This window comes from [Roseibacterium] beibuensis (assembly GCF_039542305.1).
GTDB lineage: Bacteria > Pseudomonadota > Alphaproteobacteria > Rhodobacterales > Rhodobacteraceae > Roseibacterium > Roseibacterium beibuensis.
This window is the reverse complement of the sequence record NZ_BAABHW010000002.1, coordinates 609,586-716,533: the sequence shown is the minus strand read 5'-3', so window position 1 is coordinate 716,533 and position 106,948 is coordinate 609,586. Positions and strand designations below refer to the sequence as shown.

Below are 106,948 nucleotides of genomic sequence, written 5' to 3'. Positions count from 1 at the left end.
CGCCCACCAAGATGATGAAAGAGCAGGGCTACGGCGCGGGCTACGATTACGACCATGACGCCGAAGACGGGTTTTCCGGGCAGAACTATTTCCCCGAACGCATGGGCCGGGCGCATTTCTACCACCCGGTCGAACGCGGCTTCGAGCGCGACCTGAAAAAGCGCCTCGACTGGTTCGAAGGCCTGCGCAAGAAGCGCCAGCGCGGTTGACAAGCGCCCCGCGCGCGCCCATCCCCGCGCCATGATTGCAACGGTTTTCCAAGTCGCCCTCGGCGGGGCCATCGGCGCCAGCCTGCGCTACCTGACCGGCGTCGGCCTGGTGCGGGCCTTTGGCCATCTGGCCTTTCCACTGGGCGTCATCACGGTCAACGTCCTCGGCTCCTTCGCCATGGGCCTGTTCATCGGCGCAGCCGCGCAGCGCGGCCTGACGCACCTGTCGCCTTTCGTGGCGACGGGGATCCTGGGTGGTTTCACCACCTTCTCGGCCTTCTCGCTCGAGGCGGTGACGCTGTATGAACGGGGCGCGTTGGGCCTTGCGGCGGCCTATGTGCTTGGCAATGTCGTCCTGTCCATCGCGGCGCTGTTTCTCGGCCTCGCCCTATCGCGGAGTTTCGCAGCATGAGCGGCGTTCAGACCATCACCGTGGCCGAGGGAGAGGGCGACCAGCGCCTCGACCGCTGGCTGAAACGGCGTTTCCCGCAGATCACCCAAGGCCGCATCGAAAAGGGCTGCCGCAAGGGCGAGATCCGTGTCGATGGCGGGCGGGTCAAGGCCTCGACCCGCGTCGAGGTCGGTCAAGAGGTGCGCGTGCCGCCCCTGCCCGAGGCCGAGGCCCCCGCGCCGGTGCGCGAAACCGTGCCCGAGGCGGACGCCAAGCTGATCCGCTCCTGCGTGATTTACCGCGACGATCATATCATCGCGCTGAACAAGCCGCCCGGCCTGCCCACCCAGGGCGGCAGCAAGCAGACACGGCACGTCGATGGCATGGCCGAAGCGCTGAAATTCGGGCTCAAAGACAAGCCGCGCCTCGTGCACCGGCTCGACAAGGACACGTCGGGCATCCTGCTGCTGGCGCGCACGCGCGAAGGGGCCAAGGCCCTGACCGCCGCCTTCCGCGCCCGCGAAACGCGCAAGATCTACTGGGCCGCCGTCGCCGGTGTGCCCGCCCCGCGCATGGGCACGATCCGCTATGGCCTGGTCAAGGCGCCGGGCCATGGCAAGGGCGGCGAGGGGGAAAAGATGCTTTGCATCCACCCGAACGAGGTGGACAGCACCCCCGACGCCAAGCGCGCCGTGACGGATTACGCGGTTCTTTCCGGCCTCGGCGGTCGCGTCAGCTGGTGCGCGCTGGTTCCCGTCACCGGGCGCACCCACCAGTTGCGCGCGCATATGGCCGAGATGGGGCATCCGATCATCGGTGACGGGAAATACGGCGGCTCGGGTCAGGAGAACCTTGGCGATGGCTGGGGCGCGCAACTGGGCGGGGAGATCAGCCGCAAGCTGCATCTTCACGCGCGGTCCCTGACGCTGACCCATCCGATGACCGGCGCGCATCTGCACCTGACGGCGCCCTTGCCCGATCACATGGTCCGGACATGGGACACGCTGGGCTGGCATGTGAACGACGTGCCGACCGACCCGTTCGAGGATCTCGAATGAGCGACCTTCGCCTTGTGATCTTCGATGTCGACGGCACGCTGGTCGACAGTCAGGCCCATATCCTCGCCGCGATGGCGCGGGCCTTTGCTGCCAATGGCCTGCCGATGCCGCCGCGCGAGGCCGTGTTGCAGATCGTGGGCCTGTCCCTGCCGGTCGCCATGGCGCGCCTTGCGCCGGATCACCCACAGTCGGTCGACCCGCTCGTCGAGGCCTACAAGGACGCCTTTGCCAGCCTGCGGGTGGCCGGAGACGGCGCCGCCCTGTCGCCGCTCTTTCCCGGCGCGATGGAGCACCTCACCCGGCTTGCCGCCGAGGATTTCACCCTTCTGGGCGTCGCCACCGGCAAATCGCGGCGCGGCCTGACCCACCTGTTCGAGATCCACCGGATCGCGCAGATCTTCCACACCGTGCAAGTGGCCGACGATCACCCGTCCAAGCCGAACCCGTCGATGATCGAGGCCTGCCTGAAAGAGACCGGGGTCGCGCCCGACCGCGCCGTGATCCTTGGCGATACCAGTTTCGACATCGAGATGGGGCGCGCTGCCGGCATTCACGCCATCGGCGTCAGCTGGGGATACCACCCGGCCGACGCCCTGCGGCAGGCAGGCGCGCGCACTGTCCTCGATGATTTCGCGGCCTTGCCGGCAGCCCTCGCAGAGGTATTTGAACCCGCATGACCGAATGGAAAGCCAAACGTTTCTGGAAAGAGACCACCGTCACCTCCGAAGGAGACGGCTGGCAGGTGCTGCTCGACCAGCGGCCCGTGCGCACGCCGGCCAAGGCCGCGATGATCCTGCCGACCGAACCGATGGCCCAGGCCATAGCCGAGGAATGGGCGTCGCAAGAGGGCGAGATCGACCCGCTGTCGATGCCCGTGACCCGCTCGTCCAATGCCGCGATCGACCGGGTTGCCCCGCAACAGGCCGAGGTGGCCGAAATGCTCGCCGCCTATGCCGAGACCGATCTGCTCTGCCACCGCGCCGGGCACCCCGAGGCGCTGGCGACCCGGCAGGCCCAGGGGTGGGATCCCGTTCTCGATTGGGCGGCGGAATCGCTTGGGGCGCGGCTGGTGGCGACCGAGGGCGTTCTGCCCGCCACCCAACCCGCCAACAGCCTCGCGCGAATCGCCGATGAGCTTGGCCGGGTGGAGCCGTTCCGCCTGACGGCCCTTCACGATCTCGTCACGCTATCGGGGTCCGTTCTGCTGGGCCTTGCGGTTGCGCATGGCCGCCTCGACCCCGACACGGCCTGGGGCCTGAGTCGAATCGATGAGGATTGGCAGATCGAACAGTGGGGCCCGGACGAGGAAGCCGCTGCGCAAACGGCCCATCGCGCAGCGCAATTTGCGCATGCCGTTCGCTTTTGGCGCCTCGCATCCAGTGAGTGACGCCTGACTGGCCACGCCTCAGGCGCAGTTGCACAATTTCGGGGCGCATGCACATCGCTTTGGCGGTTTCAAGGGTTACGCTGGGTCAATTAAAGGACCCTTTCCCTTGACCTATCGCGGCTTCTTTGCCCATTTTACAGGCAGTGAGGGGGGTGAAAGACTCTCACGGACCAATGCCAATGCCCAAGGGGCGCTCAAAAAAATTCCGACCCCCAAGGGTTGTCCATCAGGAAGAGGTAATCATGAAGAAATCCGTATTTCTCGGCACGCTCGCCGTTGCCGGCCTTGCCGCCGGCCTTGCATCGGCGCAGACGCTCGCCGAAGTGCAGGAGCGTGGCGCACTGAACTGTGGCGTTACCACCGGTCTGACCGGTTTCGCCGCGCCCGACGCGAATGGTGAATGGGCCGGCTTCGACGTCGCCATCTGCCGCGCGGTTGCTGCTGCCGTTCTCGGCGATCCGACGGCGGTCGAATTCGTTCCGACAACCGGCCAGACCCGCTTCACCGCGCTGGCCTCGGGCGAGATCGACGTGCTGGCCCGCAACACCACCTGGACCTTTTCGCGCGATGTCGACCTGTCGTTCGAATTCGTCGGTGTGAACTACTACGACGGTCAGGGCTTCATGGTCCCGCGTGACCTCGGCGTGTCCTCGGCCATGGAACTCGATGGCGCCACCGTCTGCATCCAGACCGGCACCACGACCGAACTGAACCTCGCCGACTTCTTCGCCTCGAACAACATGAGCTACGAGCCCGTGCCGATCGAGACGAACGCTGAAGCCCAGCAGCAGTACCTCGCCGGCGCATGCGACGTGTACACCACCGACGCCTCGGGCCTGGCCGCAACGCGTGCCACCTTCGAAGATCCCTCGGCGCATGTCGTTCTGCCCGAGATCATCTCGAAAGAACCGCTCGGCCCGCTCGTCCGTCACGGCGACAACGAATGGGGCGACATCGTCCGTTGGACGCTGAACGGTCTTATCTCGGCTGAAGAGCTGGGCATCACCTCGGCCAATGTCATGGAGCTTACCGCAGGCACCGAGAACCCCGAGATCAACCGCATGCTCGGCACCGAGGGTGAACTGGGCGCGATGCTCGGCCTCGAAAGCGACTGGCTGGTCAACGTGATCTCGTCGGTCGGCAACTACGGCGAAATCTTCGAAGGCAACATCGGCGAGAACACTCCGATCGGTCTGGCGCGCGGCCTGAACGCGCAGTGGACCGACGGTGGCCTGCTCTACTCGCCTCCGTTCCGCTAATCGAACAGTCGAAGGGCGCGGCACTTGTCGCGCCCTTCACCTTCGTGGCGCTTGCGCCAAACCCTAGCTGAAAAACGGACCATTTAGGGCGATCCACGGGGACAGGGTCGTCACACGGGATACCTTTATCCGATTGGGGGGGAGACATGGCGACCTACACGGACCCACCGACCGAGTCCTTCCGGCTCAGCCAACTGATTTACGACACGCGCTACCGGTCGATGACCATCCAGGTGGTCGCATTCATTCTGGTGATGCTCGCGCTCGTAATGCTGGCGCGCAACGTGGTCATCAACCTCAGTGCGCTGGGCAAGGATTTCGATTTCGGCTTCCTGTTCAATCGCGCCGGGTACGACATCAACCAGCGCCTGATCGAATATTCGAACGACTCCACGCATGGCCGGGCCGCGTTGGTCGGCATCCTGAACACCTTGCTCGTGGCCTTCCTTGGCTGCGTCATGGCCACCATCCTGGGCGTGTTCGCCGGTGTCCTGCGCCTCTCGAACAACTGGCTCGTCGCGAGGCTGATGAGCGTCTACGTCGAAGGCTTCCGCAACATTCCGCTGCTTCTGTGGATCATCGTGATCTTCGCGCTCATGACGGAATCCACGCCACAGCCGCGCGATTTCCGAGGCGAGGATGCCGAGGCATCGATGCTCCTGTTCGACTCGGTCGCGATCACCAACCGCGGCATCTTCATTCCCGCGCCGGTCTGGGGGGATGGCACCCTTCTGGTGGTGGCCGTCTTCCTTGCCTCCCTCGTGGGGATCTGGGCCTTCCGCCGCTACGCCAGGAAACGGCAAGAGGCGACCGGGGACATCCTGCCGGTCTTCTGGGTGTCGCTGGGGCTGTTCATCATTCCCACGCTCGCCGTCTACCTCGCCTTCTCTGCCGCCATCGCGCGCGATCAGTATCCGCTTGTCGCCGTCGGGGCCGAGCAAAGCATGACGCTTGAGGATTATGTCGCCGAAAACCGCAACCCGTCGATCTGTGCCTTGCCGTCGACGGCGGGTGTGAACCTGTCGACAGCATTGCGTGACCTCGGCCAGCGCGCCGACATCGTGCGCGTGAATACGCCGGGTGAATTGCAGGCCAGCGTCGAAGCCGGCGACTGCGTGATCGCGGCGATGCCGCCAGAAATGGTCGAGACCTTCTCCGGCGCTGTGGCCGATGTCGAACTTGCTACCCTGGCCGATACGGTCGATCGCGGCCGCCCGCTTCAGTTCGAGCGCCCGCAGCTGGCCGGCTTCAACTTCGAAGGCGGGGTGCAGCTTCGCAACTCGCTGATCGCGCTGTGGTTCGCCCTGTCGCTCTATACCGGGGCCTTCATCGCCGAGATCGTGCGCGCCGGTATCCTTTCGGTGTCGCGCGGCCAGACCGAGGCCTCCTACGCCCTGGGCCTGCGCCCGAACCGCACGATGAACCTCGTCATTCTGCCGCAAGCCTTGCGGGTCATCATCCCGCCCCTGATCTCGCAATATCTGAACCTGACCAAGAACTCGTCGCTGGCCATCGCCGTGGGCTACATGGACGTGCGCTCGACCCTTGGCGGGATCACGATCAACCAGACGGGACGCGAGCTTGAAGGGATGCTTCTGCTGGGTCTGTTCTACCTGCTGACCTCGCTGATCATCTCGGGCGTGATGAACATCTACAACAACTCCGTCAAACTGAAGGAGCGGTGAGATGAGCGATACACACGCAGAAAGCGCGCTTGCGACCGCCTTTGTCCGCAAGGACATGCTGCCCGAACGCGAACCGCCCGTGGCGGAGAAGGGGGCCGTGAAATGGCTGCGGGAAAACCTGTTTTCCTCGGTGCTGAACAGCATCCTGACCGTGATCTCGGTTCTCGTGATCTACTGGGTTCTCAGCCATGTCCTGGGTTGGATCTTCTACGGCATCTGGGACGCCGATAGCCTGACGCAATGCCGCGAGATCCGCGACGAGCGCTACGGCGAAGGGATGGAGGTTGCCTGCTGGGCCGTCCTGACCGACCGGTGGGATCAGTTGACCTTCGGCTTCTACCCCTCGGAACTCTACTGGCGCCCGGTTCTTGCGCTGATCCTGTTCCTTGGGGCCATTTCACCGGTGCTCTACGCGGAACTGCCGCGCAAGCTCCTGGCCGTCACGGCCGCGTCGCCCTTCATCCTGTATTGGCTGCTCTGGGGCGGCTCGATCTGGGGCCCGATCGCCGTTGCCGTCGGCTTCATCCTCGCTTGGCTGGTCTTCAAGATCGCTGTGCCGATCATCGGGCAGCTGGGGGCCATCATCGCAACCGTCCTGGTGCCGATCCTCTACTGGATGTTCCTGGCCGGGCCGTTGGCGGGCGTGATCGCCGGCATCCTGCCCATCGGCATCGAGTATGTGCCCTCGGACGATTTCGGCGGCTTCATGCTGGCCTTCGTCATCGGGATCGCGGGCATCATCCTGTCGCTGCCGCTGGGGGTCGTCCTTGCCCTCGGCCGCCAGTCGGACCTGTTCATCATCAACAAGTTCTCGGTGATCTTCATCGAGGTGATCCGGGGCGTGCCGCTGATCGTGTGGCTCTTCACCGCGTCGCTGCTGTTGAACTACTTCCTGCCGCCGGGCACGAATTTCGACCTCATGCTGCGCGTGATCATCATGGTGACGCTCTTCTCCTCGGCCTATATCGCCGAGGTGGTTCGGGGCGGTCTCGCGGCCTTGCCGCGTGGCCAGTACGAGGGCGCCGACAGTCTCGGCCTCGACTACTGGCAATCCATGCGCCTGATCATCCTGCCGCAGGCCCTCAAGATCTCCATTCCCGGAATCGTCTCCACCTTTATCGGCCTGTTCAAGGACACGACGCTGGTGGTCTTCATCGGCTTGCTGGACCCGATCGGGTTCTCGAACGCCATTCGCGCCTCGACCGACTGGAACGGCGTCTACTGGGAGCTCTTCATCTTCATCGGGCTCTGCTTCTTCATCAGCTGCTTCTCGATGAGCCGCTATTCGCAATACCTGGAGCGCAAGCTGCGCACCGATCACCGCTGAGGGAGGTCTGACACATGACCGACGCAACCGCAGAAGCCCGCGCAATCGACCGCTCGCAGATGACGGTCTCGGACGAGGTCGCCATCGAGATCCGCAACATGAACAAGTGGTACGGCACGTTCCACGTTCTGCGCGACATCAACCTGACGGTGAACCGGGGCGAACGCATCGTGATCTGCGGGCCCTCGGGCTCGGGCAAATCCACGCTGATCCGCTGCATCAACGCGCTGGAGGAACATCAGCAGGGCTCCATTACCGTCGATGGCACGCTTTTGTCGAACGACCTCAAGAACATCGACAAGATCCGGTCCGAGGTCGGGATGGTGTTCCAGCACTTCAACCTGTTCCCGCATCTGACGATCCTGGAGAACTGCACGCTGGCCCCGATCTGGGTGCGCAAGACGCCCAAGAAAGAGGCCGAGGAAACGGCGATGTATTTCCTCAACAAGGTGAAGATCCCCGAACAGGCCGACAAGTATCCCGGCCAGCTCTCGGGCGGTCAGCAGCAGCGTGTGGCCATCGCCCGCTCGCTTTGCATGCGCCCGCGCATCATGCTGTTCGACGAGCCGACCTCGGCGCTGGACCCCGAGATGATCAAGGAGGTGCTCGACACCATGATCCAGCTCGCCGAGGAAGGCATGACCATGCTCTGCGTGACGCACGAGATGGGCTTTGCCCGCCAGGTGGCGAACCGCGTGATCTTCATGGATGCGGGCCAGATCGTCGAACAGAACGAGCCGGAAGAGTTCTTCAACAACCCGCAAAGCGACCGGACCAAGCTGTTTCTCAGCCAGATCCTCGGTCACTGAGATATTTCGCCCCGCGCTGTCGCGCGGGACGACCGGGCAAGGGCCGCAAGGGGGATTGACCCCCTTGCGGCCCTTTTGCCTCCGGCGGGAGTTTTCTTGCCAAGATGAAGGGGTGGGTCAGCCGGGATCGGGCAGTTCGCGCGGCACGACGAAATCCAGCACCCGCCCGCGACCCGGCGCGACCTCGGCCCAGGCCCCGCGGAAGGACAGGACCAGTGTCGCGCCGGTCGGATACAGGCCGAATTTCGGATGATCCGGCGGCATTGCGCAGAGCGACCAGGCGAGGCTGCCGATGCCGGGGTTATGCGCGACGATGGCCAGGGTCCTGGCGTCCTCGGCGCTGCGGATCGCGGTCAGCAGATCGGCGGGCGCGGCATTGTAGAGGCCATGGCTGATGATCGGATCGGGCGGATTTTCAAGCTGCCCGGCGATCCCCGCCCATGTCTCCTGCGTCCGGCGCGCGCTGGAGATCATCGCCATGTCCGGGGTGTGGCCTGTCCGGGCGAGCCAATGGCCGATGCGCGGCGCGCTGAGTTGGCCGCGCCCGTTCAGCGGGCGGTCATGGTCCGACAGGCCGGCATCGCCCCAATCGGACTTGGTGTGACGGATCAGGATCAGGGTTCGGGTCATGGATGGAACGCTCGCATGTGATAGGCCGATTGGGCCGGGTCGCGGCCATAGGCTTGGCTGATCGGGCAGGCGCGGCGCACGGCGCAGCCTTGGCTCATGCACCCTGCGCCGGCCGGTGTGTCGAGCGCCGCGTGGCAGGCCCCGGTATCGTAGCCGGCGGCGGTCAGCGCAGCAGCGGGGCAGGCGGTGACGCAGGGCTGGTCGCAGCGCGTGCACGGGCGCGCATCGGGATGCGTGGGCAGATCGACATGAAACGGCAGGGCGAGGGCGCCGCGGTAGGACACCATCAGCCCCGCAACGTCATGCACCAAGAGCGTCACAGGGCTGGCCCAGGCCCGCCCGGATTTCGTCGCCCAGGCGAAGAACGGGTAGGATGGCGGGCCGCCGAAGGGGAACACGGCCCGCCCGCCGAGGTCAGTGGCGATCTCACCGATCACCCGGGCCGACCAGCGATCCATGGTGTCGAGGTCGGGGGTCAGGCTGGACGCGTCGTGCGATTGCGACTCTGTCGCCTCGGGCGCACTCAGGAGCGTGTCCCAGAAGCCCGGCTCACGGGGCCCGAGCAACAGCAGCGTTCCGCAGCCCGTCGGCGCGCCGTCATTCGGGCCGGGATGAAACCCGCCGAAGACCTCCAACTGATCGCGCGCGACCCGAGTCGCGATGTCGGAATAGGTGATCATGCCGAGACGGTAGGCGAGCGGCCCCGCTCTGGCGAGAGGCGATAGGGCCGCGCCGCTGTATGCACGGGGTGTGTACAGGATGTGTACGGGGTGTGACCTGCCGATCCGGCCCCGTCAGGCGCGGATCATCGAGCCCGCGCCATGCTCGGTGAAAAGCTCCAGCAGAACGGCGTTCGACACCCGGCCATCCACGATGGTGCAGGCGCGCACGCCGTTGCGCACCGCCTGAAGCGCGGTTTCGGTCTTGGGGATCATGCCGCCCGAGATGATGCCCTTCTCGGTCATCTCCTCGACCTCGGCGGCGCTGAGCGCGGTGACGACCTCGCCCGCCTCGTTCTTCACACCCGCGACATTGGTCAGCAGCAGCAGGCGATCGGCTTTCAACGCAGCCGCGATGGCGCCCGCAGCGGTGTCGCCGTTGATGTTGAATGTCTCGCCGTTTCGGCCCGCGCCCAGGGGGGCGATGACGGGGATCATGTCATCCCCGAACAGGTTGGTCAGCACCTGCGGGTTCACCTCGTTCGGTTCGCCGACAAAGCCAAGCTTGGGGTCGGCCGGATCACACACGATCAGGTTGGCATCCTTGCCCGACAGGCCCACGGCGCGCCCACCCTGCGCGTTGATCGCCTGCACGATCCGCTTGTTCACAAGGCCCGAAAGGACCATCTCGACCACTTCGACCGTTTGCTGATCGGTCACCCGTTTGCCGCCGACGAAGTCCGACGTGACGCCGAGTTTTGCCAGCATGTCATTGATCATCGGACCGCCGCCATGCACCACCACCGGGTTCACCCGCACCTGTCGCAGCAGCACGATGTCACGGGCGAAGCTGGCCATCGCCTCGTCATCGCCCATGGCGTTTCCGCCGAACTTGATGACGACGGTCGCGTCGTCATAGCGCTGGAGGTAGGGGAGAGCCTCGGACAGGGTCCGGGCGGTGCCGAGGTAATCGCGGGTCATATCCTGGGTCTTCATGGCTGCACCGAAAGAGCGTCACACCTGCATAGGCGCGCCCGGCCCGATTGTGAAGGTGGCTCAGGCCAGCCCGGCGATGATCGCGCGCAGGGTCGTGATGCCCTGACCTTTCTCCGAGGAGGTCTGGACCAGTTCGGGAAAGGCGGCGGGGTGCTTGGACAGTTTCTCGCGCACCTGTCGCAACACCTTTTCGCGGTCCTTTTCCTTCACCTTGTCGGCCTTGGTCAGGACGACCTGGAAGGTCACCGCCGAGGTGTCGAGAAGCGCCATGATCTCTTCGTCCACGGGCTTGATGCCGTGGCGCATGTCGACCAGCACGAAGGCGCGGCGCAAGGTGGCGCGGCCCGAGAGGTACGCCTTGAGCAGGGTTTGCCAGCGGCGCACCACGTCGACGGGTGCCTCGGCGTAACCATAGCCGGGCAGATCGACGAGGTAGTGGCTGTCGCCCAGGGTGAAGTAGTTGATTTCCTGCGTCCGCCCCGGCGTGTTCGAGGCCCGCGCCAGCGCCTTGCGGCCCGTCAGCGCGTTGATGAGGGTGGATTTTCCCACGTTCGAGCGGCCCGCAAAGCAGACCTCGGCCCGGTCATCGGGGGGCAGGCCGTCCATCGCGACGACGCCCTTCAGGAACTCTGCGCCCCCGGCAAACAGCTTGCGCGCGGCCTCGGCGGTCGGCGCATCGGGGTCTTCGGCCAGTGGGAAGGGGAGGGGCGTGTTCATGCCAATGTCGCCTCGTCGCCAAGGGCGATGTCACCGCCCGTTTGCACCGTCACATAAACGCCGAACTCGGTATGGCCCCAGCCGTCTTGCAGGGCTTGCAAGGTAGGGGCGTCGCGGCGGCCTGTGTCGGGATTGGCCTCGGTCGCGCGGCAGCGTCCGATGGGCTCAACGATTTCGAGGCGTGCATCCCCGATGGCGAGCGTCTTGCCGACCAGGTCGAACTCCTCCCACGGGGCGAGGCCGTCGAGCCAGAGATTGCCGCGAAACCGGCGCGGGTCCAGCACTTGGCCGACCTTCTGCGACAGTGCGCGGAGCGACGACAGGTTGAGGATCGCGACCGAGGCAAAGGGCGCGTCCGACATCCCCTCGGGCGGGCTTTGCACCAGCGCAGCCGGGGGGCGGCGATCGGCCGGGTAGATCGGGCGGAGCCAGCCGAACAGGGCATCCGCATCATGCGGCGGCGCAATCGACAGGTCGGGTCGGTCCGGGTGGGACAAATGGATCGTCTCGCCCTCGACTCGCGCCGTGATGGCCATCAGCGACGGCCCCTTGGCCCCGCGCAGGAAGTTGCGGCACGAGCGCCAGCCGGGGCCAGATTCCCCGCCGTCCTCAAGCACGGCCCAGGCGCGATCCAGCGGCAGGGGCCGGCCCGGTGACAGGCTGACCCGCTCCAGCGGCTCGGCCCCGATGCCCTTGATCGGGTGCCGCCAGATATGGGCCAGCCGGGCCTGCATCAGCTATCGGATTTCTTGCGTTTGAAGCTGCTGCGGATATTTCCGAACACGTCGGGCTTGTACCCCTGGATGCGCATGATCGTGTATTGCTGGATGAAGGTGATCGTGTTGTTCGCGATCCAGTAGACCAGCAGGCCCGAGGCAAAGCTGCCCAGCATGAACATGAAGACCCAGGGCAGCCACGCAAAGATCGCGGCTTGCGTCGGATCCGTGGGGGCCGGGTTCAGCTTTTGCTGGAACCACATCGAGATGCCAAGCAGCAGCGGCAGGATGCCGATGAAGATCAGCGCCATGATCGTGCCCGGTTCGGGCGCCGCGTAGGGCAGCAGGCCGAACAGGTTGAGGATCGACGAGCTGTCAGGCGCGCTCAGGTCGTTCAGCCAGCCGAAGAAGGGCGCGTGGCGCAGTTCCAGCGTGACGAAGATCACCTTGTAGAGCGAGAAGAAGATCGGGATCTGCAACAGGATCGGCAGACAGCCGGAGGCCGGGTTCACCTTGTTCTTCTTGTAGAGCTCCATCATCCCGCGCTGCAGCGCTTCGCGGTCATCGCCGGCGCGTTCCTTGAGCTTCTCCATCTCGGGCTGAAGCTCGCGCATCTTGGCCATCGAGACGTAGGACTTGTAGGCCAGCGGGAAGAGCACGGCCTTGACGATAAGCGTCAGCGCGATGATCGCGAGGCCCATGTTGCCGATCAGCTGGTTGAGCGTGTGCAGCAGCCAGAACATCGGTTTGGTCAGGAAGTAGAACCAGCCCCAGTCGATCGAGTCGACGAAGCGGTCGATGCCGCCCACGTCCTGGTATTCGCGGATGGTTTCCCATTCCTTGGCGCCGGCGAACAGCTGCGTCGTCATCTCGGCGGTTTCGCCCGGCGCGACGGAGACGGCAGGCATGCGCGCCTCGGTCTGGTAGATATCAGCGGAGGCGACGTATTTCGTGACCGAGGTAAAGGCCTGGCCCGCACCCGGGATCAGCGTGGTCATCCAGTACTTGTCGGTGAAGCCGATCCAGCCGTTCTCGGTGACTTCGACAACCTCGGCCGGGGCGCCTTCGCGCGCGACCAGATCGAGATCGGGCATGTCGTCATAGGCGATCTCGTCCAGCTCGCCGTCGACCTTGCGGACCACGCCTTCGTGCAGGATGAAGAAATTCTGCAGATCGGCGGGCAGGCCGTGGCGGGCGACGATGCCATAGGGGGCAAGGCGCACGTCGGCCTCGGTGCTGTTCTCGACCGATTGCGTGACCGTGAACATGTAATCTTCGTCGATCTCGATCACGCGGCGGAAAATCAGGCCTGCGCCGTTGTCCCAGCGCAGGGTGACCGGGCTGTCCGGGGTCAGGGTTTCCCCGTCTTCCACGGTCCAGGGCGTGTCGGCGCCGGGAACCTGGTCGAAGCCGAGGTCGCCACCGGGGGCCCAGCCATAGAGCGCGTAATACGGTTCGGCGGTGCCGACGGGCGACAGAAGCCGGACGATGGGCGAGTCGGGATCGAGGGTTTCGTCGTAGGTGCGCAGCGACAGGTCGTCGATCCGGCCGCCAAGCAGCGAGATCGTGCCCTCGACCGAGGGGGTGTCGATGGGCAGGCGCGCGGCCTCGCTGAGCGCGACCTCGGTCAGCGCGGTCGCGTCGATGGCGACCGGATCATCCGGTGTATCGGCCGCGGGCGGCGCAACGGCCATGTCCACGCCGCCACCGGTGCTTTCCTCGGCCACGGGTATGGCGTTGGGGTCCTCCACCGGCTCGGGCGGGGGGAACAGCACAAACCATACGAGGATGACAAGCATGCTGAGGCCGGTGGCCAGAATGAGATTGCGGTTGTCTTCCATGGTCGCCGAGATCCCTCGTTCACAATGCAGGAGGGTTCAACAGAAGGGGGGTGCAAAGGTCAAGGGGCGTTTTCCGCGCGCCCGCCTTGTTTCCAAGGCGAATCGGCGCCGCGCGATGTTGTCGCGCTCAGCCCTGTTTGTCAGCGGCCGTGCTGTTGTGCGGATCGCTCGACCCCGGGTCGCGTGCAAGGCCCGAATTGTGCGCGATGATCCAGTCCATGACTTTTTCGCGGGGCATGGGGCGCGCGATGGCGAAGCCTTGCAGATGCGTGCAGCCCATCTCGACCAGTTTGCCCCGCTCCTCCGCGGTTTCGACACCTTCGGCCAGCGCCTCGACCCCCAGTTCCCGCGCCATGGCAAGGATCGCGGCGACCATGGATTGCTGTTCCGGGTCGTGGTCGATGCCGATCACGAAGGACCGGTCGATCTTGAAGCGGCTGACGCCGAACCGGCGCACGGCGGCCAGCGAGGCCTGCCCGATGCCGAAATCATCAAGGTCGAGGCGCACCCCTTCTGATCCGAGGGCGGACAGGGTCGCGATCACCACATCATCGGTCGATTGCGCGGCCACGGTTTCGAGGATTTCGACGACCAACCGGTCGGGGCGCAGATCGAAGCGGTCCAGATCCCAGCGGATCCGTTCGGCGAGAGACGGGTCGCGCAACTCGGTAGCCGAGAAATTGACGGACACCGAGGGGACGTTCAGTCCGGCCAGATCCCAATCCTGCAATGCGGCCAGCGCATCGCGCAGCATCTTTTGGCCAAGGGCCTGCATTTGGCCGGCATCGACGGCGGCCTCGAGGAAGTCGGCCGGACCCAGGACGCCCAGCCTGGGATGGTGCCAGCGCGCCAGCGCCTCGAAACCGGTGATGACGCCGGTGCGCGCCCGGACCTGCGGCTGGAACCAGGCGCGGATATCGCCCGAGGCCAGAGCACTTTCGATCTCATCGGTGAGGCGGGCACGGGTACGGCGGGCACGCAGCATGCCGGGTGCGAAGGCGCGCACGCTGTTGACGCCGGCCCCATGTGCGTCGGCCAAAGCAGCTTCGGCCGCGTCCAGAGTGGTGCCAGCCGGGTCCGCGGTGTCGCGGAGCAGGGCCGCATGCCCCACCGATGCGGTGACGCGGATGGACGTGCCGTCAATGGCTATCGGTTCGCCAATCGCGGCGCGCAGGCGCGACACGATCCCGTCGCGTATCCCCATCCGGGCCGCCGGCACCGGAGCCAGCGCAATGGCAAAGCGCGCATCGCCCAGCCTGGCGATCACGTCATCATGGCGCAGCACGCTACGCAGGCGGTCGAGGCAGAGCAGCGCGATGTCGGCCGAGGTTTCCGCGCCCCAACGATCGGCGATGTCGCGCCAGTCGTCGATTTCGAGAAGGATACAGGCGCTCTCGTGGCGCGGCGCGCGGGCCGTTTGTTCGAGCAGGTCCAGCACCGCCTGCCGACCGGGGAGTCGCGCGCTGTCATGCGGGCGCGTCGGCGGATCCCATGTGGCCCCTGCGTGTCCGAGAGAAATGGATTGCAGGGCCAGAAGCGCGGGCAACAGGAGGCTTGTGGCCAGCAACAGGCTCGCATCTCCGATCTCGTGCGCAAGAAGGATCAAGAGCGGGAAGGCGGCCAGAATATCGAGCCGCGACAGCGCGCTGCGCAACATGCGCTGTGCCCGGGTTGCGCCCGCAATCAGCCCACTGCTCATGATCTCGTTTTCCTTCTCCGGTGACGCAAACGCACTGCGACGTTGGACAAGGCTTACCGTCAAAGGCCAAACAGGCGCTTAAGGGCGCCGGGGTTATTCCGGAGAATTGTCCCGATCTGCGCGCGTCAGGCCAGCGAAGTCGAACAGGCCGGAATCGAGCAGATGCGAGGGCCGCGCGCTCATCAGGGCCGAGAACATCTTTTGCCGGCGGCCCGGGGCCTTCTCCTCCCACCCGTCGAGCATGCGCTTGATCGCCTGGCGTTGCAGGCCGTCCTGGCTGCCGCAGAGGTCACAGGGGATGATCGGATAATCCATGGCCCGCGCGAAACGCTCGCAATCGGCCTCGGACACATGGGCCAGCGGGCGCAGCACGAACAGGTCGCCCTCGTCGTTCACCAGCTTGGGCGGCATCGTCGCCAGCTTGCCGCCGTGAAAGAGGTTGAGGAAGAAGGTTTCAAGAATGTCGTCGCGATGATGGCCGAGAACGACCGCGCTGCATCCTTCTTCCCGCGCGATGCGATAAAGGTTGCCGCGCCGCAGCCGCGAGCAGAGCGCGCAATAGGTCCGGCCCTGGGGCACCTTGTCCATCACGATGGAATAGGTGTCGGCATATTCGATGCGATGCGGCACGCCCATCCGTTCGAGAAATTCCGGCAGGACGGTCGCCGGAAACCCCGGCTGCCCCTGGTCGAGATTGCAGGCCAAAAGGTCCACCGGCAAAAGGCCGCGCCACTGCAACTCGGTCAGGGCGGCGAGCAGGGTGTAGCTGTCCTTGCCGCCAGACAGGCAGACCAGCCATTTCTCGCGCGGGGCGTCGGGCGCGCGCCGCTCGATCATGCCGTAACGCTCGATCGCCTCGCGCGTGTCCTTGATGATCCGCTTGCGGAGCTTCTTGAACTCGGTCGTCTTGGGCGCACCGAAAAAGAGCGGGTGAATATCGTCCCCCGCCTCGTCGGTCTGTGGTTGGTTTTCGCGGTCCAGCATGGGCGCCCGTCTATCCCCTGCGCGATCTTCTGCCTAGGGGAAAACCACCATTTCACCGCGACGCCAGCCTCGCGCATACTGGATGGACCGAAGGGAGGGTCACTGCATGGATTACGTCTTTTCCGTCCGTTCCATCCGGCAGGGGGCGTTCATCGCCGAGCCGGGGGCGAGCCATTTTCTCGCCGTGCCCGCGCATGAGCCCGCGCCGACGCCCGACCATGTCATCCGCAAATCGGCCTGGGTCGACGCGGTGTTCGAGGCGGCGCGTCATGGCCAGCAGAACGACGGGCCGCGCGGGGATATCCTGTTCTACATCCACGGGTTCAACACCCCGCAGGAGGTGATGCTTACCCGTCACCGCAAGATCCGCGCGCATCTGGAGGGGATGGGATTCGAGGGCGTGGTGGTCAGCTTCGACTGGCCCGCGGCCAACATGGCGCTGAATTACCTGGAGGATCGTCTGGACGCGAAGATGTCGGCCTTTCGGTTGGTCACCGAAGGCATCGCCAGTTTCGCGCGGCTGCAACGGCCCGACTGTTTCGTGAACCTGCACCTGATCGCGCATTCGACCGGCGCCTACGTGGTGCGCGAGGCCTTCGACGATGCCGATGACCGCCCCGGCGTCGCCGCACACAGTTGGTCGGTCAGCCAGGTGATGCTGATCTCGGCGGATGTCTCCTCGGCCTCGCTGACCGCGGACAGTTCGAAATCTTCGTCGCTCTACCGCCATTGCGTGCGGCTGACGAATTACCACAACCCGTTCGACAACGTGCTGTCCCTCTCTGACATCAAGCGGATCGGGGTGGCCCCGCGCGCCGGCCGGATCGGCATCATCGACGCGCCGCAAAAGGCGATCGACATAAATTGCGGCCCCTATTTCGACGCGAATCGGGGGGATTTCGCCCATCTCGACTACCCGGCGCACACCTGGTGGTTCGAAGATGCGCAGTTCATGGAAGACGTCTTGCACACGATCCGGGGCGCGGTGGACCGGCGCGAGATCCCGACGCGGATCGCCTCGGACGGGGGAACCTGGCTGCGCTTTGGCTGACGGCTCAGTCCGGCACGTTGTCGATGCCCGAGCCGCCCCACGGGTGGCAGCGCAGGATGCGCCGCGCGGCCAGCCAGCCGCCCTTGATCGCGCCGTGCTTTTCCAGGGCTTCCATAGCGTAGGCCGAACAAGTCGGGTGGTAGCGGCAGGAATGGCCGACCCAAGGCGAGAACACGGCGCGGTAAAAGCGGACGGGCAGCGAGACAATGTAGGCGAACGGGGTCATCGGTGCAGTTTCCTCAGCGCGCGGCGCAGGTCGTCCTGCATGGCGGCGAAATCGCGGGTGGCGGTCTCGTCCTTGCGCCCGATCAGAACATAATCCCAACCGGGCTTGCCCTCCAGCGGCAGAACGGCGCGCGCGATCTCGCGCAGGCGGCGCTTGGCACGATTGCGGGCGACCGCGTTGCCGACCTTTTTCGAGCAGGTGAAGCCCACGCGGATCGGGGCCTCGGACGCTTCGTCCGGGGCGCGCTGGCGCGCTTGCAGAAGGAAGGCGGGGCAGGGGACGCGGCGGGCGCGGGCCGCGCGCAGGAAATCGGGACGCTTGTTCAGCGTCGCAACAGAAAAAGCCCCCGGCGACCCATCGGTCGGCAGGGGCGTATCCTCAGCGGGTGCCATGGCACCAGAGCCGATGGGCGCGATCAGGCGCTCAGCGACTTGCGGCCGCGGGCGCGGCGGGCGTTCAGGATCTTGCGGCCGGCCTTGGTGGCCATGCGCGCGCGGAACCCGTGGCGGCGCTTGCGAACCAGGTTCGAAGGCTGGAAGGTGCGTTTCGACATCGTCTCTCTCCGCGTCTTGCGTCTCGGGCCATGCCGGGGAGCGCGGAAGCGCGTCTCACGATACGGCTGGAATCTGTGATGAAGCGCGCTGATACGGACTCTCGGACCACATGTCAACAAAGCTGAGCCGCGAAAATCAGCTTTCCAGCGCGGCGGCAAGATCCTCGATCCGGGCAGGTGTGTAGACGGCGACACCGGCCCGGATCAGGGCCTCGGCCACCACGCCGCGCCCAGGCTGGCGGATGCCATCGAAGCGACCCGAATAGACGAAGTCGGACCCGCAGGACGGGCTGCCATCGATCAGGAGCGCGTGACGGCATCCATGGCGCTGGGCGAGCGTGACGGTCAACCGCGCCCCGGTGAGAAAGGCGGCGGTGACGTCGGTGTCATCTATCGTCCGGATCGCGCCCTGGCCGTCCAGCACGGCTGCCGCGTCGTCACCGGGGGCGATCTCCGCGGGCGGGCGGGGCGTCGGCAGCCCTGCCGCAACCTCGGGGCAAAAGGGGATCAGGCGCCCCTCGGCCTTCCAGCGCGACAGAAGCCGGTCATGCAGCGTCTTGGCGCGCCCGTCATAGCGCACGGGGCGGCCCATCAGGCAGGCACTGACAAGAATGGGCTGCATGATCGGCGTTCCGGTCGTTACAGGGACGGCCCAAGTGTTACGAAAAACCGGTCGGGTCGTCACGCTACGACAGGTTTGCGTCACGCGACATCACCGAGGCGTGAACGGGCTGTCGCCCGCACGGCGGCGGGTGCATGTAATGGGCAACCACCAAACAGCCCTCTGGAAAGATGATTGCAATGGATCGCACCGCGACGGACGAGACACCGAAATCCCCCTTGGCGCGTTTGGTGCCGCTGGCGCTGATCGCGGTTGTTGCGGGTCTTGGGTGGTTTTTCCTGCGCGATATGCTGACCTTTCAGACGCTGGCCGAGAATCGCGAGCGTCTGATCGCCTTTCGCGACGCGAACTACGTCGCGACAGCCCTCGCCTTCATCGCGATTTACATCGCCATCGTGGCGTTCTCGCTCCCCGGAGCCACGATTGCCACGCTGACGGGCGGGTTCCTTTTCGCGACCTTCCCCGGCGCATTGTTTAACGTCACAGCCGCAACCATCGGCGCGACGGGGATCTTTCTGGCCGCGCGTTGGGGCCTGGGCGAAAAGCTGGCCGCCCGCATGGATGCCTCCGAAGGTCTGGTGCGGCGGATCAAGGCCGGTATCGACGAGAACCAATGGTCGATGCTGTTCCTGATCCGGCTGGTGCCGGCGGTGCCGTTCTTCGTCGCCAATATCGTGCCGGCTCTGGTCAATGTGCGGCTGTCGCGTTTCGTGATCTCGACCTTCCTCGGGATCATCCCCGGCGCGGTCGTCTACACCTCGGTCGGCGCGGGCCTGTCCGAGGTCTTCGCCCGGGGCGAGACGCCGGATCTCGGCATCATCTTCGAACCTCAAATCCTGTTGCCGCTGCTGGGGCTGGCGGCCCTGGCGCTGCTTCCGATCATCCTGCGCGTTTTCCGCGGCAAGAAAGGCCTGTGACATGACCAATCGGATCGAAACCGATATCTGCGTGATCGGGGCAGGCTCGGGCGGGCTTTCGGTGGCCGCGGGCGCGGTTCAGATGGGCGCGCGCGTGGTGCTGATCGAAGGGCACGAGATGGGCGGCGATTGCCTGAATTTCGGCTGCGTCCCGTCAAAGGCATTGCTTGCCGCCGGACACAAGGCGCATGACACCGCGCAGGCGGCCTTTGGCGTGGCGGGGCACGAGCCGGCGCCCGATTTCGCCGCCGCCAAGGATCATGTCCGCTCGGTGATCGAGACAATCGCCCCCGTGGACAGCCAGGAGCGGTTCGAGGGCCTCGGCGTCCACGTCATCCGCGCCCTGGCCCGGTTCATCTCGGAGACCGAGGTTCAGGCCGGCGACACGGTGGTGAAGGCGCGCCGTTTCGTGATCGCGACCGGATCGCGCCCCTTCGTGCCGCCGATCCCGGGCCTCGACGAGGTGCAGCATCACACCAATGAAACCATCTTCGACCTGCGCGACCGCCCCCTGCACTTGCTGATCATCGGCGGTGGCCCGATCGGGATGGAGATGGCGCAGGCGCATCGGCGGTTGGGCTGCGAGGTGACCGTGCTGGAGGGCGACAAGGCCCTTGGAAAGGATGATCCCGAGGCGGCGGAGATCGTTCTGGCTTCGCTGCGCGCCGAGGGGATCGAGATCGTCGAGGGCGCGCAGGTCGCCCGCGTCTCCGGGGGTGACGGTAACATCACGCTGGACACCGAGGACGGGCGCAGGTTCTCCGGCTCGCACCTGTTGGTCGCGGTCGGGCGGCAGGCGAATGTCGATACGCTCGACCTCAAAAAGGCCGGGGTGGACTATGACACGCGCGGCGTGACCGTGGACAAGGGGCTGCGCTCGACCAATCGCCGCGTCTATGCCGTGGGCGACGTGGCGGGCGGGATGCAGTTCACCCATGTCGCGGGCTATCATGGCGGGCTGGTGATCCGCCCGCTTTTGTTCGGCCTGCCCGCCAAGGCCAAGACCGCGCATATCCCCTGGGCGACCTATACCGACCCGGAGCTGGCGCAGGTCGGCCTGACCGAGGCGCAGGCGCGCAAGGCGCATGGCGACAAGCTGTTCGTGGCGCGGGCCGAGTTCGCGCATAACGACCGCGCCATCGCGACGGGGCAGACCAAAGGATTTGCAAAGGTGATGGTGGTCAGGGGCAAGCCCGTGGGCGCCACGATCGTCGGCGCGGGTGCGGGGGATTTGATCCAGACCTGGGCGCTGGCCATTGCCAACGGCATGAAGATGTCGGCCATCGCGAGCATGGTCGCGCCCTATCCGACGATGGGAGAGATTAACAAACGCGCTGCGGGGGCCTATTTCTCTCCAAAGCTGTTCGAGAACCCTTGGGTCAAGCGGGTGGTGCGCACGATCCAGCGCGTCATTCCCTGAGCCCCGAGGCTAACGGCAAGGAGTACCGCGCGGCGTGGCCAATTCGCTTTCAGGGCGTTTTCTGATCCTGACCATCATCTTCGTGATGCTGGCCGAGGTGTTCATTTTCGTGCCCTCCATCGCGCGGTTCCGCGAGGACTATATCCTTGCGCGTCTGGAACGGGCGCAGATCGCGTCGCTGGCGCTTCTGGCGACCGACGGCATGATCGACGACGAACTCGAGGCCGAGCTGCTGGAAAACGCGGGCGTGTTGAACGTGGTGCTCAGGCGCGACGAGGCGCGTCAGTTGATCCTGTCCTCGGACAATATCCCGCCGGTCAGCTTTTCCTTCGACCTGCGCGACCCGCCCGCCGCCGTGCTGATCCGCGATGCGATGCGGCGGCTGTTTCGCCCGCAGGACGAGACGATCCGCGTCATCGGTGAACCGGTGCGCGAAGCGGGCCTGTTGATCGAGGTCACCATGTACACCGGGCCGCTGCGGGCCGAGATGCTGGATTACGGCCTGCGCATCCTGCTTTTGTCGGCGATGATCTCGATCTTCACGGCGGCGCTTTTGTTCATCGCGGTGCGGCGTCTTCTGGTGACGCCGATCAAGCGGGTGGTCCACGCGATGACGCGCTACGCCGAAGCGCCGGAAGATGCGTCGCGCATCATCGAGCCGGGGGCCAGCGTGCGCGAGTTGCGCGAGGCAGAAGAAACCCTCCAGACCCTCCAGACGCAACTGACCGGCGCGCTGCGCCAACGGGAGCGATTGGCGCAACTGGGCGAAGCGGTGGCCAAGATCAGCCATGACTTGCGCAATATCCTGACCACCGCGACGCTGATGGCCGACCGGCTGGACGGGTCCGCCGACCCCGCGGTGCAGCGCACGACGCCCAAGCTGGTCGCCTCTCTCACCCGGGCCGTGAACCTGACCGAGGCGACACTGGCCTTTGGCCGCGCCGAGGAGCCGCCCCCCAAGCTGGAGCGCTTTGCCCTGTCGCGCCTGGCCGAGGACGTGATCGAGAACGAACGCCTGACCGACTCGGACGGGCTGGTCAGCTACGGCTGCGACGTGCCGGCGGGTCTTGTCGTGCGCGCCGATCCCGAGCAGTTGCACCGCGTTCTGTCGAACCTCGTCCGCAACGCCCGGCAGGCCATCGCGGCCAAGGGCGAACCGGGCGAGATCAGCATCCAGGGCATGGAAACCGACGACGGTTGGCGCATCCGCGTGGCCGATACCGGGCCGGGTCTGCCGAAAAAGGCGTTGGACCACCTCTTCAAGCCGTTCCACGGAGGCGCGCGTAAAGGCGGGTCGGGCCTTGGCCTCGCCATCGCGGCCGAGATCATCCGCGGCCATGGCGGTCGGCTGGAACTGTCCGAGACCGGGCCGGAGGGAACGGTCTTTTCCATCTCCCTGCCCGCGAAGGTCGCAGCGCTGCCTTGACCTCGCGAAAGCGAAATCCCCGAGAATTCGCCCTTGCAACCCTCGCCGCCGGGGGTTAAATGCCGCCCCTACGCACCGGTAGCTCAGTTGGATAGAGTACTTGACTACGAATCAAGGGGTCGGGGGTTCGAATCCTCCCCGGTGCGCCACTTCCCCCTTTAAGTTGCTGTTTTTGCTGTAAAAGCGCGCCTTGGTTTCCAATTGTGCGGGCAGTGGTTTCCAATGCCTACCCCTGCACGGCGCGCCTGCGGTCCATTTCTCGGGTGTAGTGGGCGATCTCGGTCAGCGTCGCGTGACCCGTCCATGCCCCGATTCGCGACGGGCTTGCCCCGGCCTCGGCCAGCGCGACAGCGCGGGCCTTGCGTAGCCCGTGCAGGCTGAGCGGCAGGTCGATCGCGCGGGCGGCCTGTGACACGACCTGCCCCGCGGCCTTGTCGCTGCGCGGGCGACCCTGCGCCGTGCTGAGAAAGGTCAGGTCGCCGCGCATGTGCGCGATCGCGGCCAGACAGGTCTGGCGGTCAGGTTCCATGTGGGCGGCCCATGCCGGCAGCGGGCAGGTCCACGGCACGAAGGCGGGCTGGCCGGTCTTTCCCTGGGTGAAGGACAGCACCCCGTCGCGTCCGACATGTTGGGCGCCAATCCGCACAACGTCGCCCCGGCGCGCACCTGTCCAGTAGGCCAGCTCCATGATCGCGCGCGGCGTCGTGCCGATCGCGTAGCGCGCGCGAAATGCCGCGATGTCGTCCGGCGACCAGGTCGGGTGCCCCGTTGTCGGCGCGCTTTTCACCCTCACGCCCTGCGTCGGATCGGTCTCAATCCAGCCGCGCTCGATGCAGTAGGCGGCCCAGAACCGCCACGCCTTGCGTCGCGCGGGTTTGTCGGTGGCGGTGGCGATGTCGGCGCGCACGTGCTTGGGCTGGATCGCCGTCGCTTTCACGTCGCCCGCCTTCTCGACGATCCGGGCCGAGTGGCGCACGAGGATGCCCCGGTAGGTGGCCGAAACCCGGTCGACCGCGTCCGAGGCCAGAACGGCAGCCCATGTGCTGCCAAGCGTCCCGCCGGCGAACGCCTTTTCGGGGCCGACCTCGCGCGCGGCGGCGGACCAGGCGGCGATGAAGTCGGGGTGATCGTGAGGCAAATCGGCAGGCAGGGGCACGAGGCGCAGCTGCCCACCCTTGCGCGACCGGAAATATGGCAGGCCGGATCGCGGATGGATCCAGAGCCCCCTCATTCTGATAGTCCGAACGCTGCGTCGCATCGGGCCCGTTCCCGTTCCGTGGCGCCAATCGCCGCAGATTGCGCGTTCGGATCGAACCTGTAAACCTTCCCACCCGCCTCGATCACGATGCACACGCCGGTCTGCGCCGCGACCTCGGCGGCCTCGCGCATCGCTTCTGGGCTGAGGCGGCGTGGGGCCGTCTTTTTCGGCGTTGGCGTCTTGACGGGCGGGGCGTGCATTACAGTCGCATCTCCATCTGTTGCGAAGCCTCGGCGATCCCGATCATCCAGCCGTTCTCCGTGCGGTGGATCGTGGCGCGCTCGCCGTGCTTGGCGATGAACGCCGCATCGGCCGCGACCTTGCGCGACTGGTGAAAATCCGCTGCGCGGTGACCGGATGGCCGTTTGCACCACGCCCCGGCGGCGGCCCTGCAGTCGGGGCAGGGCACGGCCAGAACGGGGTGCGCGTGGGCCGTGAAGTCAGGCATTGGCGATCTCTCCCACCGATCCGATTACAGGCGGATAGCCGTGGATCGTGTCCGGGTCTGGCCTGGTCGCCAGCCAGCCCGCCACCTGATCGCCTGCGATCCGCATCGCGACCTGCAAAGGAAGGGGAACGGAGTCGGCGACGTGGTCAGCGCAGAGCCCGCTTTCGCCGGTGTGAACGTCGAGGATCAAAGTGAACGGGTCGGCCTTGGGATCAGGCTGTGCGTCCTCGGGGCAGAGCGCGTTCACGCGGGCGATCGCGGCCATCGCTTCGTCCATCGTCTCGGCCATCCAGATCGCCAAACCGACGAACCCGTTTTGTTCGTGGTCGCCGGCCGTAAGTTCGATATGCGGGGTCATGCTGCCACCTCCGGCATCCCGTTCCACTCGCGCCCGTCCAGAAGGCGGCCGGCGGCGGCCTTGCCGACGCGGAACGAAGAAACGTCGCGCGGCTGATTGAATGCACCCACGCCAATATGGTGAAACCGACCGGCGTCGCCCGTGGATGCGTGAGTGCCGTCAAGGTGAATACACACGCTGTCGTGCCGGCATTTTCGGTCGAGTTCCCTGGCCTCTTCTTCCTCGGTTTGGGGAAAATAAAGCGCCTCGCCCTGCGGGTCATCCATTTGGCAGAACGGCAGCCACTCCCCCCATTGCTTGAAGAAGAACGGCACGCCCGCCGCCGCGCACTGGTCGCGGATCGCGCGCGGCCAATCGGGGTGCATGGGTCTCGCGCCCCGGCCCGACTCGCCGCCGACGATGACCCAGTCGAGTCCGGTGTCTTGCCAGTGCTGCGCGCTTAATTCGGTGCCCCATTCGTCGTAGGCAACGCCGGTCAGCACATCCCACCAAACGTCCAGCTTTCCGTCCTCGTCTTCGCTGGTGCCGGGGATGGAGGTCAGATCCACCGGCCCAAGCAGCGGTTCGCAGGACACGAACCGCACCGCCGCCGGGGTGGCGAGCAGGTCGGGGATGCGCTCGTCGGCGCGGGTCTGGTCCTCGGCCGAGACGCCAAGCCAGACGTTCGGCAACACCGGCACGGGGTGCGGCCCAGTCAGCTGGCGGTCCTGCGCGCGGCCGATCTCGCGGTCCTCGCGGTCGGTGATGTATGCCCGCATCCGCGCCGCCCGCTTCGTCAGCACCTGGAACGTGTGCTGCGGGGCCAGCGCCATCACGGCGAATACGCGGTCGATCCATTCGTCGGGCACGGCCTCGTGAAACAGGTCGCCCATGCTGCTGACAAAATACATGGTCGGCTTGCGGCGGCGCAGCGGTGCGGTCAGGGCGTCATCCGATGCCAGCGCGACCTTTCCGGTCCAGACCGGCCCGGCGCGCGAGGATTCGACCGTGCCGGCATAGTGCGGTGTGGCGGGGTTCGCGGCCAGCTTGGGGGCCAGTTTCATCGCGTAGCAGTTGGTGCAGCCGGGGCTGACCACGCTGCACCCGACGATGGGGTTCCACGTTTTCTCGGTCCATTCGATCTTGGTCATCGGGTCAGCTCCTTGTGCATGTCGCGCAGCCGGCCGAGGGCGCGGCGGCCGATTTCCATCATTTCGCGGTAAGCGCGCTTGGCCGGTTCCGGCATCGGGCGGCGGTGGCGGTGGGCGCGTTCGTAGATCAGGCGTTCGGCGATCGAGGGGCCGATCGAGCCGAGGAAATTGCGCCACGCCGTGCGGCAGGCCGGGCTGCAGACCTTTAGCTGGCCCCGCGACAGCGGGCCGCCGCACCAGTTGCACCGCCCCGGCACCAGCGCAGGCACCGGGTCATAATCGTCTGCGCGCCCTGGGGCCGTTTTGGGCGGGTGTGTTAACAGGGCGGGGCCGGATTTCATGGGCGGCCCCGGATCTTGCGGTCTTCGCGCAGGGCTTCGATGTCCTCGATCGCCTCGCGGGTGCGCCGCCACGGGTCGCGCCATGGGTGGCGCAGGGCGGCCACCCATAGGATCGGAAACACCGCGCACCAGGTCAGCAGGGCGACGGCGGGCATCGGCAGGCGGTAGATCACAAGCTCACGCATCGCTGCCGCCTTTCGCAGCCGCAGCTGCCGCTACGCGATCGAGGATCGCGGCGCGCACAGTCGCGCAGGCGAGGATTGCGCGGGCCTTGGCCGTGATCTCGGGTTTCGTCATCGCTGCTGCCTTTGCCGTGCGGCCGCTGCACGACGCTGTTTGCGATTGCCTTTGCCGGGGACTGGGAAAGGCGGGATTGCTTCGTCCGCGATGACCACAACCTGTTCGATCAGGCGCTCCGAAGGTGTGCCGCAATACGGGCAGGCCCCGAGGTCATATCGATACCATTCCGCGCAGGACTTGCAGTGCTGCGTCATATCCATCAGCCCGGCCCTCCGGCTTCGCCCTTCGTGCGGTCAAGCGCCGCGATCAGGGCGTCGGCCTGGTCACGCGCCCATTCCGCGCGGGCCTGTCTCACCATGCGTTGATACTTCGCGCTGTGGGTCGGAATTGACCGGCCATCTTCGTCGACGTAGTTGCCCGGTGGTATCCACATGCCCATTCCAGCAAGTGCTTGACCGGCGAACCAGTTGCGTGGTGACCAATCCGAAAGATCATCGCCGGTTTTTTCCTTTGCCTTGCTCATGCCGTCGCCCCCCAGGGTTCCGCCGGCAGGCTGACCGGCGCGGTGCGCAGTTCGCTGGTGCTGGACGGGAAGGGCACCTGCAGGATGCGGATGCCGGGGCGATGGCCGGCGTCGGCCTGGGCTGTGCCCTCGCGCATCGTCTCGCGGCGGCAGTCGGGGCAAAGCGACAGATGCGCGGTGTTGGCGATGCGGCCACGGCATCCGGGTGTCTGGCAGGGTGTCGACATGGTCAGGTCCTTTCAGTGTCGGTGGGGTCAGTCGCGCGGGCCGTGCCGTTCCGCGAGCGGTGGGCCTGTCACGGCCCGCGCGTGTCGCGCCATGCCCGCTGTTTCCCATGACAGCCGCGGGCGGCGCGTGTCCTGGATCACCGCGTGATCAAATTCGCGGCGCGCTTGACGATCATCTGTGTTTGCGTCCTTCGGTTTCGTCATCAAGCGCGGCGAGGGTTCCGTTGATCCCGGTGAAAACCAGGGCCAGTGATGCGACCGCGCCGGTCAGCGCCGAGGCGACGTGCCCGATGGCCACGCTCCAAAGTGCCTCGAGGCCAAGTGCGACAGAGAGCATTTCGACCAAGATGCCGATCACCGCGCACATCGCGAGGGAGACGAGCGTCAGCAGGGCGGCGGCGATGGCTTTAATCCAGCGCATCACGCGCCCCCGAAATGCGCGGCGCGCTTTGCGGCTGCCTCGGCGCGCAGGTCGGCGCGATGTTGCGCGAGACGGTCGCGCGCCGTGCCGCCCCAGCAAGGCTCGGGCAGGCGGCATTGCACGACGCGGATGCCGCGCGATTGCGCCAGCGCGATCCACGCCATGCGCCGCGCCATCGGCCGTTCGGCGCAGGCTTGCGGGTCGGTGAGGAAGGCGCGCAGCTGCGCCGTGTCGTGGATCGGTGCGATCATGCCGCCATCCTCCCTCGGTCCCAGCCCAGGCGGCCGATATGGTTCGACAGGTCCGTCAGGCTGGCCTCGGTCAGGTCGCCGCGCTGCTCGATGAACAGGGCAAGGGCGGCGACCACCGCGTCGGGGTCGAGGTCGCGCAGCTCGACGGCCAGCTTGTCCACGGCGGCCAGCGCCTGTTCGTCCTGTGCTTTCGTGTTCGCCATGTCGAAGTCTCCGGTCAGAGTGGGGTGGGGGTCATCGCCTGCGCGTCGCGTGCGGTGTCACGGTCGGCACGGGCCAGCGCGGTCTGCAGGGCGCGGGCGCGATCGGCGAGGCGGGGATGGGCGAGGTTTTCCAGTTCCAGCACCTTGGCGCAGGCTTGTTGCAGCGCCTCGGTGTCGGCCCCGCCGGGGAAGGTGATGACCGTCTCGGCCTCGGCCAGCTCGGCCTGCCTGCGCGCGCCGACCGAGGCCGCGTGATGCGCCGCCTTGGTCCAGTTGCGCACCAGTTCGCGCAGGTCGCCGCCCTCGGCGAACACGCCGTGCAGGTTCATTTCGTATCGCTGGCTGTCCCACGCATTGCCGGGGCGGGGCGTCTTGAACGTGCCGCCGGTTTCCAGCGCGCGCATCTGCAACAGGTCGGCCTGCCCGGCGGCGTCCAGCGTCTCGAGCGTGTCGAGCGTGCGGATGATGTCATCGAAGATCGCGCGCATGTCACCGACCCCCGAAGCGGTCGCGGCGCGCGGCCTGCGCCTGCATCACGTCCGCAAGGGCGCGGTGGGCCAGCAGCTCGCCCGCGATGTCCTGCAGGACCGTGGCCAGTTCGCCCTGCCATTCGGGCGGCAGGTCGCCGCGCTGGATCTCGGGCGCGCCCTGGACGTAGCGGCGCAGCATGTCGTCGCTGACGATCTCGCGCGTGGTGACGGGTGCCAAGTGCGGCGCGAGGCGGGCGAGGTAGGGATCGGCCTGCGCGGGATCCGGGGCGGGCGAGACGGGGCGCGGGCGGGCGCGGGACGGGAAGCCGAGAACCATCACGCGACCTCGCCGGTCTGGAGGTCGGCAAACCGGTGCTTGAAAGCGTCGGTGAACCGCAGGCCCCGGTAAGCGCTGCGCGATGCCTTGACGCGCATGAACCGGCGACCTGTCACCGGGTCGCGCCAGTGCCTTGCGGCCTCTGCCAGTCCGCGGGCAGCGCGAACGACGCTCCACCGGGTCAGGCCGCAGTCGTCGCTGTGGACCTGGAATGCCGCGACCAACTCAGCCGCCGAAATCACGTCGTCGCTATCCCCGGTGACCCGGCAGCAAAGGGCCAGAAAATGGGCGACGGGATCTGTCGCGTTGGCGCGGTGGGCGAGGCATTCCGTGGCCAGCGCGCGCACGGTCGCGGCCGGATCGTCAGGGCCGGAGGGCGCGCCGTTCGCCAGATCGCGCAGCTGCGCGTCGGACAGCAGGTGCACGCTTGGCGGTGCCGCCGCCGGGCGAATGTTCGGCTGGCCAGGGCTGAGCGTGGCCAGGTGGTGGCGTCTGAGTGGGTGTGCGGTCATGTCGGTGCCCTCCATCGGGGTGGTGATGGAGGGGGATAATGCATTTCGCATGGAGTAAGTCAATGCAAAATGCATGACGACTAGCCAAAACGCATTTCTGCCGGAGGCGTTTCTCCGCCTTTGCACGATTCGCGAGGGTCAAATAGACTGTGTCGATGTGAAGTCGGGAGTCATTGAATGCTGGTTAACAATTCAATTCGTTTGGCGGTGTGTGCGGCCATCTTGGGGGCAGCGGTCGCGCCGGGTGCCGCGATGGCCGAACAGGTCGAGCGCGGGGATTGCGTGCTGGACGGTGTAACGTTCGAGGATCGGACCGAATGGCCGCAATCCGAGGGTCAGATGCGGATGCAGGTCGCAATCGAGAACACGCTGCCGACGCCCATCGGCGGTGTCGTGGCCTCTTACCTGATTTGGGTGCCAGAGCGGCCAGCGCCGGTTTTCCAGGCGAACGTGCCGCGCGGCTCGACCATCTCAGGCGGGCTGTTGCCAGGCGAGTCGATCGAGCTTGATTTCGGCATTTTCCCATCGGAGCGCGAGCGCGCGTTTCTAGATGCCGCGGAGTCGGTTCGCGTGGTTTTCATCGTCCACAACGTGGCCGATGTCGTGCTTGTCGGTCATCTTCCGCAGCCCCTCGGTTCGGGCTGGGCAAATGACATCCCCTCTGAGCTGATCTGCGAATAGCGTTAGGTGCGCACTGTCGCCAGAACGCGCCCGCGCACCTGGATGTCATTGCTGTGCAAGGGAATGGTGCGTCGAGGGTGGTCGCGCGATCCAACGAGCTGGTCGCCGATCACCTCGCGTAGCTCTGTCTCGGCCTCGCCGGTATCGTCGTAAACCTGAGCCAGGACTACGTCGCCTTCCCCTGCCTCGGGGCCAAGTTGCAGCACCAGCAGGTCGCCGCGGGCGAGCATGAGGTCGGGCCGTGACTTGTTAAGAATGTAATAGGTCGCGTGTGGCTGGTCGGGGGCGACGGCGCGCGCGATTTGGCGCAGCATCGTCTTGCGGTCACGGGGCAGGTCGGTGATCGGCTGCACCTCTGGTTCCGCGAACCCGTGCCGAGGGCGATTGCCCTCTTCGATGCCCGCACCCTGCCCGTAGAAAAGCCAAGGCGCCGGAACGCCGAAAGCTTGCGCGTATTTCTCGGCCACGGGCAGGCGAATGCCACGGCTGCCGTTCTCGTGCTGGGTGTAGGTTGCCTCTGCCCAACCGAAGCGCCCCGCTGCCTCGCGGGCACTTTCAAACCCCGCATTGATGCGCGCGCGCCGCAAGCGTTCAGCTATTTCCTTGGCGTTTTCCATGTCAGGAACAACGGTCATGCATTATGCATTGACAACCCATAGTGCAAAATGCATTTTGACCGGCATGGCTTGCATTGATCCCTCCTGGCCTCTTGGCCACATCTGGAAAACGAAGGTCGAACTGGCGAACCACATCGGTGAGCCAGTACCGACTGTCACCGCCTGGTTCGCGGCGGGGCGGCGTGTGCCGCCCGCGCGGTTCGGCCAGATCATCGCCGCCGCTGCAGAGCGAGGGCACGCATTGGCTTGGCAGGATCTGGACGCGATCAACCGCCGAACTCCCAAGCAGGAGGACGCGGCATGATCCGAATGATTATCGCACAAGCCATCGTCAGATTTCTTCGGCCAGAAATCGAAGCGTTGATCGAAGAGTGTCAGCGGCGCGCGTCTCGATTTGAGGAAGAGGCTCGGAGGCGTCGATGACCGGGATGTGCATCGAGATCGGGAATTCTTTCGGGGGCGTGTTGGCCGGGAAGCCCCGTTGTCTCACCGCCAGGGTGATCTCGGTGCGGATCGTCGCGGGCCATTCGCCGTTTGCCTCGAACCGGGTGAGTGCAATGCGGGCGATCCGGGCTTCGATGAATGCGCTTTCGGACATCGTGATTTCCTTCTGCGGGGTGCGCCATGAAGCATCGTGACGAGTTCCGGCCCACCGTGGTGATCTATGCGGGCGATGTGCCTGCCGTGCCATCCTCACCCGAGTCGGGTGGACTTCAAACCAGACTCTTGTCCGGGCCTCAGTATCGCGCGGCCCCGGTGGTCGATCCCCATGACATGGCCGCCGAGTTCCCGACCAGGTGGGCGGCCTATATCCGGCGCTTCTACCCCGACGACCGCATGGTCGTGATGCAGTTCGGCGTCAGTGAAAGAACGGCGCGCAAGTGGCGGGCGGGCGAAATGGGGTGCCGCGCGCATCACCAGTCGGTCGCCCTTCTGACCCATGGCGAGGACGCGTTCGACATGCTGGTGAAGCCATGACGGGGGCGGTCCAAATCCGCGCGGTTTCGGCCCCGCCCGGACTTTTGTCCGGTTTTTTGGGCCGACAGATTAAGTTTTCCGAAATTCGCTGCGGGGGTGTCTTTCGTCCCTTCACCCGCCCCCGCAGCGGATGCCCCGGCTTGGGCGGTCGGGGTCCTTCCTCCCTGTTGGACAGGGCCGGGGGCGGGGCGACTCGCCCCCGGCGAACCGGGGAGGGGCGGGCATGAGTGACGATCCCCGCCGCAAGATCGATTACCAGCAAGCAGCCCGCGCCTGGTGCCGGGGCGATACCTGCACCGAGATCGGTGACCGCTACGGCGTGCGCGATCGCGCCGTGTCAGCGGCGGCGCGCCGCCTGGGCTGGCCGCCGCGCCGCACGAATGGAACGCTGGCTTATGCCGGCCGGCCCGGCCTGCGCACCTTCCTGCCTGCCCTGTGGGGGTATCGCGTGCCTGTGGCTGATCTCGCGCGCGCCTTCGGGGTAACCGAGATCGAGGTCCTGGCTGTGGCCGAGGCCAAGGGGCTGGCCGCGTATCCGATCGAGGTTGTCCCGACTGAATGTCCAACCCCTGCCGCGCCCGCCCAAGAGGCGCGCCCTCTGCCGGGCCGCGACGTCTGGACGGCGGCGCGTGACGAAGCGATCCGCGACACGAAAGGCCGCTATTCCGAGCTGGCGCAGCTGGCCGCGCAATGGGGCGAACCGATCCGATCGGTGCAGGCCCGGTGGCATCGCGTGAGGGCGGGCGCATGACCGGCGCGGCGCCCTCGGCCAAGGGGCTGTTTCTTGCGACCAAGCCCAAGCGCACCCGCGACGCGCGGCAGGCCGATCTGATGCCTGACCTGCCCGATCAATCGGCACCGATCTCGGCCCGCGACCTGCGTGACCCGCTGGATTATGACCCGACCCCGTTCGACGCGACGCGCGCCTTCCTCGGGGTCGAGGGCGATTTGATCCGCGCCCATGGAACGACCGTTTGGGAGCCTGCCGCCGGCGGCGGCCACATGGTTTACGAGTTGCGGGCCGCGGGCTTCGACGTGGTTGCCAGCGACGTGGTCGATCGCGGCTGGCCGGGCGTCGATCTGCGGAGCTTTTACCAGTTCGATGCTGCCCCCGCGCCGGTGCAGGTGACGAACCCGCCTTATAACGAGATCAATGCCCGCGACGGTCACGGTCGATGGCTTTTGCACAGTTTCGACCTGGGCCTCGACTACATCGCCCTTTTGTTGAACGCCGATTGGCCCGCCGCGCGCAAGAACGGGATGGACGCGATCCTGGCGGCGCACCCGCCCTCGGTCGAATACCTGTGCTGCTGGAAGATCGATTTTCGGGGCGGTGGCGCCCCGCCGCAGCGCAATTCGTGGTTCGTGTGGGACGTGAAGCGCCCTGCGCCGTCCTGTGGTGGATGGCTGCGCCGCCGCCTGTTTCGCGAGGCCGGCAACCTGACCCCGTCGCTGGATTTAGGTGGGGTGCCGGCATGATGGACTGGATCGGCCCCGTCGCGACCTTCATCCTCGGCACCTATGCCGTGTTTCACTTTGTGGTGTTCGTCGTCATGGCATGGGCAGCCGAAAGTGAAGGGGCGGCCGGGCGCGCCTGGGCCTTTGCCGCAGTTCTCTGGGGCATCGTCGGCGTGATCGCCTTCGGCGTTTTCCGGGTGGCGATATGACCGCCGGCGATCCCCATGTCGCTTGGGGCATGTTCGCCCTGACGCTTGCCTTGAAAGGTAAGCTGGCCGGTGGCGCGCCGCACACGCCGCGCCTGTTGTCGGGCGCGGTCGATCTCTGCCGGATGCACAGCGCCTTGATCCCCGACGATCACGCCGCCGCGTTGGCTGCTGTGCGCTTTACCGCCGATTGCACCGATGATCCCGTCGCTGCCGGCATCGCATTGCAGGAGTTCCTGGCGACCTGGCGCAAGGGGCTGGTCGCGGACCCGCAGGCGCGCGCGATGGAGGCCCTGGCCAGCATCGCCGCCGATGGTCCGCCGCCCGGTGCTGCCCCGGACCCCGCGCCCCCCGATCAGCGGCCAGATAGCGCCGCGCGCCCGTTCGATTGGCAAACCCGCGCCGACACCGGCCTCGACTGACCCCGCCCCGACGATCCAACAGGCCCCGCCCATGACGTTCCGCCCCGATCCCCGCCTTGATGAGTCCCGCACGATCCCGATGGCCGAGGTTGTCGATCGTCTCGGGATTGCCGGTCTGCGCCGGCAGGGGGCCGAGCTGGTCGGCCCTTGCCCGATCTGCGGCGGCCGCGACCGCTTCGCGATCAACACCCGCACCAACCGCGGCCTGTGCCGCAAATGCGGCCTCAAGTTCGGCGACCAGGCCGGGCTGGTGATGGAGGTCAACGGCCTTGGCCTGCGCGATGCGCTGAAATGGCTGGTGGGCGAGGCTGTCGCCGATCTCGACCCGGCCGAGGTCGAGCGCCGCCGCGCCCGCGCCCGCGCCGCCGAGCGCAAGCAGGCCGAAGAGGCCGCGCGCTATCGCCAGTGGGCGATCGACATGGGCCGCACGATCTGGAAAACCGGCCAGCCGCTGCAGCCGGGCGACCCGGTGATGCGCTACCTGGCCGGGCGCGGCCTGCCGGGCGAGCTGGTCACGGGGCTGGCCCCCGTGCTGCGCTTCCAGCCGGATCTGGCCTATCGCAAGAAGATCGGGGGCGAGCTGGTCGAGCTGCACCGCGGCCCCGCCATGCTGGCGCGGATCGATTCCGAGGATGAAAGCGTGCGGGCCGTGCATTGCACCTGGATCAATGCCGATCACCCCGGCGCCAAGGCCGAGATCACCGCGCGCATGGACGCGAACAAGGGCGCGCCCTGGCCGCCCAAGCTGGTGTTCGGGTCGAAGAAGGGCGGCGCGATCACCCTGACGCTCAGCCGCGCGCCGGTGCTGGTCATGGGCGAGGGGATCGAGACGACACTGACCGCGCTGGCCGCGCAGCCCATGCCCCGCGCCGATTACTGGTGCGGCGTGGATCTCGGCAACATGGCGGGCCGGATGCAGCGCCTGCCCGGCGTCAAGTGGTCGGGCCTGCCCGACATGACCGACACCGAGGCATGGGTGCCCCCGCCCTGGGTCGAGCGGCTGATCTACATCCAGGACGGCGACAGCGACCCGAAACCGACACGCGCCAAGCTCGAGGCCGGGCTGAAACGCGCCATGGAACACCGCCCCGGCCTGCGCGGCCAGATCGTGCAGGCGGGCGCGGGGGTGGATTTGAACGATCTGGTCAAGGGCATCCCGGCATGAGTGATTTCGAGTTCCGCACCTGTCCCCGTTGCAACGGTTACGGCGTGCTCGATAGCGGGCGAAACTGCCCTGAGTGTGGTGGTGTTGGTCGCGGCGGGCTGCATGGTTCGGGTCAGATCGGCAGCGGCGAGATTATCATCGAAACAGGCACCGGGCGTCGCGTCTCGCTGTCGGAGTTTCTGGAATCGGTCGGGGGGAACGCCTGATGCCGGCCTACCGTTCCAGCGCCGAGGCCGAGATCCGCGACGCGGTGGTCGCCAAGCTGCGCCGCGACCGTCCCGGTGCACGGATCATCCACGAGATCAACATCGATGGCGGCGCGACCCGCGTGGACGTTATGGCCGTCGATCGCCTCGAGCTGATCACGGTCGAGGTCAAATCCGAACGCGACAAGCTGGACCGTCTGCCCGACCAGCTGGCCGCGATGCGCAGCGCCTCGCATGTCGCCGTCGCGGCGCTGCATCGCAAGTTCATGCCGCCGATCGACGATCTTGCGCGTCCGAGGCTGGATGGCGTGCCCTACGGCGTGCCGATCTGGTGGCATCCCGCCGCGCAGGACATGGTCGAGGCACATCATCCCGCGTTCCAATGGGCCGAGATCGACCGCGCCCGGTCCCTCGGCCGCGCCCTGCCGCCCGATGCCCTGCGCATCCTGTGGCGGGCCGAGCTGGTCGAGTTGGCGGGGCAGTTCGGCATTGCCTGCCGCTGCCTCGACATGGGTGGGATTCGCAACGCATTGCGATGGGCCGCGACAGGGCGCGACCTGACGCGGGGGATCTGCCGCGCCCTGCGTTTGCGCACCGGCTGCGCCGAGGCCGACGCGACGATCGCGGAGGACGCGGCATGATCGCCCGCCTGTCCCCCGATCGCCGGCATGTCGAGATCGCCGGGCGCAGCTGGTCCAACCGCTTCCCGGTGGAGGGCCTGCAAGCCTGGCGCGCCTTTCATGCCGGCATGATCAAGCGCGCGGCCCGTCTCGATCGCGGCGCGGCCCGTCTCGATCGCGGCGCGGCCCGCGCGGTGGCGGCGCACCGCCGCACGCTCGAGGCACTGGATGCCGTCGCGGCCGAGCTGGATGGAAAGGGGGCGGCATGACGCCGATCGAGAAACTGGAATCCTACCGCACCGGGGCGCTGCCGCGCAGCCGTGACGGCCGCGCCCCGAAGCTCGGCTTTTCCGGGGCCGTGCGCGGCTTGCGCTTCATCGTGACCGAGGACCATGACGGGCAGATCGAGCTGTCCCTGTCCTGCCCCGGTGGCCGCCGCGTCACGCCTGCACAGGCAAAGGCGTTCTTTCGCTGGTGGGGCCTTCGCCCCTGGGGCGTGCGCGAGGATCTGGAAAGCTGTGCCTTTTGGGTTGTCAGGCGGGGGCGCGTGAATTGACCGACGAGTCGACGGATCTTTACGCCAAGGCGGTCGCGCTGGTCCGAGGCGAGGGCAAGTGCTCGACCTCTTACGTTCAGCGGCAGCTTGGGATCGGCTACAACGCCGCCGCCCGCCTGATCGAGCGGATGGAAGAGGGCGGGGTGGTCAGCGCGGCCGATCATATCGGCAAGCGTGAGGTTCTGGCCGCGCCGGCCGACAAGTTCGACCAGGTGCGCGACCGCTTCGCCGCGGCCGAGGACATCGACCCCGCACCCCGCACCCCGGATCAGCGCACGGGCGATCCTCCCCATGATCCCGCCGCAGCTGGCGATCCCGGCCCGGCCCCCGACGATCGCGGGCCGCCCGACGAGGGCGAGGCGCATCACGCCCGGATCGCCAAGGCCGCCGCGTTGCCCTTGAACGATTACGGCAACGGGAAGCGGCTGGTGATCCACAACGGCGAGGATCTGCTGTTCGTGCCCCGCGTGGGCTGGTTTACGTGGGCCGGCACCCATTGGCAGAAAGACCCCGACCGGCTGGCCGTGCGGCGCATGGCGCAGGCGCTGGCCCCGCTGATCCTCGAGGAAGTCGGGTTCGTCCCGAAAACCCCGCGCATCGCGGGCCTGTTGGATACCCTGGCCGAGGATCGCCGCGCGCGGCTGGACCTGGAACGCCTGCCGCCGGCCGAGCGGGAAGAAGATCACCAGAAAAAGCTGGACCAGCTGGACCGGTCGATCGAGGCGACCGAAAAGAAGCTGTCGGGTTACCAGAAATCGATCGACCGCATCCGCACCCACGCCAAGAACGCCGGCAACAGCGGCCCGCTGCAGCACATGATCGAGGAAGCCGAGCCGACACTGGCCCGCGCCCTCGAGGACCTGGACGCCGACCCGCTGGCGATCAACACCGCCGCCGGGCTGCTGCGGTTCTCGGTCGTGGACGGGTCCGAGGATGGCGCGGGCAAGGTGGCCGATTACACGCTCGAGGCCCCGGCGCGCGACCAGCTGCAATCGAAGCTGGTGCCCGTCGCCTTCGACCCCGACGCGGATTGCCCGCGCTTCGACGCCTTCCTGGCCGAGGTCCAGCCCGACCCCGATATGCGCGCCTTCCTGCAACGCTGGTTCGGCTTGTCGCTGACCGGCCTGCCGGTGCAGGCCATGGCGTTTTTCTACGGCATGGGCGCGAACGGCAAATCGGTCCTGACCGACCTGATGGCGAAGATCGCGGGCGACTACGCCGCGACCGTGCGCATCGAAAGCCTGACCGGCACGGCCCGGCGCGGCGGCGGCGATGCCACGCCCGACCTGGTTCCCCTGATCGGGGCGCGCATGGCCCGCACCAGCGAACCCGACCAGGGCACGCAGCTGCAGGAGGGGCTGATCAAGGAAATGACCGGGGGCGAACCGATCCTGGTGCGCGCCCTGCGCTCCGATTTCATCGAGATCCGGCCGATCTTCAAGCTGACCATGTCGGGCAACCACAAGCCCGCCATTCGCGGCACCGATGACGGGATCTGGCGCCGGGTCATGCTGGTGCCCTTCAACGAACAGATCCCGGTCGAGCGGCGCAACCCGAACCTGGTGGCCGAGCTGATGGGCGAGGCCCCCGGCGTGCTGAATTGGATGGTCGAGGGGCTGCTGTCCTATCTCGAGATCGGCCTCGCGCCACCCGACGCGGTGCGCGCCGCAACCGAGGAATACCGGCGCGAAAGCGATCCCCTGGGCGAGTTCCTGGCCACCTGTTGCGTGGTCACGGCCGACCCGTCCGACGCGATCCGCGCGGCCGAGCTGGTCAACGCCTTCGCGCTGTTCCTTCTGGAACGGGGCGACACGCCCTGGAAGAACCGCACCGTGTCGCTGCATCTGGCCGACAAGGCCGCGCGCTGGCGCCACCCCGAAACGGGCAAGAGCTTCGTCAAGGGCAAGGCCAGCGTGTCGCAATATCTCGGCCTGCGCTTCACCGACGCTTTCGCGCGCCGATGGGATGCCGCGCCCAAGGATCAGAAGGGCTATCCGCTGCAAGCCTCGGGCGCATCCAGCGCCGCCCCGCACCCCGATGACGACCAGTGATGGGAGGATAGGGAGGATGAGCGCACGGCGTGGGAGGATGAGCGGTCAAGGGGGTGCGGGGGAAAGTCTCGCGTTTTCAAGGGGTTGCTTGGATGCGTGGGAGGATAGGGAGGATAGGGAGGATAATCGCCACCTACGCACATGCGCGCGCGCGCGGGGTCTGGGGGAACGGCCTCGGCCCCTGTCTGGCATCGTGAAACGATTTTTCCAGAAACCCGACAATCATCTTCCCTATCCTCCCTATCCTCCCTGTCAGTCAAAAAAACAGCGATATAACAGCATCTTACAAATCGGCCTTTCGGCCCGGTTATCCTCCCGCCCTTTGGGGTCATCCTCCCTATCCTCCCACGCTGGAACAGCGGAAATCAGCATCTTGTGGGGTGCTGGTCAAAACACCCGAAATCTTGATCCAAGCAGAAAGGCCGCGCCATGAAGGTCAAACCCGCCAAGCAGATCGACGCCAACCGCCGCGCCGAGGACGAGGCCCTGCGCCTGCTGAAAGCGCGCGGCACCCCGCCCGAGCAATGCGGCGACGCGATCCCGGTCTGTCCCGCGCGCGGCCCGATCCTGCCCTGGATGCCGACCGAGACCTACCGCGACGTGCATGGCAAGGAACACACCGTGCGCGCCGCGCGCCACCACGCGGGCCGGGTGCGCGACGTGTTCGATCGCCTCGGGTCGCGCCTCGATCCGGGGCAGGTCGCGGTCGGGCGCCACTACGCCGCCCTGACCGAAGAGCTGGCCGGATCTGGCCTCGGCGCGGTCAGCCTCGACGGCGCGGGCGGCGGGGGCGGTCGCGACGATGTCCTCGAGCGCCGCCTGACCATGCGCGCCGAGCTGGACGCGATGCAGGCCCGGATCGGTGGCGCGCTGGCGCTGGACATCCGCAACCTGCGCCCCTCGGCGCGCGATGGCCGCCGCGCCATCCCGCTGCGCGCCCTGGTCGACCTGGTGTGCCTGTCGGACATGATGCCCGGCGCGGTATTGTTGCAGTTCGGGTGGGCGAAGGACGCGGCCAAGGTCAAGCTGCTGACCGCAGAATTGGCGCAAGCCCTTGATAACATGGGCCGCCGCGCCCCGAGATATAGGCCCGGAACCCACATTTGGCACGGGTCTTGACGAAAACCCTACGCGGTGGCAGCCTGCCCGGCATAATCACGAATTGCGCCCGGCGGGGGAAACCCTGACCGGGCGCTGCCTTTTCCGGGGTATCGATCCGGGGCAGGGGCAGGGATACCAAGAGAGCGCCCGCCGACAGGCGCGAACACATGACCAGCGGCTCGCGGCGGGGCGGCTGGTCGATCTGATCCAAGGGGCCGGCTGCGTGTTCACCATCGACGACAACTTCGCCGAGTTCGAGCGCGCCCTGTCCAATGCGATGCAGGACCAGCTGCCGTTTGCCATGAGCCGCGCGCTGAATGACACGGCGAACGAGATCGCCCGCGGAGAGCTGCCCGACGAGATGCAGCGCGTGTTCGATCGTCCGACCCGATGGACGCTGCGCGGCTTCCGCTACCAGTGGGCTACCAAGCGCAGGCTGGCCGCGACGGTCGAACCGAAACAGATGATGGCGCGGCGCGATTACCTGCGCACGCAGGCCGAGGGCGGGCTGCGCCCGCAAACGGGCCTTGAGCGCCTGCTGTCTGCGCGGCTTCGGTGGGCAGGCCAGATCGTCGCCGTGACGCCGGCGTCGGGAATGCGGCTGGATCGTTACGGCAACATGAGCCGCGGCCAGCTGAACCAGATCCTGTCGGCCATTCAGGCGCAGGGCGACCCGAGCAGCAACACGACGCGGGCCAGCCGGTCGCGCAATGCAGGGCGCGCCACCTACTTTGTTCCGCGCCCCGGCAGTCGCCTGTCGCCCGGTGTCTGGATGCGGACACGGGCCGGGTCGCTGCGCAAGGTGCTGCACTTCACCAGCGCGCGCCCGAGTTACCGCAAGCGCCTCGACGTGCAACGTGTTGGCGCGGACCACGCCCGCGATGCGTTTCCGGCGCATTTGAACCTACGGCTGCGCGAAGCCTGGGCCACCCGCCGCCGCTGACCCCTTCGGGTCCTTCCAAAACCCCAACGCACGCGGGTAATTCGCGCCCCGTTTGATTTGGTTGTGTGATGGATCGACAGGGAGTCGGTCGGGGTTGTTGTTGTTGATCTGCCCGCGCCGCCTGGGGCGGCAGGGGGAAAAACCGATGGAGACTTTTGATCTGGACGCCGCGCGGCGGCACTATCCGCTGCCCGATGGCATCGAGGACGTGGTGGTCAACCGCGCGCAGCTGGCGACGGCCTTGAAGGCCAGCGAAAACACCGTGACGAAATGGCTGGCCAAGGGGATGCCGTGCATCCAGGAGGGCGGCAACGGGCGGGATTACCAGCTGCAGCTCGGCGATTGCTACGCCTGGCGGATGTGGTCGATCGAGGCGGAAACCGAAGCCAAGCGGCGCGCCGATCAAGCGGCGGCGCAGCTGGCCATGGCTTTCGTCAACCCCGATGAAGAGGACGAGGCGCAGGCGCAGCTGTCGCCGAAACAGATCCGCGAGTTCGCCGAGGCCGATCTGGTCCGCAACAAGGCCGCCGAAATGCGGCGCGAGCTGGTGCGGGCCGCGCGTGTGCGCGAGGTGTTCGAGGATGTCCTGGTGCAGTTTCGCACCTCGACCCTGACGATGGTGGATTTCGCCGAGCGCGAGTTCGGCCTCGAGCCGGTGCAGGCCGCGAAGCTGCAGATCCGCGCCGACCAGGTGCTGATCGATGCGCGCACCCGGATCGAGGCGTTGCTGGCGCCGACCGGAGAGGTCCGCGCGATTGATGCCGGCAAGGCAGGCGTGGGCGACTGATGGTCGAGATTAGCGATGGGCGGATCGGGGCGGTGCAGGTGTTCGCCCCGCTGCCGGATTTCGTGACGGCGCAGGAGATCATGGCGGATGCGCTGCCGATGATCGATCCGCCGAGCCGCATGTCGGTGACCGAGGCGGCCGCGCAATATGTGCGCGTTCCGATCGCGGGGGCGTGGGGGCAGTTTGATGCGGCGATCGCGCCCTACCTGGTGGAGCCGAGCAACACGACGCAATCGCGCCTCTATCGCACCTGCGCGCTGCTCGGGCCGTCACAGACGGGCAAGACCTTTGCGCTGCAGACAGTGGTGGCGCACGCGATCACCTGCGATCAGTCGGATGCGCTGATCGTCCACATGACGCAACCAGACCGCGACAAGTGGGTCGAGCAAAAGCTGCGCCCGATGATCGAGAACAGCCCGGCGCTGAAAGAGCGCCTGGGCCGGGGCCGTGATGACGCGACATTCAGCCGGATGCGCTTTCGCGGCATGACCCTGATGATCGGCTATCCGACGCGGACGATGTTATCGGGCGGCACATATCGGCTGGTTCTGCTGACCGATTATGATCACATGCCGGTCGCGCTCGGGCAAAAGGACAGCCCCGAGGGCAGCCCTGCGAAGATGGCCCGCAACCGGGTGCGCACCCATATGAGCCGCGGCTGCGTCCTGGTGGAATCAAGCCCGGCGTTTCCGGTGATAGATCCGAGCTGGTCGCCGCGCCCCGAGGCCCCGCACGAATTGCCGCCGGTCGCGGCCGGGATCGTGCTGATCTACAACGATGGCACGCGCGGGCGCTGGCACTGGGAGTGCCCCGATTGCGGTGGCGAGTTCGAGCCGCGCATCGATCGGCTGGAATATGACCGCACGCTCGATCCCGGCGCGGCGGGGGCTGCGGCGATGATGGTTTGCCCGCATTGCGGGTCGCTGATCGCGCATCGTCACAAGGTCGAGCTGAACCGGGCGGCGCTGAAAGGGCGCGGCGGGTGGCGCCACGAAGGCCGCGACGGCCAGCTGGTCGCCCTGGGCGACGCGGCGATCCGCGAAACGGACACGGGCAGCTGGGCGATCAACGGTGCGGTGGCGAGCTTCGCCAGCTGGGCCGAGATCGTGCAGCACTTGGAAGAGGCGCGGCGCAAGGCCGAGACGCTGGGCGATGAAACGGATCTAGCGACGGTCTACTACACCGAGATCGGTTTGCCCTATCGCCGCGAACGGCGCGAGGGCGAGGCGGACGAGCTGACGGTCGCGTTCCTCCGCGACCACGCGCAGAAAGCCGAGAAGGGCGTCGCGCCGAGCTGGTGCCGCGCGATCACGATCTCGGTGGACGTGCAGGGCACCTATTTCGCGGTGCAGGTCACGGCCTGGGGCGAGGACGGCATGGGGCAGGTTGTCGATCGCTTCGACCTGACGCAACCGCCCGAGGATGCGCCCGACGCCACGCCCGACCAGGACGGGAACCGCCGGCGGCTTGAGCCGCATCGCTACCTCGAGGATTGGGCCGTGCTGGACCAGCTCGAGGGTCGCGTGGTTCCGGTCGAGGGTCAGGGATTCGGGTTGCGGCCGATCGGCATCGTGGTCGATTTCCACGGCCTGCCGGGGGTCAGTGACCACGCCGAGGCGTTCTGGAAGGCCAAGCGCGCCGAAGGAAAGGCGCGGCGCTGGTATATCCAGCGCGGTCAGGGCGGATGGAAGGTGCCGGCGCGCGTGCGCTATGCCGCGCCCGAAGGTGGGTCGCAGGGCAACAAGGCCCGCGCGATCAAGCTGCTGACGATCGCGACCGACCGTCTGAAAGACACGCTGGACAATGCCTTGCACAAATCGGCGACGGGCGCGCGTGGCGCGTTCTACCTCGGCAGCTGGATGACCGGCGAGAAAAGCCTCGAAGGGCAGGTGCAGGAATACGTCGCCGAGATCCGCGAAAGCGATGGCTGGAAACCCAAGCCGGGGCTGAAGCGAAATGAGGGCACCGACCTGACCGTGATGGGCCGGGGCCTGGCCGAACACAAAGGGCTGTTGCGGCAGGAATGGACCGTGCCGTCGCTGGAATGGACCCTTGGCCCCGACAATCCGCTGGCCGTTGCGCTGGCAAAGACATCTGACACCGAAAGCGGACAGGACGGCGATGGCGCCGCCTCGCCGCCGACCCCGCAACCCGACCCCGCCCCGCGTCCGCGCGGTGGCGGTGGCATCCGTTACCTGAAAGGGCGCTGAGCCGTGGCTGATCCTGATCGCAGCGCAATGCTGCAGGCCAATATCGACAACCTCGAGGCCGCGATGGGCCGGGGCCTGCGCCGTGCCAAGATCAATGGCGAGGAAGTCGAATACAACGGCCCCGCCGAAATGCGTCAGGCGCTGGCCTATTTTCGATCGGAGCTGTCGCGGATCGCGACCGGGGCGGTGCGCGGCGGTCTGGCGGTCAGCTACACCACCACGGGGCGGGGGTTCTGAGCGATGAACCTGATCGACAGCGTCCTGATGCAGCTCGCCCCGTCGCGGGCGGCCAAGCGTATCCGCGACCGCATCCGGGCGCAGGCGCTGATGAATTACGATGCGGCGAAGCCGGGCCGTCGCACCGATGCCTGGCGCGCGCCGCGCAGCTCGGCCGACGGTGCGGCGATCAACAGCCGCGAGACGCTGCGCAACCTGAGCCGCGATTTCGTTCGCAACCGGCCGTGGGCCGCGCGGGTGCGCGACGTGGTGACGGTCAACGTGGTCGCAAGCGGCATCCGGCCCTCGGTGGAGTGCAAAGACCCCGAGGTGAAAGAGGCCGTGGAGCGGGTGATCCGGTCTTTCCTGCTGTCCACGGCGATCGACGCCCGCCGCCGGCAAAGCCTGTTCCAGATGCAGGCGACGGCCATGAACGCGGTTTTTGCCGATGGCGAGGTGCTGGTGCGCCAGCGGATGCGCAACCGGAATTTCGAGAAAGATCTGGCGCTGCCGTTCCAGGTCGAGCTGATCGAGGTCGATCACTTGGACATGGCGAAAACGTCGCATGGCAATAACGAGGTGATCGAAGGGCTGGAATACGGGCCGACCGGCCGGGTCGAAGCCTATCACCTGTTCCGGCATCACCCGGCCGAAATCGCGTTCTGGCGCAAGGGGGCGCGCGTCGAATCCGAGCGCGTGCCGGCAGCGCAGATCCTGCACCTTTACCGGCAGGATCGGCCCGGACAGATGCGCGGCGTGCCGTGGCTGGCCCCGGTGATGCTGACGCTCGGCGAGATCAGCGATTACCAGGAGGCGCAGATCCTTAAACAGAAGATGGCCGCGCTTATGGCTGGCGTGGTCACGACCGACGCCGAGGGCGCGACCTTTCGCGGCGCCGGGTTGGAAGAGCTGCACCCCGGCGCGCTGGTCGGCCTCGAGCCGGGCCAAAAAATCGAATGGACGAACCCGCCGCAGGTCGAAGCCTATGACGAGTTCATGCGGGCGGCCCTTGGCGCTGTCGCTATGGGGGTTGGCATCACATACGAGGCGCTGTCAGGCGACCTGCGGCAGGTGAATTTCAGCTCGGGCCGCATGGGCCGGATGGAAATGGATCGGCTGGTCGAGCAATGGCAGCACCTGATCCTGATCGCGCAGTTCTGCGAAGGCATCGCGCGCTGGTTCAAGGACAGTTGGGCGCTGCAGGCGGGCCGTCGCGAGAATGACATCCCGGCCGGAGAGTTCGAGATCCGCTGGACCGCACCGCGCCGCCCCCTGATCGATCCGGTCAAGGAGATCGGCGCGATGGTTGCCGAGGTCGAGGGCGGGCTGTCCAGCACGCAACGGCAACAGCGCCGCCTGGGTTACGACCCCGAGGAAATCGACCAGGAGCGGGCCGACGACGCGGCGCGCGGCCGCGGTGGCGTGGTGCGCCCGACCGCTGCCGCCCCGACCGACGATGACGACGAAACCGACAATGGAGGCCCGCGCAATGAACGGGACTGACCTGATCCAGAACGGGCGGATCTACCTCGAGGGCGAGGTGCTGCTGCCCGATTGGCTGGCCTATGAAAGCCCCGCCGCGGGGTTCTGTGCGCGGCAACTGCGCGATGCGCTGGCGCAGTTTTCCGGTGCCGTCACGATCGTGGTCAATTCGATCGGCGGGCACGCCTGGGAAGGCGAGGCGATCCGACAGGCGATCGCGGACCACCCCGGCGAGGTCACGGTGATCGTGGCGGGTGTGGCGATGTCGGCCGCGTCGCTGATGATCATGGCGGCAGACCGGATCGAGATGACAGCCGGATCGATCTTGATGATTCACGACCCGAGCGGGTTCATGTGGGGGACGGCCGAGGAACACCGGGTCGAGGCCGCGCGCCTCGATACGCTGGCCGAAGCCTATGCCACGGTTTACGCGGCGCGTGCCGGCCTTTCGATCGAGGCGGCGCGCGGGGTGATGCAGGCTGAAACCTACTATACCGCCGAGGAAGCCCTGGCCGCCGGGTTCTGCGATGCCGTGATCCCGGCGCTGGCCGCAAATGACGATGCCGCCCCGGTCACCCGCGACACCGCGCGGGCGCGTTTCACCGCCATGTGCGCGCGGATGCGCCAGCGATCGAATCAAGAAACTGAGGCCGGGGGCACCCCCGGCGCAGGAAGGGCCGGGACCGCCGGCCGTCACCAGGCCGCACCGGCCGCATCACAGGAGGCACAAACCATGCCCGAAGAAAACACCCCGGCGGTCGCAGCGCCGGCAACCCCGCCGGCGGCGCCGGCCCCGGTCAACCCGACCCCGGCCCCTGCGCCGGCTGCTGACCCGGCCCCCGCGCCGGTCGAGCAGGGCGGTGAAGGCCGCCGCCTGACCCTTGGCCAGCCCTCGGCTGACCCTGACGCGGTTCGCATGGCCGAGCGCCAGCGCATCGCCGATATTCGCGGCCGCGCCGCGCCCTTCATGGCGCAGGGCCGTCTGAGCGAAGATGACGTGCAGGGCGCGATCGATGACGGTCTGACCGTCGCCGCTGCTGCCGATCGGTTCATGGTCCAGATGGCCGCGACCGAAACGGCGGCCACGCGCGGTGGCCAGCGCGCCCATATCGGTCGCGATGCGGGCGACACGATGCGCGCCGGCATGACCGGGGCACTGGTGGCGCGCATGACCGGCGAGGCCCCGGAAGGGCCGGCGCGCGACTACATGGGCCTGTCGATCGTGGAAATGGCGGCCCGCGCGGCGGGTCAATCGGCCCCGCGTTTCGGCAGTTTCCGTGAGCGCGAAGAGGTGCTTATGGCCGCGATGCACACGGTGTCGGATTTCCCGAACATCCTGGGCAACGCGGTCAACCGTTCGATCGAGGCGCAATATGCAACGGTCGAACAGACCTTCGCCCCGATCAGCCGCGAGTTCCGGTTCAACGATTTCCGGCCTCACGCGGTCACCTCGGCCGGCAATTTCCCCGGCCTGGAAAAGATCAGCGAGTCGGGCGAGATCAAGTTCGGCACGGTCGGCGAGGGTGGCGAGACGCTGGCCCTGCTGTCCTACGCGCGCGGTCTGCGGATCAGCCGTCAGGCGCTGGTCAACGATGACCTGGGGGCGTTCGACCAGGTGATCGAGACGGCCACGGGCATCGTGCCGGAGCACGAGGAATCGGTGTTCTGGGGCGTGGTGACCGGCAACCCGAACCTGTCTGACGGCAAGGCTTTGTTCCATGCCGATCACGGCAACCTTGCCGGGTCCGGTGCCGCGATCACGGTTGCCTCGGTGGCCGCTGGTCGCGCGGCCTTGCGCAAGATGAAAAACCTGGACGGCAAGCCGATCGTGGGCAATGGCCCGAATTACATCGTGGTCGGCCCGGACAAGGAAACCGAGGTCGACAAGCTGCTGTCCGAGATCCGGTCGGCCAAGACCGACGATGTCAACCCGTTCGCGGGCCGTCTGATGCCGCTGGTGACCGAAATGCTGACCGGCAACCAGTGGTATCTGGCTGTCGGGTCGCAGAAGCGCACCCACGCCTTCAAGCACGGCTACCTGGACGGGCAGCGCGCCCCGCGCATCCGCGTCGAGGAGCCGTTCGGCACGCAGGGCATGGCCGTCACGCTCGAGCACGATTTCGGCGTCGGCGCGGTCAATCACCGCGGCATCTACAAGAACCCCGGCGCATAAGCCGCGGGCAATCTGACACCCTGACAGGAGGGGCGGCCGGTGCCGCCCCTTTTCACATTCAGCCTTTGAAGGAGGCCCCGTTATGAAAACCTTTATCCAGCCCGGCGCGGCGATGACCGTTCCGGCCCCCGCGGCCAAGACCAGCGGCGACGGTGTCCTGGTCGGGTCGCTGTTCGGCATCGCGCAGCACACCGCCGAAAGCGGCGCGGATCTGACGATCCAGACCGTCGGCGTTTTCACGATCACCAAGGCGACCGGGTCGGCCTGGACGGTCGGCGCCAAGATCTACTGGGACGACAGCAACAGCCGCTGCACCACGGCGGAAAGCGGTAACACGCTGGTGGGCGTGGCCGCCGCCGCCGCCGGGTCGGCCGATACCGTTGGCGCGGTGCGCCTCGGCATCGTCGCCTGATCCCATGGCCTCGCCCTTCGACGGGATGGGCGCGGCTCTTGCCGGGGCGCTTGGCGCCCCGGTCACGCATTTGCCGGCGGCCGGCGCGCCCGTGACCCGGCGCTGGCATCTGCGCCGCTATCCCGAGGATTTCTCGCTCGGCGAGGATCGGCCGGTGTCCGGTGCCTCGGCCGAGCTGCGCGTGCCGCGCGATCAGCTGGCCGGCGTCGCGGTCGGCGACCGGGTGCGCGATGGCGATGGCACGCTTTATCGCCTTGCGCGCCGGATGGAGACGGAAAACCCCGGCGCTGACGCGCTGATCCCTTTCGAGCTTGAAGAGGTGACCCCATGACGAAAAAGACGCCAACCGTGCCCATGGTGGCCGCGCGCACGCTGAAACTGCAATCGACCGGCAAGACGGTGCGCAAGGACGAGGCGTTCTCGGCCACGCCGCAGGATGCGCGCGATCTCGAGAAATCGGGCGCGGCGCTGCCCAAGACCGCCGCCGCCAAGCCTGTCGCGAAAGATGGCTGACCATTACCGCAAGGCGGCGCGTGCAGCCGTGCGCGCCGCCCTCGAGGCCGAGCCGCGGTTTGCCGCGCTGGCCTGGCGCACGGTCCTGCATAAAGGGCCGGGCGTGGACCAGCTGCCCGAGGGCACGGTCAAGACCCTTTCGGAGCGGGGCGACCTGGTCGATCCGCGGACCGTCCTGCGCGCATTTCGCGTGGTGGTGGCGATCCGCCGCGCCGGCGAGTGCTGCGAGGATGACCTGGATGATGACCAGGAAGCGATCGAGCCGCTGGCGTTGGCCGCGCTGGTCCCCTTCGGCGACCTGGTGACCTACACCGAGGCGCAATTCGATTTCGACAGCACTGGCACCGTCCCGATCGGGATGCTGGCGCTGACCTTCACGGTGCAACGCTACACCAAGCCGGGCGCCACAACCCAAGACTGACCCCAAGCAAGCAGGAGTAACACCGATGGCACGTCACAACGGCATCGCCAGCCTGGTCAAGCACGATGACAACGTGCTGGACGGGCACACCACGTTCTCGGTCACCGAAGAGGCCGCGACCCATGACACCAGTGCGGCGCGCGACGCCTGGGAGGACCACACCGCCGGCCTCAAGAAATGGTCAGGCGAAATGGAAATGCACGCCGATTTCGACGCGGCGGCGAACCAGACCCTGCGCGCCGGCGACGTGATCGCTTTCGAGGGGTATTCCGAGGGCGATGGCACCGGGAAAACCTACTATTCCGGCAGCGCGACGGTCACCTCGGTCGGCATCCAGGTGCCGTTCAACGATGGCGTCAAGCGCACCTACTCGATCCAGGGCAAGGGCGCCCTTTCGGTCGCGACGGTGTCGTAATGAGCGATCTTCTGGACCGCCTGGTAGCGCAGGCCGAAAGCGTCGCGCCCGTTTGTGTTTCGGTGCCTGAATGGAGCACCGAGCTGTATTTCAAGCCTTTGACCGGTGCCGATCGAATGACGATCCGCCGCCCCCTCGGCAAGAAACCGACCGAGGAAGAGCTGATCGTCTCGACCCTGCAGCACAAGGCGATGGACGCCGATGGAAAGCGGGTGTTCGAGACGGACCAGGCCGCACGGGTAAAGATGCTGAAAGCCCTCGATCTCGAGGTGGTGATGCGCGTTCTGCGCGAGGCGGGGCAGGCCGACGATCCGCGCGCGGATCTGGTCAGTGCCACCAGCGACGACGACCTGCGCGCCCTGCTGCGCGAGGCCGGTGATCTGGACCTGATGGCCGTGGCGGATCTTCCCGAACACGTCCTCGAGGCCATCCGGCGCGTCATCGTCATGCGCGAACCGGAATTGCGTGACGCCTTGGGCCGGGCCGGTGACAGCGGGCCGAGTGACCCGATCGACGCGGTAAAAAACGACTGAGGGGCGACGGCGAGGCGCAGACCGTTTTCGCCGTCGCCCATTTTCTCGGCCTGACCATTGGCGAGGCAATGGCGCTGCCCTGGGACGAGCTGATCGCCTGGGCCGCCTTCATGCAGCTGCAACACGAGGAACGCCAGAAACATGCTCGAGGCGCTTAGGTTTTCCATCTCGGCCAACAACGCCACGGGGCCGGTCCTGCGGCAGGTTCTCGGCGATCTGCGCGACGTGCGGGGGATGCTGGCCGGTGTCGGCGACTACGCCGTGCGCGCCGGTCGCCGGATGCGCAACATCGGTGCGGGGATGTCGGCGGCTGTCACCGCGCCCCTGGCGCTGATGGGGCGGCAGGCCGTGCAGCTTTACGACACGCAGCTGCGGGCCGAACGGCAGGTGCAGCAAGCGATCGCCTCGACCGGGGGCGCGGCGGGGCTTGCAGCGCAGGACCTGTTCGACCTGGCGTCTGGCCTGCAGGCGGTCAGCACCTTTGGTGACGAGGACATCCTGCAGAACGTCACAGCGCCGCTGCTGACCTTCACCAATGTCGCGGGCGATTCGTTCGAGCGCGCGCAGGCCGCGATCCTCGATATGTCGGCCCTTTTGGGCACCGATCTGCAATCGGCCACGATGCAGGTCGGCCGCGCCTTGAACGATCCCGTGGCGGGGCTGTCGGCCCTGTCGCGGGCCGGCGTGCAGTTTACCGAAGAGCAAGAGGCGATGATCCGCAATTTCGCGGAACAGAACGATCTTGCGGCGGCGCAGGCGATCATCCTGGGTGAGCTGGAAACGCAGTTCGGGGGGCAGGCCGAGGTGTTGCGCGATCTGCCCCTTGGGCAGGTGACCGCGCTGCAGAACGCGATCGGCGACCTGAAGGAAGAGTTGGGCGAGCAAATCGTGCCCTTTATCACGCCGCTGGTCGGCCGAGTGGAGCGCGCCGTCGAGTGGTTCGGCACGCTGAGCGACACGACGCGGCGCAATATCGTCATCTTCGGCGGGCTGGCCGCCGCGACCGGTCCGATCCTGATGGGGCTGGGCCTGATGGTGATGTCGATCGGCGCAATCGTGCCGGCGGTCGCCGCCCTGGTCCCGGCGATCGGCGCCTTCATCGTCGCGGCCGCGCCGTTGGTCGGCACGATCGCCCTGATCGGGGGTCTGGCCTACCTCGCGCATGAGATCTACGAGAATTGGGGCGGGTTGCATGAGTGGTGGTCTGGTCTTTGGTCACGGGTCGGCGAGGTGTTCGACGGAGCCTGGGCCTCGATCGGCGAAGCGATCGGTGCGAACGATCCCGACACGCTGCTTGGCAAGGTCTGGTCAGGGGTGGGTGGCCTGTTCCGCCTGTGGCTGGTGGATTTGCCGCAGGCGGTCGGCAGCGTCTTTGCCCTGATCGCGGACATGGTCGCGGGCACCTACACGCCGGGGCAGGTTATCGGCATCGTCTGGGATGGCCTGGTCGGTTGGTTCGAGGAACGTCTCGGGCTGGTGCCCGGCGCGTTCGGCCTCATGTGGGGAAAGGTGCGGGCGGCTGTTTCGGGTTGGGCGACCGAGATGGCCGAGGTCGGCCGCAACGTGGTGCAGGGGCTGCTGGACGGCATCCAGGAGCAAGCGCAACAAAGCCCGTTCCTGACCCAGCGCGTGATGGGCAACATTATCGCGGCTGCGCGGGCCGAATTCGGCATCCAGTCGCCGTCGCGCGTGTTCCGCGAGATCGGCGACTACGTCATGCAGGGCCTCGGCCTCGGGATTGCCCAAGGCACCCCGGATGCGGTCGCCGCGATGGAGGCGGCCGTCGATGCCGTGGGCGATGCTGGCGACACGATGACCGATCGCCTGTCGGGGATGCGGTCGATCTTCACCTCGATCCTCGGGTCGATCCTGAGCGGCACCGCAACCCTCGCCGATGCGATCATCGCGCAGCTCAATCGCATCGGCAGCGAGGCCATCAACAGCGGGATCGGCCTGTTGGGCGACGTGCTGTTCGGCGGCACATCGACCGGGTCGGGCGGGGGGCTTTTGGGCAGTCTTTTAGGCGGCCTGTTGGGCGGCGGCGGCGTGCAACCCTTCGCCAAGGGCGGCGTGCCCGATGGTCCGATGCTGTTCCCGATGTCCTCGGGCACGGGGCTGATGGGCGAGGCGGGCCTCGAGGGCATCCTGCCGCTGGCCCGCGGCCCAAGCGGACGGCTTGGCGTGGAAATGGTCGCGGCCTCGGGTGCGGCCGCTGCGCCGGCGCAGCCGGCCGCGCCGCAGACGGTGCGCCTTGTGGTCGAGGCGGAAGAAGGCCCGATGTTCCGGCCCATGATCCGGGCCGAGTCCGCGACCGTCGCGGTCGAGCTGATCGGAGAGAATAACGATCGGCAGGCCGAAGCTGCGCGGAGGGCGTGACGATGACGGCCGAGGTCATTGCCTGGCCTGACGCCGCGTTTCGCGTGGCGTCGGAGGATTGGCACCTGTCGGGTCAGACGGCGGTGGCGGGTGGCGGCATCTTCAGCCGCGCCAGCTATGTCGAAACGGAAAACCGGGTCTGGCGGGTGACCGCCGACTTGATGCACCTGACCGAGGACCACTGGCGCACCGTTCGCGCGATCCTGGACGAGGCGCGGGGCCGGTCGCGCATCCTGTCGGTTCCGGTGCAGGGCGATGACCCGCAGGCCGGGTTCCGCACACCGTCCACCTTTGGCGGCGGCGTCACCTTCGAGGATGGCGCGGGCTTTGCCGCCGAGACGCTGGCCGGCGTCACCGTGGCCGTCGATGCGCCGGCGGGGGCCACGCATCTGCAGCTGTCGGTCATGCCGTCGCTGGTGGCGATCTCTGCGATGTTTTCGCTGCCCGGCGATCGGCTTTATCGCGTCGCGGCCCGCCGCCCGGCCGAGCTGGTGATCAACCCGCCCCTGCGCGTCGCGGCCCGTGCCGGTGATCCGGTCGAGTTCGCCGCCCCGCGCGCCCGGATGCGGATCGACAACGACGCCCCGTCGCTGCGTCGTGTGCCCGGTCTTTTGACCGCGCCGCGCCAGATCCCGCTGGTCGAGGCGTTCTGATGCAGGCGACGACGCTGATCCAGGCGCAGCCGATCGAGGCGCGTGCCGAGGTCGAGCGCGTGCTGCGGTCGGGGAGTGCCGCCGCCGCGCTGTTGCTGTTCTTCGATTTCGCCAGCGGGCCGCGACAGGTTTGCAATCGCACGGTGCCGGTCACGGACGGATACGGTGCGACCTGGGAGCCTTTGGGGATCTGGCCGACCTTCGATGACATCGGTGGCGGCAAGGGAAGCCTGTCGCCCGTGCGCAAGTATCGCCTGCCCGTGCCGGTGCAGATGCTGCGCGACCAGCTGGCGAAGCTGCAGGCGATGCCGGATCTGCGGAGCAAGCCCGAATACCAGGATCGGACCTGTATGCTGGCCCTGCAGTTGCTCAAGCCCGGTGCGGGCGCGAGCGGGACCGACGCGGCGCTTGGCGTCCCGATGGTGCTGCACACCGGGTTCATGGATCGCCTGGTGATCAAGTATTCGCGCGGATCGCTGGTGCATGAATTGTCGGTCGAGGGGCCGCTGGCCCGCCGCCGGGTGCCGAATAACGGCAAGCTGACGCCGCGCGACCAGAAGGTCCGCCACCCCGGCGACCTCGGCCTCGACTACGTGCCCGAGGTTCCCGTGAGGCCGAGCGTATGGCCGAATTATTGACGGCTGACGAATACCTGCGCGCGACGGCGTCGCAGCCCTTCGCGTGGGGCCGCACCGATTGCGTCATGTGGGCGACGGGTCTGATCGTGACGCTGACCGGGCGCGACCCGTTCGCTGATCTGCGCGGGGCTTATCACGGCCCGCGCCTTGCCTATCAACTGATGGAAGCCGAGGGCGGCATGGTGACGATGTTCGAGCGCAGGCTGGGGGCAGCTGGTGACGCGGGCGCGGGTGCGGCGGTGTGCCTGGCGCGCCTGTCCGGTCGGTTGACGGCGGGGATCTGCAATCGAGGGCGCGGTGTGTTCAAGACGGCCTGCGGCATCGCGCCGGGGCCTGCGCCGTTCCTGGCATGGCCGGTCGAGGGCCGCCGCTGATGCCCCAGTTCATTGCCACGACGATCGTGTCCGCTATCGGCCTGACGGGCGCGACAGCCGCCATTGCGACGGCGGCCATCCAGATCGGGGCCGGGTTGGCGCTGTCGGCCTTCGCGGCCAGCCAGCAGCAGGACAGCGGGTTCAAGCCGGCGGACGGGCGCGTGCTTTACACCGACCCGATCGGGCCGCGCCTCAAGCCATATGGCACAACCTTGCTCGGCGGGCAGGTGGTGTTCGCCCGCGCCGGCGGGGCGGGCAGCGATCCGGCCGATAGCGGCACGTCGAGCACCGAGGAAGGCAAATACCTGCACCGCATCATCGTGCATGGGCAGGGGCCGGCCACGCGCGTGTTGCGGTACATGCTGGACGGCCAGCAGCGCAACGTTGACGACCTGGGCCGCGTGATGATCCGCCGCTACACGAACGGGACCCCGAACGGTGGATGTCGGGTGCGCATCCATACGCATCTTGGCGCGGTGCCTGAGACCCCGTTCATCGGGGTTGTGGATGCCGCGCCGGAATGGGGCAGCGCGCACCGGCTGGACGGGTTGTTCGCGACCTATATCAGGCTGCAACAGCAAAGCGCCGACAAGCAACAAGAGGCATATCCGAGCGGGCCGACATCCTTGCAGCTGCTGGCCGAGGGCGCGCCGCTGCTGGACCCGCGCACCGGGGCTGTGGCGTTCTCGGAAAACGCGGCCCTTGTCATCGCGGATTGGATCGAGGGGCCGGACGGCTTCGGCCTGGGCGAGATCATCAACCGCGATGATTTGATCGCGGCGGCGAATGAGTGCGACGTGCTGCGCCCGCTGATTTCCGGCGGGTCGGCCCGGAAATGGCGGCTGTGCGGTCAGGCGTCGATGGCCGAGCAGCCGATGAACGCCCTGGCGCAGATGCTGGACGCCTGTGCCGGCGATCTGCGCCTGCGCCCCGATGGCGGGATCGGCTTGAAGCTCGGCGGTGATCCCGAGCCGGTCTGGACCCTGACCGACGATGATCTGCTGGAAGTGTTGGAGCTGGATGACGGCCCCGATGCGCTGCAGCGTTACACCACGCGGCCCGCGAGCTACATCGACGAGGCGCAGGAATACGCCGAGGCCGACATCGAGCCTTGGGTCAGTGAGACAGAGTTGGCGCGCCTCGGCGGCGAAGTGGTTGGCCCGAGCCTTGATCTGCCGTTCGCGCCTAACCATGCGCAGGCGCGCCATGCCGCCAAGATCGCCACGGCCCGCGACAACCCGCCCGAGCGCGCCAAGCTGCGTTTCAAGATGTCGGCGCTGCCCGCCCTCTATGAGCCGACGGTGGCGCTGGACATCCAGGTGCTTGGCCTGACCGGGCGCTGGCGGATCGAGCCGGTCAGCCTCGACCCCGTGACCCTCGCCGTCACGCTGTCGCTGAGCAAGATCGAGGGCCGGCCGCAGGATTGGAGAGTGTCCGAGGAAGGCTCGGTGCAGGCCCTGCCGCCGGCTGTGCCGGAAGAGTTCCGCCCGCCCGCCGCGCCGCAAGACGTGCAGGCATACGGCAATGGCACCGGCGGCGACGCTGGCGTGTTCGTGGTGTTCGAGGGGCCGATCGAGAATGACGTGCAGCATTACGTGGCCACCTCGCCGGCTGGTGCCGAAACATGGACCGCGGCCACCCTCGACGCGGGTGGGCTGAGCGCGCGCGAGGGGCTGCTAACCGCCGGCGCGCTTTATGACGTGGCGGTCATCGCGGCCAAGTCGGCGATCTATGACCCGACAGATGCCACGGTCACGGCGGTGGTTATCGAAAATGTCGAGGCGCTGGAAACCGACCCCGCCCCAAGCGCGCCGTTCGATCTGAGCATCACCGACGCTGGCAGCGGCACGGCGGTGGTCGCGGTCACCGCGCCCGCCTCGCCCATGCTGCGCACGATCGAGATCCTGCGCGGCGGCCTGGTGATCGAGACGGTGCGGGTCACGCCTGGCGCGCGGATCGAGATCGCCGATGCCTGCGGCACCGGCACATTCAACTGGACGGCGCGGGCCGTCTCCCTGTCCGGGGTGGTCGGCGATGCCACCGCGGCGATCACGCAAACGATCAGCTAAGAGGCGCAAATGGTCGATCTGACGAAAACCCCGGCGGAGGTGATCCCGCCGACCGGGACGGTGAAGCGATCCGAATTGATCACGCTGCTGGAAGAGCACGGCGCGGGGATCGATGCGGCCCGCGTGGCCCCGGTGACCGTGACATCCGCGGGGCTGACGATCACCGCGGCTCACCTCGGCGCGCACCTGGTGTTCGGCGATGTCGCGGCCGTTGCGCTGCCCGAGGCGTCCAGCGTCGGCAACGGGTTCCGCTTCGTCCTCGAGGCGACGGCAGGCAGCGTCACCCTCACGCCGTTCGGGTCCGAGCTGATCAACGGCGCGGCCACGGTTGTCGTCGCAACGTCCGAGACGGCCGAGCTGGTCTGCACCGGCTCGGGCTGGCGCGCGGTGATCATCCGCGGCCTCGGCACGCTCGGCACGGCGGCGACAAAGAACGCCGGCACGTCTGCGGGTGACCTGGTCGAGGTGCAGTCCGGCGGTGCGCTGCCTGCGCTGGACGGGCGCGCCCTGACGAATATCGGGGGGCTGCCCCTGATCCAGCGCAAGACGCTGGCGACCGACACGGCCTCGCTGGATTTTGCGGTCATCCCTGGTACCCGGTTCGAGGATTTCGAGTTGGTCCTGCGCTACGTCAAGCCGACCGTGGACGGCACGACGCTGAACCTTCAGGTCTCGACCGATAGCGGTGCGACCTGGGAGGATGGCGCGTCGGACTACCAATATTTCCGCCGTGTCTGGTATAACCTGGGCAGCACGTCCGAAGCGGGCGGTACCGTGGCCGCGGTGCCGATAGCGGTAGCCGTCGGCGGCGCCGCGGCCGAGGGTGGCGTCTGCGGCGCTATCCGGCTCTTCAAGCCTGCAGGCTCGCAGAAAACCTTGATAAAGTTCGACCTCTTCCTGCAGGACGACTCCGGTGACCTGCGTTCCTATCTCGGCGGCGCGATGCACGTTCCGGGCGGCGGGGTCAACGCGGTGCGGATCGTGCCCGTGAGCGGTTTGCTCGCCGCCGGGTCCGAGGCCGAGCTGCGCGGCCTTCTGAAATACTGACGGGGTTCTTCGACATGGCGACATGCAACGTCACCGGCGTGTTCCGCGACCGGCGCGGCAACCTATGGCCGAACCAGGAGCTGATCATCCGCAACGCGTCCGGCATCATCGGCGCGGGCAGCGCGGCCCTTGTGCCCGCGTCCTTCGCGACATCGACCGACGAAAACGGCGAGGTTGATTTCGACCTGGAACCGGGCAGCTACCAGATCAGCGCCGAGTGGTCGGGGCCATGGGGCGCGGAGTCCGACCGTTTCGCGCTGTCGGTCCCGTCCGACCAGGCGTCGATCGATATTGCCAATTACATCGACCAGCAGGATGCGCCCTTGACGCCGGCGCTGGTGGCCGAGGCTGTCGCTGCAAAAGATGAGGCGGTGTCGGCGGCCGCGACGGTTGGAACGAATTACTGGCCGACCCGTGCGGAATTTGTCACCTGGCGCGCGTCGAACACGCCGGAACACGGGCGCGTTTACACAGCAGGCGGCGTGCAATACGTGGGCAGCACGGGAGCGACGGAGATTGCAGATCTCGGTGGCCTCATGCCCTTCGGGCAAGCGGATCTGCGCCATTGGGGCGCGGTTGCCGGTGGTGAAAGCACGGCGGCCATCCAGGCCGCGCTGAATAGCGGCCGCCGGCGCATCTACGTGCCTGACGGGACGTTCCTGGTCAGCAGCCCGCTGTCGGGGGCCAGCAATATCGAGATCTACGGCCCCGGCACGTTGAAGGCGACGGCAGCCCTCGCGACAGGTGGATCGGGGGTCGGTCAGACGATCATCGACTTCAACGGCAAGTCGGATTTCACAATTCGCGGCGTTCATTTCGACATGAGCGGCGTGTCCAGCATCGTGGCCTCGCATAGCTGCCTGAATTTCCGAGGCTGCGCCGGGCATGTGGTTCAGGGGTGTCGTTTCACTCATTCCGGCGCTGCGGTGCGTTCGATCGGGTCCGAGCGTTACAAGATCCTCGATAACCTCTGCATGTTTGCTTCCTTCGACGGTGCCTTTTACGGCGACGCGGTGATCGATAATTGGGATGGCGCGACCGTTGGCGTAATTTCCAGGAATATCATTATCGGCGGGGGCGTGGCCGAGGCGGGCATCATCGTCACGGGCCAGGCCGATACTTACACGCCGTCAGGCTGTTCCCGGCACGTCATCACCAGCAACCTGATTTCCGGTGTGTCGGACGTGGGCATCAATTACCACGGGCGAAACGGGGTCAATGATGACCTGGTGATCTCCGACAACCTGGTCGAGAACGTCACCGCGTTCCATGGCATCATGGTGTCCGACTGTCGCAACGGGTCCGTCACCGGGAACACGCTCAAGAACATCGCACAGGTTGGCATCTACCTGCTGTCCGAGACGGCATCCCCGTCGAATGGTTCGACCGGGGCGATCGACATCTCGGTTGTCGGCAACGCGATCAGCGGGGCAAACCAGTCTGACACGGCGAATATCGGGGCCATTACGCTTGAGTTCGCCGGGACCACACGCTGCCTGGTCGCGGTCAACGTGATTTCCGGTGATCACCATATCTACGGCATCAAGCTGGCGGGCGGCGTGGGTGGCAACACTATCGGCGAGAACCAGATCAGCGGCGCGGCCATGACGGCCAGGGTGCAGGACAATTCCGGCACCCGCACCAACCGCATTGCCTCGGGGGAATATGCGGCCACGGCGACGGCGGTGGCCAACTGTTCCTCGCCGTCCTGCGTCATTCAATACAGCGTCAATGGCGACGTGGTGACCGGCAGCTTCTACACGCAGATCACGGCATCGGCAGCGGGACTTTGCACATGGCGTGTCAGCCTGCCGGTCCTGTCGAATTTCACCAGCAACACAGACGCGCGGGGCGTGGGGGCCAACGAATATTCGAACCAGATGATCGTGCGCGCCGACACGACAAACGACGAGCTGGAAATGCGTGCGAACGCATTGGGGGCTGGCATGATCATCTTCTACGGGACGTTCAGCTACAGCTTGAAGTAGGGGCTGGGCGTGACGTTCGCAGACGGCAAGGTCGGCCACTATCCCGGCCGGGGTCACATCGAGGTCACGATCCGCGCCGCCGGGCCGGCCTGACAATTTCAATAAAACGGAAAGGAGCGGGCGCATGAGCGAAGGCGGGCGGCTGGTGCACGAGATTTTCAACGAGCAATCGGCGATCCTTGCCGGTCTCGGTGCGCTTGGCGGGGCGGTCAGGGCCGCCACGTTGAAAACGACCTGGAAAGAAGGGCTGCGGGTGACCTTCATCGGGTCGGCTACGGCGTTCGGCGTGGGCGCTTTGGGGCCGTTCCTGTTGCGTCCCTATATCGGCGAGCTACCCGATGGTGCGACGGCCGCCTTCGGGGTGCTGTCGGCCTCGGCCTTCCTGATCGGCCTGATCGCCGTGACCGCGATCGAGCGGTGGGTGGGTGGCCGCCCGCGGGCGTCGCTGGTTGCGGCCGTGCCCGGTGTGCCGCCCGATCCGGTGCCGCCGGCCCCGGCGGGTGAGATTGACCCGCTGCCGCCGCTGCCCGCGCATGACGCGGCGCCCGAGGGGGAGGGTGGAGACGATGCGCGTTCCTAAGCCCCCCCTGCGCCGTCACAAGACGACGCCGAACGCCGACGCCTGGGCCACGTTGAAGCTCGGCCTGCCGATCGCCGCGCTTCTGTTCGTGCTGCTGCCGTTCCTGTTTCCCCTTATCGGAGGTTTCTTGCGATGACCGATCCGACCCTTGACCTGGCACCGGCCCTGATCCGCCGCCTGCAGGCGGTCCTGGCCAGCGTGCGCCCCGGTCTGGCCGTCGATGGCATCCCCGGCGATCGGACCGAGGCCGCTGCGCTTGACGTGCTGCAGGGCGTGCGGTTGCCCGATAGTGCGCGCCGGTCGCGGTTCCACCTACTGACCGCCGCCGCGCAGCGCATCCTCGATCGAGAGGGGCACGATCCCGGCGCGATCGACGGGCTGATGGGCCACAACACGGCCGAGGCCCTGCGCGCCTGGGAGTTCGCCACGGGCCACGGGCGGCAAGAGGTGATCGCGCGCACCGCGTTCCCGAACCGGCCCGATCCCGAGGACCTGCTCCGGCAGGCGGACTGCGCCGAGGTCTATGGCCAGCCCGGCCCCGAGGTCGAGGCGCAGCTGGCCCATGCCGCGCTGCCTTTCCCGTTCCGCCTCGATTGGGACCTGGGCCGGACGGTCACCCGCGCCCGCGTGCATCGCCTGTGCGCCCCGGCCCTCGAGGCCGCGCTGGCCGTGGTGGCGGATCACTACGGCCCGGCCGCGATGCGCGCCCTGGGCCTCGATCGCTACGCGGGCGGCTACATGCACCGGCGGATGCGCGGCGGCCGGTCCTGGTCGATGCACGCCTATGGCTGCGCGATCGACATCTATGCCGGCCCGAACGGTCTGCGCGCGCGCTGTCCCGAGGCGCTGTTCTGTCGCCCGGAATACGCGGCTTTCCTCGACATCATGCAGGCGCACGGGTGGCTGCCCGCGATCCGCCTGTGGGGTGCCGATGCGATGCACTTCCAGATGGCGCGGCTGTGATCTGGTCGCGGATCACCGGCTGGATCAGCCGCGCGCTGTTGCCCGTGACCCTCGGCCTGGCCGCGTTGGCGACGGGCACGGCCGGCTTCACCCTGTGGCGCCTCGACCGGGCCGAGGGCCAGATCGCCACGCTCGAGGCCGACAAGGCCGACCTGGTGGCCGAGCTGGCCGTCGAGCGGATCAAGCGCGCCGCCGCCGAAGCCTCCGCCCGCGTGATCGCCGAGGAAGCCGCGCGCGAAGCGGCGCGCGCCGCCAAGGGCGAAGAGTTGCTTTTTGAAATCTATGCCGCCGAGGATGCCGATGCGCCTGCCCCTGATCTTATCTTGCGCACTGTTGAGCGCCTGCGCGGGGCGGAATGAGCCGCCCCCCGATCTGGTCACGCCCGAGATCCCCGCGCCGCTGCTGGCCCCGGTTCCGGTGCCCGATCGCGCGGTGGCGAGCGTTGCGGATGCGGCGGCACTCCTGACAGATTACCACCTGGCCCTCGAGGCCGCGAACGGTCGGATCTCGGCCGTGGGCGCGATCCTCGCCTGCTGGTCGGCGCTAGGGCAGGGCGCCGATGGGTGCGCCGAGGAAGAATAACGCGGGTCTTCCAATCCAGCCTTCAATATCCGCCGATCAAGGATCAACAGAGGTTCTCACAGGGAATACCGTCATTGTCCCCGTCGAGTGCACCGCCCCACCAGCAATTCTGAAAATACCATCTTGCCTCTCGACAACTCGAGATGTTTCGAGAGCAATAGCGGCGCGGGCTGCAGCTGTAGGATTGCGCTAACTCTGGGAGTTGCAATCGAGGGGATTCCGGCTGCGGGTGAAGGCTGGGCTCATCGGCAGAAATTGCCGGTCCGGAGAGCGCGAGTAACGCGAAGATTGCCAATGTCCCGCCGGTCTTGGGAATTCCATTTTTTGGCATCACACAAACCCTTCAGTTGTCACTCTAGTTTGCCGTTTGCTCCTCGCCCCCTGCATGGCGACCCGCGAAGTATCGCGAACTGGCCCGCACGAGTCCACTGGCAACCCTGGCGCCCGAGACGCCTGCTTTCCGATCGCGAACGTGCCCCCGCCATTTAGGCCGAGCGTGGGACTGAATCTTTCAGCGCTAGAGCTTGTGCTTTCCAGCCGCTGGCAGGTAATGCAGTATGCTGATCGAAACTGCGTTTTCTGATCGGAGATTGAGGTGAGTGGCGTCAGATACGTTTGTTCGGGATGCGGTTGGGTAAGCCGGAGGAAAATGGGAAACACCAAACCATGTCCCAAGTGCGGCGGGCCGATGTATTACCATGAGGAAGACAGGTCGATCGTCCTCATTGCGATTATCGCCATGGTGGTGCTTGCCGTGGTAATGGGTGCTCTAACGGGAAATTGGTGAACAGGCGAACCCGCCAATCGTGTATTACGCACCCAAAAGTCTTTTCGCGCCATCTCCGATTTCGAAGCAGTTTACATTTGATCGCGAAAAGTCAGTCATCGCACTCCCCGTAATACCCGCCCGAGTAGCGCGGCCAGTCCCGCGCGTGCCCGCCGGCAACCAGCGCGCAGGCGATGTCAGAGCCGTCCGGCGTCTCGCATCGCACAACGTCGCGGCCGTAGCGGTCGCGGTCCATGATCTCGCAGGCCAGGTCCTGCCCACCGATCAGGGCCACCAGCGCCGCCTCGGCCGCGAACCCGCCGTCCTCGGCCGGCTCGGGTGCGTCGATTCCCCAGATCCGGTAGGCCTGCGCCTCCGTTCGGAACGTGTCGCCGTCGGTGATCGTGAACGTGCCGGCGGCAAGGCAGAGTGCGGCAAGGCAGGGCATGGGGTTCTCCCGTAGTCAGAATCAGTGTCTGTCAGGGTGCGATATGGTTTCCAAAGCAGTGTTAAGTCATTGATATTTGGTGAACGTCCGGGTTTCCAATTCGACGGTATTTCGGTTTTAAATCAACAAAATATAAACTCCTCCCCGGTGCGCCACTTCCCCTTATCAAGACTGAGCCCTGCCGAGAACCGAGGCGGGCATCTTACTCCGGCACTTTTGATCGCGGTTTATGCACGGGCAACAACCCTTGCGCGATTTTTGTGCGAGCGGCGCCACCGCCAGCGGCAGCATGGCGCGCGACTCGGGGCGTGTCGGAAAAGATTTTTCCAAGCTTCTCCGCGAAAATAATTTTTCAAAATCAATGCTATAAACGCTGCTCGGCTGTGGGGGTTTCCGGGTGTAAAGAAAAAATCACACTGTCAATATTGATTGACACATTGTCTGCATTACGCTGCTCTTCAATCCGGAGGACAGCGCGCGGTCGCCCGGGCATGAACCCGGCGCCGCGCACACGCAGAAAGATCAGACCGTGACGCTACATTCGAACGACCGTTTCGACCCGGTGCAACGGGCCGGAAAACCTGATCTTCGGTCGACGGCGAAGCCGATGCCGGGGGAAGATGCAGTATCCGCCTTGGTGGCCTGCGCCATGAAACGGATCTGTCGCGACAAGGAGATCAGCGAGATATCCGAAGAGGTCCAGCGCGCACTTGGCTCCCCCCTGACGGCCGCATTGGTTTGCGCGCTGTGCGATGTCGATGACGAGTCGGCGGAGGCCATCGTGAACGATTTGATCGCGGCAGGGGTCTCGGTCGAAGACATCTGCGTCGATCACCTTGCGGCGGCCGCCCGACGCCTTGGCGAAATGTGGGAAGCGGATACGCTGCCCTTCACCGAGGTCACCATGGCGAGCGCGCGTATCCAGTCGATCATGCGCCAGTTGCCGCCTCCGCGGAAGCGGGTGACGCATCACCCGTCGCGCGGCGCGGTGTTCTGTGCCGTGCCCGGTGAAGAGCATACCCTTGGCGTGATGATGGCCGCGGACCTGTTTCGCCGAAACGGATGGGATGTCAGCCTGCTTGTGGGCATGAGCCACGAAGAACTCGTCGACCGTCTGACGCGCGATGATCGCGGCGTGATCGGCGTGTCATGCTCGGGCCTGCATTCGCGCCCGGCGCTGATCCGGTTGATCGAGGACCTGCGCAGGGTTCGCCCGGCGGCCCACCTGGTATTGGCGGGACAGATCGTGACGAAGCCGAGCGAATTGGCCGGTGTGCCGACGGTCGATGGCTATGTCGCGTCGTTCCAGGAGGCCGAGGCCGCCTTGCAGCGGATCGAAGGGCGCGTCACGTCCTAGCGCGCTGCCCCCGCAACCTCATGCGCAGACTCCTGACCGCATCAGGCCAGGAGCGTGGCGGGGATTTTCAAAGATCGAGCTCGGCTACGGGAATGATCTTGAAGAATTCGCCTGTCGACCAGACACCGAACCAGTCCTCGCCCTCGACCTCGTGCGCCTCGCCCAGATCGACAAGCCGATAAAAGCTCTTGCGGTCGATCAGGGCCTCGAGGCCGGCGCGAACGTGCACATAGGGCGAGGGCTCGCCATTTGCGTCACGGACCACGCGGATCGCATTTTCGCGGCCCGCGATCACGGTGTCTCCGACATTGGTCTTGAAGGTGATGACCTGCGCCGGGCCCTCGCCCGCGGCCTCGAAATCGACGGCGACGAAGGGCGCGTCCTCGACCCGGATGCCCACTTTCTCGACAGGCGTGACGAGGAAATAGGCGTCGCCCTCGCGCTTGAGGATGGTCGAGAACAGCCGCACCAGCGGTTTGCGCCCGATCGGCGTGCCCTCGTAGAACCACGTCCCGTCGCGTTTGATCTCCATGTCGAGATCGCCGCAAAACGGTGGATCCCATTGATCGACGGGCGGAAGCTTGCCCTCCTTCTGCGCCTGTTTCGCAGCGGCGATCAGGCTGTCGGGGCCGGGCTTGGCGGCGGTGTCGGTCGTCGCAGTGGCGGATTGGTCGCTCTGGCGGGTCACGATGATTTGTCCCCTTCCGGCTTTTGCCATTTGTGATCGGCGGAATAGGTCTGTTACCTGTATCTACATATTCATTGCGCGGAGCTTTGCCATGGTCGACACCCCCACTTCGTCGCCGGAAACCCTCGTGGCCGAGATCGAGGCGTTGGGGCAGCGGTTGGCCGAGGCCAAGACGTCCATCGCAACCCGCATCATCGGGCAGGAGCAGGTGGTCGACCTGTCGCTGGCCGCGATGCTGTCGGGGGGGCACGCGCTGCTGATGGGTTTGCCAGGGCTGGGGAAAACGTTGTTGGTCGATACGCTGTCGACGGTGATGGGCCTGAGCGAGAACCGCATTCAGTTCACGCCAGACCTGATGCCGGCTGACATCCTCGGATCCGAAGTGCTTGAGACGGGCGCCGATGGCACCCGGTCGTTCCGCTTCATCGAGGGGCCGATCTTCTGCCAGCTTCTGATGGCCGACGAGATCAACCGCGCCAGCCCGCGGACGCAGTCGGCGCTTCTCCAGGCAATGCAGGAGCGCGAAGTGACCATCGCCGGGGAGCATCGCCCGCTGCCCGCGCCGTTCCACGTTCTCGCCACGCAAAACCCGATCGAGCAGGAAGGCACCTATCCCCTTCCCGAAGCGCAGCTTGACCGGTTCCTGGTGAAGATCGACGTCGATTACCCGGATCGCGAGACGGAACGCGGCATTCTCATCGCGACAACGGGCACCGAGCAGGCGACCGCCCACCAGGTCTTCGATGGCCCGTCGCTGATCGCGGCGCAGAAACTGGTGCGCCAAATGCCTGTGGGCGAGGCCGTGGTCGAGGCGATCCTCGACCTGGTGCGCGGCTGTCGCCCCGAAAGCGAGGAAGCGCCCGACGTGGTGAAATCCTCGGTCGCTTGGGGCCCCGGGCCGCGGGCGGCGCAGGCCCTGATGCTGACGGCGCGGGCGCGTGCCGTCTTGGACGGACGGCTTGCCCCCTCGGTCGACGACGTGGCGGCCCTGGCCCGTCCGGTCCTGTCGCACCGCATGGCGCTGAGCTTCGCCGCGCGGGCCGAGGGCCGCGTGCTGGAGCAGGTCATCGACGAGGTCACGGCGCGCGTCACCCATGTCGAGGCCGCGGCTTGAGCCAATCCGCCCTTCATACGCCGGACACGCTGCGATCACGCTCCGAGGCGCTGGCAGGCACCTTGCCCGCGCTCATGGCCGATGCGCAGCATCTGGCGGCGACGGTCCTTCTGGGAACGCATGGCCGCAAGCGGGCGGGCACGGGCGACGAGTTTTGGCAATACCGCCCGGCCGAGGCGGGCGATGCGATGCGGTCCATTGATTGGCGCCGCTCGGCCCGGTCGGATGGGCATTTCCTGCGTCAGACGGAATGGCAGGCGGCGCAATCGGTGATGCTGGGTGTCGACGATGCGGCCTCGATGACCTTCACGGGGGCCAAGTCGCGCCCCTCCAAGCTGCGCCGCGCGCAGACACTGGCCATGGCGGTCGGCATTCTGGCCGTGCATGGCGGCGAGCGGGTTGGCCTGACCCATCTGAACGAGCCGCCCCGCGGCGGGCGTGGCCAGTTGATGCGGATGGCGCAGGCCCTGATGGATGGGCACGAGGCCGGGGATTACGGCGTGCCGCGCCCCAAGGTGATGCCGATGGGCAGCCGGGCGGTGTTCTTTTCCGATTTCCTCGGCGATCCGGCGCCGATCGAAGAGGTTCTGGGCCGTGCGGCGGATCGCGGCGTGAAGGGCGCCTTGGTGCAGGTCCTCGACCCGGATGAAGAGGCCTTTCCCTACGACGGGCGCACGGTGTTCGAATCGATGTCCGGTGCGATCCGGTTCGAGACGCTCAAGGCGAAATCCCTGCGCGAAGAGTATCTTGGGCGACTGGCGGAGCGTAAGGACCGGCTGGACCGCGCGACGCGGCGCACCGGTTGGCGCTTCACGATCCATCACACGGACCAGCCCGCCGAACCCACGCTGCTATGGCTCTACCGCGCACTGGAAAAGGTGCGGGCATGAGCGGGGGGCGGAAAACTCGAGTTTTCCGGGTCGATTTCCTTGAGGAAATCGTGCCGTTTTTCTCGAGAAAAACGTGCCTCGCGTCGAGCAGGGGTGTGCGCGCATGATCGGGTCGCTGGCCTTCACCACGCCGCTGCTTTTGACGGCGCTGATCGCCTTGCCGGTCCTGTGGTGGCTCTTGCGCGCCGTGCCGCCCGCACCAATCCGGCGGCGCTTTCCCGGGGTCGCGCTTCTTCTGGGTCTGAAAGACGACGAAAGCCAGACGGACAAGACGCCGTGGTGGCTGCTCCTGTTGCGGATGCTGGCCGTGGCTGCCGCGATCATCGGTTTCGCGGGGCCTGTGCTGAACCCACAGCAGGACCGCGCCGGAGACGGAACACTCCTTCTCGTCATGGACAGTTCCTGGGCATCGGCCCGCGATTGGCCGGCCCGGCTGGATCGCGCCCGCCTCGCCTTGGAAGAGGCCGGGCGCGCGGGACGCACCGTGGCGCTTGTCCAACTCACCGACCTCCCGGCCGGGGACCTGCCCCTGCAATCCGCGGGAAGCTGGACCGCGCGCATGGCCTCCCTGGAGCCGGCCCCCTACGTCCCGGATTTCCAAGCTGCGGCAGACTGGGCTGCAAACCTGGATGCAGGGCTGGAGGTGCTCTGGTTTTCCGATGGGTTGGCCCATGCCGGGCGCGACGACCTGCTGGACGCCTTCGAAGACCTCGGCCCGGTGTCGGTGTTCCAGGGGGCACGGGACGTGGTGGCGCTAGCCCCCGCCCGGTTCGAGGATGGCACGATCCGCACGCCCCTGATGCGGCAGGGCGGCACGGGCCCGCGCGACGTGACGGTGGTCGCCCATGGCCTCGACCCCGCAGGCATCCCCCGCGACCTGGCGCGCGAGACGGTCACGTTCGAGGGCGGTGTGATGGAGACCGACGCGGTGTTCGACCTGCCGCCGGAATTGCGCAACCGCATCACGCGGTTCGAAGTGGCGGGCGAACGTTCGGCCGGGGCCGTGGCCCTGGCCGATGACGGTCTGCAACGCCGCGAGGTCGCCCTGATCGCGGCAGGCGGCGAGGACGAGGGGCAAGCGCTCCTGTCGCCCTTGCACTACCTGCGGCAGGCCCTCGCCCCGACGGCGGACCTGATGGAAGGCACGCTGTCGGACATGCTGCTGGCCAGCCCCGACGTCATGATCCTTGCGGATGTCGCAACGATCTCGGCGGATGTGGAAGAGGACCTGATCGCCTGGGTCGAGAACGGCGGCTTGCTCCTGCGCTTTGCCGGACCGCGGATCGCGGCCTCGGACCTCGCGCGGGAGGAAGTCGGACCGCTGATGCCCGTGCGACTGCGCGCGGGGGGGCGCACGGTTGGCGGCGCGATGTCGTGGGGGGAGCCCAAGGCGCTGCGGCCGTTCGACGAAACCTCGCCCTTTTACGGCCTGACCATCCCCGAGGATGTGCGCGTCTCCTCGCAGGTCATGGCACAGCCCGATCCGACCCTGTCCGAGCGCACCATCGCCTCTCTGTCTGATGGCACGCCGCTGGTCACGCGCGCCGCGCTGGGGCAGGGCAGCGTGGTCCTGTTCCACGTCACGGCGAATGCCGAGTGGTCGACCTTGCCGTTGTCTGGCCTGTTCGTGCAGATGCTGGAGCGGTTGGCGGTGTCCACCCGCCCCGCGGTGCCGGATGCGGCGGATCTCGAAGGCACGACCTGGGTGCCGGAAGAGGTGCTCGATGGCTTCGGCATCCTGCGCGATGCAGGGACCCGGCCCGGCGTGGCCGGAGAGGACCTGGCTGATGCGCCTCTGACCGCCGACCTTCTGCCGGGGCTTTATTCCGACGGAGAGCGCCGGATCGCGCGCAACGTCATCACCGACGGCATGACGCTGCGTGCTGCGTCATGGCCCGCGCGCATCCCCGTCGAGGGGATGACGATGATTGCCCCGACCGACCTGATGGCGGCGTTCCTGACAGGGGCGTTGATCCTTCTCCTGATCGACGCGATCGCCGCCCTGTGGCTGGCGGGGCGGCTGTCGGGCCTGTCGCGCGGCGCGGCCATCCTTGCCGCCTGTTTGATCCTTGCACCGGACGCGCAGGCGCAGGACCTGTCCATCGAGGACGAGTTGGCGCTTCTGGCGACGTCGGAAGTCACCCTCGCCTATGTCCTGACAGGGGATGCCGAGTTGGACGAGGTCAGTCGCGCGGGCCTCACGGGCCTTTCGAACGTGTTGTGGCAGCGCACCTCGGTGGAACCGGCCGCGCCCATGGGGGTCGACCTGGAAAGCGATGTGCTGACCTTTTTCCCGATGCTCTACTGGCCGGTATCGGTCGATCAGCCGCTTCCCTCGCCCGAGGCCTACCGACGGCTGAACGACTACCTGCGCGGGGGCGGAATGATCGTCTTCGACACGCGCGACGCGCATATCGGCGGCTTCGGGTCGGGCACGCCCGAGGGGCGGCATCTGCGTGCGCTGGCCGCGCCGCTCGATATTCCGCCGCTGGAGCCGATCCCCGAGGATCATGTTCTGACGCGCACCTTCTACCTGCTTCAGCATTTCCCGGGCCGCCACACGAGCCCCGATGTCTGGGTCGAGGCCGCGCCGCCCGATGCCGAACAGATCGAGGGCATGCCGTTTCGCAACCTCAACGATGGCGTGACGCCGGTGCTGATCGGCGGCAACGATTGGGCCGCGGCCTGGGCGGTGAATGACATGGGCCGTCCCATGTTCCCGGTCGGGCGGGGCATGACGGGCGATCGCCAGCGCGAGATTGCCTACCGCTTCGGTGTGAACCTCGTGATGCATGTGCTGTCGGGCAACTACAAATCCGACCAGGTGCATGTGCCCGCACTTCTTGACCGGTTGGGGCAGTAAGCATGGATTTCGCACGCCAAGTCCTGATCGACCCGCTTTTGCCGATGCCGGTGCTTTATGCGCTCGGGGGGGCGGTGCTGTTGGTCGTGGCCCTGTCCGTCTGGCGGGGGCTTTCCGGCTGGCCCTATCGCCTGCTGGCCGGGGCGGCGCTGCTGGCGGCGCTTCTCAACCCGTCGCTGCAATCGGAAGACCGCGAACCGCTCTCTGACATCGTGCTGGTCGTGATCGACCAATCGGCAAGCCAGCGCCTGTCGGACCGCGAAAGCCAGACCGCCGAGGCGCTTGAGGGGCTGGAACGCGAAGTGGCCGGTCTGGGGATGGAACTGCGCGTCTCATCCGTGGGGGATGCCGCGGACAATGCCGGCACGCTTCTGATGGCCGAACTCAGCCGCATGATGGCAGAGGAACCGCGGGCGCGCGTCGCCGGGGCCATCCTGCTGACGGATGGGCAGCTCCACGATGCCGATCTGGTGCCCGACATGCCCGCCCCGATCCACGCCCTGCTGACGGGGCGCGAAGGGGATTGGGACCGGCGCCTCGTCATCGAGACGGCCCCAGCCTTCGCCATCATCGACGAGGAATTCACCCTGCGCCTGCGGATCGAGGACCAGGGCGCGGTGCCTGCCGAGCTTGCCGGCCGCTCCGAGATCGAGATCGCCATCGATGGCGGCGAACCGCAAAGCTACCTGGTGCCGGTTGGTGAAACGCTGGAACTGCCCCTGACGCTGGACCATGCCGGGCAAAACGTCGTGCAGTTCACGGTGCCCGAGGCCGAGGGCGAGTTGACGGACCGCAACAACGCCGCCGTGGTGCAGATCAACGGCATCCGCGACCGGCTGCGCGTCCTGCTGGTTTCGGGCGAGCCGCATCCGGGCCAGCGGACGTGGCGCAACCTCCTGAAGTCGGACCCGGCTGTGGACCTTGTTCATTTCACCATTCTGCGCCCGCCCGACAAACAGGATGGCGTGCCGGTATCGGAACTCTCGCTGATCGCCTTCCCCACGCGGGAGTTGTTCATGGAGGCGGTGGACGAGTTCGACCTGATCATCTTCGACCGCTACCAGCGGCGCGGCATCCTGCCGATGCTCTATATCGACAATATCCGGCGTTACGTCGAAGACGGCGGCGCGCTCCTGCTGGCGGCGGGGCCGGACTTTGCCTCGGCGGCCTCCCTCTACCGGACGCCTCTGGCCGATATCCTGCCGGGCGAGCCGACGGCACGCGTGATCTCGGCTCCGTTCCTGCCCGAGATTTCCGAGTTGGGGCAGCGTCATCCGGTGACAGCGGGGCTGGAGGCCGAGCACACGCCGCTGCCCGATAGCGAGGCGCCGTGGGGGCGTTGGTTCCGTCAGATCGAGTTGCAGGAACGCGGTGGACAGACGGTGATGGTCGGGGCCGAGGGTGCGCCGCTTCTGATGCTGGACCGCGTCGGAGAAGGCCGCGTGGCCGAGCTTGCCTCGGACAATGCCTGGCTCTGGGATCGCGGCTACGAGGGGGGCGGTCCACAGCTGGAACTGCTGCGCCGGCTGGCGCACTGGATGATGGGCGAGCCTGACCTCGAGGAAGAGGCGCTGGTGGCCGAGGCCGACGGTCAGACCATCACCATCACGCGGCGGACACTGGCCAACGCGGTGGGCGAGGTGATCGTGACCGCGCCCGATGGCACCGAAGAAGTGGTGACGCTGGAGGAAACCGCACCGGGCCGCTTCACCGCCGAGATCGAAGGCGCCGAGCAGGGGCTTTATCGCCTGACCGACGGCCTTCTGGACACGGTCATCGCGCTTGGCCCCGCGGCCCCGCGCGAATTCGAAGAGACCATTGCCTCAGGCGATCGCCTGACCGAGGTGGTCACGCCCCTGTCCGGCGGTATCCTGCGGCTTGAAGACGGTCTGCCCGACCTGCGCCGGGTCTCCGAGGGGCGCAACGCCTCGGGCCGGGGGTGGATCGGGCTGACAACGCGCGAGGCTTACCTGACGACCGATATCACGGTCACGCCGCTTATCTCTGCATGGCTCTTCCTGCTGATCGCGGCGGGCCTGATGCTGGCGGGGTGGCTGCGCGAAGGGCGTCAGTAGCGGGTCAATCCAAAAGGACCGGGCCAAAACTGGCCCTGTCCCATCCTTCGACAGTCGTACGGGCGCGGATCATGACCTCGGTCACCTCCGCCGGGATCGCGACGCCCGACAGGGATCGTGTGAAGGGCTGTTCCTCCACATGCGGGTGGAGCAACTCGCGGGTGCCAAGAACCTCGCCTGAGAGGGTTTCGATCCGCCAGCCATCGGCGTAGTCATCCCAGCCCGTGTCGCCATGGCGCAGCGTGACCGCGAAGCGCCAGCCGGTTTCGCCGCGCTCGGCCATGACATCGATGATGGCGGCAGGGTCAGCCTTTGCGGCCGTTGCAGAGAGGGTGAAGCTGAGAAAAAGGGCGCGGACCATGGGCGAAGCCTAGCACGTCGCCCTCGACCGCCCGGATCAAAACGGCTTGAACACCACCAGGAAGAGCACGACGATCACCGCCAGAACGCTGATCTCGTTGAAAACACGCAGGTAGAAATCGCTTTCGTCGAATTCACCCCGGCGCGCGCGCAGCACCAATCGCCCGGTCCAGCCGTAATGCACCGCCAGCGCCGTCACGAGCCCCAGTTTCGCCCAGGCCCAGGTCGGAAAGCCCCACCACCAGAACAGGTAGAGGCCCGACAGAATCGCAATCACGCCAAGGCCGAGCGAAAAGCGGTACAGGCGAATGGTCAGGTCGCCCGTCGGCCCGAACTCACCCAGCTTTGCATACTCACGTTTCCAGTAAATCAGCGCACGCGGCACCGCGAAGATGCCGGTCATCCACCCGAGAACGCACAACAAATGCAGAACTTTGATCCATTCCATGCCGTCACCAGTGACGCCGGGCGGCCCGATCTGCAAGATGCGAGAATGTCCCAGGGTGATTTTCATTGCCTTGAAGCATTATTGGTTATATTTCTTTACCAATTCCTAGGCGACACGGAGGAGGACCGCCCATGGAGATGCCTGCACCCGATATGGACATCCTGTCCCGCAAGGACCGGATCGTGCAGAGATTGCAATCGGTTCTGCCGAAGACGGCGGTCATCCATGACGATGTCGAGACGCGCGCCTATGAATGCGACGCGCTGACGGCCTACAAATGCCCACCCCTCGCGGCGGTTCTGCCCTCGACGACCGAGGAGGTGGCGGCCGTTCTGAAGATCTGCCACGAGGAAGGCGTGCCCGTTGTGCCCCGTGGGGCAGGGACCTCGCTGGCCGGGGGGGCACTGCCCACGGCTGACAGCGTGATCCTGGGCGTGGCCCGCATGAACCGTGTGCTGGAAGTCGATTACGACAACCGCTTCATCCGCGTTCAATCGGGCCGCACCAACCTGAGCGTGACCGGTGCGGTGGAGCAGGAAGATTTCTTCTATGCGCCCGACCCCTCCAGCCAGTTGGCTTGCGCGATCGCGGGCAACATCGCGATGAATTCCGGCGGGGCGCATTGCCTGAAATACGGCGTGACGACGAATAACCTGCTGGGCGTGACCATGGTCACGATGGAGGGCGAGATCCTCGAGATCGGGGGCGCGCATCTGGACGCGGCGGGCTATGACCTGCTGGGGCTGATCTGCGGCTCAGAGGGGCAGTTGGGCGTCGTGACCGAGGCGGCGTTGCGCATCCTGCGCAAGCCCGAGGGCGCCCGGCCCGTTCTGATCGGCTATGACAGCAACGAGGTCGCGGGCGAATGCGTCAGCGACATCATCAAGGCGGGCGTGCTGCCGGTGGCCATCGAGTTCATGGACCGGCCCTGCATCCGCGCAACCGAGGCATTCGCCAAGGCGGGCTATCCCGATTGCGAGGCGCTGCTGATCGTCGAGGTCGAAGGCTCGGAGGCCGAGATCGCCGAGCAGCTTGGCGTCATCACCCAGATCGCGCGGCGCCACAACCCGGTGGAATTGCGCGAGGCGCAATCGGCGGACGAGGCGGCGCGCATCTGGCTGGGCCGGAAATCGGCCTTCGGCGCGATGGGTAATATCAACGATTACATGTGCCTTGACGGGACCATCCCGGTGTCGTCGCTGCCCTATGTCCTGAAGCGGATCGGCGAGATGTCCGAGGAATTCGGGCTGGACGTGGCCAACGTGTTCCATGCGGGCGACGGCAACATGCACCCGCTGATCCTGTTCGACGCGAACAAGCCGGGCGACCTGGAAACCTGCGAAGCCTTCGGCGCCGAGATCCTGAAACTCTGCGTCGAGGTGGGCGGCTGCCTGACCGGCGAGCATGGCGTGGGGATCGAGAAGCGCGACCTGATGACGACGCAGTTCGCGCCCGATGACCTCGAGGTGCAGATGCGGGTGAAGGACGTTTTCGATGCCAAGTGGTTATTGAACCCGGCCAAGGTGTTCCCGCTGTCGATCTCTGCCGAACGCAGGGGTTTCGCCGCCTGACGGCGGCGACCCGTGCGAGGGGGCTGTCTGCCCCCTCGCGCTCCCCCGAGAGTTTTCTTGCCAAGATGAAGGAGCGGGCGTGGTGCTGACCCCTGCCGACGAGATGGAACTGAGCGAAATGGTGGCTGCCGCCAGCGGGCCTTTGCGGATCGCGGGGGGTGGCACCCGACCGATCGGACGGCCGTCGGAGGGCGATACGCTATCGGTTGCGCGCTTGTCCGGTGTCGAGCTTTACGAGCCGGGCGCGCTGACCCTGGTGGTCGGGGCAGGGACGCCGGTGGCAGAGGTTGAGCGTGTCCTGGGAGAAGAGAACCAGCGTCTGCCCTTCGAGCCGATGGATCACCGCGCGTTGCTGGGGACAGATGGTGCGCCGACCATCGGCGGGGTCGTGGCCACGAATGCCTCGGGCCCGCGGCGCATCCAGGCGGGGGCCTGCCGGGACAGCCTGATCGGCGTGCGGTTCGTCGACGGGTCCGGCACGCGGCTGAAGAACGGGGGGCGGGTGATGAAGAACGTCACCGGCTACGACCTCGTGAAGCTGATGGCGGGAAGTTACGGCACGCTCGGCGTGCTGACGGAAGTAAGCTTCAAGGTCCTGCCCGCGCCTGCCGCCCAGGCCACGGTGTCTCTGCCAGGGCTCAGCCCGGCGCAGGCGGTGGAGGCGATGGCGGTGGCGCTTGGATCGCCCTACGAGGTGAGCGGGGCGGCGCACCTGCCGGATGCCGACGGTGGCCCGGTGACATTGCTGCGGCTGGAGGGGTTTGCCGACAGCGTGGCCTATCGCAGTGGCAAGCTGGGCGACGCGTTGAAGCGGTTCGGGGCAGCCCATGTCGAGGCCGACAGCGCCGAGGTCGCGGCGACATGGCGCGCGATCCGCGATGTGGAGGCGTTCGCCGGGACGCCCGGGGACGTCTGGCGCCTGTCCGTCAAACCCTCGGATGGCGCGGAGATCGCCGAGCGCACCGGCGGCAAGGTGATGTTCGACTGGGGCGGCGGGTTGATCTGGGTGCTGGTGCCCGAGGGCACCGACTTGCGCGGTCGGCTCGGCGCCTTCGATGGCCACGCGACCCTGGTCCGGGCCAGCGCGGAGACGCGCGCGAAGCTTCCGGTCTTTCAACACGAACCGGAGCCGCTGGCGCGGCTGTCACGGGGTTTGCGGGAAAAATTCGATCCGCGGGGCATTCTGAACCCGGGTCTCATGGGGTAAGCGATGCAGACGACATTTACACCCGAACAGTTGAAAGACGCGACGACCGCGCGCTCGAACGAGATCTTGCGCACCTGCGTGCATTGCGGGTTCTGCACCGCGACCTGCCCGACCTACCAGGTCCTAGGCGACGAGCTCGATAGCCCGCGCGGGCGGATCTATCTGATCAAGGACATGCTGGAATCCGGGCGGCCCGCGGATGAGAAAACCGTCAAGCATATCGACCGCTGCCTGTCCTGCCTTGCCTGCATGACGACCTGCCCCTCGGGGGTGCATTACATGCATCTTGTCGATCACGCGCGGGAGTATATCGAGCAGACCTATAAGCGCCCCTTCATGGATCGCGCGCTGCGGTGGGTTCTGGCGCGGATCATTCCGTATCCGGGGCGGTTCCGTCTGGCGCTGCGCGGGGCCAAGATCGGGCGGCCTTTCGCGTTCCTGATGCCGGATGCGCGGCTGAAGGCGATGCTGGAGATGGCGCCCAAGCAGATCCCGCCGGTCAGCCGCAACGACGATGCGCAGGTTTTTCCGGCGGTGGGCGAGCGGCGGATGCGGGTCGCCCTGATGACGGGGTGCGCGCAGCGGGCGCTGAATACAGATATCAACGACGCCACGATCCGGCTGCTGACGCGGCTGGGGGCCGAGGTCGTGATCGCCGATGGGCAGGGCTGTTGCGGGGCGCTGACGCATCACATGGGAAAATCCGACGAAAGCCATGCCTCGGCGGCGAAGAACATCCGCGCCTGGACGCGCGAGATGCAGGGCGGGGGGCTCGATGCTATCGTCATCAACACCAGCGGTTGCGGCACGACGGTGAAGGATTACGGCCACATGTTCCGCGAGGACGCGTTGGCCGATGACGCCGCTGCGGTGGCCGGTATCGCGATGGATGTCTCCGAGGTTGTGACGAAGCTGGGCTTGCCGGACGGGGCGGGTGTCGGTGGCGACGCGCCCCTTAAGGTGGCCTATCACGCCGCCTGTTCCTTGCAGCATGGGCAGCAGATCAAGACGCTGCCGAAGGACCTTTTGAAGGCGGCGGGCTTCAAGGTCGTGGAGCCGGTGGACAGTCACCTGTGCTGTGGGTCCGCCGGGACCTACAACCTGATGCAGCCGGAGATCTCGAAGGAACTGAAGAAGCGCAAGGTCGAGACGCTGGAAATGACCAAGCCCGACCTGATCGCGGCAGGCAATATCGGCTGCATGATACAGATCGGTTCGGGCACCGAGGTTCCGATCGTCCACACTGTCGAGTTGCTGGACTGGGCGACAGGCGGTCCAAAGCCGCCTGCCTTGCAGCGCGATGGGGCCGCCGAGGTGCCGATCCTGCGCTAGTTTTCCGTTTTCGGCTGAAGCTCACTTTTCATCGGGCACGTCTTCCTCGATCAGGAGGTCCTCGTCGACGCAGCTTCCGTCGACAACGATCGTGCCCGGCGGGCAGGCGTCGCTGAGGAGGTCCTCCTCCATCGATTCCGGCGGTTCCATGGCGATGGGTGCACAATCATGGCTGTCGGTGCCGGGGGCGCAGGCCGAGGTGATGTGGCCGTCGACGGTGGGATCGTCACATTCGCCGTCATTCGCCCTTTGGCACAGATCGTTCGCGACGGCCGGAGCGGTGCAGATGAAGGCCAGGAAAAGGGCCACGGAAAAAGACGTCGGGCGCTATTTGGATAGGGCCATTTCGGTCTCCTCTCGCGCGATCCGGGCGATTGCAGGTCGTGTCCTGAAAAGTCCTGAGCCCAAGCACGAAACATGGCCTTGATCCGGGTCAACGTCGGGCGGCTTGGCCAGCCATGGCCGCAAGCGTTCTTGGCGCCGTAATTCGGCCCGATTGCACGGGCACCGTCCGTGCCAACCGAATCTGACCTGTCCGCGCATGAAATACCTCTCGGTCCTTCTCATGGCGGTCCTTGCTGCGTTTCCGGCACTCGCGCAGCAGGACGGCGCTTTGCATAGCCTGACCACCGGCGATGACATCCGGGGGTGGGAAGCGGTCGGTCGTCTCGACACCGGGGTCAGTTTTTGCACCGCGACATTGATCACACCCGACCTGGTGCTGACCGCGGCGCATTGCCTGTATCATCCGAGGACCGGCGCCCGCCTCAGCGATGATGCGCTTCTGTTTCAGGCCGGCTTGCGAAACGGACGGCCCGAGGCGCTGAGAGGGGTAAGGGCAAGCCACGTCTCGCCGGGCTATGTCGCGGCCAACCGCACCGAATTGTCGATGATCGCGCTGGATCTGGCCTTGCTTGAGCTGGACCTGCCGTTACGGACGGGGCGGATTGCACCCATCCCGTCGGGCAGGGGGGCTGTGCCGCGCACGGAGGTGACCGTGGTTTCCTACGGCCAGGATCGCGAGGCCTTTGCCTCGATCGAGGAGGGGTGCGAAATCCTCATGCGGCGCGACAGCGTGCGGTCGCTTTCCTGTCGCGTCGACCAGGGCAGTTCAGGCGCGCCGGTCATGCGGATGACGGCCGATGGCCCCGAGATCATCGCGGTCATGGCGGCCAGCGGGCGGGACAGTGCGGGTGGCGCGATGTCCCTGGCTGTCGCGCTGGAGGGCCGATTGGACGACCTGATGGCCATGCAGGCTGGGCACGCATCCGGCGGGGCCGTCACGATCATCCGCCCCGGCGCGACCGGGCGCGGGCGCTTGGAAGGCCATTTCATCCGTCCCTGATCCGGTGCGGCAACGGGCTTGAAACCCGTCCGACACGATCCCAAATTTTGCGTATGCCGACGCCAATGACGGGTCGGCGTATCGTTCAGGCAGCGCCCGGGGTCGGGGCTGCCGCCCACATAAGTTGTCGCTCAATGGAGGATGACCCATGCGAAACTACGATCTTTCGCCGCTTTACCGTGCCACTGTCGGCTTTGACCGGATGGCCGACCTGCTCGACCGCGTAATGACGCAAGACACCGCGGCCAGCACCTACCCGCCCTACAACATCGAGAAGACCGCCGAAGATGCCTATCGCATCTCGATCGCCGTGGCCGGCTTCACCGAGGCCGAGTTGAGCGTCGAACAGCGCGAGACCGAACTGGTGATTGCCGCGCGCAAGGCCAAGGACGAGCAGCCGCGCACCTTCCTGCATCGCGGGATCGCGACGCGCGCGTTCGAAAAGCGTTTTCAACTGGCCGACCATGTCCGCGTGACCGGTGCGACCCATGAGAACGGCATGCTGCATGTCGATCTCGTTCGCGAAGTGCCCGAAGCCCTGAAGCCGCGCCAGATCGAGATCACCTCGTCGCGTCCGGCGGCCATCGAGGCCGAGAAGGCTGCCGATACCGAAACCGCCTGATCGCGTGTTTCGAGACCGTTGCGAGGGCGGCCCGGTCGGGCCGCCCTTTTTGCGTCAGGGGGCCACGCGCAGGCGGCGCAGGCTGACCACCCCGGCAAGCGGGGCCAGGACGCACAGCGCGATCACTGCGCCATAGCCCGCGAGGTCAACGAGGATCGCCCCGAGGCCCGGCGCCAAGGCGAAGGAAAAAAGCGACAGGCGCGCGACCGCCCCCGCGCTTTCGCCGAAACCGGCGTCGCCCATGACGTCGCGGGTCACGACCGGGCGCAGGATGCTGATGACGCCATAGCCAAGGCCTTGTCCGACCGCGAAGGCGAGGACCAGCCAGGGAAACGCTGCCGCCCCGGCCAAGGCCAAGGACGCCAAGGCCAGCAAGATGAAGGCTGCTTGCGACAGGTGCCGCGCCTGCACGCGCGCGCCTGCCAGTGTCAGGATGATACGCCCGGACACCTGCGCCGGACCGATGAGAGAGGCCGCCAGGATCGCCATCGCATCCACCACGCCAAGCGATGCCATAAGCGGCAACAGGTGGCTGAGCAGAATACCGGTGCCAAGTGCGCCGAACGCGAAACCGATCCCGAGCGGCCAGAACTCTGCCCGGGCGAACGGGCTGCGGCCCTTGCTTTGCGTCTGCGCTGGCTGGACCGGCGTCCGGTCGCGGGCTTCGGCCTCCAGCCGGCGGGCGGCGAATGTGGCGAGCGGAATGTTCAGGACCAGGACGAGGCCAGCCAGAACCCACACGGCGGCGCGCCAGCCTGCGGCCTCGGTCACGGCAGCGGTCAAAGGGTAGGCGATGGTCGAGGCGAAACCCGCCACCAGCGTGATGGCGGTGATCGCCTGCCGGGCCGACGCGCCGCGCGCCCGGGTCACGATGGCAAAGCAGGCATCGTAAAGCGTGAAGCCCATCATCACCCCCAGCCACGCCCAGACCGCGTAGAACCCCCAGAGGCCCTGAACCTGTGTAAGCGCAACAAGGCCAACCACAGCACCCACCGCGCCAATCGGAAACCCACGGGGCGCAAAGCCCCGGTCGATCAGGCGACCGACGGACGGCGCCGCCAGCCCTTGCAACGCCAGCGCGACGCTGAAGGCCCCCATGGCCGCTGTCGCAGACCAGCCGAAATCCTGCTGCCAGTGCAGCACAAGCGCGGGAAAGCTGTAGAAGATTGCCGCCCAGATCAGGGTTTGCGCGACCATGAACGCAAGGATGGGCGGATCGCGCAGAACGCTCATGGGATCAGGCGCAAGGGCTCAGAACCATTGCCCCGGTTCCATCAGCCCCAGTTCCATCAGTTGCAGCGACGACCAGTGAAATGGCACCGACTTGTGCCATCTGAAATCCGAGATGTCGCAACGCGAACCGGGGTTCGTGCGCAGTGCCTTCGCCACCCGGAACGAACAGATCGCCGCCGACAGAGAGTTGTGCCACGGACAGGTGTAGGTGTTCATTTCCTCGTCGCTCAGCGTGTGATCGTCGCGCAGGCGAACCCCTGGCAGGGCCTGGAACAGGCCGACACGGTCGATCTTGCGCTTGGGCTGGGCGACGTGTTCCTCGAACCGCCATCTCAGGCCGCCGTAGAAGTCCAATTGCCGCTCCATCACGTCGCCGGCGGCATTCCTGCGCGTCTGGGCGTAGTAGCCCGAACCGTCCAGCATCGCTGTGTCCAGGGATACGGCATCGGGATGAACGTTCAGGTCGGGCGCATAAAGGTCGATCACATAGGTCAGGATCGCGCTGCGGCGTTCCTCCATCACCCAGGTTGTCATCTCGCCGACGGTGCGATCCTCGCAGAACGGGTAGAAAAGGTACTCGCCGTTGAAACAGTAATGCACCCATTCACCCGGCACCTTCTCGGCCAGGGCGTTCACGGCCTTGGTCACGGCACCGGGTTGGCGGGACGGATGGCGGATGATGTGACGTGTCTTCTCGGCGCCGGCCGGGGGCGGCGGCATCTCCAGGCCCGCGGGGGCCAGCAAGAATATCGCCTTGAAGCCAAGGCTCTGCACGTGATCGAGGGTCGAGGCCAGTTCGACCCTGTCCTCGGCAATGACGAGGGCGAAGGGCCCTTTGCCGTATTGCCCCTTTGGGGCTGCCTTGAACTGATCCAGCGTGTCGAAATCCATGCCTGCCTGATCCGTGTCTGCCCCGCCCGCGCCGGTCCGCGCGGTTTTGCGCAGATTGGCCCCGGACGCGCCGATTTGCAATCGCCCAACCCGGTGTGAGGGGAGGGGCGTTGATAGCCTTGCCCCCATGCGATACATGCCGCGGGTCAAAGAATGCTTACGGAACACGCGCCATGACCGGGACGAAGAAACTCTACGTCAAGACCTACGGCTGCCAGATGAACGTCTACGACAGCGAGCGCATGGCCGAGGCCCTGGGCGCGCAGGGCTACGAGCAGGTGGAGAGCCCCGAGGGCGCGGACATGATCCTGCTGAACACCTGCCATATCCGCGAGAAGGCCGCGGAAAAGGTCTATTCCGAGTTGGGCCGGTTCAAGCCGCTGCGCGAGGCGAACCCCGATCTGAAGATCGGAGTGGCGGGCTGCGTCGCGCAGGCCGAGGGCGAGGAGATCATGCGCCGCCAGCCGATGGTTGACCTTGTCGTTGGGCCGCAGACCTACCACCGTCTGCCGTCGATGATGGAAGCGCTCGGGCGTGGGGAAAAGGCGCTCGACACCGAGTTTCCCGAGGAAGACAAGTTCGCCCATCTCCCCAAGGCGCGCCTGCCCAAGCGTGGGCCGACCGCCTTCCTGACCGTGCAGGAAGGGTGTGACAAGTTCTGTTCCTTCTGCGTGGTGCCCTATACGCGCGGGGCCGAGGTCAGCCGCCCGGCCGACCGCCTGCTGCGCGAGGCCCGTGATCTGGTCGAACGGGGCGTGCGCGAGATCACGTTGCTCGGGCAGAACGTGAACGCCTATCACGGTGCGGGCCCGGATGGCGGGGAATGGGGCCTTGCACGGCTGATCCGCGAGATGGCGCGGATCGACGGGCTGGATCGCATCCGCTTCACCACCTCGCACCCCAACGACATGGAGGACGACCTGATCGCCGCCCATGGCGATTGCGACAAGCTGATGCCTTACCTGCACCTGCCGGTTCAGGCGGGGTCGGACAAGGTCCTGAAGGCGATGAACCGCAAGCACACGGCCGAGCAATACATCCGCCTGATCGAGCGTATTCGCGCGGTGCGGCCCGACCTGCACCTGTCGGGCGATTTCATCGTCGGTTTTCCGGGCGAAACGGAAGAGGATTTCCAGGCCACGCTCGACCTGGTCGAGACCGTGGGCTACGGCACGGCCTATTCCTTCAAATATTCCGCGCGCCCCGGCACGCCCGCCGCCGAACGCGCGATGGTCGATGCAGCCGAAGCCGACGACCGCCTGCAAAGGTTGCAAGCGCTGATCACCAAGCAGCAGCGCGCGACGCAGGACGCGATGGTGGGGCGCACGGTGTCGGTTCTGTTCGAGAAACCGGGCCGCATGCCCGGCCAGATGGTCGGCAAGTCGGAATACCTCCACGCGGTGCATGTGGACGGACCCGAGGGCCTTGCCGGGCAGATCGCCAAGGTCGAGATCGTAGAGAGCCGCCCGAATTCCCTGTCGGGCCGACTGCTCGGCTAAGTCGGATCAACGGCGGCCCGGCGGGCTTTGCGCGATGATCTGGTTCAGGACGGCGATCATGCCGTCGGGGTTATGCACCGTCGACGGGTCGCGGCAGACCCGCTCGCCGATGGCGTGGGCCTCGGGCAGCGTATAGCCCGCGGCGACCAGGCTGTCGGTGAATTGCGGGTTCGGTCGATCCCAGATCACGTCGTCCCATGGCCCACGGTAGCAGCTGATCGTGATGACCTGCCGTTGCGCCTGCACTTTGTAGGCGTGATCCTGTGCAACGGCGGATGAAACGGGGCCCAGAAGGCCGGCGGCGCAAATGGCCGCGAACAGTGGTGTCTTGTACGTCATTGTCTTCCCCCGGTTGGCGGTCATCAGGGGCTGGCGCAACGGCCTGATCGGGGCCGCGCGCGACTCCCTCAAGTCCGCGACCGTTCGACCATATCACGAAGGTCCACCGCGCAAGGTGTTTGCCCCCAAGATTCGACATTCGCGGAAACAATCGCGGGCCCGCTGGCTCTTGGTTGCGCCCGCTGGCACAAAGGGCAGGTCAAACGGTCTCCGAAGCGGGTCTTGGTCCGGCCTGGTGCAACCGAATCCGGTCGTGGATCGGACTCGTGGGGATAATTCACAGCATATTGCCGCAACAGTGCTCGAATCACCCATATGCTGTTTCCGGGGCGGCCGCATGCCCGGCCAGATTCCCCTTCCTTTGTGGATGAAAGATGCTATCGTCAAGAAATCAAAGGCGTTTTCTTGAACGGCTACCAACGTTTAGAAAGCGCATACCGGTTTGAATGGGGGATGTTTGTGTGATTGCCATAGTTTCACACGCGATCGCGCGCGCTGCGGGCATCTGTGCCGTCGCGGCCAGCGCCTGGATCGCGACCGCGGATAGGGCCGCGGCGCAGGATACTGTCATCGTTACCGGACGGGTTGAACCGGGCCTCTGGGTCGATCCCGACGGCTGCCTGCACTGGGTCGCCGACGGGGGTCTCGAAGGATACATGGAGGGTCGGGTGAACCCCGAGACCGGGATGCCGGTCTGCCTCGATGTGAACACCTGCGCCGTGTCCAACTCGGACGTGCTGTTCCACACTGACAGCGCGCGCCTGACCACTTCGGGCCGTGAGCAGCTGCGCCAGTTCTTCTCGTCGGCGGGGGCCTTTGCCTACGCGATCTACGGTCATACCGACAGCCGTGCCTCGGACGAATACAACATGCGCCTCAGCCAGCGCCGTGCTGCCGCTGTCGCCAACGTCGCCCGCTCGGTCGGCGGCCGCGTGGCGCGCGAGATCGGTTACGGCGAGCGCCGCCCGGTTGCGCCCAATGACAGCGCCGCGAACATGCAGCGCAACCGTCGCGTTGAAATCGTGTGCTACAGGTGACCGCCATGACCAGTAAACTCTCTCTTCGGGGGGCTGTCGCCCTTGCCATTTCCGCGTTCGCGCTGACGGCCTGCCAAAGTTCGGACGATGCCCGTTTGATCGCCATCGGCGAAGATACCGGGGTCGACTCGGGCAGCCTCAGTCAGCTTGAGGCCGGCATCTATATCGACCCCGATGGCTGCCACATCTGGATGATCGACGATGGGCTCGAAGGCTATTGGTCGCGCCGCCTCGACCCTGTGTCCGGTCTGCCGGTTTGCACGGATATCGCGCCGCCGAACTACGTCGTCGGCGACATCAGCCGCAATCCGGGCATTCCGGACTTCACCCCCGGCTTCTGAAGTCAAACGAGAATTTTCCTCGGCGGGCGCGTTTTGCGCCCGCCTTTGTTTTGGGCAAGGTCCGGCGCCTGACACACAGGATAAAGAAAATCTCGTGACATCCCACACAACAGGTTGCGTTCGAGGCGGGGCGCGGTCACTCTGATCCCAGTCGGAACCCTCAAGATGGGAGATCCCGTTTGGCGACCACCACGCTGCCGCAGCCCGCTGCCGAGCCGCCCGTCGAACGACTGCTGGAATTTCCGGACAATCGCCTGTTGATCGAATTATGCGGCGAGTTTGATCGCAACCTCGCGCAAATCGAGCATCTCCTTTCCGTGCATATCCTGCGCCGGGGCAATGAACTTGCCCTGCTGGGAGAGGCGCGAGAGGAAGCGGCAGGCGTTCTGGAGCGCCTCTATGCGCGGCTGGAATCCGGCAAATCGGTCGAGCCCGGCGATATCGACGCCATGGTGCGCCTTGGCGATTCCGCCGAGGAGACCGGTGCGCGCGACGGCGACCAGATGGAGATGTTCGGCGCCGGTCCGCTGGAAATCGGCACGCGCAAGAAGACGATCGAACCGCGCACGCGCGCCCAGCAGGACTATGTCCGCAACCTCTACCAGAACGAGCTGGCCTTCGGCATCGGTCCTGCGGGCACCGGCAAGACCTATCTCGCCGTGGCCGTCGCCGTGAACCAGATGATCAACGGTCATGTCGATCGCATCATCCTCTCGCGCCCGGCGGTCGAGGCGGGCGAGCGTTTGGGTTTCCTGCCCGGCGACATGAAGGACAAGGTCGACCCCTACATGCAGCCGCTCTACGACGCGCTAAACGATTTCCTGCCCGCCAAGCAACTGGGCAAATTGATCGAGGAAAAGACGATCGAGATCGCGCCGCTGGCCTTCATGCGCGGACGGACCCTGTCAAACGCCTATGTCGTGCTTGACGAGGCGCAGAACGCCTCGACCATGCAGATGAAGATGTTCCTGACCCGGCTGGGGCAGGGCAGCCGCATGGTCATCACCGGCGACCGAAGCCAGGTGGACCTGCCCCGCGGGCAACTCAGCGGCCTTGTCCAGGCGGAACGGATTCTCGGCGGGATCGAGGGCATCAGCTTCAACTACTTCACCTCCAAGGATGTCGTGCGTCACCCGATGGTCGCCAAGATCATCGAGGCCTATGACGAGAAAGCCGAGGACACGTAAAGGGATCCCTCCGGTTTGATGGACCGGGACGTGCGGGGTGTGAAGTTGCCGCAGTCCTGACTGGCGTGCCTGCGCGGCGTGGTGCTATGGGGCGCCCATGATCGACGTGGATATCCTGATCGAGGCCGACGTGTGGGACGAAACCACGCTGGAGACCCTCGCCCGCAAGGCCTTCGAGGCGGCCTTGGTTGAGCTCGACCTCGACCCGGATGGCTTTGCGGTCAGCCTGCTGGCCTGCGATGACGACCGGATCGCGACCCTGAACGCCGAGTTCCGGGGCAAGCCGACGCCGACCAACGTGCTTTCCTGGCCATCGGAAGAGCGCGGGGCCGAAACCCCGGGCGAGATGCCCGACCTGCCGGTTCCAATTGGCGACGGCCCGCCCGAGGAACTGGGCGATATCGCGCTGGCCTACGAGACCTGCGCGCGGGAAGCCGCCGAGGCCGGCAAGCCGCTCGACGATCACCTCGCCCATCTTTTGGTGCACGGGCTGCTGCATTTGCTCGGATTCGACCACGAAACCGACACAGATGCCGAATTGATGGAGCAGCTTGAGACGCGCATCCTTGCCAGACTGGGGGTCCCTGACCCATATTGACGTGACGGGCGTTTCAGGCCCGGTTTGCAGATCTGGAAAGGAGCAATGAGCTCGAACCCCGACCCCTCGTCTCCTGCGGCGCGTGGCGCGCAGGACTCCGAGGATGACACCCCCGCCCAGAGGCCGGGGTTTCTCGCCCGAATATTCGGATCGTCTTCTTCCGAGGACGAGGCCGAAATCATAGACTCCCACGAACCCGATCCAGAGGCGCAGCCCTTGGGCCAGCGGTCTTTCGGCATGTCCAACCTGCGCCGCATGCGGGTCGAGGACGTGGCCGTCCCGCGGGTCGAAATCGTGTCTGTCCCCTGCGATATGGGCTTGCCCGATCTCGTCGAGGTGTTCCGCGAATCCGGGCTGACCCGCTTGCCCGTCTATGACGGCACGCTCGACAGCCCGATCGGCATGATCCACCTGAAGGACGTGGCCCTGCGCTATGGCTTCAACGGCAAGGCGACCGATTTCTCGCTGCGCAAGATGCTGCGGCCGCTGCTTTATGCGCCGCCCTCCATGCCCATCGGTGTTTTGCTGACCAAGATGCAGACCGAACGCACCCATATGGCGCTGGTCATCGACGAATATGGCGGGGTCGACGGGATCGTGACCATCGAGGACCTGATTGAACAGGTCATCGGCGAGATCGAGGATGAACACGATGTCGAAGAGGCCCAGCCATGGACGCGGGAGGGCGATGGTTCCTTCATCGCGCTGGCGCGGGCCCCGCTGGACGAGTTCGAAGCCGAGATCGGGCTGTCCCTGACCGAGGATGAGGACGAGGAAGAAGTCGATACGCTCGGCGGTCTCGTCTTCCTTTTGACCGGTCGCGTTCCGGCACGGGGCGAGGTTGTTCCGCATGAGGATACCGGCGTGGAGTTCGAGGTGATCGACGCCGACCCCCGCCGCATCAAGCGCCTGCGCGTGCGGTTGCCTGACAAGAGGGCGGAGTGATCCACCCCCCTGCGATTGCCGAGTGGATCGAGGCGCGTACGTATCGCGAGCGGCTGACGCTCTCGGCGTTGTCCGGTGCGGTCGGGGCGCTTGGCTTGGCGCCGTTCAACCTCTGGGTCTTCGGCTGGGTCGGCTTTGCTGGCCTTTTGCTGCTGGCCTCGCTTGCCGCGACGGCGCGCCGGGCCGCCTGGATCGCCTGGTTTGGCGCAACGACCTATTTCGCCGTCGCCCTGCACTGGATCGTCGAGCCGTTCTTCGTCGATGCCGCGCGCCATGGCTGGATGGCCCCCTTCGCGCTTTTCTTCATGGCGGGCGGTCTGGCCCTGTTCTGGGCGCTACCCGCCTACCTGGCGCGCCGCCTGTTGCCGCAGGCCGCCCTCGGTTGGCGCCTTGCGGTCCTGACCGGCCTTGTGCTGCTGGCCGAGGCGGCGCGCGGGGTAGTCCTGACCGGCTTTCCCTGGGCCTTTCCCGGCCACATCCTGATCGGCAGCCCGTTCCTCTCCGCGGCGCAATTTGGTGGAGGGTTGGGCCTTAACCTGATCGTTCTCGGCTTCGCCGCCCTGATGGCCGGGCTGGTGCTCCGTAGCTTGGGGTGGACCGTTCTTTCCCTGGCCGTCGCCGCGGGTCTGTCCGTTGCACTGATCGCCGTCGCCCCCACGCCGTCGGCCCAGGATCCGGAGGCACCTATTATCCGCCTCGTTCAGCCGAACGCGCCGCAGCATCTCAAATGGCGGCGCGACATGATCCCGATCTTTTTCCAGCGCGGTCTGGCCCTGACCGCCGCCGACCCCGAGATCGAGGGGCGAACGCCTGACCTCGTGATCTGGCCGGAAACCAGCCTGCCGCAGATCCTCGACCGCTCCGACGTTGCGCGGGCCGAGATCGCCGGGGCCGCCGGAGCCGCCCGTGTGGTCGTCGGCGCGCAGCGTTTCGAGGGGGTCCGCCCGGTCAATGCCATGGCCCTTCTGGATGCCGAGGGACGGATCGAGGCGGTTTACGACAAGCACCACCTGGTGCCGTTCGGGGAGTACCTGCCCTATGCCGAGACCTTGTCGCGATGGGGCCTGCGCGGATTGGCCGAGGTCCTGCCCGGCGGCTACGTTCCCGGCCCGGGCCCGGCCCTGATCGAGCTTGGCGGGGCGCTCGGCACGGCTTTTCCGATGATTTGCTACGAGGCGATCTTTCCGGGCTACATCCGCGAGGTCGCCGCGCGCCCGGACTGGATGCTGCACATCACCAACGATGCGTGGTTCGGCACGCTCTCAGGGCCTTACCAGCATCTCGCCCTGGCGCAATTGCGCGCGGCCGAGCAGGGGCTTCCGCTTTTGCGGGCCGCCAATACCGGCATCTCGGCCGTCATTGACGGTCGCGGCCGGGTGGTCGCGGCGCTGCCGCTTGGCGAGGGTGGGCTTCTCGACGCCGCGCTGCCGCCTGCCCTGCCGCCGACGGTTTACGCCCGAACGGGTGACCTGCCGCTCGTGGCCCTGTTCCTTTTGGGAAGCCTGGCCGCAATTGTCGCAGGCCGTCGGTCCGCGCGCCATTGAACCTTTCCTGTCAAGGGCGTAAGCCAACCTGGCCCCGCAACGGCTTCCTGGCGTGGGGACAATGTTTTCAATGGAGCAACCTTCATGGCCCGATCGAACTATATCTTCACCTCCGAGTCCGTCTCCGAGGGGCACCCGGACAAGGTGTGCGACCGCATCTCTGACGCTGTGCTCGATGCGTTCCTTGCAGAAGAACCCGAAGCGCGCGTCGCCTGCGAGACCTTTGCCACCACGAACCGCGTCGTTATCGGCGGCGAAGTGGGCCTGTCCGACAAGGACAAGCTCCACGACTACATCGACCATATCGGCGACATCGCCCGGGCCTGCATCAAGGATATCGGCTACGAGCAGGAGAAGTTTCACCACGAGACGGTCGAGGTGACGAACCTTCTGCACGAACAGTCGGCGCATATCGCCCAAGGCGTCGACGCGGCCGAGAACAAGGACGAAGGCGCCGGCGACCAGGGGATCATGTTCGGCTTCGCGGTCGACGAGACGCCTGAACTGATGCCTGCGCCGATCCTCTACTCGCACGCGATCCTGCGCCGCCTTGCCGAGGTGCGCAAATCGGGACAGGAACCGACGCTTGGCCCCGACGCGAAAAGCCAGCTGACCCTGCGTTACGAAGACAGCCGCCCGGTCGAGGTGACCTCGATCGTGCTGTCCACCCAGCATCTTGACCCGAACATGAGCTCGGATGACGTGCGCGCCTTGGTCGAGCCCTATATCCGCGAGGTCCTGCCGAGCGACTGGCTGAACGACAACACCGTCTGGCACGTGAACCCGACCGGCAAGTTCGTGATCGGTGGCCCCGATGGCGACGCGGGCCTGACGGGCCGCAAGATCATCGTCGACACCTATGGCGGGGCAGCGCCCCACGGCGGCGGTGCCTTCTCGGGCAAGGACCCCACCAAGGTGGACCGCTCGGCCGCCTATGCCGCGCGCTACCTTGCCAAGAACGTGGTCGCCGCCGGGATGGCCAAGCGCTGCACGATCCAGCTGTCCTACGCGATCGGCGTGGCCGAGCCGCTGTCGATCTACGCCGAAACGCATGGCACGGGCGAGGTGCATGAATCCGAGATCGAAAAGGCCATCCGCGACACGATGTGCCTGACGCCGCGCGGCATTCGCACGCATCTGGGTCTGAACAAACCGATCTACACCCGCACCGCGGCCTATGGCCATTTCGGGCGCGCGCCCGAAGAGGACGGCGGCTTCTCGTGGGAACGGACCGACCTGGTCGACGCGCTCAAGGCTGCCGTCTGATCATTTATCTTGCGCATCGGCCCGTTCAGGGGCCGATGCGAACTCCGCCCAGACCGGCAGGTGATCCGAGGCGCGGCGCGCTTCGCTGGTCCGGATCACACCGCAATCCGTCAGGCTCAGCCCCGATCCATGGGCGAACCGATCCAGTGGCGCGACCGGGTAGCTGGCATGAAAGCTGCGCCCCGGCGACATCACCATGAAATCGCGGCCCAATGGCTCGAACCCGCCGCTGACGGACCATTCGTTGAAATCGCCCGCGATGATGGTGGTCTGCCGATGGTGCGGCTCGACATGGGACCGGATCGCCGCCAGTTGCCGTCGGCGCCAGCGTCGCAAGAGCCCCAGATGCGCCCCAATGAGGTCCACACGCCCCGTCGCGGGCGCGTCGACCGTCACCCGGACCGCGCCGCGCGGTTCCAACCCCGGCAGATTCAAGCGCTCGGTCGCCAGAACCGTCACACCCGCTTTGACCAGCACGGCATTGCCATGCCAGCCGAGGCTCAAATCGGTCGTGGCCACGTCAACCACGTCATAATCGCTTTCCAGGTCGATCAACCGCTTGGGTATGGCCGCGGGGCGCGCGCCGAGGCGTTTGTCGGCCTCCTGCAGGATCACCACGTCCGCACCGCTGTCGGCGATGACCGACAGCACCCGTTCGGGGTTGCGCCGTCCGTCCAATCCGACGGCCTTTCGGATGTTGTAGCTGAGAATCCGCATCGTCCGATCAAAGCACCGGGGCGACAAGCCGGGCAAGGGGCGCGCCGACGCGGATCGACAGCGGCTGCTCATCCAGTGTTCGCTCCAGCCGCTCGGCGCGGGCAAAGTCGTCTTCCAGCATCTTGGCCATCTCGGCGGCAAGCGTCCGGTCGTGGAACAGGACCATCGTCTCGAAATTCAATCGGAAGGACCGGTTGTCGAAATTCGTGCTGCCAAGCGCGCTGAGATGGTCGTCAATCAGCAGCGCCTTCTGATGCAGGAACCCCTCCTTGTAACGCCAGATCTGCACCCCGGCTTCCGTCAACTCGTCGAAATAGGCAAAGGCCGCGAGCCAGGGAAGGTAGTGGTCAATGGTCTCGGGCACCAAGAGGCGCACGTCGCGCCCCGCCGCTGCGGCCAGCTTCAGCGCCGACAGAAGCGCCAGGTCCGGCACGCAATAGGGCGTGCTGAGCCAGATCCGCTCCTGCGCGGAAGAGATCGCCGCGAAAAACAGGGCCGAGCCGCCGTCCTCGTCATCGATCGGGCCCGTGGCGACGGTCAAGGCCTCGGTCGCGCCCTGTGCCTCGGGCAGGGCCCAGTCGAGGTCCTTGCGCAGCGATGTCCCGGTCAGCCAATGCCAGTCCTCGGCAAAGATCAGCTGGAGTTGCGGCACGACCGGCCCCGTGATCCTGCAGAACGTATCGCGCCATGGCCCGAATTTCGGGTCGCGGCCCATGTATTCATCGCCGACATTCAGGCCGCCGATGAAGGCCTCGCGCCCATCGACGATCACGGTCTTTCGGTGGTTTCGGAAGTTGATCTGCAAGCGCCGCATGATTGGAGTCTGGCGGCGCAAGGCGGCCCCGGCGACGCCAGCCTTCTCCATCCGGCGTATGGCCGCCCAACTGAGGTCCTTCGAGCCGACCGCGTCCGTGTAGAGGTGCACCTTCACCCCGCGCTGCGCCGCCGCCACCAGACGGTTGACGACCTCTTCTCCGATCCGGTCGTCGCGGAAGGTGTAGAACTGCACCAGCAGGTATCTCTCGGAGCGGTCGATGGCGTCGAACAGGGCGTTGAAGGTGGCCTCTCCGTCTTTCAACACCTCGACCGAGTTGCCCTCGACAAAGGGCAGGCCCGCGATACGCTCGAACGGGCGGCGGTCGATCCCGCCCATCAAACGCGGCCCCTCCCCGTCGTGATCCGGGCGCTTGTCATCGAAGAGAAGGCGGCTGGCCCTGCGGTTCTTGGTCTGCCGCTTGTACCTGTGTGGGCCGAAGATCGCGTAGATCAGAACGCCGATATGCGGCGTCGAGAGCAGGAACACGACCCAGCCGACCGCGCCTTGCGGGGTGCGGGCCGCCTGCGCTGCCCGCCAGCTCAGCCAGATTGCCAGCGCCAGGGACAGGGCTGAAAGGATGGCGATCAGGGCGGTCAGCAAATCTGCAATTCCTCAAGAGGGCGGTTTTTCGTCTGTCTCAGCGTCGGGTGCCACGCCCCAGGTCCTGCACGATGGCGATATGGGCCATCAGGTCGCGGATGCTCAGCACACCGACAAGGGAACGCCCCTCGGCCACCAGAAGCTTCCTTTGCGGTCCGCTTGCCATCAGGTTCAGCGCCTCCTCGGCCGACAGATCGGGGCGCACGGCGGTATCCTCGGAGAGCGCCGCGAAGATGTCGCCGACCTGCGTGACGCCCCAGTCCGCGCGTGGGACCTCGCGCATCAGGGCGGTGTCGACATGCCCCAGCAGGACACCGGCCTCGACCACGGGAACGAAGCTGATGCCATGGGCCAGCATCACCTCGTCGGCGAGATCGGCCAATGTCATGTCCGGTGTCGCGCAGAACGGGTTTGGCGTCATCAGTTCGGAGACACGCAACCCCCTGAGGCTGGTTTGCGTGACGAGGTGCTGGTAGGTGCCGCGGCTGGCGTTCAACACGAACAGGCCGATCAGCCCCATCCAGATGCCGCCGACGCCGCCCCCCGACAGGACGGAGAACAGACCAAGCGCCATCAGGGCGAGCGCAAAGACGACCCCCGCCGTGCTGGCCTTGCGCGTCGCCTCCAGCACATCGCCCGAGCGGTTCCAGAGCCACGCGCGCAGAACCCGCCCGCCATCCAGGGGGAAGGCAGGCACGAGGTTGAAGACCGCAAGGATCAGGTTGATCGAGGCGAGGTAGGACAGGACCATCCCGGCAACGCCCCCACCCGCGGCCACCGCGAGCAGGCCAAAGGCCCCGGCCAGTGCGAAACTCATGGCCGGCCCGGCAATCGCGATCCAGAATTCCGAGGCGGCGCTTTTGGGCTCGTCTTCCAGTTGCGCCACGCCCCCGAAAAGGAACAGGGTGATGCCACCCACGCCAAGCCCGTAGCGCCGCGCGACGAGGGAGTGGGCCAGTTCATGCAGGATCAGGCTACCGAACAGGCCCAGCATCGCCACGACCGACAGGATCAGGTAGCCGCTTGCATCAAGGCCCGGCAGAACCTCTGGGAAATAGCCCGAGGACAGGCTCCAGACGATCAGGGCCGCGATCAGCAGCCAGCTCGCGTCGATGCGGATCTCGAAGCCGAACAGGTCGAACAGGCGGACCGAGTGAGAGAACATCCAGGTATCTCCTTTCCGTGCCGCGCACACACGTCTGAGATGTGCGCCTGAAAAACGTAAGCACTTGCCCCCGGAAAGGAAGACCCTTGTCAGGGGCGCCTGACCACAGGGCGAGGTCGGGGAGCTTGCCGCGCCATGCGCACCTGTGGCCCAAGCCGGGGATTGAGACACGGATGGGCATGGGCTAGAGGACGGGGCCGCCGCGCCAGAGGATCGTGACCATGCAAGACCTGCCCAAGCGCCCGCATCGCAACTTCTACGGCCGCCGCAAGGGCAAGCACCTGCGCGACAGCCAGGAGGTTTATCTGGAAGAGGACCTTGCCGCGTTGTCGCCGGGGCCGGTGGGCTGGGACGAAAACCCCGAGCGTACACCGCTGGACCTAAGCGCCCTGTTCGACGGGCGCGAGGTGTGGCTCGAGGTCGGGTTCGGCGGCGGGGAGCACATGATCCACCAGGCGGAGCGCAACCCGCAGATCGGGATCATCGGTGCGGAACCGTATATCAACGGCGTGGCCATGCTGCTTGGCAAGATCCGGGCGAGCGGGGTGCAGAACCTGCGCATCCATCCCGGCGACGCCCGCGACCTGTTCGACGTGCTGCCGGATCGATCCATCTCCAGGGCCTTCCTGCTCTATCCCGATCCGTGGCCGAAAAAGCGCCACCACCGCCGCCGCTTCGTGACGCCCGAGCACCTTGAGCCGCTGGCCCGAGTTCTCAAGCCGGGTGCGGAATTCCGCGTGGCGACCGACATCCCCGACTATGTCCGCCAAACGCTGGAAGAGGTGCCACGGGCGGGGTTCGAGTGGCTCGCCAAGGGGCCGCGGGATTGGCGCGACCCTTGGGGTGACTGGATTTCGACGCGCTACGAACAGAAGGCGCTGCGCGAGGGGCGCGTGCCGCACTACCTGACCTTCCGCCGGCTCTGATCCCCGCAGGGCTTGCGCCGTCTGCGACGTCGCCCGGGGGGAGGCGCGGCCTCACGCCCCTTTTGGGGCGATCGCCCGCGCCTTTCGCCCGTGTGGGTGGTCGGCCCCCTTATTTCGAGGCGGCGCGTGTGCGGGGTGTGGACGAGGCGCGCGCCCGCGTCTATCACCCCCGCGACTGACAAAAGGGGAGGGCGGCGCATGTCCGGCCACGGCGATCCGGTTCCGATGATGGCCCGCAAGGGCGGTGCGCTGACGGGCGAGGCCCATGTGCCCGGGGACAAGTCGATTTCGCACCGGTCCCTGATCCTCGGCGCGATGGCCGTGGGGGAGACGCGGATCACCGGCCTTTTGGAAGGGCAGGACGTGCTGGACACCGCCAAGGCCATGCGCGCCTTCGGGGCCGAGGTCACGCGCGATGACGATGGCACCTGGCACGTCCACGGCGTGGGCACGGGCGGCTTTGCCGAACCCGAGGACGTGATCGACTGCGGCAATTCCGGCACCGGCGTGCGCCTGATCATGGGCGCGATGGCCACGACCCCGATCACCGTGACCTTCACCGGCGATGCCTCGCTGCGCTCGCGCCCGATGGCGCGGGTGACGGACCCGTTGGCGCTGTTCGGCTGCCGGTCGGTGGGCCGCGCCGGGGGGCGTTTGCCGATGACGCTGGTCGGCGCGGCGGAGCCGCTGCCCGTGCGCTACACCGTGCCCGTCCCGTCGGCGCAGGTGAAATCCGCGGTCCTGCTGGCCGGGCTGAATGCGCCGGGCCAGACCGTCGTGATCGAGGCCGAGGCGACACGCGACCATACCGAACGGATGCTGGCGGGCTTCGGTGCCGAGATCACGACCGAGGTCACGGATGAGGGCCGGGTCATCACCCTGACCGGCCGGCCAGAGCTTAAGCCGCAGACCATCACCGTGCCGCGCGACCCCTCCAGCGCGGCCTTCCCGGTCTGTGCGGCGCTGATCACCGAGGGCTCGGACGTGCTGGTGCCGAATATCGGTTTGAACCCGACGCGCGCGGGCCTGTTCGAGACGCTGATCGAGATGGGCGCCGACCTGACCTACGAGAACCCGCGCGAGGAAGGGGGCGAACCCGTCGCCGACCTGCGCGCGCGCTATTCGCCCGACATGAAGGGGGTCGAGGTGCCACCCGCCCGCGCCGCCAGCATGATCGACGAATACCCGATCCTCTCGGTCGTCGCGGCCAATGCCGAAGGGCCGACTGTCATGTGCGGCGTCAAGGAATTGCGCGTGAAGGAAAGCGACCGGATCGCGGCCATGGCCGATGGGTTGCGCGCCTGCGGGGTGCAGGTCGAGGACGGACCGGATTGGTGGATCGTCCACGGGCGCGGCATGGGCGGGGTGAAAGGCGGGGCGACCTGCGCCACGCATCTCGACCACCGCATCGCGATGTCTTTCCTCTGCCTCGGCTTGTCGACGCGAGAGCCGGTCGGCGTGGATGATGGCGGCCCGATCGCGACCAGCTTCCCGATTTTCGAGGGGCTGATGCGCGACCTGGGCGCCGAGATCGAACGCGGCTGACACTTGGCTTGCGCGGCGTGGGGCTGTCGGGGGGGCACTCTGGTTGGCACTGCCTGGTGACCCCGATGGACAAAGCCACTCCCTCAAGCAACGACAGTGGGGCGGGTCGCAGGATCAATCGAATGCCCTGGCGGCAGTCCAATTCGCCCTTGTGGGCATGGCCGGGGCCATGTTGATCTTGGCGATTGCGGGCCGGACCATCCACGCCGGAAGGAGACGCAGATGAGTTTTACCGTGGCCATCGACGGGCCAGCCGCTGCCGGAAAAGGCACGATCAGCCGCGCGGTGGCCGAGCATTTCGGCTTTGCCCATCTCGACACGGGCTTGCTTTACCGCGCCGTGGGCGCGCGCATGTTGACGGGCAAGGAACCGGTCGAGGCGGCGCAGGCGCTGACGGCGGACGACCTCGGCGATCCAGACGCCTTGCGCACGCCGGACGTTGCGCAGGCGGCCTCGAGAGTCGCTGTGATCCCCGAGGTTCGCGCGGCGCTCGTCGATTTCCAGCGCGCCTTTGCCCGTCGCGCAGGCGGCGCCGTGCTGGACGGGCGGGATATCGGCACGGTCATTTGCCCGGATGCCGAGGCTAAGCTTTTCGTCACTGCCAGCGCCGAAGTGCGCGCCAGCCGCCGCCACAAGGAATTGCTCGAACGCGGGATCGCGTCCGATTATGACACGGTGCTGGCCGATGTGCGCGAACGCGACGCGCGAGATGCCAATCGGGCAACCGCGCCCCTGCTGCCTGCCGCCGATGCCGTGATCCTCGACACCTCGGACCTGAGTATCGAAGAGGCGGTCGCCAAGGCGATCAGGGAAATCGCCGCGCACCGCGACTAGGACGCGGCTTGCCAGACGTCCCTTCCATTGGCCATGTTCACTACCGGGTGGTCGAAGGGGAGGGAGATGCCTTGGCACCTGCGGTCAGGCAGACGGAGCCTCAGACACGAGCGGGCGATGTCCCCCCGGTGAAACCCGGATGGGCCGGGGTAACGATCTCTTTCGACAGGATGGCACTTCGCGTCCTGTTCGTTGCCCTGGTTCCCGTATCACTTCTTTGCTTCGTGTCGCCCTGGCGTGTCGTCGACTTCTGGATGCACAACGACGTGGACTGGCAGGGCTGGCCGATGGCGGGTTCGGGTGCCCCCGTCTCAGCCTGCGCCTGAGCCCGCGCGTCTTGGCGCAACCGGCGCCGCCAACCAAGGCCGAACCGTGCCAGCCCCTTGCGCAACAGGCCTACCCCCTGTATACGCGCGCACGTCAACACGGCGAGCAACGCCGGAAGCAGAGAGATCGAGCAGGGTCGGGTTCACCGGCCCTCTTTGTTTTCCGGGGCGTCAGACCAACGATCATCCCAAGACCGGCGGAGACAACCGCGCGGCCAGAAATATCGAACGAATAGGAACCGATACGCATATGTGCGCTAAAGCAACCATGGAGGAGTTCGAAGCCCTCCTGAACGAAAGCTTCGAAATCGACACGCCCGACGAGGGGTCTGTCGTCAAAGGCAAGGTCATCGCCATCGAGGCAGGCCAGGCCATCATCGATGTCGGCTACAAGATGGAAGGCCGCGTCGATCTCAAGGAATTCGCGAACCCCGGCGAAGCGCCCCAGATCGAAGTGGGCGACGAGGTCGAGGTTTACCTGCGCAACGTCGAGAACGCGCGCGGCGAGGCTGTCATCAGCCACGAGATGGCCAAGCGCGAAGCCGCGTGGGACCGTCTGGAAAAAGCCTATGCCAGCGAAGAGCGCGTCGAAGGCGCCATCTTCGGCCGCGTCAAGGGTGGCTTCACCGTCGATCTGGGCGGTGCCGTGGCCTTCCTGCCCGGTTCGCAGGTCGATGTGCGCCCCGTGCGTGACGCAGGCCCGCTGATGGGTCTCAAGCAGCCCTTCCAGATCCTCAAGATGGACCGCCGCCGCGGCAACATCGTGGTCTCGCGCCGCGCCATCCTGGAAGAGTCCCGCGCCGAACAGCGCGCCGAGGTCATCGCCAAGCTCAACGAGGGCGACGTGGTCGACGGCGTGGTCAAGAACATCACCGAATACGGCGCCTTCGTCGATCTGGGTGGTGTGGACGGCCTGCTGCACGTCACCGACATGGCCTGGCGCCGCGTCAACGACCCGAAAGAAGTCCTGTCCATCGGCGAAACCGTCAAGGTGCAGGTCATCAAGGTCAACAAGGACACCCACCGCATCAGCCTCGGCATGAAGCAGCTGCAGGACGATCCGTGGGATGCCGTCGAAGCCCGCTACCCGCTGGAATCGGTGCATACCGGCCGCGTGACGAACATCACCGACTACGGTGCCTTCGTCGAGCTGGAGCCCGGTGTCGAGGGCCTCGTTCACGTCTCGGAAATGTCCTGGACGAAGAAGAACGTGCACCCCGGCAAGATCGTCTCCACCTCGCAAGAGGTCGAGGTCATGGTGCTGGAAATCGACACCGCCAAGCGCCGCGTTTCGCTGGGTCTCAAGCAGACCATGCGCAACCCGTGGGAAGTGTTCGAAGAGCAGTACCCGGTCGGCACGCAGGTCGAGGGCGAGGTCAAGAACATCACCGAGTTCGGTCTGTTCGTGGGTCTCGACAACGACATCGACGGCATGGTGCACCTCTCCGACCTGACCTGGGAAGGTCGCGGCGAGGATGCCATCCAGAACTATCGCAAGGGCGACGTCGTCCAGGCGGTCGTCACCGAGGTCGACACCGACAAGGAGCGTATCTCGCTCTCCATCAAGGCGGTTGACGGCGATCCCTTCGCCGAGGCCGTGGATGGCGTGAAGCGTGGGTCGGTCATCACCGTCGAGGTCACCGCGATCGAAGATGGCGGCATCGAGGTCGAGTACGAAGGCATGAAATCCTTCATCCGTCGCTCGGATCTGTCGCGTGACCGTGCCGAGCAGCGCCCCGAGCGCTTCCAGGTCGGTGACAAGATCGACGTGCGCGTCACCAACGTGGACGCCAAGTCGCGCCGCCTCGGCCTGTCGATCAAGGCTCGCGAGATCGCCGAAGAGAAAGAGGCCGTCGAACAGTATGGCTCCTCGGACTCGGGCGCATCGCTCGGCGATATCCTTGGCGCAGCGCTGAAGCAGGACGACTAAGTCCGCGCCTTACGGCAAGATCGGAAAGGCCCCGCATCAGCGGGGCCTTTTTCGTTTGGGGTCCGAAAAGCTGTGGATAACGGGCGGGGCACACGATGCTGCCACATGGGTGTTACACGCCCGGTGTTCCCTTCGTCCCGCGCGGGGAATGTCCCTTCCCGCCCTGGCGTTCGGTATGTCCCCTTTATCCCGCCGAACGCGACCGAGACGGACCGGCCCTGCACGACAAAGCCCCTGGTGCAGGGCCGCGTTCCTCTCAAGGATGTCTTGAGGCCCGCGGTATTGACCGCCGATCAGAAATCGACGTCGACGCCGGGCAGGTTCAAGGCGCGGACAAGATCCCGCAACTCCTGCCGTGCGGCGAGGTTCGAGATGTTCAGTCGCTCGACCCCCAACTCGCGCAGGTCCAGCAAGGTCATGCCCGTGGGAAACAACTCGCGGAAAATCACCCGCTCGTTGAAGCCCGGCGCGACGCGAAAGCCGATGCGCTTGGACAGATCCTCCATCGCGCGGCCCACCTTGCGCTTATTGTGCATCTCCTGCGCGCCCAGGCGGTTGCGCACGACGATCCAATCCATCGGCGAGAGGCCCGCGCGCGCGCGCAACTGCCGGGCGTGCCAGACCATCTCGGAATAGACGCTGGGGCCGGTGATCTCGTAGGTGTCCGGGTCGATCCGCGCCAGCAGGTCGAAATCGACGAAACTGTCGTTCATCGGCGTGATCAGCGTATCGGCAAGGCTGTGGGCGACCTGGCTCAGGCGCGTATGGCTTCCGGGGCAGTCGATGACGATGAAATCGCAGCGCGCCTCGTGCTCGGCCACGGCAGCCGAGAGGCGGCGGTCATAGATGTTCTCGCCCGGTTCGAGGTCGTCCGGGCTGAGGTTCGGCAATTCCATCAGGATGGGGCAGGGCAGGTCCAGGTCGCGCTTGGCGATCGTGTTCTGCCGGTTCTCGATATAGCGCCCGAAGCTGCGTTGCCGCAAATCGAGGTCGAGACCGCCCACCACATGCCCCAGCCGGGCCAGCGCGGTGGCGATATGCATGGCGGTCGTGGATTTCCCCGAGCCGCCCTTTTCATTGCCCAAGACGATGATGTGTGCCACGCGCGTCCCCTCGATTGACCCCGGCGGACCGACCCTCATTTTGTGGGGCCGGTTTGCTTTGTCGCAATATACGGCAGCATGCGGGGCGGAGTAAGGGATAATGGCAGCGATGCGGGTGTTTCCCTTGGATTTGTGTCCAATCCGCCCGGTGAAACGAAAACGCCGCCCCGAAGGGCGGCGTTCATTGGGTTCGACGAGGCCGTCAGGCTCAGAAGCCGAGGCCTTCGTATTTCTTCTTGAACTTCGACACGCGGCCGCCCTGGTCCATCAGGCGGGTGCCGCCACCGGTCCAGGCCGGGTGCACCGAGGGGTCGATGTCGAGCGACAGCGTGTCGCCTTCCGAACCCCAGGTCGAGCGCATCTGCACGATGTCGCCATTCGTCATTTTCACGTCGATGACGTGATAATCGGGATGGATATCCTTTTTCATCTCGCCGCTCCTTACGCTTCGGCGCCCGACTTGGGCTTGTAGGTGGTGTCCTCGGCGATCCGGGCCGATTTGCCCCGGCGCGAGCGCAGGTAGTACATCTTGGCGCGGCGCACGCGGCCGCGACGAACCACCTCGATCGACTCGATGTTGGTCGAGTAGAGGGGGAACACACGCTCGACGCCCTCGCCGAACGAGATCTTGCGCACGGTGAACGAGCCGGCGATGCCCTTGCCGTTCTTGCGCGCGATGCAGACGCCCTCGTAGTTCTGCACGCGGGTGCGGGTGCCCTCGGTCACCTTGTAACCGACGCGCACGGTGTCGCCTGCCTTGAAATCCGGGATGGTCTTGCCGAGCTCAGCGATCTGCTCGGCCTCCAGTTGTGCGATCAGATCCATTGGACCCGTCTCCTATCATCAATGCTCGCGGTTTTTCCGCGAAGGTGTCACGTCAACCCAGAGCTCCGGACTTCGACCGGGTCCGCCTTGATCCCGTTTCGGGGGCGCCCGCCGGAGATGCGGCCAATCCTTGCCTTGTGGTGTCGTCCCGGCTTTTGCGGTCGCCGAAGGTGCGTGCGCGGCCAAAAGAACAACGATCCGGCTGGCCGATTCCGGCCCCGGACCAGCGCCGTATAAGGCGGTGCGGGCGGGCGATCAACCCTTTCGTTTCTGGTAGTCGGCCCAAAGATCGGGGCGACGCGCGCGCGTCAGGCGCTCGGCCTCGGCCCGGCGCCATTTCTCGATCTCGCCATGGTGGCCCGACAGCAGAACATCGGGGATCTTGCGGCCCTTCCATTCGGCGGGCTTGGTGTATTGCGGATGTTCGAGGAGCCCGTCGGAGAAGCTTTCTTCCTCGGTCGAGGCCGCGTTGCCGAGGACGCCGGGAATAAGGCGCACGGTGGCATCCAGCACGGCCTGCGCGGCGATTTCCCCCCCGGTCAGGACGAAATCGCCAAGGCTGATTTCCTCAAGCCCAAATTCCTCGATCACGCGTTCGTCCACGCCTTCGAACCGGCCGCAGAGGAGTGTCATCCCCTCGGCCCTTGCAAAACGCTGCGCGTCGGCCTGTGTGAAGGGTTTGCCACGCGGGCTGAGATAGACGCGCGGCCAGCGGGCGGGATCGTCGGGCGTGCCCTTTGCCGCCATCGACAGCGCGCGGCCCAGCACATCAGGGCGCATCACGAGACCCGCGCCGCCGCCCGCGGGGGTGTCATCCACCTGGCGATGTCTTCCAGTGCCGAAGCTGCGCAGGCCGATCGGCTCCAGCGCCCAAAGCCCGTCCTTGAGCGCGCGGCCCGTCAGCGAGGCACCAAGCACGCCGGGAAACACCTCGGGGAAAAGGGTGACGATCTTGGCGCACCACGCGCCATGAAGGCGCCTGGTGTCGGCCATCAAGTCGCGTGGCGTCAGGTTGGCCGAGATCGAGAGTCGGCCGTGGGATTTCGAAGGCGGCTGGGACATGGGGAGGGATTAGAGCGGGGCAACGGGTTTCGCAATGGCAGGGTTTGCGCCGTCTTCGACGTCGCCCGGGGAAGCGTGCCACGGGGCATCGAGCCCCGTTGCACGCTGGCGCGTTCCGCGCGGGCATATTTGAGGGATAAAGATGGGATCAGTCGTCGAAGAGACCCTCGGGCGGGTCTATGACGATACGGCCCTGGGCGAGATCGACGGTGGGGACGACCTCGAGCGTGAAGGGGACGAGGACGGTGCCCTTCTGTCCCGGCACGCGGAGTTCCAGCAGGTCGCTGGCGCCGTGGTTCAAGACGGCGGAGACCTTGCCGCGCGGCTGGCCGCCGGTGTCCTGCACCGCCAGGCCGATCAGGTCGGCGTGGTAGTATTCATCGTCGGGCAGGCTGGGCAGGGCGCTGCGCGGGGCGAAGAGGCGGGTGCCGCGCAGGGCGTCGGCCTCTTCCTTGGTGGCGACGCCCGAAAGGCGCGCGGCAAAGCCCGCCTTGACCGGGCGCGTGATGCGGAGGTCGAAACTGCGGCTGCCATCCTCGGTCGTCAGCGGACCATAGGTGGCGACGTCTTCGGGTGTGGCGCAGAAGCTCTTGAGCCGCACTTCGCCGCGGACACCGAAGGACCCGGCGATGGCGCCGACGCAGACCTTGTCAGCCATGAAGCAGTTCTCCGGGCAGGGCGGCGCGGTCCTGCGTGAGGGCGACCCACATCAGGAAGGCGAAAACCGCGGCGATGCCGATGAAGACAACCCCGACGACCCGCGCGGGCGCGTCGCCGAAGATCAGGAAATAGAGGCCGACCGCGCCAAGCCCGAGTGCCGCGAGAATCATGCGATCCTCCGGGCCTGGGGCATCGGCGCGGGCCGATCCTGGGTGTGGCAGGACATCACCATGCCGAGGTCAGCGGGGCGCGGGCACATGGGCCAGCGCCCCGCAAGCACCTGATTACTCGGTGGTTTCTTCGGCAGCTGCCTCTTCCGCCGGCTCTTCGGCGGGGGCGGCGGCTGCTTCGGCGGCGGCTGCGGCCTTGGCGGCTTTCTCTTCGGCGCGTTCCTGCGCCTTCTTGCCGGGCTCGGCCTTCTTCATGTTGGCGCGCTCTTTCTTCTCCAGAACGCCGGCGGCTTCGAGGAAGCGGCTCACGCGGTCGGTGGGCTGGGCGCCCTGGTCGAGCCAGTGCTGCACGCGCTCCATGTCCATCTTCACGCGCTCTTCGCTGTCCTTGGGCAGGAGCGGGTTGTAGGTGCCGAGCTTCTCGATGAAGCGGCCGTCGCGAGGCATGCGGCTGTCGGCTGCCACGATGCGGTAGAAGGGACGCTTTTTCGAGCCGCCGCGGGCCAGTCGGATTTTCATTGCCATGGTGTAACTCCTTGATATGGCTTGCGAAGGCGGGATCAATCCCGCCCTACGATTGGTGTTGTTCGTGGTGACGGATAACTTCGTCGATCACGAAGCGTAGGAATTTCTTGGCGAAAACCGGGTCCAGGTCGGCCCGTTTCGCCAGGTCTTCGAGCCGTGCGACCTGCGCGGCTTCGCGCGTGGGGTCGGACGGGGGAAGGTCGTGTTCGGCCTTGAGCTTGCCGACGGCCTGCGTGTGCTTGAACCGCTCGCCCAGCGTGTAGATCAGGATCGCGTCGAGGCGGTCGATCGACTCGCGATGGCCCTTCAGAATCTCGGCGGCGCGGGTGGCGGCATTGGTCATGGGCGAACCTCGGAAACGGCGGGGAAGAGCGTGTCACAGGGCGTACACACCCCGTACACAGGCTGTACATACATGTGCGGCTGGCAGCGGATCATTGCAGCCCCCCTTGCGACGGGGCGGGGTGGCGCCAGGCCTGAAGCGGCTCGTCGCGGTCGGGCAGGGCGGCACCGGTGTCATGGGTGCAGCCAAGCCGGCGGGCCAGCGCCAGCGAGCGGTCGTTGCGTTCGTCGATATAGCTGACTGCCGTGCGCCATCCGAGATCGTCATAGGCATGGGCGCGGGCGCGCGTCACCGCCTCGTGGGCATAGCCCTTGCCCTCGGCCTCTGGGGTCCAGATCGTCCAGCCCAGTTCATGCTCCGGCCAGTCTCCGGGATACCAAGGACCGACCGAGCCGATGGGCGCGCCGGTTTCCTTGACCTCGGCAACGAAGGTGCCGAAGCCCCGCAAATGCCAATGGCCAGTGATGATCGCCAGAACGCGCCAGGCGTGTCCGATATCCTTGTCCGCGCCGCCGCCGACGAAGCGCGCGCGGTCCGACATGACGAACGGCGCCAAGACCTCGAAATCCGAGGACTTGGGCGCGCGCAGACGCAGGCGCTCGGTCTCGAGGACCGGGGTATCGGTCAGATGCGGGGTCATTTCTTCTTGCCGAAGCCGCCGAGACCGGGGGGAAGGCCACCGCCGCCGAGGCCGGGCAGGCCGCCCATGCCCATCTGGCGCGCGGCCTTTTCCATTTCCGCCGGGTCCATCTTGGACGGGTCCATATCCTTGAGCGCCGAGGGCGCACCCTTGCCCATCAGCGCGCCGAGGCCGCCTTTCATCATGCCCTTCTTGCCCATCTTGCCGAGCTTCTTCATCGCGTCGGCCATCTGGCGCTGCATCTTTAAAAGCTTGTTGAGGTCGGAGACATCCTGCCCCGCGCCGGCGGCGATGCGCTTCTTGCGGCTGGCCTGCAACAGGGCGGGGTTGGCGCGTTCCTTTTTCGTCATGGACTGGATCAGCGCGATCTGGCGCTTGATCACGGTGTCGTCCATGCCGGCGTCATCCAGTTGCTTCTGCATCTTGGCCATGCCGGGCATCATCGACATCATGCCCTGCATGCCGCCCATCTTGAGCATCTGTTCCAGCTGGCCCTTGAGGTCGTTCATGTTGAACTGACCCTTCTGGAAGCGCTTCATCATGCGTTCGGCCTGTTCGGCTTCCAGCACTTCCTGAGCCTTTTCGACCAGCGACACGATATCGCCCATGCCGAGGATGCGGCCGGCGATGCGCTCGGGCTCGAAGGTCTCGATCGCGTCCATCTTTTCGCCGAGGCCGACGAAGCGGATCGGCTTGCCGGTGATGGCGCGCATGGACAGGGCGGCACCGCCGCGCCCGTCGCCGTCCATCCGGGTCAGGACAACGCCCGAGACGCCGATCTTGTCGTCGAATTCCTCGGCCACGTTGACGGCGTCCTGGCCGGTCAGGCCGTCGACGACCAGGAGCGTTTCACGCGGGTTGGCCACGTCGCGCACGGCGGCGGCCTGTGCGATCAGTTCCTCGTCGATATGCAACCGGCCCGCGGTGTCGAGCATGTAGACGTCATAGCCACCCAAGGAGGCCTGCGTCTTGGCGCGCTTGGCGATGGCGACGGGGTCCTCACCCTTGACGATGGGCAGGGTATCGACGCCGATCTGGGTGCCAAGAATCGCCAGCTGTTCCATGGCCGCGGGGCGGTTGGTGTCGAGCGAGGCCATCAGCACCTTCTTGCCCTCACGCTCTTTCAAACGCTTGGCCAGCTTGGCGGTGGTCGTCGTCTTACCCGAGCCCTGAAGGCCGACCATCAGGATCGGCGCGGGCGGGTTGTCGATCTTCAGTTTGCCGGGGTCTTCGTCGCCGGTCAGGACATGGACCAGTTCGTCATGGACGATCTTGATGACCTGCTGGCCGGGCGTGACCGACTTGGTGACGGCGGCGCCGGTGGCCTTTTTCTCGACCGCCTTGATGAACTGCCGCGCCACGGGCAGCGACACGTCCGCTTCGAGAAGGGCCACGCGCACCTCGCGCATGGCGGTGCGCACGTCATCCTCGGACAGCGCGCCTTGTTTCGTCAGGCGATCGAAGACGCCACCAAGGCGTTCTGACAGGTTCTCGAACATGGGCCATTGCCCCCTTTCGTCTCGGTTGCCCCCTTGAGGTAAGGGGCGCTCCGGGTTGCACCAAGGCCCTGCGGGCCGATCCGGCTAATCCGAAGGGCGATGCCCAAACGGACCTTGACCCCCGTGGGCGAATCCTCGCTGACGGGGGGCGATCCTGCCGAATGGCTCAGGACCGGAAGGCTGGCGCGTTCCGGGTTGTTGACGCGCTGTTACGCGCGCGGGCGCTGCGAGTCAAGCATCGCGGGCGATCAGGTGCAGACGGCGGTCAGCCGCGTGACGTTGCCCGCCAGCATGTCCCGACCATGCGCCTGGAGCGAGAAGGAACGCCGCAGGTCCATGCGGTCGAATTCCTCCTGCCGTGTGGGCGGGGCCGGGTCGGGGCGTGTGCCGGGGCGACCGAAAAGGTTGATCGTCATGGGGCCTTCGAACTCGATCCCGGCCACGGTGAGGCCCTCGACATGGTTGGCGTAGATCCCGATCAGGTCGGCCGTTGGTCCCTCGGAGGTGATCATCAGCGTCCAGATCGGGCCGGAGATGCTGTCGCCGATGGACATCTCGCCCGAGGCCAGATGCGCCGTCGATCCCCCCTGCCGGAAAGAGGGGCCCTCGACGGTATAGCTGGCATGGCCCGTCAGTTCCTCGCCGGGGCGGATGCTGCCGACGCCCTGCGTGACGACCACGATGAAGTCGATCGTGCAGGATTGCGCCGCGACGGGGGCGGTGGGCAGGAACAGGCTGGCAATGACGGCGGCAACCCTGAGCATGGCCGCAGGCTAGCAAAGCGCGGCGCTAAGGCAAACGGGGGTCTGGCTTTCGGGAGACCGCCGCGAGCGGCGTCATGAGCCGCCATGCCAGCCTGAGCCGGAAGAAGATCGTACCGGTCAGCCGACCGCAGGTCGCTGCGGTCGGGCGTGTTTTCGTCAAGGTCCGTGGCGCAGAGTTTGGGGCGGGCGCATGACCCCTCAATGCGGAACAGTCCCGCCCCTTTGCTGCGCGCTGCGTGGATCAGGCGGCCACTCCGAGGGTTTCGACCTGCGCGTTGGCCTTTTTCATGCTGCTTTCGGCATCCAGCATCAGGCGGTCGGCGGCCACGAAATGCACATCGGTGATGCCAATGAAGCCAAGCACGTGGCGGACATAGCCGGTGGCGAAGTCGATCTCGGAGCCCGCCTCGGTTCCGCCGGAGGCCACGGCGATATAGGCGCGCTTGCCGGTCAACAGGCCCTCGGGGCCGGCCTCGGTATAGCGGAAGGTGACGCCGGCGCGGGCGACCAGATCGACCCAGGCCTTGAGCGTCGCGGGCACGCCGAAATTGTAAATCGGCAGGCCGATGACGATGATGTCGGCGGCGGTCACCTCGGCCACCAGCGTGTCGGACAGGGCAAGCGTCTGGCGCTGTTCCGGGGTGCGGGCATCGGCGGGCGTGAAATTGGCGTCGACCCACGCTTCGTTGATCAGCGGCAGGCCATCGGCAAGATCGCGGGTGGCGATCTCCGCATCGGGGGCGACGCGGTTGATGATGCTGTCGGTCAACTGGCGCGAGATGGAGCCTTGGCGGCGGGCGGAGGCGTCGATGCGCAACACGGTCTGGGTCATCCTGGAAATCCTCGAAGGTGATGGGGTGGAGATGCGCCTACATGTGAAGCGTTCGCAGAAAAGTACAATTTGCGCAAAGGCGCGGAAGACTCTGCAAATTCGCACGATCCTCGCCAGGCAATGCCCCCCGCGCTTCTCTATTGCATCGTCGAACAGGACAGGCGACATTCCGGCCAAGTTGTGAGCAACTGCACGGTGGCTTCATGGACAATTGGGACGAGATCCGCACCGCGTTTCAGGTGGCGCGCATGGGCACGGTCTCGGGCGCGGCGGAGGTGCTGGGCGTCCATCACGCCACGGTCATCCGTCATATCGACGCTTTGGAGGGGCGGCTTGGCGCAAAGCTGTTCCAGCGCCACGCCCGCGGTTACACCGCGACCGAAGCGGGGCAGGACCTGTTGCAGGTGGCCGGCCAGGCCGATGACCAGTTCACGCAACTCGCCGGGCGCATCAAGGGGCGCGGCGACGAGGTGACGGGCGATCTGTTGGTCACGTCGCTGGCCTCTCTCTCGCCGCTTTTGGTGCCGACCATCGCCCAGTTCCAGGACCGCCACCCGGATGTGCGGGTGCGCCTGATCTCGGACGCGCGTCTGTTCCGGCTGGAATATGGCGAGGCGCATGTCGCCATTCGCGCAGGGAAACTGCCCGATCAGCCCGACAACGTCGTGCAGCCGTTCTTCACCCAGACGATCCGGCTGGTGGCCAGCCCCGACTATGTCGAGAAACATGGCATGCTGACCGAAGAGACGATCGAGCAGCACAGGTTCATCGGCCCGAACGAGGATACGCCCCGCGCGCCCTTCTACCGCTGGCTGATGGAAAACGTGCCCGACCGGGCCGTGGTGTTCCGCGCCTCTCACATGGAAACGGTGAAAGAGGCGGTGCTGGCGGGGATCGGCATCGGCTTTGTCGCCGGGTGGGATCAGCGTGGCACGGGCGACCTGGTCGATATGCTGCCCTCG

Annotated in this window: 127 protein-coding genes, 1 tRNA gene, 1 pseudogene and 1 riboswitch (2 of these 130 running past the window's edge); of the genes and pseudogenes, 76 read left to right on the top strand and 53 right to left on the bottom strand. The window is 66.5% G+C overall.

The features are described from left to right. The 9 genes from ABD923_RS10135 to ABD923_RS10095 form a co-directional block, all read left to right on the top strand. Positions 1-209: the 3' end of a replication-associated recombination protein A gene (locus tag ABD923_RS10135; protein WP_222190837.1), read on the top strand. 1,108 nt of this gene lie to the left of the window's left edge; only the last 209 of its 1,317 coding nucleotides appear in the window; the start codon falls outside the window, past its left edge; it ends in the stop codon at positions 207-209. Positions 210-240: 31 nt separating this feature from the next. Further along, the gene (gene crcB / locus ABD923_RS10130) at positions 241-621 is read left to right on the top strand and encodes a fluoride efflux transporter CrcB (protein WP_259550523.1); all 381 of its coding nucleotides are present in this window, start codon (positions 241-243) and stop codon (positions 619-621) included. Further along, a complete protein-coding gene (locus tag ABD923_RS10125) occupies positions 618-1,658 on the top strand; it encodes an RluA family pseudouridine synthase (RefSeq protein ID WP_222190841.1) in 1,041 nt (346 codons plus the stop codon). Before crcB ends, ABD923_RS10125 begins: the two co-directional genes overlap by 4 nt. Continuing rightward, the gene (locus ABD923_RS10120; protein WP_259550522.1) at positions 1,655-2,335 is read left to right on the top strand and encodes an HAD-IA family hydrolase; all 681 of its coding nucleotides are present in this window, start codon (positions 1,655-1,657) and stop codon (positions 2,333-2,335) included. Before ABD923_RS10125 ends, ABD923_RS10120 begins: the two co-directional genes overlap by 4 nt. Next, positions 2,332-3,045, top strand: coding sequence for an ATP12 family chaperone protein (locus tag ABD923_RS10115; protein WP_259550521.1), 714 nt, complete (start codon positions 2,332-2,334; stop codon positions 3,043-3,045). The genes ABD923_RS10120 and ABD923_RS10115 overlap by 4 nt, the downstream gene beginning before the upstream one ends. A 242-nt stretch (positions 3,046-3,287) precedes the next feature. Beyond that, entirely contained in the window at positions 3,288-4,304 is a 1,017-nt protein-coding gene (locus ABD923_RS10110) for an amino acid ABC transporter substrate-binding protein (protein ID WP_259550520.1), read from the top strand. A gap of 146 nt (positions 4,305-4,450) precedes the next feature. Beyond that, complete coding sequence (locus ABD923_RS10105) at positions 4,451-5,989, top strand: amino acid ABC transporter permease (RefSeq protein WP_259550519.1); 1,539 nt, start codon at positions 4,451-4,453, stop codon at positions 5,987-5,989. A gap of 1 nt (position 5,990) precedes the next feature. Then, a complete protein-coding gene (locus tag ABD923_RS10100) occupies positions 5,991-7,316 on the top strand; it encodes an amino acid ABC transporter permease (protein ID WP_259550518.1) in 1,326 nt (441 codons plus the stop codon). Between the two features lie 14 nt (positions 7,317-7,330). Next, positions 7,331-8,125, top strand: coding sequence for an amino acid ABC transporter ATP-binding protein (locus ABD923_RS10095; protein WP_310796412.1), 795 nt, complete (start codon positions 7,331-7,333; stop codon positions 8,123-8,125). A gap of 117 nt (positions 8,126-8,242) precedes the next feature. Here ABD923_RS10095 and ABD923_RS10090 read toward each other — a convergent pair whose 3' ends face one another. The 8 genes from ABD923_RS10090 to ttcA form a co-directional block, all read right to left on the bottom strand. Further along, positions 8,243-8,755 (bottom strand): SixA phosphatase family protein, encoded by a 513-nt coding sequence (locus ABD923_RS10090; RefSeq protein WP_259550517.1) that lies wholly within the window; start codon positions 8,753-8,755, stop codon positions 8,243-8,245. Next, positions 8,752-9,435 carry a ferredoxin gene (locus ABD923_RS10085; RefSeq protein WP_259550516.1) on the bottom strand — a complete coding sequence of 228 codons (684 nt, stop codon included), beginning with the start codon at positions 9,433-9,435 and terminating at the stop codon, positions 8,752-8,754. Before ABD923_RS10085 ends, ABD923_RS10090 begins: the two co-directional genes overlap by 4 nt. A gap of 114 nt (positions 9,436-9,549) precedes the next feature. Further along, positions 9,550-10,410 carry an acetylglutamate kinase gene (gene argB / locus ABD923_RS10080; RefSeq protein WP_259550515.1) on the bottom strand — a complete coding sequence of 287 codons (861 nt, stop codon included), beginning with the start codon at positions 10,408-10,410 and terminating at the stop codon, positions 9,550-9,552. Positions 10,411-10,470: 60 nt separating this feature from the next. Beyond that, positions 10,471-11,127, bottom strand: a complete 657-nt coding sequence (gene yihA, locus ABD923_RS10075) for a ribosome biogenesis GTP-binding protein YihA/YsxC (protein ID WP_222190858.1) — start codon at positions 11,125-11,127, stop codon at positions 10,471-10,473. After that, on the bottom strand, positions 11,124-11,861 hold the full coding sequence (locus ABD923_RS10070) for an MOSC domain-containing protein (protein ID WP_259550514.1): 738 nt from the start codon (positions 11,859-11,861) through the stop codon (positions 11,124-11,126). The genes yihA and ABD923_RS10070 overlap by 4 nt, the downstream gene beginning before the upstream one ends. After that, on the bottom strand, positions 11,861-13,684 hold the full coding sequence (yidC, locus tag ABD923_RS10065) for a membrane protein insertase YidC (protein ID WP_259550513.1): 1,824 nt from the start codon (positions 13,682-13,684) through the stop codon (positions 11,861-11,863). Before yidC ends, ABD923_RS10070 begins: the two co-directional genes overlap by 1 nt. 127 nt (positions 13,685-13,811) lie before the next feature. Further along, positions 13,812-15,383 (bottom strand): putative bifunctional diguanylate cyclase/phosphodiesterase, encoded by a 1,572-nt coding sequence (locus ABD923_RS10060; RefSeq protein ID WP_259550512.1) that lies wholly within the window; start codon positions 15,381-15,383, stop codon positions 13,812-13,814. Positions 15,384-15,476: 93 nt separating this feature from the next. After that, positions 15,477-16,367, bottom strand: coding sequence for a tRNA 2-thiocytidine(32) synthetase TtcA (ttcA, locus tag ABD923_RS10055; RefSeq protein ID WP_259550511.1), 891 nt, complete (start codon positions 16,365-16,367; stop codon positions 15,477-15,479). A gap of 106 nt (positions 16,368-16,473) precedes the next feature. Here ttcA and ABD923_RS10050 point away from each other — a divergent pair, with 106 nt between their 5' ends. Beyond that, entirely contained in the window at positions 16,474-17,418 is a 945-nt protein-coding gene (locus ABD923_RS10050) for an alpha/beta hydrolase (protein ID WP_259550510.1), read from the top strand. Between the two features lie 4 nt (positions 17,419-17,422). Here the strand turns inward: ABD923_RS10050 and yidD are convergent, their stop codons facing one another. The 4 genes from yidD to ABD923_RS10030 form a co-directional block, all read right to left on the bottom strand. Then, the gene (gene yidD / locus ABD923_RS10045; protein ID WP_259550509.1) at positions 17,423-17,644 is read right to left on the bottom strand and encodes a membrane protein insertion efficiency factor YidD; all 222 of its coding nucleotides are present in this window, start codon (positions 17,642-17,644) and stop codon (positions 17,423-17,425) included. After that, the gene (rnpA, locus tag ABD923_RS10040; protein ID WP_259550508.1) at positions 17,641-18,036 is read right to left on the bottom strand and encodes a ribonuclease P protein component; all 396 of its coding nucleotides are present in this window, start codon (positions 18,034-18,036) and stop codon (positions 17,641-17,643) included. The genes yidD and rnpA overlap by 4 nt, the downstream gene beginning before the upstream one ends. Before the next feature lie 23 nt (positions 18,037-18,059). Then, entirely contained in the window at positions 18,060-18,197 is a 138-nt protein-coding gene (gene rpmH, locus ABD923_RS10035) for a 50S ribosomal protein L34 (protein ID WP_025311815.1), read from the bottom strand. Between the two features lie 136 nt (positions 18,198-18,333). Next, complete coding sequence (locus tag ABD923_RS10030; protein WP_259550507.1) at positions 18,334-18,819, bottom strand: 2-thiouracil desulfurase family protein; 486 nt, start codon at positions 18,817-18,819, stop codon at positions 18,334-18,336. Positions 18,820-18,998: 179 nt separating this feature from the next. Here ABD923_RS10030 and ABD923_RS10025 point away from each other — a divergent pair, with 179 nt between their 5' ends. From ABD923_RS10025 to ABD923_RS10010, 4 genes are all read left to right on the top strand, one after another. Continuing rightward, a complete protein-coding gene (locus tag ABD923_RS10025; RefSeq protein ID WP_405048315.1) occupies positions 18,999-19,736 on the top strand; it encodes a TVP38/TMEM64 family protein in 738 nt (245 codons plus the stop codon). A gap of 1 nt (position 19,737) precedes the next feature. Then, entirely contained in the window at positions 19,738-21,156 is a 1,419-nt protein-coding gene (locus tag ABD923_RS10020) for a dihydrolipoyl dehydrogenase family protein (RefSeq protein WP_259550505.1), read from the top strand. Positions 21,157-21,190: 34 nt separating this feature from the next. Then, entirely contained in the window at positions 21,191-22,582 is a 1,392-nt protein-coding gene (locus ABD923_RS10015; RefSeq protein WP_259550504.1) for a sensor histidine kinase, read from the top strand. Between the two features lie 72 nt (positions 22,583-22,654). After that, a tRNA-Arg gene (locus ABD923_RS10010) sits at positions 22,655-22,731 on the top strand. A gap of 77 nt (positions 22,732-22,808) precedes the next feature. Here ABD923_RS10010 and ABD923_RS10005 read toward each other — a convergent pair. The 15 genes from ABD923_RS10005 to ABD923_RS09935 form a co-directional block, all read right to left on the bottom strand. Then, on the bottom strand, positions 22,809-23,813 hold the full coding sequence (locus ABD923_RS10005; protein WP_259550503.1) for a tyrosine-type recombinase/integrase: 1,005 nt from the start codon (positions 23,811-23,813) through the stop codon (positions 22,809-22,811). A gap of 226 nt (positions 23,814-24,039) precedes the next feature. Then, positions 24,040-24,288, bottom strand: a complete 249-nt coding sequence (locus ABD923_RS10000; protein WP_259550501.1) for a zinc finger domain-containing protein — start codon at positions 24,286-24,288, stop codon at positions 24,040-24,042. Further along, complete coding sequence (locus tag ABD923_RS09995) at positions 24,281-24,646, bottom strand: hypothetical protein (protein WP_259550500.1); 366 nt, start codon at positions 24,644-24,646, stop codon at positions 24,281-24,283. The genes ABD923_RS10000 and ABD923_RS09995 overlap by 8 nt, the downstream gene beginning before the upstream one ends. Beyond that, positions 24,643-25,776: a phage Gp37/Gp68 family protein gene (locus tag ABD923_RS09990; protein ID WP_259550499.1), complete on the bottom strand. Its 1,134-nt coding sequence runs from the start codon at positions 25,774-25,776 to the stop codon at positions 24,643-24,645. Before ABD923_RS09990 ends, ABD923_RS09995 begins: the two co-directional genes overlap by 4 nt. Further along, positions 25,773-26,117, bottom strand: coding sequence for a hypothetical protein (locus ABD923_RS09985; RefSeq protein WP_345229461.1), 345 nt, complete (start codon positions 26,115-26,117; stop codon positions 25,773-25,775). The genes ABD923_RS09990 and ABD923_RS09985 overlap by 4 nt, the downstream gene beginning before the upstream one ends. After that, a complete protein-coding gene (locus ABD923_RS09980) occupies positions 26,114-26,302 on the bottom strand; it encodes a hypothetical protein (protein WP_259550497.1) in 189 nt (62 codons plus the stop codon). The genes ABD923_RS09985 and ABD923_RS09980 overlap by 4 nt, the downstream gene beginning before the upstream one ends. Before the next feature lie 108 nt (positions 26,303-26,410). Further along, positions 26,411-26,617 (bottom strand): hypothetical protein, encoded by a 207-nt coding sequence (locus tag ABD923_RS09975; protein WP_345229460.1) that lies wholly within the window; start codon positions 26,615-26,617, stop codon positions 26,411-26,413. Then, positions 26,617-26,880 (bottom strand): hypothetical protein, encoded by a 264-nt coding sequence (locus tag ABD923_RS09970; protein ID WP_259550496.1) that lies wholly within the window; start codon positions 26,878-26,880, stop codon positions 26,617-26,619. The genes ABD923_RS09975 and ABD923_RS09970 overlap by 1 nt, the downstream gene beginning before the upstream one ends. After that, positions 26,877-27,107, bottom strand: a complete 231-nt coding sequence (locus tag ABD923_RS09965) for a hypothetical protein (protein ID WP_259550495.1) — start codon at positions 27,105-27,107, stop codon at positions 26,877-26,879. The genes ABD923_RS09970 and ABD923_RS09965 overlap by 4 nt, the downstream gene beginning before the upstream one ends. A 172-nt stretch (positions 27,108-27,279) precedes the next feature. Beyond that, positions 27,280-27,531 carry a hypothetical protein gene (locus ABD923_RS09960; RefSeq protein ID WP_259550494.1) on the bottom strand — a complete coding sequence of 84 codons (252 nt, stop codon included), beginning with the start codon at positions 27,529-27,531 and terminating at the stop codon, positions 27,280-27,282. Then, on the bottom strand, positions 27,528-27,779 hold the full coding sequence (locus ABD923_RS09955; RefSeq protein WP_259550493.1) for a hypothetical protein: 252 nt from the start codon (positions 27,777-27,779) through the stop codon (positions 27,528-27,530). Before ABD923_RS09955 ends, ABD923_RS09960 begins: the two co-directional genes overlap by 4 nt. Continuing rightward, entirely contained in the window at positions 27,776-27,982 is a 207-nt protein-coding gene (locus ABD923_RS09950; protein ID WP_259550492.1) for a hypothetical protein, read from the bottom strand. The genes ABD923_RS09955 and ABD923_RS09950 overlap by 4 nt, the downstream gene beginning before the upstream one ends. A gap of 14 nt (positions 27,983-27,996) precedes the next feature. Then, positions 27,997-28,470: a hypothetical protein gene (locus tag ABD923_RS09945; protein WP_259550491.1), complete on the bottom strand. Its 474-nt coding sequence runs from the start codon at positions 28,468-28,470 to the stop codon at positions 27,997-27,999. Position 28,471: 1 nt separating this feature from the next. Beyond that, positions 28,472-28,789 carry a hypothetical protein gene (locus tag ABD923_RS09940; RefSeq protein WP_259550490.1) on the bottom strand — a complete coding sequence of 106 codons (318 nt, stop codon included), beginning with the start codon at positions 28,787-28,789 and terminating at the stop codon, positions 28,472-28,474. Next, a complete protein-coding gene (locus tag ABD923_RS09935) occupies positions 28,789-29,316 on the bottom strand; it encodes a hypothetical protein (RefSeq protein ID WP_259550489.1) in 528 nt (175 codons plus the stop codon). Before ABD923_RS09935 ends, ABD923_RS09940 begins: the two co-directional genes overlap by 1 nt. Positions 29,317-29,478: 162 nt before the next feature. On the opposite strand from ABD923_RS09935, the gene ABD923_RS09930 reads away from it, so the two are divergent. Next, positions 29,479-29,982 (top strand): hypothetical protein, encoded by a 504-nt coding sequence (locus tag ABD923_RS09930; RefSeq protein WP_259550488.1) that lies wholly within the window; start codon positions 29,479-29,481, stop codon positions 29,980-29,982. Between the two features lie 2 nt (positions 29,983-29,984). Here ABD923_RS09930 and ABD923_RS09925 read toward each other — a convergent pair whose 3' ends face one another. Continuing rightward, a complete protein-coding gene (locus tag ABD923_RS09925) occupies positions 29,985-30,617 on the bottom strand; it encodes a helix-turn-helix domain-containing protein (RefSeq protein ID WP_259550487.1) in 633 nt (210 codons plus the stop codon). Between the two features lie 46 nt (positions 30,618-30,663). Here ABD923_RS09925 and ABD923_RS09920 point away from each other — a divergent pair, with 46 nt between their 5' ends. Further along, positions 30,664-30,903 carry a hypothetical protein gene (locus ABD923_RS09920; RefSeq protein WP_345229459.1) on the top strand — a complete coding sequence of 80 codons (240 nt, stop codon included), beginning with the start codon at positions 30,664-30,666 and terminating at the stop codon, positions 30,901-30,903. A gap of 27 nt (positions 30,904-30,930) precedes the next feature. Here the strand turns inward: ABD923_RS09920 and ABD923_RS09915 are convergent, their stop codons facing one another. Then, positions 30,931-31,197: a hypothetical protein gene (locus ABD923_RS09915; protein WP_259550485.1), complete on the bottom strand. Its 267-nt coding sequence runs from the start codon at positions 31,195-31,197 to the stop codon at positions 30,931-30,933. A gap of 26 nt (positions 31,198-31,223) precedes the next feature. On the opposite strand from ABD923_RS09915, the gene ABD923_RS09910 reads away from it, so the two are divergent. The 37 genes and pseudogenes from ABD923_RS09910 to lysC all read left to right on the top strand — a co-directional run bounded on the left by ABD923_RS09910 (position 31,224) and on the right by lysC (position 60,737). Beyond that, positions 31,224-31,577, top strand: a complete 354-nt coding sequence (locus tag ABD923_RS09910; RefSeq protein WP_259550484.1) for a hypothetical protein — start codon at positions 31,224-31,226, stop codon at positions 31,575-31,577. 223 nt (positions 31,578-31,800) lie between these two features. Then, positions 31,801-32,328: a hypothetical protein gene (locus ABD923_RS09905; protein ID WP_259550483.1), complete on the top strand. Its 528-nt coding sequence runs from the start codon at positions 31,801-31,803 to the stop codon at positions 32,326-32,328. Further along, complete coding sequence (locus tag ABD923_RS09900; protein ID WP_259550482.1) at positions 32,325-33,056, top strand: hypothetical protein; 732 nt, start codon at positions 32,325-32,327, stop codon at positions 33,054-33,056. Before ABD923_RS09905 ends, ABD923_RS09900 begins: the two co-directional genes overlap by 4 nt. Further along, on the top strand, positions 33,053-33,244 hold the full coding sequence (locus tag ABD923_RS09895) for a hypothetical protein (RefSeq protein WP_259550481.1): 192 nt from the start codon (positions 33,053-33,055) through the stop codon (positions 33,242-33,244). The genes ABD923_RS09900 and ABD923_RS09895 overlap by 4 nt, the downstream gene beginning before the upstream one ends. After that, positions 33,241-33,663, top strand: a complete 423-nt coding sequence (locus ABD923_RS09890; protein ID WP_259550480.1) for a hypothetical protein — start codon at positions 33,241-33,243, stop codon at positions 33,661-33,663. The genes ABD923_RS09895 and ABD923_RS09890 overlap by 4 nt, the downstream gene beginning before the upstream one ends. Before the next feature lie 31 nt (positions 33,664-33,694). Beyond that, positions 33,695-34,828, top strand: coding sequence for a DUF7146 domain-containing protein (locus ABD923_RS09885; protein WP_259550479.1), 1,134 nt, complete (start codon positions 33,695-33,697; stop codon positions 34,826-34,828). Further along, positions 34,825-35,034, top strand: a complete 210-nt coding sequence (locus tag ABD923_RS09880) for a hypothetical protein (RefSeq protein WP_259550478.1) — start codon at positions 34,825-34,827, stop codon at positions 35,032-35,034. The genes ABD923_RS09885 and ABD923_RS09880 overlap by 4 nt, the downstream gene beginning before the upstream one ends. Next, positions 35,034-35,675: a hypothetical protein gene (locus tag ABD923_RS09875; RefSeq protein WP_259550477.1), complete on the top strand. Its 642-nt coding sequence runs from the start codon at positions 35,034-35,036 to the stop codon at positions 35,673-35,675. Before ABD923_RS09880 ends, ABD923_RS09875 begins: the two co-directional genes overlap by 1 nt. Beyond that, positions 35,672-35,923, top strand: coding sequence for a hypothetical protein (locus ABD923_RS09870; protein WP_259550476.1), 252 nt, complete (start codon positions 35,672-35,674; stop codon positions 35,921-35,923). The genes ABD923_RS09875 and ABD923_RS09870 overlap by 4 nt, the downstream gene beginning before the upstream one ends. Beyond that, the gene (locus ABD923_RS09865) at positions 35,920-36,210 is read left to right on the top strand and encodes a hypothetical protein (RefSeq protein ID WP_259550475.1); all 291 of its coding nucleotides are present in this window, start codon (positions 35,920-35,922) and stop codon (positions 36,208-36,210) included. Before ABD923_RS09870 ends, ABD923_RS09865 begins: the two co-directional genes overlap by 4 nt. Then, positions 36,210-36,395: pseudogene (locus tag ABD923_RS09860) on the top strand (DNA translocase FtsK); the annotation flags it as partial. The gene ABD923_RS09865 and the pseudogene ABD923_RS09860, both read left to right, overlap by 1 nt. A gap of 27 nt (positions 36,396-36,422) precedes the next feature. After that, positions 36,423-38,261: a DNA primase family protein gene (locus tag ABD923_RS09855; RefSeq protein WP_259550572.1), complete on the top strand. Its 1,839-nt coding sequence runs from the start codon at positions 36,423-36,425 to the stop codon at positions 38,259-38,261. Positions 38,262-38,690: 429 nt separating this feature from the next. After that, the gene (locus ABD923_RS09850; RefSeq protein WP_259550474.1) at positions 38,691-39,380 is read left to right on the top strand and encodes a hypothetical protein; all 690 of its coding nucleotides are present in this window, start codon (positions 38,691-38,693) and stop codon (positions 39,378-39,380) included. A gap of 205 nt (positions 39,381-39,585) precedes the next feature. Continuing rightward, positions 39,586-40,305, top strand: a complete 720-nt coding sequence (locus ABD923_RS09845) for a hypothetical protein (RefSeq protein WP_345229458.1) — start codon at positions 39,586-39,588, stop codon at positions 40,303-40,305. A gap of 145 nt (positions 40,306-40,450) precedes the next feature. Further along, a complete protein-coding gene (locus ABD923_RS09840) occupies positions 40,451-41,092 on the top strand; it encodes a terminase small subunit (RefSeq protein WP_259550472.1) in 642 nt (213 codons plus the stop codon). Next, entirely contained in the window at positions 41,092-43,302 is a 2,211-nt protein-coding gene (locus ABD923_RS09835) for a phage terminase large subunit family protein (protein ID WP_259550471.1), read from the top strand. The genes ABD923_RS09840 and ABD923_RS09835 overlap by 1 nt, the downstream gene beginning before the upstream one ends. A gap of 3 nt (positions 43,303-43,305) precedes the next feature. Continuing rightward, a complete protein-coding gene (locus tag ABD923_RS09830; protein WP_259550470.1) occupies positions 43,306-43,539 on the top strand; it encodes a phage head-tail joining protein in 234 nt (77 codons plus the stop codon). A gap of 3 nt (positions 43,540-43,542) precedes the next feature. Next, a complete protein-coding gene (locus ABD923_RS09825; RefSeq protein WP_259550469.1) occupies positions 43,543-45,021 on the top strand; it encodes a phage portal protein in 1,479 nt (492 codons plus the stop codon). Beyond that, complete coding sequence (locus ABD923_RS09820; RefSeq protein ID WP_259550468.1) at positions 45,008-47,173, top strand: head maturation protease, ClpP-related; 2,166 nt, start codon at positions 45,008-45,010, stop codon at positions 47,171-47,173. Before ABD923_RS09825 ends, ABD923_RS09820 begins: the two co-directional genes overlap by 14 nt. An 82-nt stretch (positions 47,174-47,255) precedes the next feature. Then, on the top strand, positions 47,256-47,585 hold the full coding sequence (locus tag ABD923_RS09815) for a DUF2190 family protein (RefSeq protein ID WP_259550467.1): 330 nt from the start codon (positions 47,256-47,258) through the stop codon (positions 47,583-47,585). Between the two features lie 4 nt (positions 47,586-47,589). Continuing rightward, positions 47,590-47,916 (top strand): head-tail joining protein, encoded by a 327-nt coding sequence (locus ABD923_RS09810; RefSeq protein ID WP_259550466.1) that lies wholly within the window; start codon positions 47,590-47,592, stop codon positions 47,914-47,916. Next, positions 47,913-48,098 carry a hypothetical protein gene (locus ABD923_RS09805; protein WP_259550465.1) on the top strand — a complete coding sequence of 62 codons (186 nt, stop codon included), beginning with the start codon at positions 47,913-47,915 and terminating at the stop codon, positions 48,096-48,098. The genes ABD923_RS09810 and ABD923_RS09805 overlap by 4 nt, the downstream gene beginning before the upstream one ends. After that, the gene (locus ABD923_RS09800) at positions 48,091-48,519 is read left to right on the top strand and encodes a hypothetical protein (RefSeq protein ID WP_259550464.1); all 429 of its coding nucleotides are present in this window, start codon (positions 48,091-48,093) and stop codon (positions 48,517-48,519) included. Before ABD923_RS09805 ends, ABD923_RS09800 begins: the two co-directional genes overlap by 8 nt. A gap of 25 nt (positions 48,520-48,544) precedes the next feature. Next, the gene (locus ABD923_RS09795) at positions 48,545-48,934 is read left to right on the top strand and encodes a hypothetical protein (RefSeq protein ID WP_259550463.1); all 390 of its coding nucleotides are present in this window, start codon (positions 48,545-48,547) and stop codon (positions 48,932-48,934) included. Continuing rightward, entirely contained in the window at positions 48,934-49,467 is a 534-nt protein-coding gene (locus ABD923_RS09790; protein WP_259550462.1) for a hypothetical protein, read from the top strand. The genes ABD923_RS09795 and ABD923_RS09790 overlap by 1 nt, the downstream gene beginning before the upstream one ends. Before the next feature lie 141 nt (positions 49,468-49,608). Beyond that, entirely contained in the window at positions 49,609-51,843 is a 2,235-nt protein-coding gene (locus ABD923_RS09785; RefSeq protein WP_259550461.1) for a phage tail length tape measure family protein, read from the top strand. Between the two features lie 2 nt (positions 51,844-51,845). Beyond that, on the top strand, positions 51,846-52,496 hold the full coding sequence (locus ABD923_RS09780; protein ID WP_259550460.1) for a hypothetical protein: 651 nt from the start codon (positions 51,846-51,848) through the stop codon (positions 52,494-52,496). Beyond that, positions 52,496-53,134 (top strand): hypothetical protein, encoded by a 639-nt coding sequence (locus ABD923_RS09775; protein WP_259550459.1) that lies wholly within the window; start codon positions 52,496-52,498, stop codon positions 53,132-53,134. The genes ABD923_RS09780 and ABD923_RS09775 overlap by 1 nt, the downstream gene beginning before the upstream one ends. Next, positions 53,119-53,508, top strand: a complete 390-nt coding sequence (locus ABD923_RS09770) for a DUF6950 family protein (RefSeq protein WP_259550458.1) — start codon at positions 53,119-53,121, stop codon at positions 53,506-53,508. The genes ABD923_RS09775 and ABD923_RS09770 overlap by 16 nt, the downstream gene beginning before the upstream one ends. Further along, entirely contained in the window at positions 53,508-55,577 is a 2,070-nt protein-coding gene (locus tag ABD923_RS09765) for a phage tail protein (protein WP_259550457.1), read from the top strand. The genes ABD923_RS09770 and ABD923_RS09765 overlap by 1 nt, the downstream gene beginning before the upstream one ends. A 9-nt stretch (positions 55,578-55,586) precedes the next feature. Further along, complete coding sequence (locus ABD923_RS09760) at positions 55,587-56,624, top strand: hypothetical protein (RefSeq protein WP_259550456.1); 1,038 nt, start codon at positions 55,587-55,589, stop codon at positions 56,622-56,624. Positions 56,625-56,638: 14 nt separating this feature from the next. Next, entirely contained in the window at positions 56,639-58,612 is a 1,974-nt protein-coding gene (locus ABD923_RS09755; protein WP_259550455.1) for a right-handed parallel beta-helix repeat-containing protein, read from the top strand. Between the two features lie 124 nt (positions 58,613-58,736). Beyond that, a complete protein-coding gene (locus ABD923_RS09750; protein WP_259550454.1) occupies positions 58,737-59,192 on the top strand; it encodes a hypothetical protein in 456 nt (151 codons plus the stop codon). Next, positions 59,179-59,328, top strand: coding sequence for a hypothetical protein (locus ABD923_RS09745; protein WP_259550453.1), 150 nt, complete (start codon positions 59,179-59,181; stop codon positions 59,326-59,328). The genes ABD923_RS09750 and ABD923_RS09745 overlap by 14 nt, the downstream gene beginning before the upstream one ends. Continuing rightward, positions 59,325-60,155 carry a M15 family metallopeptidase gene (locus ABD923_RS09740; protein WP_259550452.1) on the top strand — a complete coding sequence of 277 codons (831 nt, stop codon included), beginning with the start codon at positions 59,325-59,327 and terminating at the stop codon, positions 60,153-60,155. The genes ABD923_RS09745 and ABD923_RS09740 overlap by 4 nt, the downstream gene beginning before the upstream one ends. Beyond that, a complete protein-coding gene (locus ABD923_RS09735; protein ID WP_259550451.1) occupies positions 60,152-60,514 on the top strand; it encodes a hypothetical protein in 363 nt (120 codons plus the stop codon). The genes ABD923_RS09740 and ABD923_RS09735 overlap by 4 nt, the downstream gene beginning before the upstream one ends. After that, the gene (gene lysC, locus ABD923_RS09730; RefSeq protein WP_259550450.1) at positions 60,489-60,737 is read left to right on the top strand and encodes an Rz1-like lysis system protein LysC; all 249 of its coding nucleotides are present in this window, start codon (positions 60,489-60,491) and stop codon (positions 60,735-60,737) included. The genes ABD923_RS09735 and lysC overlap by 26 nt, the downstream gene beginning before the upstream one ends. A gap of 43 nt (positions 60,738-60,780) precedes the next feature. Here lysC and ABD923_RS19145 read toward each other — a convergent pair whose 3' ends face one another. After that, a complete protein-coding gene (locus ABD923_RS19145; protein WP_405048314.1) occupies positions 60,781-61,068 on the bottom strand; it encodes an excalibur calcium-binding domain-containing protein in 288 nt (95 codons plus the stop codon). Positions 61,069-61,615: 547 nt separating this feature from the next. Next, the gene (locus ABD923_RS09725) at positions 61,616-61,951 is read right to left on the bottom strand and encodes a thermonuclease family protein (protein ID WP_259550449.1); all 336 of its coding nucleotides are present in this window, start codon (positions 61,949-61,951) and stop codon (positions 61,616-61,618) included. 649 nt (positions 61,952-62,600) lie between these two features. Here ABD923_RS09725 and ABD923_RS09720 point away from each other — a divergent pair. Further along, positions 62,601-63,308, top strand: a complete 708-nt coding sequence (locus ABD923_RS09720) for a cobalamin B12-binding domain-containing protein (protein WP_259550448.1) — start codon at positions 62,601-62,603, stop codon at positions 63,306-63,308. A 67-nt stretch (positions 63,309-63,375) separates the two neighbouring features. On the opposite strand, the gene ABD923_RS09715 is transcribed toward ABD923_RS09720, so the two are convergent. Next, positions 63,376-64,026, bottom strand: a complete 651-nt coding sequence (locus tag ABD923_RS09715) for a DUF1285 domain-containing protein (RefSeq protein ID WP_259550447.1) — start codon at positions 64,024-64,026, stop codon at positions 63,376-63,378. Between the two features lie 61 nt (positions 64,027-64,087). On the opposite strand from ABD923_RS09715, the gene ABD923_RS09710 reads away from it, so the two are divergent. From ABD923_RS09710 to ABD923_RS09695, 4 genes are all read left to right on the top strand, one after another. Further along, positions 64,088-65,110: an AAA family ATPase gene (locus ABD923_RS09710; protein WP_259550446.1), complete on the top strand. Its 1,023-nt coding sequence runs from the start codon at positions 64,088-64,090 to the stop codon at positions 65,108-65,110. Continuing rightward, positions 65,107-66,000, top strand: a complete 894-nt coding sequence (locus ABD923_RS09705) for a DUF58 domain-containing protein (protein ID WP_259550445.1) — start codon at positions 65,107-65,109, stop codon at positions 65,998-66,000. Before ABD923_RS09710 ends, ABD923_RS09705 begins: the two co-directional genes overlap by 4 nt. 103 nt (positions 66,001-66,103) lie before the next feature. Then, entirely contained in the window at positions 66,104-68,863 is a 2,760-nt protein-coding gene (locus ABD923_RS09700) for a DUF4159 domain-containing protein (RefSeq protein ID WP_259550444.1), read from the top strand. Between the two features lie 2 nt (positions 68,864-68,865). After that, entirely contained in the window at positions 68,866-70,938 is a 2,073-nt protein-coding gene (locus tag ABD923_RS09695; protein WP_259550443.1) for a hypothetical protein, read from the top strand. A 4-nt stretch (positions 70,939-70,942) separates the two neighbouring features. On the opposite strand, the gene ABD923_RS09690 is transcribed toward ABD923_RS09695, so the two are convergent. Both ABD923_RS09690 and ABD923_RS09685 read right to left on the bottom strand, forming a co-directional pair. After that, the gene (locus tag ABD923_RS09690) at positions 70,943-71,299 is read right to left on the bottom strand and encodes a hypothetical protein (RefSeq protein ID WP_259550442.1); all 357 of its coding nucleotides are present in this window, start codon (positions 71,297-71,299) and stop codon (positions 70,943-70,945) included. Between the two features lie 36 nt (positions 71,300-71,335). Continuing rightward, positions 71,336-71,746, bottom strand: a complete 411-nt coding sequence (locus ABD923_RS09685) for a CopD family protein (protein WP_259550571.1) — start codon at positions 71,744-71,746, stop codon at positions 71,336-71,338. Positions 71,747-71,877: 131 nt separating this feature from the next. Here ABD923_RS09685 and ABD923_RS09680 point away from each other — a divergent pair, with 131 nt between their 5' ends. The 3 genes from ABD923_RS09680 to glcF all read left to right on the top strand — a co-directional run bounded on the left by ABD923_RS09680 (position 71,878) and on the right by glcF (position 75,856). Next, on the top strand, positions 71,878-73,317 hold the full coding sequence (locus tag ABD923_RS09680; RefSeq protein ID WP_259550441.1) for an FAD-linked oxidase C-terminal domain-containing protein: 1,440 nt from the start codon (positions 71,878-71,880) through the stop codon (positions 73,315-73,317). A gap of 85 nt (positions 73,318-73,402) precedes the next feature. Then, on the top strand, positions 73,403-74,524 hold the full coding sequence (locus ABD923_RS09675; protein ID WP_259550570.1) for an FAD-binding protein: 1,122 nt from the start codon (positions 73,403-73,405) through the stop codon (positions 74,522-74,524). Positions 74,525-74,527: 3 nt separating this feature from the next. After that, positions 74,528-75,856, top strand: a complete 1,329-nt coding sequence (gene glcF, locus ABD923_RS09670; RefSeq protein ID WP_259550439.1) for a glycolate oxidase subunit GlcF — start codon at positions 74,528-74,530, stop codon at positions 75,854-75,856. A gap of 21 nt (positions 75,857-75,877) precedes the next feature. Here the strand turns inward: glcF and ABD923_RS09665 are convergent, their stop codons facing one another. Continuing rightward, a complete protein-coding gene (locus ABD923_RS09665) occupies positions 75,878-76,165 on the bottom strand; it encodes a hypothetical protein (protein WP_259550438.1) in 288 nt (95 codons plus the stop codon). A 232-nt stretch (positions 76,166-76,397) separates the two neighbouring features. Between ABD923_RS09665 and ABD923_RS09660 the strand changes: the two genes are divergently transcribed. Beyond that, a complete protein-coding gene (locus ABD923_RS09660) occupies positions 76,398-77,201 on the top strand; it encodes a trypsin-like serine peptidase (protein ID WP_259550437.1) in 804 nt (267 codons plus the stop codon). Between the two features lie 148 nt (positions 77,202-77,349). Further along, complete coding sequence (locus ABD923_RS09655; protein WP_222190903.1) at positions 77,350-77,823, top strand: Hsp20 family protein; 474 nt, start codon at positions 77,350-77,352, stop codon at positions 77,821-77,823. Positions 77,824-77,877: 54 nt separating this feature from the next. On the opposite strand, the gene ABD923_RS09650 is transcribed toward ABD923_RS09655, so the two are convergent. Then, positions 77,878-79,056, bottom strand: coding sequence for an MFS transporter (locus ABD923_RS09650; protein WP_259550436.1), 1,179 nt, complete (start codon positions 79,054-79,056; stop codon positions 77,878-77,880). 18 nt (positions 79,057-79,074) lie between these two features. Further along, a complete protein-coding gene (locus tag ABD923_RS09645; protein ID WP_259550435.1) occupies positions 79,075-79,947 on the bottom strand; it encodes a hypothetical protein in 873 nt (290 codons plus the stop codon). Between the two features lie 173 nt (positions 79,948-80,120). Between ABD923_RS09645 and miaB the strand changes: the two genes are divergently transcribed. Beyond that, a complete protein-coding gene (gene miaB / locus ABD923_RS09640) occupies positions 80,121-81,446 on the top strand; it encodes a tRNA (N6-isopentenyl adenosine(37)-C2)-methylthiotransferase MiaB (RefSeq protein ID WP_259550434.1) in 1,326 nt (441 codons plus the stop codon). Between the two features lie 6 nt (positions 81,447-81,452). Here the strand turns inward: miaB and ABD923_RS09635 are convergent, their stop codons facing one another. Beyond that, positions 81,453-81,785, bottom strand: a complete 333-nt coding sequence (locus tag ABD923_RS09635) for a hypothetical protein (RefSeq protein ID WP_259550433.1) — start codon at positions 81,783-81,785, stop codon at positions 81,453-81,455. Between the two features lie 446 nt (positions 81,786-82,231). On the opposite strand from ABD923_RS09635, the gene ABD923_RS09630 reads away from it, so the two are divergent. The 7 genes from ABD923_RS09630 (at position 82,232) to metK (ending at position 88,703) form a co-directional block, all read left to right on the top strand. Beyond that, the gene (locus ABD923_RS09630) at positions 82,232-82,822 is read left to right on the top strand and encodes an OmpA family protein (RefSeq protein ID WP_259550432.1); all 591 of its coding nucleotides are present in this window, start codon (positions 82,232-82,234) and stop codon (positions 82,820-82,822) included. Positions 82,823-82,827: 5 nt separating this feature from the next. Next, on the top strand, positions 82,828-83,163 hold the full coding sequence (locus ABD923_RS09625; RefSeq protein WP_259550569.1) for a hypothetical protein: 336 nt from the start codon (positions 82,828-82,830) through the stop codon (positions 83,161-83,163). A gap of 179 nt (positions 83,164-83,342) precedes the next feature. Then, complete coding sequence (locus ABD923_RS09620; RefSeq protein ID WP_259550431.1) at positions 83,343-84,350, top strand: PhoH family protein; 1,008 nt, start codon at positions 83,343-83,345, stop codon at positions 84,348-84,350. Positions 84,351-84,447: 97 nt separating this feature from the next. Further along, the gene (gene ybeY, locus ABD923_RS09615; protein ID WP_259550430.1) at positions 84,448-84,948 is read left to right on the top strand and encodes an rRNA maturation RNase YbeY; all 501 of its coding nucleotides are present in this window, start codon (positions 84,448-84,450) and stop codon (positions 84,946-84,948) included. A 45-nt stretch (positions 84,949-84,993) separates the two neighbouring features. Beyond that, positions 84,994-85,893 carry a hemolysin family protein gene (locus ABD923_RS09610; protein ID WP_222190918.1) on the top strand — a complete coding sequence of 300 codons (900 nt, stop codon included), beginning with the start codon at positions 84,994-84,996 and terminating at the stop codon, positions 85,891-85,893. Continuing rightward, positions 85,890-87,437 carry an apolipoprotein N-acyltransferase gene (lnt, locus tag ABD923_RS09605; RefSeq protein ID WP_259550429.1) on the top strand — a complete coding sequence of 516 codons (1,548 nt, stop codon included), beginning with the start codon at positions 85,890-85,892 and terminating at the stop codon, positions 87,435-87,437. Before ABD923_RS09610 ends, lnt begins: the two co-directional genes overlap by 4 nt. 28 nt (positions 87,438-87,465) lie before the next feature. Further along, positions 87,466-87,515, top strand: a riboswitch (SAM-SAH riboswitch). A gap of 6 nt (positions 87,516-87,521) precedes the next feature. Then, the gene (metK, locus tag ABD923_RS09600) at positions 87,522-88,703 is read left to right on the top strand and encodes a methionine adenosyltransferase (RefSeq protein WP_259550428.1); all 1,182 of its coding nucleotides are present in this window, start codon (positions 87,522-87,524) and stop codon (positions 88,701-88,703) included. On the opposite strand, the gene ABD923_RS09595 is transcribed toward metK, so the two are convergent. From ABD923_RS09595 to ABD923_RS09585, 3 genes are read right to left on the bottom strand one after another with little or no spacing between them, the layout of a single operon-like run. Then, positions 88,704-89,420 (bottom strand): endonuclease/exonuclease/phosphatase family protein, encoded by a 717-nt coding sequence (locus ABD923_RS09595; protein ID WP_259550427.1) that lies wholly within the window; start codon positions 89,418-89,420, stop codon positions 88,704-88,706. Positions 89,421-89,427: 7 nt separating this feature from the next. Beyond that, complete coding sequence (cls, locus tag ABD923_RS09590; RefSeq protein WP_310796410.1) at positions 89,428-90,837, bottom strand: cardiolipin synthase; 1,410 nt, start codon at positions 90,835-90,837, stop codon at positions 89,428-89,430. A 37-nt stretch (positions 90,838-90,874) separates the two neighbouring features. Beyond that, a complete protein-coding gene (locus tag ABD923_RS09585; protein WP_259550426.1) occupies positions 90,875-92,002 on the bottom strand; it encodes a site-2 protease family protein in 1,128 nt (375 codons plus the stop codon). Positions 92,003-92,223: 221 nt separating this feature from the next. Here ABD923_RS09585 and trmB point away from each other — a divergent pair, with 221 nt between their 5' ends. The 4 genes from trmB (at position 92,224) to rpsA (ending at position 97,563) form a co-directional block, all read left to right on the top strand. Then, positions 92,224-92,928, top strand: a complete 705-nt coding sequence (trmB, locus tag ABD923_RS09580) for a tRNA (guanosine(46)-N7)-methyltransferase TrmB (protein WP_259550425.1) — start codon at positions 92,224-92,226, stop codon at positions 92,926-92,928. Positions 92,929-93,126: 198 nt separating this feature from the next. Beyond that, positions 93,127-94,473 (top strand): 3-phosphoshikimate 1-carboxyvinyltransferase, encoded by a 1,347-nt coding sequence (gene aroA, locus ABD923_RS09575; RefSeq protein WP_259550424.1) that lies wholly within the window; start codon positions 93,127-93,129, stop codon positions 94,471-94,473. Positions 94,474-94,695: 222 nt separating this feature from the next. Beyond that, positions 94,696-95,307, top strand: a complete 612-nt coding sequence (gene cmk / locus ABD923_RS09570; protein WP_259550423.1) for a (d)CMP kinase — start codon at positions 94,696-94,698, stop codon at positions 95,305-95,307. Between the two features lie 576 nt (positions 95,308-95,883). Then, complete coding sequence (rpsA, locus tag ABD923_RS09565; RefSeq protein ID WP_222190930.1) at positions 95,884-97,563, top strand: 30S ribosomal protein S1; 1,680 nt, start codon at positions 95,884-95,886, stop codon at positions 97,561-97,563. 293 nt (positions 97,564-97,856) lie between these two features. Here rpsA and ABD923_RS09560 read toward each other — a convergent pair whose 3' ends face one another. From ABD923_RS09560 to ABD923_RS09505, 12 genes are all read right to left on the bottom strand, one after another. Continuing rightward, positions 97,857-98,666 (bottom strand): division plane positioning ATPase MipZ, encoded by an 810-nt coding sequence (locus ABD923_RS09560; protein ID WP_259550422.1) that lies wholly within the window; start codon positions 98,664-98,666, stop codon positions 97,857-97,859. A 208-nt stretch (positions 98,667-98,874) separates the two neighbouring features. Next, positions 98,875-99,096, bottom strand: coding sequence for a 50S ribosomal protein L31 (gene rpmE / locus ABD923_RS09555; protein WP_025311855.1), 222 nt, complete (start codon positions 99,094-99,096; stop codon positions 98,875-98,877). Between the two features lie 11 nt (positions 99,097-99,107). Further along, a complete protein-coding gene (rplS, locus tag ABD923_RS09550; RefSeq protein ID WP_222190933.1) occupies positions 99,108-99,491 on the bottom strand; it encodes a 50S ribosomal protein L19 in 384 nt (127 codons plus the stop codon). A gap of 255 nt (positions 99,492-99,746) precedes the next feature. Then, a complete protein-coding gene (gene trmD, locus ABD923_RS09545) occupies positions 99,747-100,553 on the bottom strand; it encodes a tRNA (guanosine(37)-N1)-methyltransferase TrmD (RefSeq protein WP_259550421.1) in 807 nt (268 codons plus the stop codon). Positions 100,554-100,701: 148 nt separating this feature from the next. After that, entirely contained in the window at positions 100,702-101,211 is a 510-nt protein-coding gene (gene rimM / locus ABD923_RS09540) for a ribosome maturation factor RimM (RefSeq protein WP_259550420.1), read from the bottom strand. Continuing rightward, a complete protein-coding gene (locus ABD923_RS09535; RefSeq protein WP_259550419.1) occupies positions 101,204-101,383 on the bottom strand; it encodes a hypothetical protein in 180 nt (59 codons plus the stop codon). The genes rimM and ABD923_RS09535 overlap by 8 nt, the downstream gene beginning before the upstream one ends. 114 nt (positions 101,384-101,497) lie before the next feature. After that, complete coding sequence (gene rpsP / locus ABD923_RS09530) at positions 101,498-101,908, bottom strand: 30S ribosomal protein S16 (RefSeq protein WP_222190936.1); 411 nt, start codon at positions 101,906-101,908, stop codon at positions 101,498-101,500. Between the two features lie 46 nt (positions 101,909-101,954). After that, entirely contained in the window at positions 101,955-102,251 is a 297-nt protein-coding gene (locus tag ABD923_RS09525; RefSeq protein WP_259550418.1) for a chorismate mutase, read from the bottom strand. A 91-nt stretch (positions 102,252-102,342) separates the two neighbouring features. Then, positions 102,343-102,891, bottom strand: a complete 549-nt coding sequence (locus tag ABD923_RS09520) for a GNAT family N-acetyltransferase (RefSeq protein WP_259550417.1) — start codon at positions 102,889-102,891, stop codon at positions 102,343-102,345. Further along, positions 102,888-104,390 (bottom strand): signal recognition particle protein, encoded by a 1,503-nt coding sequence (gene ffh / locus ABD923_RS09515; RefSeq protein ID WP_222190939.1) that lies wholly within the window; start codon positions 104,388-104,390, stop codon positions 102,888-102,890. The genes ABD923_RS09520 and ffh overlap by 4 nt, the downstream gene beginning before the upstream one ends. A 248-nt stretch (positions 104,391-104,638) precedes the next feature. Further along, a complete protein-coding gene (locus ABD923_RS09510) occupies positions 104,639-105,154 on the bottom strand; it encodes a hypothetical protein (RefSeq protein ID WP_259550416.1) in 516 nt (171 codons plus the stop codon). 241 nt (positions 105,155-105,395) lie between these two features. Further along, positions 105,396-105,986: an FMN-dependent NADH-azoreductase gene (locus ABD923_RS09505; RefSeq protein WP_259550415.1), complete on the bottom strand. Its 591-nt coding sequence runs from the start codon at positions 105,984-105,986 to the stop codon at positions 105,396-105,398. Between the two features lie 203 nt (positions 105,987-106,189). Between ABD923_RS09505 and ABD923_RS09500 the strand changes: the two genes are divergently transcribed. After that, a protein-coding gene (locus tag ABD923_RS09500; RefSeq protein ID WP_259550414.1) for a LysR family transcriptional regulator crosses the window boundary here: on the top strand, positions 106,190-106,948 show its 5' portion. 120 nt of this gene lie beyond the right edge of the window; the window shows 759 of its 879 coding nt (coding positions 1-759); its start codon is at positions 106,190-106,192; its stop codon lies beyond the right edge, outside the window.

What these genes read in the sequence shown, in the direction of transcription:
- ABD923_RS09800 (WP_259550464.1), top strand. Translation starts at nt 48,091, where the DNA reads ATGGCTGACCATTACCGCAAGGCGGCGCGTGCAGCCGTGCGCGCCGCC.
- ABD923_RS09840 (WP_259550472.1), top strand. Translation starts at nt 40,451, where the DNA reads ATGGAGACTTTTGATCTGGACGCCGCGCGGCGGCACTATCCGCTGCCC.
- ABD923_RS10110 (WP_259550520.1), top strand. Translation starts at nt 3,288, where the DNA reads ATGAAGAAATCCGTATTTCTCGGCACGCTCGCCGTTGCCGGCCTTGCC.
- ABD923_RS10060 (WP_259550512.1), bottom strand. Translation starts at nt 15,383, where the DNA reads ATGAGCAGTGGGCTGATTGCGGGCGCAACCCGGGCACAGCGCATGTTG.
- rnpA (WP_259550508.1), bottom strand. Translation starts at nt 18,036, where the DNA reads ATGGCACCCGCTGAGGATACGCCCCTGCCGACCGATGGGTCGCCGGGG.
- ABD923_RS09700 (WP_259550444.1), top strand. Translation starts at nt 66,104, where the DNA reads ATGATCGGGTCGCTGGCCTTCACCACGCCGCTGCTTTTGACGGCGCTG.
- ABD923_RS10050 (WP_259550510.1), top strand. Translation starts at nt 16,474, where the DNA reads ATGGATTACGTCTTTTCCGTCCGTTCCATCCGGCAGGGGGCGTTCATC.
- ABD923_RS10100 (WP_259550518.1), top strand. Translation starts at nt 5,991, where the DNA reads ATGAGCGATACACACGCAGAAAGCGCGCTTGCGACCGCCTTTGTCCGC.
- rpmH (WP_025311815.1), bottom strand. Translation starts at nt 18,197, where the DNA reads ATGTCGAAACGCACCTTCCAGCCTTCGAACCTGGTTCGCAAGCGCCGC.
- ABD923_RS09645 (WP_259550435.1), bottom strand. Translation starts at nt 79,947, where the DNA reads ATGGATTTCGACACGCTGGATCAGTTCAAGGCAGCCCCAAAGGGGCAA.
- ABD923_RS09525 (WP_259550418.1), bottom strand. Translation starts at nt 102,251, where the DNA reads ATGACCAATGCCGCCACCCGCGCCGCCGAGATTCTGAAGGGCCATCGC.
- ABD923_RS10020 (WP_259550505.1), top strand. Translation starts at nt 19,738, where the DNA reads ATGACCAATCGGATCGAAACCGATATCTGCGTGATCGGGGCAGGCTCG.
- ABD923_RS09720 (WP_259550448.1), top strand. Translation starts at nt 62,601, where the DNA reads ATGAAACGGATCTGTCGCGACAAGGAGATCAGCGAGATATCCGAAGAG.
- rpmE (WP_025311855.1), bottom strand. Translation starts at nt 99,096, where the DNA reads ATGAAAAAGGATATCCATCCCGATTATCACGTCATCGACGTGAAAATG.
- aroA (WP_259550424.1), top strand. Translation starts at nt 93,127, where the DNA reads ATGTCCGGCCACGGCGATCCGGTTCCGATGATGGCCCGCAAGGGCGGT.
- ABD923_RS09510 (WP_259550416.1), bottom strand. Translation starts at nt 105,154, where the DNA reads ATGCTCAGGGTTGCCGCCGTCATTGCCAGCCTGTTCCTGCCCACCGCC.
- ABD923_RS09970 (WP_259550496.1), bottom strand. Translation starts at nt 26,880, where the DNA reads ATGAGCAAGGCAAAGGAAAAAACCGGCGATGATCTTTCGGATTGGTCA.
- ABD923_RS09835 (WP_259550471.1), top strand. Translation starts at nt 41,092, where the DNA reads ATGGTCGAGATTAGCGATGGGCGGATCGGGGCGGTGCAGGTGTTCGCC.
- crcB (WP_259550523.1), top strand. Translation starts at nt 241, where the DNA reads ATGATTGCAACGGTTTTCCAAGTCGCCCTCGGCGGGGCCATCGGCGCC.
- ABD923_RS09585 (WP_259550426.1), bottom strand. Translation starts at nt 92,002, where the DNA reads ATGTTCTCTCACTCGGTCCGCCTGTTCGACCTGTTCGGCTTCGAGATC.
- ABD923_RS09780 (WP_259550460.1), top strand. Translation starts at nt 51,846, where the DNA reads ATGACGGCCGAGGTCATTGCCTGGCCTGACGCCGCGTTTCGCGTGGCG.
- ABD923_RS09825 (WP_259550469.1), top strand. Translation starts at nt 43,543, where the DNA reads ATGAACCTGATCGACAGCGTCCTGATGCAGCTCGCCCCGTCGCGGGCG.
- ABD923_RS09740 (WP_259550452.1), top strand. Translation starts at nt 59,325, where the DNA reads ATGACCGATCCGACCCTTGACCTGGCACCGGCCCTGATCCGCCGCCTG.
- ABD923_RS09965 (WP_259550495.1), bottom strand. Translation starts at nt 27,107, where the DNA reads ATGTCGACACCCTGCCAGACACCCGGATGCCGTGGCCGCATCGCCAAC.
- ABD923_RS10105 (WP_259550519.1), top strand. Translation starts at nt 4,451, where the DNA reads ATGGCGACCTACACGGACCCACCGACCGAGTCCTTCCGGCTCAGCCAA.
- ABD923_RS09725 (WP_259550449.1), bottom strand. Translation starts at nt 61,951, where the DNA reads ATGCCCTGCCTTGCCGCACTCTGCCTTGCCGCCGGCACGTTCACGATC.
- ABD923_RS09695 (WP_259550443.1), top strand. Translation starts at nt 68,866, where the DNA reads ATGGATTTCGCACGCCAAGTCCTGATCGACCCGCTTTTGCCGATGCCG.
- ABD923_RS09890 (WP_259550480.1), top strand. Translation starts at nt 33,241, where the DNA reads ATGACCGCCGGCGATCCCCATGTCGCTTGGGGCATGTTCGCCCTGACG.
- ABD923_RS09755 (WP_259550455.1), top strand. Translation starts at nt 56,639, where the DNA reads ATGGCGACATGCAACGTCACCGGCGTGTTCCGCGACCGGCGCGGCAAC.
- ABD923_RS10115 (WP_259550521.1), top strand. Translation starts at nt 2,332, where the DNA reads ATGACCGAATGGAAAGCCAAACGTTTCTGGAAAGAGACCACCGTCACC.
- ABD923_RS09880 (WP_259550478.1), top strand. Translation starts at nt 34,825, where the DNA reads ATGAGTGATTTCGAGTTCCGCACCTGTCCCCGTTGCAACGGTTACGGC.
- ABD923_RS09710 (WP_259550446.1), top strand. Translation starts at nt 64,088, where the DNA reads ATGGTCGACACCCCCACTTCGTCGCCGGAAACCCTCGTGGCCGAGATC.
- argB (WP_259550515.1), bottom strand. Translation starts at nt 10,410, where the DNA reads ATGAAGACCCAGGATATGACCCGCGATTACCTCGGCACCGCCCGGACC.
- ABD923_RS09870 (WP_259550476.1), top strand. Translation starts at nt 35,672, where the DNA reads ATGATCGCCCGCCTGTCCCCCGATCGCCGGCATGTCGAGATCGCCGGG.
- ABD923_RS09940 (WP_259550490.1), bottom strand. Translation starts at nt 28,789, where the DNA reads ATGGTTCTCGGCTTCCCGTCCCGCGCCCGCCCGCGCCCCGTCTCGCCC.
- ABD923_RS09850 (WP_259550474.1), top strand. Translation starts at nt 38,691, where the DNA reads ATGAAGGTCAAACCCGCCAAGCAGATCGACGCCAACCGCCGCGCCGAG.
- ABD923_RS09715 (WP_259550447.1), bottom strand. Translation starts at nt 64,026, where the DNA reads ATGGCAAAAGCCGGAAGGGGACAAATCATCGTGACCCGCCAGAGCGAC.
- rpsA (WP_222190930.1), top strand. Translation starts at nt 95,884, where the DNA reads ATGTGCGCTAAAGCAACCATGGAGGAGTTCGAAGCCCTCCTGAACGAA.
- ABD923_RS09775 (WP_259550459.1), top strand. Translation starts at nt 52,496, where the DNA reads ATGCAGGCGACGACGCTGATCCAGGCGCAGCCGATCGAGGCGCGTGCC.
- ABD923_RS09875 (WP_259550477.1), top strand. Translation starts at nt 35,034, where the DNA reads ATGCCGGCCTACCGTTCCAGCGCCGAGGCCGAGATCCGCGACGCGGTG.
- ABD923_RS09995 (WP_259550500.1), bottom strand. Translation starts at nt 24,646, where the DNA reads ATGACCCCGCATATCGAACTTACGGCCGGCGACCACGAACAAAACGGG.
- ABD923_RS09820 (WP_259550468.1), top strand. Translation starts at nt 45,008, where the DNA reads ATGAACGGGACTGACCTGATCCAGAACGGGCGGATCTACCTCGAGGGC.
- ABD923_RS09805 (WP_259550465.1), top strand. Translation starts at nt 47,913, where the DNA reads ATGACGAAAAAGACGCCAACCGTGCCCATGGTGGCCGCGCGCACGCTG.
- ABD923_RS09815 (WP_259550467.1), top strand. Translation starts at nt 47,256, where the DNA reads ATGAAAACCTTTATCCAGCCCGGCGCGGCGATGACCGTTCCGGCCCCC.
- ABD923_RS09655 (WP_222190903.1), top strand. Translation starts at nt 77,350, where the DNA reads ATGCGAAACTACGATCTTTCGCCGCTTTACCGTGCCACTGTCGGCTTT.
- ABD923_RS10030 (WP_259550507.1), bottom strand. Translation starts at nt 18,819, where the DNA reads ATGCAGCCCATTCTTGTCAGTGCCTGCCTGATGGGCCGCCCCGTGCGC.
- ABD923_RS09990 (WP_259550499.1), bottom strand. Translation starts at nt 25,776, where the DNA reads ATGACCAAGATCGAATGGACCGAGAAAACGTGGAACCCCATCGTCGGG.
- ABD923_RS09630 (WP_259550432.1), top strand. Translation starts at nt 82,232, where the DNA reads ATGGGGGATGTTTGTGTGATTGCCATAGTTTCACACGCGATCGCGCGC.
- ABD923_RS09680 (WP_259550441.1), top strand. Translation starts at nt 71,878, where the DNA reads ATGGAGATGCCTGCACCCGATATGGACATCCTGTCCCGCAAGGACCGG.
- cmk (WP_259550423.1), top strand. Translation starts at nt 94,696, where the DNA reads ATGAGTTTTACCGTGGCCATCGACGGGCCAGCCGCTGCCGGAAAAGGC.
- ABD923_RS09690 (WP_259550442.1), bottom strand. Translation starts at nt 71,299, where the DNA reads ATGGTCCGCGCCCTTTTTCTCAGCTTCACCCTCTCTGCAACGGCCGCA.
- ABD923_RS09535 (WP_259550419.1), bottom strand. Translation starts at nt 101,383, where the DNA reads ATGATTCTCGCGGCACTCGGGCTTGGCGCGGTCGGCCTCTATTTCCTG.
- ABD923_RS09920 (WP_345229459.1), top strand. Translation starts at nt 30,664, where the DNA reads ATGGCTTGCATTGATCCCTCCTGGCCTCTTGGCCACATCTGGAAAACG.
- ABD923_RS09745 (WP_259550453.1), top strand. Translation starts at nt 59,179, where the DNA reads ATGCGCGTTCCTAAGCCCCCCCTGCGCCGTCACAAGACGACGCCGAAC.
- rimM (WP_259550420.1), bottom strand. Translation starts at nt 101,211, where the DNA reads ATGGCTGACAAGGTCTGCGTCGGCGCCATCGCCGGGTCCTTCGGTGTC.
- ABD923_RS09950 (WP_259550492.1), bottom strand. Translation starts at nt 27,982, where the DNA reads ATGGCGAACACGAAAGCACAGGACGAACAGGCGCTGGCCGCCGTGGAC.
- ABD923_RS09895 (WP_259550481.1), top strand. Translation starts at nt 33,053, where the DNA reads ATGATGGACTGGATCGGCCCCGTCGCGACCTTCATCCTCGGCACCTAT.
- metK (WP_259550428.1), top strand. Translation starts at nt 87,522, where the DNA reads ATGGCCCGATCGAACTATATCTTCACCTCCGAGTCCGTCTCCGAGGGG.
- ABD923_RS09660 (WP_259550437.1), top strand. Translation starts at nt 76,398, where the DNA reads ATGAAATACCTCTCGGTCCTTCTCATGGCGGTCCTTGCTGCGTTTCCG.
- ABD923_RS09945 (WP_259550491.1), bottom strand. Translation starts at nt 28,470, where the DNA reads ATGCGCGCGATCTTCGATGACATCATCCGCACGCTCGACACGCTCGAG.
- ybeY (WP_259550430.1), top strand. Translation starts at nt 84,448, where the DNA reads ATGATCGACGTGGATATCCTGATCGAGGCCGACGTGTGGGACGAAACC.
- glcF (WP_259550439.1), top strand. Translation starts at nt 74,528, where the DNA reads ATGCAGACGACATTTACACCCGAACAGTTGAAAGACGCGACGACCGCG.
- ABD923_RS10070 (WP_259550514.1), bottom strand. Translation starts at nt 11,861, where the DNA reads ATGCAGGCCCGGCTGGCCCATATCTGGCGGCACCCGATCAAGGGCATC.
- ABD923_RS09635 (WP_259550433.1), bottom strand. Translation starts at nt 81,785, where the DNA reads ATGACGTACAAGACACCACTGTTCGCGGCCATTTGCGCCGCCGGCCTT.
- ABD923_RS09810 (WP_259550466.1), top strand. Translation starts at nt 47,590, where the DNA reads ATGGCCTCGCCCTTCGACGGGATGGGCGCGGCTCTTGCCGGGGCGCTT.
- ABD923_RS09795 (WP_259550463.1), top strand. Translation starts at nt 48,545, where the DNA reads ATGGCACGTCACAACGGCATCGCCAGCCTGGTCAAGCACGATGACAAC.
- ABD923_RS10095 (WP_310796412.1), top strand. Translation starts at nt 7,331, where the DNA reads ATGACCGACGCAACCGCAGAAGCCCGCGCAATCGACCGCTCGCAGATG.
- ABD923_RS10025 (WP_405048315.1), top strand. Translation starts at nt 18,999, where the DNA reads ATGGATCGCACCGCGACGGACGAGACACCGAAATCCCCCTTGGCGCGT.
- ABD923_RS09595 (WP_259550427.1), bottom strand. Translation starts at nt 89,420, where the DNA reads ATGCGGATTCTCAGCTACAACATCCGAAAGGCCGTCGGATTGGACGGA.
- ABD923_RS09750 (WP_259550454.1), top strand. Translation starts at nt 58,737, where the DNA reads ATGAGCGAAGGCGGGCGGCTGGTGCACGAGATTTTCAACGAGCAATCG.
- ABD923_RS09790 (WP_259550462.1), top strand. Translation starts at nt 48,934, where the DNA reads ATGAGCGATCTTCTGGACCGCCTGGTAGCGCAGGCCGAAAGCGTCGCG.
- ABD923_RS10120 (WP_259550522.1), top strand. Translation starts at nt 1,655, where the DNA reads ATGAGCGACCTTCGCCTTGTGATCTTCGATGTCGACGGCACGCTGGTC.
- ABD923_RS09610 (WP_222190918.1), top strand. Translation starts at nt 84,994, where the DNA reads ATGAGCTCGAACCCCGACCCCTCGTCTCCTGCGGCGCGTGGCGCGCAG.
- ABD923_RS09930 (WP_259550488.1), top strand. Translation starts at nt 29,479, where the DNA reads ATGCTGGTTAACAATTCAATTCGTTTGGCGGTGTGTGCGGCCATCTTG.
- ABD923_RS09650 (WP_259550436.1), bottom strand. Translation starts at nt 79,056, where the DNA reads ATGAGCGTTCTGCGCGATCCGCCCATCCTTGCGTTCATGGTCGCGCAA.
- yidC (WP_259550513.1), bottom strand. Translation starts at nt 13,684, where the DNA reads ATGGAAGACAACCGCAATCTCATTCTGGCCACCGGCCTCAGCATGCTT.
- ABD923_RS10090 (WP_259550517.1), bottom strand. Translation starts at nt 8,755, where the DNA reads ATGACCCGAACCCTGATCCTGATCCGTCACACCAAGTCCGATTGGGGC.
- ABD923_RS09910 (WP_259550484.1), top strand. Translation starts at nt 31,224, where the DNA reads ATGAAGCATCGTGACGAGTTCCGGCCCACCGTGGTGATCTATGCGGGC.
- ABD923_RS09915 (WP_259550485.1), bottom strand. Translation starts at nt 31,197, where the DNA reads ATGTCCGAAAGCGCATTCATCGAAGCCCGGATCGCCCGCATTGCACTC.
- ABD923_RS10005 (WP_259550503.1), bottom strand. Translation starts at nt 23,813, where the DNA reads ATGAGGGGGCTCTGGATCCATCCGCGATCCGGCCTGCCATATTTCCGG.
- miaB (WP_259550434.1), top strand. Translation starts at nt 80,121, where the DNA reads ATGACCGGGACGAAGAAACTCTACGTCAAGACCTACGGCTGCCAGATG.
- ABD923_RS09955 (WP_259550493.1), bottom strand. Translation starts at nt 27,779, where the DNA reads ATGATCGCACCGATCCACGACACGGCGCAGCTGCGCGCCTTCCTCACC.
- ABD923_RS09925 (WP_259550487.1), bottom strand. Translation starts at nt 30,617, where the DNA reads ATGACCGTTGTTCCTGACATGGAAAACGCCAAGGAAATAGCTGAACGC.
- ABD923_RS09760 (WP_259550456.1), top strand. Translation starts at nt 55,587, where the DNA reads ATGGTCGATCTGACGAAAACCCCGGCGGAGGTGATCCCGCCGACCGGG.
- ABD923_RS09520 (WP_259550417.1), bottom strand. Translation starts at nt 102,891, where the DNA reads ATGACCCCGCATCTGACCGATACCCCGGTCCTCGAGACCGAGCGCCTG.
- rpsP (WP_222190936.1), bottom strand. Translation starts at nt 101,908, where the DNA reads ATGGCAATGAAAATCCGACTGGCCCGCGGCGGCTCGAAAAAGCGTCCC.
- ABD923_RS09770 (WP_259550458.1), top strand. Translation starts at nt 53,119, where the DNA reads ATGGCCGAATTATTGACGGCTGACGAATACCTGCGCGCGACGGCGTCG.
- ABD923_RS09765 (WP_259550457.1), top strand. Translation starts at nt 53,508, where the DNA reads ATGCCCCAGTTCATTGCCACGACGATCGTGTCCGCTATCGGCCTGACG.
- ABD923_RS19145 (WP_405048314.1), bottom strand. Translation starts at nt 61,068, where the DNA reads ATGCCAAAAAATGGAATTCCCAAGACCGGCGGGACATTGGCAATCTTC.
- ABD923_RS09785 (WP_259550461.1), top strand. Translation starts at nt 49,609, where the DNA reads ATGCTCGAGGCGCTTAGGTTTTCCATCTCGGCCAACAACGCCACGGGG.
- ABD923_RS09865 (WP_259550475.1), top strand. Translation starts at nt 35,920, where the DNA reads ATGACGCCGATCGAGAAACTGGAATCCTACCGCACCGGGGCGCTGCCG.
- ABD923_RS09985 (WP_345229461.1), bottom strand. Translation starts at nt 26,117, where the DNA reads ATGAAATCCGGCCCCGCCCTGTTAACACACCCGCCCAAAACGGCCCCA.
- ABD923_RS09625 (WP_259550569.1), top strand. Translation starts at nt 82,828, where the DNA reads ATGACCAGTAAACTCTCTCTTCGGGGGGCTGTCGCCCTTGCCATTTCC.
- ABD923_RS10125 (WP_222190841.1), top strand. Translation starts at nt 618, where the DNA reads ATGAGCGGCGTTCAGACCATCACCGTGGCCGAGGGAGAGGGCGACCAG.
- ABD923_RS10085 (WP_259550516.1), bottom strand. Translation starts at nt 9,435, where the DNA reads ATGATCACCTATTCCGACATCGCGACTCGGGTCGCGCGCGATCAGTTG.
- ABD923_RS09900 (WP_259550482.1), top strand. Translation starts at nt 32,325, where the DNA reads ATGACCGGCGCGGCGCCCTCGGCCAAGGGGCTGTTTCTTGCGACCAAG.
- ABD923_RS09980 (WP_259550497.1), bottom strand. Translation starts at nt 26,302, where the DNA reads ATGCGTGAGCTTGTGATCTACCGCCTGCCGATGCCCGCCGTCGCCCTG.
- ABD923_RS09935 (WP_259550489.1), bottom strand. Translation starts at nt 29,316, where the DNA reads ATGGAGGGCACCGACATGACCGCACACCCACTCAGACGCCACCACCTG.
- trmB (WP_259550425.1), top strand. Translation starts at nt 92,224, where the DNA reads ATGCAAGACCTGCCCAAGCGCCCGCATCGCAACTTCTACGGCCGCCGC.
- yihA (WP_222190858.1), bottom strand. Translation starts at nt 11,127, where the DNA reads ATGAACACGCCCCTCCCCTTCCCACTGGCCGAAGACCCCGATGCGCCG.
- ABD923_RS09685 (WP_259550571.1), bottom strand. Translation starts at nt 71,746, where the DNA reads ATGGAATGGATCAAAGTTCTGCATTTGTTGTGCGTTCTCGGGTGGATG.
- ttcA (WP_259550511.1), bottom strand. Translation starts at nt 16,367, where the DNA reads ATGCTGGACCGCGAAAACCAACCACAGACCGACGAGGCGGGGGACGAT.
- ABD923_RS10000 (WP_259550501.1), bottom strand. Translation starts at nt 24,288, where the DNA reads ATGCCTGACTTCACGGCCCACGCGCACCCCGTTCTGGCCGTGCCCTGC.
- rplS (WP_222190933.1), bottom strand. Translation starts at nt 99,491, where the DNA reads ATGGATCTGATCGCACAACTGGAGGCCGAGCAGATCGCTGAGCTCGGC.
- ffh (WP_222190939.1), bottom strand. Translation starts at nt 104,390, where the DNA reads ATGTTCGAGAACCTGTCAGAACGCCTTGGTGGCGTCTTCGATCGCCTG.
- ABD923_RS09505 (WP_259550415.1), bottom strand. Translation starts at nt 105,986, where the DNA reads ATGACCCAGACCGTGTTGCGCATCGACGCCTCCGCCCGCCGCCAAGGC.
- yidD (WP_259550509.1), bottom strand. Translation starts at nt 17,644, where the DNA reads ATGACCCCGTTCGCCTACATTGTCTCGCTGCCCGTCCGCTTTTACCGC.
- ABD923_RS09975 (WP_345229460.1), bottom strand. Translation starts at nt 26,617, where the DNA reads ATGGATATGACGCAGCACTGCAAGTCCTGCGCGGAATGGTATCGATAT.
- trmD (WP_259550421.1), bottom strand. Translation starts at nt 100,553, where the DNA reads ATGTCCCAGCCGCCTTCGAAATCCCACGGCCGACTCTCGATCTCGGCC.
- ABD923_RS09905 (WP_259550483.1), top strand. Translation starts at nt 31,801, where the DNA reads ATGAGTGACGATCCCCGCCGCAAGATCGATTACCAGCAAGCAGCCCGC.
- ABD923_RS09885 (WP_259550479.1), top strand. Translation starts at nt 33,695, where the DNA reads ATGACGTTCCGCCCCGATCCCCGCCTTGATGAGTCCCGCACGATCCCG.